Annotated in this window: 121 protein-coding genes, 4 pseudogenes and 2 riboswitches (2 of these 127 only partly in view); of the genes and pseudogenes, 113 read left to right on the top strand and 12 right to left on the bottom strand. The window is 48.7% G+C overall.

Annotated elements, in window-relative coordinates; all coding sequences use genetic code 11:
- The 43 genes from rplC to V7R82_RS08915 all read left to right on the top strand — a co-directional run.
- Window positions 1-131 carry the final stretch of a 50S ribosomal protein L3 gene (gene rplC, locus V7R82_RS09125; protein WP_023391484.1) on the top strand. 505 nt of this gene lie to the left of the window's left edge, so the window shows 131 of its 636 coding nt (coding positions 506-636); its start codon lies beyond the left edge, outside the window; its stop codon occupies window positions 129-131.
- 23 nt (window positions 132-154) lie between these two features.
- Window positions 155-778, top strand: coding sequence for a 50S ribosomal protein L4 (rplD, locus tag V7R82_RS09120; protein ID WP_023391483.1), 624 nt, complete (start codon window positions 155-157; stop codon window positions 776-778).
- Window positions 778-1074, top strand: coding sequence for a 50S ribosomal protein L23 (gene rplW / locus V7R82_RS09115; protein ID WP_023391482.1), 297 nt, complete (start codon window positions 778-780; stop codon window positions 1072-1074). The genes rplD and rplW overlap by 1 nt, the downstream gene beginning before the upstream one ends.
- A gap of 35 nt (window positions 1075-1109) precedes the next feature.
- Window positions 1110-1940 carry a 50S ribosomal protein L2 gene (rplB, locus tag V7R82_RS09110; RefSeq protein ID WP_035364049.1) on the top strand — a complete coding sequence of 277 codons (831 nt, stop codon included), beginning with the start codon at window positions 1110-1112 and terminating at the stop codon, window positions 1938-1940.
- A 38-nt stretch (window positions 1941-1978) separates the two neighbouring features.
- A complete protein-coding gene (rpsS, locus tag V7R82_RS09105) occupies window positions 1979-2260 on the top strand; it encodes a 30S ribosomal protein S19 (RefSeq protein WP_035364047.1) in 282 nt (93 codons plus the stop codon).
- A gap of 19 nt (window positions 2261-2279) precedes the next feature.
- Window positions 2280-2636, top strand: a complete 357-nt coding sequence (rplV, locus tag V7R82_RS09100) for a 50S ribosomal protein L22 (RefSeq protein WP_023391479.1) — start codon at window positions 2280-2282, stop codon at window positions 2634-2636.
- Between the two features lie 3 nt (window positions 2637-2639).
- A complete protein-coding gene (gene rpsC / locus V7R82_RS09095) occupies window positions 2640-3296 on the top strand; it encodes a 30S ribosomal protein S3 (protein WP_023391478.1) in 657 nt (218 codons plus the stop codon).
- Between the two features lie 3 nt (window positions 3297-3299).
- On the top strand, window positions 3300-3734 hold the full coding sequence (rplP, locus tag V7R82_RS09090) for a 50S ribosomal protein L16 (RefSeq protein ID WP_023391477.1): 435 nt from the start codon (window positions 3300-3302) through the stop codon (window positions 3732-3734).
- The gene (gene rpmC, locus V7R82_RS09085; protein ID WP_023391476.1) at window positions 3724-3930 is read left to right on the top strand and encodes a 50S ribosomal protein L29; all 207 of its coding nucleotides are present in this window, start codon (window positions 3724-3726) and stop codon (window positions 3928-3930) included. The genes rplP and rpmC overlap by 11 nt, the downstream gene beginning before the upstream one ends.
- Window positions 3931-3953: 23 nt before the next feature.
- Window positions 3954-4220, top strand: a complete 267-nt coding sequence (gene rpsQ, locus V7R82_RS09080) for a 30S ribosomal protein S17 (protein ID WP_023391475.1) — start codon at window positions 3954-3956, stop codon at window positions 4218-4220.
- A 34-nt stretch (window positions 4221-4254) separates the two neighbouring features.
- Window positions 4255-4623: a 50S ribosomal protein L14 gene (gene rplN, locus V7R82_RS09075; protein ID WP_023391474.1), complete on the top strand. Its 369-nt coding sequence runs from the start codon at window positions 4255-4257 to the stop codon at window positions 4621-4623.
- Between the two features lie 28 nt (window positions 4624-4651).
- The gene (gene rplX / locus V7R82_RS09070) at window positions 4652-4954 is read left to right on the top strand and encodes a 50S ribosomal protein L24 (RefSeq protein WP_291428063.1); all 303 of its coding nucleotides are present in this window, start codon (window positions 4652-4654) and stop codon (window positions 4952-4954) included.
- A 28-nt stretch (window positions 4955-4982) separates the two neighbouring features.
- Window positions 4983-5525, top strand: coding sequence for a 50S ribosomal protein L5 (gene rplE, locus V7R82_RS09065; RefSeq protein ID WP_023391472.1), 543 nt, complete (start codon window positions 4983-4985; stop codon window positions 5523-5525).
- 20 nt (window positions 5526-5545) lie between these two features.
- Window positions 5546-5731: a type Z 30S ribosomal protein S14 gene (locus V7R82_RS09060; RefSeq protein WP_083316294.1), complete on the top strand. Its 186-nt coding sequence runs from the start codon at window positions 5546-5548 to the stop codon at window positions 5729-5731.
- Window positions 5732-5763: 32 nt separating this feature from the next.
- A complete protein-coding gene (rpsH, locus tag V7R82_RS09055) occupies window positions 5764-6162 on the top strand; it encodes a 30S ribosomal protein S8 (RefSeq protein ID WP_023391471.1) in 399 nt (132 codons plus the stop codon).
- A gap of 55 nt (window positions 6163-6217) precedes the next feature.
- Window positions 6218-6754, top strand: a complete 537-nt coding sequence (rplF, locus tag V7R82_RS09050; protein ID WP_338542632.1) for a 50S ribosomal protein L6 — start codon at window positions 6218-6220, stop codon at window positions 6752-6754.
- 42 nt (window positions 6755-6796) lie between these two features.
- Window positions 6797-7159 carry a 50S ribosomal protein L18 gene (gene rplR / locus V7R82_RS09045; protein ID WP_023391469.1) on the top strand — a complete coding sequence of 121 codons (363 nt, stop codon included), beginning with the start codon at window positions 6797-6799 and terminating at the stop codon, window positions 7157-7159.
- 20 nt (window positions 7160-7179) lie between these two features.
- Window positions 7180-7683 carry a 30S ribosomal protein S5 gene (gene rpsE / locus V7R82_RS09040; protein ID WP_023391468.1) on the top strand — a complete coding sequence of 168 codons (504 nt, stop codon included), beginning with the start codon at window positions 7180-7182 and terminating at the stop codon, window positions 7681-7683.
- Window positions 7684-7696: 13 nt separating this feature from the next.
- A complete protein-coding gene (rpmD, locus tag V7R82_RS09035) occupies window positions 7697-7876 on the top strand; it encodes a 50S ribosomal protein L30 (protein WP_023391467.1) in 180 nt (59 codons plus the stop codon).
- Window positions 7877-7910: 34 nt separating this feature from the next.
- The gene (gene rplO / locus V7R82_RS09030) at window positions 7911-8351 is read left to right on the top strand and encodes a 50S ribosomal protein L15 (protein ID WP_023391466.1); all 441 of its coding nucleotides are present in this window, start codon (window positions 7911-7913) and stop codon (window positions 8349-8351) included.
- The gene (gene secY / locus V7R82_RS09025) at window positions 8351-9640 is read left to right on the top strand and encodes a preprotein translocase subunit SecY (protein WP_070756167.1); all 1290 of its coding nucleotides are present in this window, start codon (window positions 8351-8353) and stop codon (window positions 9638-9640) included. Before rplO ends, secY begins: the two co-directional genes overlap by 1 nt.
- 35 nt (window positions 9641-9675) lie before the next feature.
- Window positions 9676-10335, top strand: a complete 660-nt coding sequence (locus V7R82_RS09020) for an adenylate kinase (RefSeq protein ID WP_338542631.1) — start codon at window positions 9676-9678, stop codon at window positions 10333-10335.
- 34 nt (window positions 10336-10369) lie between these two features.
- A complete protein-coding gene (infA, locus tag V7R82_RS09015; RefSeq protein WP_023391463.1) occupies window positions 10370-10588 on the top strand; it encodes a translation initiation factor IF-1 in 219 nt (72 codons plus the stop codon).
- A gap of 38 nt (window positions 10589-10626) precedes the next feature.
- Window positions 10627-10740, top strand: coding sequence for a 50S ribosomal protein L36 (gene rpmJ, locus V7R82_RS09010; RefSeq protein ID WP_083316295.1), 114 nt, complete (start codon window positions 10627-10629; stop codon window positions 10738-10740).
- A 21-nt stretch (window positions 10741-10761) separates the two neighbouring features.
- Complete coding sequence (gene rpsM / locus V7R82_RS09005; protein ID WP_023391462.1) at window positions 10762-11124, top strand: 30S ribosomal protein S13; 363 nt, start codon at window positions 10762-10764, stop codon at window positions 11122-11124.
- 34 nt (window positions 11125-11158) lie between these two features.
- Window positions 11159-11554, top strand: coding sequence for a 30S ribosomal protein S11 (gene rpsK, locus V7R82_RS09000; protein WP_023391461.1), 396 nt, complete (start codon window positions 11159-11161; stop codon window positions 11552-11554).
- 70 nt (window positions 11555-11624) lie between these two features.
- Entirely contained in the window at window positions 11625-12569 is a 945-nt protein-coding gene (locus V7R82_RS08995) for a DNA-directed RNA polymerase subunit alpha (protein ID WP_070756169.1), read from the top strand.
- A 42-nt stretch (window positions 12570-12611) separates the two neighbouring features.
- A complete protein-coding gene (gene rplQ, locus V7R82_RS08990; RefSeq protein WP_023391459.1) occupies window positions 12612-12992 on the top strand; it encodes a 50S ribosomal protein L17 in 381 nt (126 codons plus the stop codon).
- 288 nt (window positions 12993-13280) lie between these two features.
- Complete coding sequence (locus V7R82_RS08985) at window positions 13281-14120, top strand: energy-coupling factor ABC transporter ATP-binding protein (RefSeq protein ID WP_314760473.1); 840 nt, start codon at window positions 13281-13283, stop codon at window positions 14118-14120.
- Complete coding sequence (locus V7R82_RS08980) at window positions 14090-14986, top strand: energy-coupling factor ABC transporter ATP-binding protein (protein WP_070756171.1); 897 nt, start codon at window positions 14090-14092, stop codon at window positions 14984-14986. Before V7R82_RS08985 ends, V7R82_RS08980 begins: the two co-directional genes overlap by 31 nt.
- Window positions 14976-15785, top strand: coding sequence for an energy-coupling factor transporter transmembrane component T family protein (locus tag V7R82_RS08975; RefSeq protein ID WP_268442470.1), 810 nt, complete (start codon window positions 14976-14978; stop codon window positions 15783-15785). Before V7R82_RS08980 ends, V7R82_RS08975 begins: the two co-directional genes overlap by 11 nt.
- A gap of 4 nt (window positions 15786-15789) precedes the next feature.
- Window positions 15790-16563, top strand: a complete 774-nt coding sequence (gene truA / locus V7R82_RS08970; protein ID WP_338542630.1) for a tRNA pseudouridine(38-40) synthase TruA — start codon at window positions 15790-15792, stop codon at window positions 16561-16563.
- Window positions 16564-16685: 122 nt separating this feature from the next.
- Window positions 16686-18299 (top strand): peptide ABC transporter substrate-binding protein, encoded by a 1614-nt coding sequence (locus V7R82_RS08965; RefSeq protein ID WP_338542629.1) that lies wholly within the window; start codon window positions 16686-16688, stop codon window positions 18297-18299.
- A 310-nt stretch (window positions 18300-18609) separates the two neighbouring features.
- Window positions 18610-19542 (top strand): ABC transporter permease, encoded by a 933-nt coding sequence (locus tag V7R82_RS08960; RefSeq protein ID WP_023391453.1) that lies wholly within the window; start codon window positions 18610-18612, stop codon window positions 19540-19542.
- Window positions 19539-20459 (top strand): ABC transporter permease, encoded by a 921-nt coding sequence (locus tag V7R82_RS08955; protein WP_023391452.1) that lies wholly within the window; start codon window positions 19539-19541, stop codon window positions 20457-20459. Before V7R82_RS08960 ends, V7R82_RS08955 begins: the two co-directional genes overlap by 4 nt.
- A gap of 9 nt (window positions 20460-20468) precedes the next feature.
- Window positions 20469-21530: an ABC transporter ATP-binding protein gene (locus tag V7R82_RS08950; RefSeq protein WP_023391451.1), complete on the top strand. Its 1062-nt coding sequence runs from the start codon at window positions 20469-20471 to the stop codon at window positions 21528-21530.
- On the top strand, window positions 21523-22437 hold the full coding sequence (locus tag V7R82_RS08945) for an ABC transporter ATP-binding protein (protein WP_268442457.1): 915 nt from the start codon (window positions 21523-21525) through the stop codon (window positions 22435-22437). The genes V7R82_RS08950 and V7R82_RS08945 overlap by 8 nt, the downstream gene beginning before the upstream one ends.
- Before the next feature lie 153 nt (window positions 22438-22590).
- Complete coding sequence (locus V7R82_RS08940; RefSeq protein WP_070756178.1) at window positions 22591-23082, top strand: GNAT family N-acetyltransferase; 492 nt, start codon at window positions 22591-22593, stop codon at window positions 23080-23082.
- A gap of 106 nt (window positions 23083-23188) precedes the next feature.
- The gene (locus V7R82_RS08935) at window positions 23189-24601 is read left to right on the top strand and encodes an amino acid ABC transporter substrate-binding protein/permease (protein WP_338542628.1); all 1413 of its coding nucleotides are present in this window, start codon (window positions 23189-23191) and stop codon (window positions 24599-24601) included.
- Window positions 24602-24623: 22 nt separating this feature from the next.
- Window positions 24624-25355, top strand: coding sequence for an amino acid ABC transporter ATP-binding protein (locus V7R82_RS08930; RefSeq protein WP_314692357.1), 732 nt, complete (start codon window positions 24624-24626; stop codon window positions 25353-25355).
- 257 nt (window positions 25356-25612) lie between these two features.
- Window positions 25613-26305 (top strand): hypothetical protein, encoded by a 693-nt coding sequence (locus V7R82_RS08925; RefSeq protein ID WP_338542627.1) that lies wholly within the window; start codon window positions 25613-25615, stop codon window positions 26303-26305.
- Window positions 26302-28041 (top strand): serine hydrolase, encoded by a 1740-nt coding sequence (locus V7R82_RS08920; RefSeq protein WP_338542626.1) that lies wholly within the window; start codon window positions 26302-26304, stop codon window positions 28039-28041. The genes V7R82_RS08925 and V7R82_RS08920 overlap by 4 nt, the downstream gene beginning before the upstream one ends.
- A 394-nt stretch (window positions 28042-28435) precedes the next feature.
- Complete coding sequence (locus V7R82_RS08915; RefSeq protein ID WP_338542625.1) at window positions 28436-30013, top strand: ABC transporter ATP-binding protein; 1578 nt, start codon at window positions 28436-28438, stop codon at window positions 30011-30013.
- A gap of 237 nt (window positions 30014-30250) precedes the next feature.
- On the opposite strand, the gene V7R82_RS08910 is transcribed toward V7R82_RS08915, so the two are convergent.
- From V7R82_RS08910 to V7R82_RS08895, 4 genes are all read right to left on the bottom strand, one after another.
- Window positions 30251-31432 carry an MFS transporter gene (locus V7R82_RS08910; RefSeq protein WP_338542624.1) on the bottom strand — a complete coding sequence of 394 codons (1182 nt, stop codon included), beginning with the start codon at window positions 31430-31432 and terminating at the stop codon, window positions 30251-30253.
- 179 nt (window positions 31433-31611) lie between these two features.
- Window positions 31612-32487, bottom strand: coding sequence for a helix-turn-helix domain-containing protein (locus V7R82_RS08905; protein ID WP_338542623.1), 876 nt, complete (start codon window positions 32485-32487; stop codon window positions 31612-31614).
- Window positions 32488-32677: 190 nt separating this feature from the next.
- Entirely contained in the window at window positions 32678-34309 is a 1632-nt protein-coding gene (locus tag V7R82_RS08900; protein WP_314389418.1) for an ABC-F family ATP-binding cassette domain-containing protein, read from the bottom strand.
- 88 nt (window positions 34310-34397) lie between these two features.
- Entirely contained in the window at window positions 34398-34889 is a 492-nt protein-coding gene (locus V7R82_RS08895) for a nucleoside 2-deoxyribosyltransferase (RefSeq protein WP_070756186.1), read from the bottom strand.
- A gap of 192 nt (window positions 34890-35081) precedes the next feature.
- Between V7R82_RS08895 and V7R82_RS08890 the strand changes: the two genes are divergently transcribed.
- From V7R82_RS08890 to V7R82_RS08650, 49 genes and pseudogenes are all read left to right on the top strand, one after another.
- Window positions 35082-35639, top strand: a complete 558-nt coding sequence (locus V7R82_RS08890; RefSeq protein WP_291428014.1) for a QueT transporter family protein — start codon at window positions 35082-35084, stop codon at window positions 35637-35639.
- 724 nt (window positions 35640-36363) lie between these two features.
- The gene (locus tag V7R82_RS08885; RefSeq protein ID WP_083316298.1) at window positions 36364-36939 is read left to right on the top strand and encodes an NAD(P)H-dependent oxidoreductase; all 576 of its coding nucleotides are present in this window, start codon (window positions 36364-36366) and stop codon (window positions 36937-36939) included.
- A gap of 77 nt (window positions 36940-37016) precedes the next feature.
- On the top strand, window positions 37017-38234 hold the full coding sequence (gene coaBC / locus V7R82_RS08880; protein ID WP_338542617.1) for a bifunctional phosphopantothenoylcysteine decarboxylase/phosphopantothenate--cysteine ligase CoaBC: 1218 nt from the start codon (window positions 37017-37019) through the stop codon (window positions 38232-38234).
- Complete coding sequence (locus V7R82_RS08875; RefSeq protein WP_338542616.1) at window positions 38231-38968, top strand: ABC transporter ATP-binding protein; 738 nt, start codon at window positions 38231-38233, stop codon at window positions 38966-38968. Before coaBC ends, V7R82_RS08875 begins: the two co-directional genes overlap by 4 nt.
- Window positions 38965-40221, top strand: coding sequence for an ABC transporter permease (locus V7R82_RS08870; protein ID WP_338542614.1), 1257 nt, complete (start codon window positions 38965-38967; stop codon window positions 40219-40221). The genes V7R82_RS08875 and V7R82_RS08870 overlap by 4 nt, the downstream gene beginning before the upstream one ends.
- Window positions 40222-40713: 492 nt before the next feature.
- Complete coding sequence (locus V7R82_RS08865; RefSeq protein WP_338542612.1) at window positions 40714-42348, top strand: carbohydrate-binding domain-containing protein; 1635 nt, start codon at window positions 40714-40716, stop codon at window positions 42346-42348.
- Window positions 42349-42563: 215 nt separating this feature from the next.
- Window positions 42564-42704, top strand: a complete 141-nt coding sequence (locus tag V7R82_RS08860) for a hypothetical protein (RefSeq protein ID WP_291454238.1) — start codon at window positions 42564-42566, stop codon at window positions 42702-42704.
- A 468-nt stretch (window positions 42705-43172) separates the two neighbouring features.
- On the top strand, window positions 43173-44153 hold the full coding sequence (locus V7R82_RS08855) for a LacI family DNA-binding transcriptional regulator (protein ID WP_338542610.1): 981 nt from the start codon (window positions 43173-43175) through the stop codon (window positions 44151-44153).
- A 149-nt stretch (window positions 44154-44302) separates the two neighbouring features.
- A pseudogene (locus V7R82_RS08850) lies at window positions 44303-45679 on the top strand (sucrose-specific PTS transporter subunit IIBC); the annotation flags it as partial.
- A 125-nt stretch (window positions 45680-45804) separates the two neighbouring features.
- Window positions 45805-47223 (top strand): glycoside hydrolase family 32 protein, encoded by a 1419-nt coding sequence (locus V7R82_RS08845; RefSeq protein ID WP_338542608.1) that lies wholly within the window; start codon window positions 45805-45807, stop codon window positions 47221-47223.
- A gap of 690 nt (window positions 47224-47913) precedes the next feature.
- The gene (locus V7R82_RS08840; RefSeq protein WP_314760529.1) at window positions 47914-49068 is read left to right on the top strand and encodes an ABC transporter substrate-binding protein; all 1155 of its coding nucleotides are present in this window, start codon (window positions 47914-47916) and stop codon (window positions 49066-49068) included.
- Between the two features lie 154 nt (window positions 49069-49222).
- Entirely contained in the window at window positions 49223-50107 is an 885-nt protein-coding gene (locus V7R82_RS08835; protein ID WP_070756319.1) for a branched-chain amino acid ABC transporter permease, read from the top strand.
- A 10-nt stretch (window positions 50108-50117) separates the two neighbouring features.
- Window positions 50118-51077, top strand: a complete 960-nt coding sequence (locus tag V7R82_RS08830) for a branched-chain amino acid ABC transporter permease (RefSeq protein WP_023391422.1) — start codon at window positions 50118-50120, stop codon at window positions 51075-51077.
- On the top strand, window positions 51077-51853 hold the full coding sequence (locus V7R82_RS08825; protein WP_023391421.1) for an ABC transporter ATP-binding protein: 777 nt from the start codon (window positions 51077-51079) through the stop codon (window positions 51851-51853). The genes V7R82_RS08830 and V7R82_RS08825 overlap by 1 nt, the downstream gene beginning before the upstream one ends.
- A complete protein-coding gene (locus V7R82_RS08820) occupies window positions 51853-52557 on the top strand; it encodes an ABC transporter ATP-binding protein (protein WP_338542605.1) in 705 nt (234 codons plus the stop codon). The genes V7R82_RS08825 and V7R82_RS08820 overlap by 1 nt, the downstream gene beginning before the upstream one ends.
- Before the next feature lie 4 nt (window positions 52558-52561).
- On the top strand, window positions 52562-53206 hold the full coding sequence (locus V7R82_RS08815; RefSeq protein WP_070756322.1) for a CBS domain-containing protein: 645 nt from the start codon (window positions 52562-52564) through the stop codon (window positions 53204-53206).
- A gap of 192 nt (window positions 53207-53398) precedes the next feature.
- Window positions 53399-53740: a hypothetical protein gene (locus V7R82_RS08810; RefSeq protein WP_338542603.1), complete on the top strand. Its 342-nt coding sequence runs from the start codon at window positions 53399-53401 to the stop codon at window positions 53738-53740.
- Between the two features lie 198 nt (window positions 53741-53938).
- Window positions 53939-54044: riboswitch (TPP riboswitch) on the top strand.
- Window positions 54037-54927: an ABC transporter permease gene (locus V7R82_RS08805; RefSeq protein WP_314237257.1), complete on the top strand. Its 891-nt coding sequence runs from the start codon at window positions 54037-54039 to the stop codon at window positions 54925-54927. Its footprint overlaps the riboswitch before it by 8 nt.
- A 21-nt stretch (window positions 54928-54948) precedes the next feature.
- On the top strand, window positions 54949-55950 hold the full coding sequence (locus V7R82_RS08800; protein ID WP_306486250.1) for an ABC transporter substrate-binding protein: 1002 nt from the start codon (window positions 54949-54951) through the stop codon (window positions 55948-55950).
- Window positions 55951-55993: 43 nt separating this feature from the next.
- A complete protein-coding gene (locus V7R82_RS08795) occupies window positions 55994-56707 on the top strand; it encodes an ABC transporter ATP-binding protein (protein WP_314237264.1) in 714 nt (237 codons plus the stop codon).
- The gene (locus V7R82_RS08790; protein ID WP_314237256.1) at window positions 56694-58187 is read left to right on the top strand and encodes an amidase; all 1494 of its coding nucleotides are present in this window, start codon (window positions 56694-56696) and stop codon (window positions 58185-58187) included. Before V7R82_RS08795 ends, V7R82_RS08790 begins: the two co-directional genes overlap by 14 nt.
- A gap of 109 nt (window positions 58188-58296) precedes the next feature.
- Window positions 58297-59391 (top strand): aminopeptidase P family protein, encoded by a 1095-nt coding sequence (locus tag V7R82_RS08785; RefSeq protein WP_314237255.1) that lies wholly within the window; start codon window positions 58297-58299, stop codon window positions 59389-59391.
- Between the two features lie 182 nt (window positions 59392-59573).
- Window positions 59574-60188 carry a TVP38/TMEM64 family protein gene (locus V7R82_RS08780; protein ID WP_268442403.1) on the top strand — a complete coding sequence of 205 codons (615 nt, stop codon included), beginning with the start codon at window positions 59574-59576 and terminating at the stop codon, window positions 60186-60188.
- Window positions 60189-60192: 4 nt separating this feature from the next.
- Window positions 60193-60324 (top strand): annotated as a pseudogene (yidD, locus tag V7R82_RS08775) (membrane protein insertion efficiency factor YidD); the annotation flags it as partial.
- A pseudogene (locus V7R82_RS08770) lies at window positions 60324-61026 on the top strand (ABC transporter ATP-binding protein); the annotation flags it as partial. The pseudogenes yidD (V7R82_RS08775) and V7R82_RS08770, both read left to right, overlap by 1 nt.
- A pseudogene (locus tag V7R82_RS08765) lies at window positions 61026-61728 on the top strand (ABC transporter ATP-binding protein). The pseudogenes V7R82_RS08770 and V7R82_RS08765, both read left to right, overlap by 1 nt.
- 4 nt (window positions 61729-61732) lie before the next feature.
- Entirely contained in the window at window positions 61733-62377 is a 645-nt protein-coding gene (locus tag V7R82_RS08760; RefSeq protein WP_070756322.1) for a CBS domain-containing protein, read from the top strand.
- Window positions 62378-62569: 192 nt separating this feature from the next.
- Window positions 62570-62911 (top strand): hypothetical protein, encoded by a 342-nt coding sequence (locus V7R82_RS08755; protein WP_338542603.1) that lies wholly within the window; start codon window positions 62570-62572, stop codon window positions 62909-62911.
- Between the two features lie 198 nt (window positions 62912-63109).
- A riboswitch (TPP riboswitch) is annotated at window positions 63110-63215 on the top strand.
- On the top strand, window positions 63208-64098 hold the full coding sequence (locus V7R82_RS08750; protein ID WP_314237257.1) for an ABC transporter permease: 891 nt from the start codon (window positions 63208-63210) through the stop codon (window positions 64096-64098). Its footprint overlaps the riboswitch before it by 8 nt.
- A 21-nt stretch (window positions 64099-64119) precedes the next feature.
- Complete coding sequence (locus tag V7R82_RS08745) at window positions 64120-65121, top strand: ABC transporter substrate-binding protein (RefSeq protein ID WP_306486250.1); 1002 nt, start codon at window positions 64120-64122, stop codon at window positions 65119-65121.
- A 43-nt stretch (window positions 65122-65164) separates the two neighbouring features.
- Window positions 65165-65878 carry an ABC transporter ATP-binding protein gene (locus tag V7R82_RS08740; protein WP_314237264.1) on the top strand — a complete coding sequence of 238 codons (714 nt, stop codon included), beginning with the start codon at window positions 65165-65167 and terminating at the stop codon, window positions 65876-65878.
- Window positions 65865-67358, top strand: a complete 1494-nt coding sequence (locus V7R82_RS08735; RefSeq protein ID WP_314237256.1) for an amidase — start codon at window positions 65865-65867, stop codon at window positions 67356-67358. The genes V7R82_RS08740 and V7R82_RS08735 overlap by 14 nt, the downstream gene beginning before the upstream one ends.
- Window positions 67359-67467: 109 nt before the next feature.
- Window positions 67468-68562: an aminopeptidase P family protein gene (locus V7R82_RS08730; protein WP_314237255.1), complete on the top strand. Its 1095-nt coding sequence runs from the start codon at window positions 67468-67470 to the stop codon at window positions 68560-68562.
- Window positions 68563-68744: 182 nt separating this feature from the next.
- A complete protein-coding gene (locus V7R82_RS08725) occupies window positions 68745-69359 on the top strand; it encodes a TVP38/TMEM64 family protein (RefSeq protein WP_268442403.1) in 615 nt (204 codons plus the stop codon).
- A gap of 4 nt (window positions 69360-69363) precedes the next feature.
- The gene (gene yidD / locus V7R82_RS08720) at window positions 69364-69657 is read left to right on the top strand and encodes a membrane protein insertion efficiency factor YidD (protein ID WP_291428268.1); all 294 of its coding nucleotides are present in this window, start codon (window positions 69364-69366) and stop codon (window positions 69655-69657) included.
- Between the two features lie 137 nt (window positions 69658-69794).
- Window positions 69795-70832, top strand: coding sequence for a PTS sugar transporter subunit IIC (locus V7R82_RS08715; protein WP_338542597.1), 1038 nt, complete (start codon window positions 69795-69797; stop codon window positions 70830-70832).
- 22 nt (window positions 70833-70854) lie between these two features.
- Window positions 70855-71787 carry a 2-dehydropantoate 2-reductase gene (locus tag V7R82_RS08710; RefSeq protein ID WP_338542595.1) on the top strand — a complete coding sequence of 311 codons (933 nt, stop codon included), beginning with the start codon at window positions 70855-70857 and terminating at the stop codon, window positions 71785-71787.
- A 141-nt stretch (window positions 71788-71928) separates the two neighbouring features.
- Window positions 71929-73569, top strand: a complete 1641-nt coding sequence (locus V7R82_RS08705) for a Na/Pi cotransporter family protein (RefSeq protein ID WP_338542593.1) — start codon at window positions 71929-71931, stop codon at window positions 73567-73569.
- 113 nt (window positions 73570-73682) lie between these two features.
- Window positions 73683-75068 (top strand): DEAD/DEAH box helicase, encoded by a 1386-nt coding sequence (locus tag V7R82_RS08700; RefSeq protein WP_338542591.1) that lies wholly within the window; start codon window positions 73683-73685, stop codon window positions 75066-75068.
- A gap of 12 nt (window positions 75069-75080) precedes the next feature.
- The gene (locus V7R82_RS08695) at window positions 75081-75845 is read left to right on the top strand and encodes a ComF family protein (protein ID WP_338542589.1); all 765 of its coding nucleotides are present in this window, start codon (window positions 75081-75083) and stop codon (window positions 75843-75845) included.
- A 133-nt stretch (window positions 75846-75978) separates the two neighbouring features.
- A complete protein-coding gene (gene hpf / locus V7R82_RS08690; protein WP_035364003.1) occupies window positions 75979-76539 on the top strand; it encodes a ribosome hibernation-promoting factor, HPF/YfiA family in 561 nt (186 codons plus the stop codon).
- A 230-nt stretch (window positions 76540-76769) separates the two neighbouring features.
- A complete protein-coding gene (gene secA / locus V7R82_RS08685; protein ID WP_070756346.1) occupies window positions 76770-79157 on the top strand; it encodes a preprotein translocase subunit SecA in 2388 nt (795 codons plus the stop codon).
- 153 nt (window positions 79158-79310) lie between these two features.
- A complete protein-coding gene (locus V7R82_RS08680) occupies window positions 79311-79526 on the top strand; it encodes a helix-turn-helix transcriptional regulator (RefSeq protein ID WP_070756347.1) in 216 nt (71 codons plus the stop codon).
- The gene (locus V7R82_RS08675) at window positions 79504-80091 is read left to right on the top strand and encodes a DUF3278 domain-containing protein (protein WP_338542585.1); all 588 of its coding nucleotides are present in this window, start codon (window positions 79504-79506) and stop codon (window positions 80089-80091) included. The genes V7R82_RS08680 and V7R82_RS08675 overlap by 23 nt, the downstream gene beginning before the upstream one ends.
- The gene (locus tag V7R82_RS08670) at window positions 80081-80278 is read left to right on the top strand and encodes a hypothetical protein (RefSeq protein ID WP_023391369.1); all 198 of its coding nucleotides are present in this window, start codon (window positions 80081-80083) and stop codon (window positions 80276-80278) included. The genes V7R82_RS08675 and V7R82_RS08670 overlap by 11 nt, the downstream gene beginning before the upstream one ends.
- 24 nt (window positions 80279-80302) lie before the next feature.
- Window positions 80303-81046, top strand: a complete 744-nt coding sequence (locus V7R82_RS08665; protein ID WP_291428251.1) for an ABC transporter ATP-binding protein — start codon at window positions 80303-80305, stop codon at window positions 81044-81046.
- Entirely contained in the window at window positions 81036-83366 is a 2331-nt protein-coding gene (locus V7R82_RS08660) for a type II CAAX endopeptidase family protein (RefSeq protein ID WP_338542580.1), read from the top strand. Before V7R82_RS08665 ends, V7R82_RS08660 begins: the two co-directional genes overlap by 11 nt.
- Window positions 83367-83576: 210 nt before the next feature.
- A complete protein-coding gene (locus tag V7R82_RS08655) occupies window positions 83577-84326 on the top strand; it encodes a hypothetical protein (RefSeq protein ID WP_338542578.1) in 750 nt (249 codons plus the stop codon).
- A 117-nt stretch (window positions 84327-84443) separates the two neighbouring features.
- Entirely contained in the window at window positions 84444-84977 is a 534-nt protein-coding gene (locus V7R82_RS08650; RefSeq protein ID WP_338542577.1) for a DUF1697 domain-containing protein, read from the top strand.
- Between the two features lie 42 nt (window positions 84978-85019).
- Here the strand turns inward: V7R82_RS08650 and V7R82_RS08645 are convergent, their stop codons facing one another.
- On the bottom strand, window positions 85020-85343 hold the full coding sequence (locus V7R82_RS08645; RefSeq protein WP_338542576.1) for a hypothetical protein: 324 nt from the start codon (window positions 85341-85343) through the stop codon (window positions 85020-85022).
- A 77-nt stretch (window positions 85344-85420) separates the two neighbouring features.
- On the opposite strand from V7R82_RS08645, the gene V7R82_RS08640 reads away from it, so the two are divergent.
- The 4 genes from V7R82_RS08640 to ftsX all read left to right on the top strand — a co-directional run bounded on the left by V7R82_RS08640 (window position 85421) and on the right by ftsX (window position 88667).
- On the top strand, window positions 85421-85783 hold the full coding sequence (locus V7R82_RS08640) for a MerR family transcriptional regulator (protein ID WP_306486233.1): 363 nt from the start codon (window positions 85421-85423) through the stop codon (window positions 85781-85783).
- Between the two features lie 109 nt (window positions 85784-85892).
- Window positions 85893-87006, top strand: a protein-coding gene (gene prfB, locus V7R82_RS08635; protein WP_291430385.1) for a peptide chain release factor 2 whose coding sequence is annotated in 2 segments (ribosomal slippage) — window positions 85893-85964 and window positions 85966-87006 — 1113 coding nt in all. Because the reading frame shifts where the segments join, the coding sequence is not laid out codon by codon here.
- 97 nt (window positions 87007-87103) lie between these two features.
- A complete protein-coding gene (gene ftsE / locus V7R82_RS08630) occupies window positions 87104-87790 on the top strand; it encodes a cell division ATP-binding protein FtsE (RefSeq protein ID WP_338542573.1) in 687 nt (228 codons plus the stop codon).
- Entirely contained in the window at window positions 87777-88667 is an 891-nt protein-coding gene (gene ftsX, locus V7R82_RS08625; protein ID WP_268442380.1) for a permease-like cell division protein FtsX, read from the top strand. Before ftsE ends, ftsX begins: the two co-directional genes overlap by 14 nt.
- Window positions 88668-88754: 87 nt before the next feature.
- On the opposite strand, the gene V7R82_RS08620 is transcribed toward ftsX, so the two are convergent.
- Entirely contained in the window at window positions 88755-90011 is a 1257-nt protein-coding gene (locus V7R82_RS08620) for an MFS transporter (RefSeq protein WP_338542570.1), read from the bottom strand.
- Between the two features lie 205 nt (window positions 90012-90216).
- Between V7R82_RS08620 and V7R82_RS08615 the strand changes: the two genes are divergently transcribed.
- From V7R82_RS08615 to V7R82_RS08555, 13 genes are all read left to right on the top strand, one after another.
- Window positions 90217-91047 (top strand): phosphotransferase family protein, encoded by an 831-nt coding sequence (locus tag V7R82_RS08615; protein ID WP_291430387.1) that lies wholly within the window; start codon window positions 90217-90219, stop codon window positions 91045-91047.
- Between the two features lie 3 nt (window positions 91048-91050).
- Window positions 91051-91692 (top strand): tRNA (guanosine(46)-N7)-methyltransferase TrmB, encoded by a 642-nt coding sequence (gene trmB, locus V7R82_RS08610; RefSeq protein ID WP_338542569.1) that lies wholly within the window; start codon window positions 91051-91053, stop codon window positions 91690-91692.
- A gap of 132 nt (window positions 91693-91824) precedes the next feature.
- Window positions 91825-92001 (top strand): hypothetical protein, encoded by a 177-nt coding sequence (locus V7R82_RS08605; protein ID WP_023391357.1) that lies wholly within the window; start codon window positions 91825-91827, stop codon window positions 91999-92001.
- A gap of 59 nt (window positions 92002-92060) precedes the next feature.
- Window positions 92061-92672 carry an NUDIX hydrolase gene (locus tag V7R82_RS08600; protein WP_338542567.1) on the top strand — a complete coding sequence of 204 codons (612 nt, stop codon included), beginning with the start codon at window positions 92061-92063 and terminating at the stop codon, window positions 92670-92672.
- 89 nt (window positions 92673-92761) lie between these two features.
- Window positions 92762-94768: a transketolase gene (tkt, locus tag V7R82_RS08595; RefSeq protein ID WP_338542565.1), complete on the top strand. Its 2007-nt coding sequence runs from the start codon at window positions 92762-92764 to the stop codon at window positions 94766-94768.
- Between the two features lie 166 nt (window positions 94769-94934).
- The gene (locus V7R82_RS08590) at window positions 94935-95567 is read left to right on the top strand and encodes a sugar O-acetyltransferase (protein WP_291453813.1); all 633 of its coding nucleotides are present in this window, start codon (window positions 94935-94937) and stop codon (window positions 95565-95567) included.
- Complete coding sequence (cls, locus tag V7R82_RS08585) at window positions 95560-97107, top strand: cardiolipin synthase (RefSeq protein ID WP_306486219.1); 1548 nt, start codon at window positions 95560-95562, stop codon at window positions 97105-97107. The genes V7R82_RS08590 and cls overlap by 8 nt, the downstream gene beginning before the upstream one ends.
- A gap of 38 nt (window positions 97108-97145) precedes the next feature.
- Window positions 97146-98594, top strand: a complete 1449-nt coding sequence (locus V7R82_RS08580; RefSeq protein WP_338542562.1) for a polysaccharide deacetylase family protein — start codon at window positions 97146-97148, stop codon at window positions 98592-98594.
- Between the two features lie 161 nt (window positions 98595-98755).
- Window positions 98756-99616: a phosphate ABC transporter permease subunit PstC gene (gene pstC / locus V7R82_RS08575; protein ID WP_338542560.1), complete on the top strand. Its 861-nt coding sequence runs from the start codon at window positions 98756-98758 to the stop codon at window positions 99614-99616.
- A complete protein-coding gene (gene pstA, locus V7R82_RS08570; RefSeq protein ID WP_338542558.1) occupies window positions 99616-100434 on the top strand; it encodes a phosphate ABC transporter permease PstA in 819 nt (272 codons plus the stop codon). The genes pstC and pstA overlap by 1 nt, the downstream gene beginning before the upstream one ends.
- A 1-nt stretch (window position 100435) precedes the next feature.
- Window positions 100436-101197, top strand: a complete 762-nt coding sequence (pstB, locus tag V7R82_RS08565; RefSeq protein WP_070756364.1) for a phosphate ABC transporter ATP-binding protein PstB — start codon at window positions 100436-100438, stop codon at window positions 101195-101197.
- 19 nt (window positions 101198-101216) lie between these two features.
- Window positions 101217-101873, top strand: coding sequence for a phosphate signaling complex protein PhoU (gene phoU / locus V7R82_RS08560; RefSeq protein WP_291430401.1), 657 nt, complete (start codon window positions 101217-101219; stop codon window positions 101871-101873).
- Between the two features lie 14 nt (window positions 101874-101887).
- Window positions 101888-102802, top strand: a complete 915-nt coding sequence (locus V7R82_RS08555; protein ID WP_338542556.1) for a substrate-binding domain-containing protein — start codon at window positions 101888-101890, stop codon at window positions 102800-102802.
- A 446-nt stretch (window positions 102803-103248) separates the two neighbouring features.
- Here the strand turns inward: V7R82_RS08555 and V7R82_RS08550 are convergent, their stop codons facing one another.
- Window positions 103249-104625, bottom strand: a complete 1377-nt coding sequence (locus tag V7R82_RS08550) for an NAD(P)/FAD-dependent oxidoreductase (protein WP_338542554.1) — start codon at window positions 104623-104625, stop codon at window positions 103249-103251.
- A gap of 239 nt (window positions 104626-104864) precedes the next feature.
- Between V7R82_RS08550 and rplM the strand changes: the two genes are divergently transcribed.
- Together rplM and rpsI are read left to right on the top strand one after the other, a co-directional pair.
- Window positions 104865-105308 carry a 50S ribosomal protein L13 gene (rplM, locus tag V7R82_RS08545; protein ID WP_083316312.1) on the top strand — a complete coding sequence of 148 codons (444 nt, stop codon included), beginning with the start codon at window positions 104865-104867 and terminating at the stop codon, window positions 105306-105308.
- A gap of 13 nt (window positions 105309-105321) precedes the next feature.
- Window positions 105322-105714, top strand: a complete 393-nt coding sequence (gene rpsI, locus V7R82_RS08540) for a 30S ribosomal protein S9 (protein WP_035363993.1) — start codon at window positions 105322-105324, stop codon at window positions 105712-105714.
- 231 nt (window positions 105715-105945) lie between these two features.
- Here rpsI and V7R82_RS08535 read toward each other — a convergent pair whose 3' ends face one another.
- Complete coding sequence (locus tag V7R82_RS08535) at window positions 105946-106824, bottom strand: LysR family transcriptional regulator (protein ID WP_338542551.1); 879 nt, start codon at window positions 106822-106824, stop codon at window positions 105946-105948.
- 585 nt (window positions 106825-107409) lie between these two features.
- Between V7R82_RS08535 and V7R82_RS08530 the strand changes: the two genes are divergently transcribed.
- Together V7R82_RS08530 and V7R82_RS08525 are read left to right on the top strand one after the other, a co-directional pair.
- The gene (locus V7R82_RS08530; RefSeq protein ID WP_338542550.1) at window positions 107410-109035 is read left to right on the top strand and encodes a malolactic enzyme; all 1626 of its coding nucleotides are present in this window, start codon (window positions 107410-107412) and stop codon (window positions 109033-109035) included.
- Window positions 109036-109210: 175 nt separating this feature from the next.
- Window positions 109211-110158 (top strand): AEC family transporter, encoded by a 948-nt coding sequence (locus tag V7R82_RS08525; protein ID WP_338542549.1) that lies wholly within the window; start codon window positions 109211-109213, stop codon window positions 110156-110158.
- A 341-nt stretch (window positions 110159-110499) separates the two neighbouring features.
- Here V7R82_RS08525 and V7R82_RS08520 read toward each other — a convergent pair whose 3' ends face one another.
- The 4 genes from V7R82_RS08520 to V7R82_RS08505 all read right to left on the bottom strand — a co-directional run.
- The gene (locus V7R82_RS08520) at window positions 110500-111435 is read right to left on the bottom strand and encodes a hypothetical protein (RefSeq protein ID WP_338542547.1); all 936 of its coding nucleotides are present in this window, start codon (window positions 111433-111435) and stop codon (window positions 110500-110502) included.
- Window positions 111436-111688: 253 nt separating this feature from the next.
- A complete protein-coding gene (locus tag V7R82_RS08515; RefSeq protein ID WP_338542546.1) occupies window positions 111689-112483 on the bottom strand; it encodes an ABC transporter permease subunit in 795 nt (264 codons plus the stop codon).
- Window positions 112480-113367: an ABC transporter ATP-binding protein gene (locus V7R82_RS08510; RefSeq protein WP_291430803.1), complete on the bottom strand. Its 888-nt coding sequence runs from the start codon at window positions 113365-113367 to the stop codon at window positions 112480-112482. Before V7R82_RS08510 ends, V7R82_RS08515 begins: the two co-directional genes overlap by 4 nt.
- 4 nt (window positions 113368-113371) lie before the next feature.
- A protein-coding gene (locus V7R82_RS08505; RefSeq protein WP_291427381.1) for a TetR/AcrR family transcriptional regulator crosses the window boundary here: on the bottom strand, window positions 113372-113929 show its 3' portion. Its footprint extends 51 nt past the window's final position; only the last 558 of its 609 coding nucleotides appear in the window; its start codon lies off the right edge, out of view; its stop codon occupies window positions 113372-113374.

Here is a 113929-nt window from a genome sequence, read left to right as displayed (position 1 = left end):
GCGTAACCATCCAAAACTTGGAAGTTGTAGCGGTTGACGTAGAAAACAACGTAATCTTGATCAAGGGTAATGTCCCAGGTGCCAAGAAATCACTCGTTGAAATCAAACAAGCAATTAAAACAGTTAAATAATTCGAGGAAGGAGGAACGAGTAAATGACAAAAGTAAGTTTATTTAAACAAGACGGTTCACAAATCGGCGAAATCGAATTGAATGCAGCTGTATTTGGGGTTGAACCTAACGAAGACGTAATCTTCGACGCAGTAATCATGCAACGTGCATCTTTACGTCAAGGGACTCATGCGGTGAAGAACCGTTCCGCAGTACGCGGTGGTGGCCGTAAGCCATGGAGACAAAAAGGGACTGGCCGTGCACGTCAAGGTTCTATCCGTTCACCACAATGGGTTGGTGGTGGTACCGTATTTGGTCCAACACCTCGTTCATACAGTTATAAATTACCAAAGAAAGTACGCCGCTTAGCGTTACAATCTGTATTATCTCAGAAAGTATTAGAAGGCAAGTTAGTAGTTGTTGATGAACTCAGCTTTGCAGCTCCATCAACTAAGGAATTCAAGTCAGTATTGAACAACCTTAAAGTAGATGCGAAAACTCTCTTAGTATTAGAAGGGACTAACGCCAACGCTTACTTCTCAGCACGTAACTTAGCTAACGTGAAAGTGATCGACGAAGGCAACGTGAACGTATTAGACGTTGTAAACTACGACACACTTGTCATCACTAAAGCAGCACTTTCAACCGTAGAGGAGGCTTTAGCATAATGCAATTATCAGAAGTAGTATTACGCCCAGTCATCACTGAACAATCAGTTGCTGGTTTAGACGAGAAAAAATACACGTTCGAAGTAGACCGTCGTGCTAACAAAACTCACATCAAACAAGCGGTTGAAGCAATGTTTGAAGGGGTTAAAGTTAAGAAAGTTAACACGATCAACGTTGACGGTAAAGCAAAACGCATGGGCCGTTACGCTGGTTTCACTCGTAAGTACAAGAAAGCAGTCGTAACCTTGACTGCTGAATCAAAAGACATCGAATTATTCGCTAACGAAGCTGAATAATCACCTAGAAAATGAGTAAGTAGGAGGGAATAAGAGTGGCGATTAAAAAGTACAAACCAACCTCTAACGGTCGTCGTAACATGACTGGTTATGATTTCAGCGAAATCACTGCATCAAAACCAGAGAAGACATTGTTATCTTCACAAAAACAAAAAGCCGGCCGTAACAACCAAGGTAAAATCACTGTTCGTCATCAAGGTGGCGGTAACAAACGCGCTTACCGTATCATCGATTTCAAACGTAACAAAGACAACGTAGTAGGGACTATCGCAACCATCGAGTACGATCCAAACCGTACCGCTAACATCGCGTTGGTACACTACGAAGACGGGATCAAGACTTACATCTTGGCACCAAAAGGCTTGAAAGTAGGCCAAAAAATTGAATCTGGTGAACATGCCGACATCCAAATCGGGAACGCATTGCCATTAGCAAACATCCCTGAAGGTACTGTAATCCACAACATCGAATTAAAACCAGGCAAAGGCGGTCAATTAATCCGTTCTGCTGGTACTAGCGCTCAAGTATTGGGTCACGAAGGTAAATACACTTTAGTTCGTTTGAACTCTGGTGAAGTTCGTATGATCTTATCAACTTGCCGTGCAACTATCGGGGTTGTTGGTAACGAACAACACGAATTAGTAAACATCGGTAAAGCCGGTCGTGCACGTTGGATGAGCAAACGTCCTGAAGTTCGTGGTTCCGTAATGAACCCTAACGATCACCCACACGGTGGTGGTGAAGGTCGTGCGCCAATCGGGCGTAAATCTCCGATGTCTCCATGGGGTAAACCAACACTTGGTAAGAAAACCCGCTCTAAGAAAGCTAAATCTAGCAAGTTAATCATCCGCGGCCGTAAAAAATAATAGGCGCCGGTAACAAATAATCGAAGGGAGGCTTCATTGTGAGTCGTAGTTTGAAAAAAGGACCTTTCTGTGATGCGCACTTAATGAAAAAAGTGGAAGAGCAAGCAGAAAGCACAAAGAAACAAGTTATTAAAACCTGGTCACGTCGTTCAACCATCTTCCCTAACTTCATTGGTTTAACCATTGCCGTTTATGATGGCCGCAAGCACGTGCCTGTATATGTTCAAGAAGATATGGTAGGTCACAAATTAGGTGAATTCGTACCAACTCGTACTTATAAAGGTCACGCAGCTGACGACAAGAAATCTAAGAAACGCTAATTTATAGGAGGAAAACAAGATGTCTAACCAAGTTACATCTGCAAAAGCAGTTGCAAGAACAGTTCGCATTGCGCCTCGTAAAGTTCGCTTAGTCTTAGATCTTATCCGAGGTAAAAAAGTTGGCGAAGCAATTGCCATCTTAAAATTCACACCTAAAGCAGGTGCCCCAATCGTTGAGAAAGTGCTGATGTCTGCTATCGCTAACGCGGACCACAACTACGATCTTGACTTGGAAAACTTATACGTGAGTGAAGCATTCGCTAACGAAGGCCCAACCATGAAACGGTTCCGCCCACGTGCGAAAGGTTCAGCTTCACCAATCAACAAACGTACAAGCCACATCACTGTTGTGGTATCTGAGAAAGAGGAGGCTTAATCAATGGGTCAAAAAGTACATCCAATTGGTATGCGTGTCGGCGTCATCCGCGACTGGGACGCTAAATGGTATGCAGACAAGAACTTTGCTGAATACTTACACGAAGATTTAGCTATCCGCAAATTCTTATACAAGAAATTAAAAGAAGCATCAGTTTCTAACATCCAAATCGAACGTGCTGCTAACCGTGTGATTGTATCTGTTCACACTGCTAAGCCAGGTATGGTCATCGGTAAAGGTGGTTCCGAAATCGATGCAGTCCGTGCGGAATTAAGCAAATTAACCGGCAAGAAAGTCTTTATCAACGTTGTAGAAATCAAAGAACCAAGCTTAGACGCTAAATTGGTTGCTGAAGATATCGCACGTCAATTAGAAAACCGTGTGGCTTTCCGCCGTGCTCAAAAGCAAGCTATCCAACGTACTATGAAAGCTGGCGCTCAAGGGATCAAAACCATGGTATCAGGCCGTTTGAACGGTGCAGATATTGCGCGTAGCGAAGCATACTCTGAAGGTACTGTGCCACTCCATACCTTACGTAGCGACATCGACTACGCATGGGAAGAAGCGGACACTACTTACGGTAAGTTAGGAGTTAAAGTTTGGATCTGCCGTGGCCAAGTATTGCCACAAAAGAAAAACTCTGAGAAAGGAGGGAACTAATCAATGTTAGTACCAAAACGTGTAAAACACCGTCGTGAATTCCGTGGTAAAATGCGCGGAGAAGCTAAAGGTGGTAAACAAGTTGATTTCGGTGAATACGGCTTACGAGCTACTGAATCTCACTGGATCACAAACCGTCAAATCGAAGCAGCCCGTATTGCGATGACTCGTTATATGAAACGTGGTGGGAAAGTATGGATTAAAATCTTCCCTCACAAATCATATACTGCAAAAGCTATCGGGGTTCGTATGGGTTCTGGTAAAGGGGCACCTGAAGGTTGGGTAGCACCAGTTAAGCGTGGCAAGATTATGTTTGAAGTAGCGGGTGTATCTGAAGAAATCGCACGTGAAGCATTACGTTTAGCATCGCATAAACTACCAGTTAAGACCAAGTTCGTAAAACGTGAAGAATATGGTGGTGAATCGAATGAAAACTAATGAATTTAAAGCGTTAATCAAAGGGTTATCCACTGCTGAGTTGCTTGAACGTGAAGCTGAGTTGAAGAAAGAACTCTTCAACCTTCGATTCCAATTAGCAACAGGACAATTAGAAGATACAGCACGTTTACGCACTGTACGTAAATCTATCGCACGTATCAAAACTGCTTTACGCGAGCAAGAATTGTCTAAATAAACCAGCAAAGGAGGCTAACATCAATGACGACAGAACGCAACCAACGTAAAGTTTACCAAGGTCGTGTCGTGAGCGACAAAATGGACAAAACCATCACGGTTTTAGTCGAAACTCGTAAGACTCACCCTAAATACGGTAAACGCGTTAAATATTCTAAGAAATATAAAGCACATGATGAAGAAAACCGTGCAAAAGAAGGCGACATCGTGCGCATTATGGAAACTCGTCCATTATCAGCTACGAAACGCTTCCGTTTATTAGAGATTGTTGAAGAAGCAGTCATTATCTAATTAACCAAGTATATCTCGGAAGGAGGACATCGAAATGATTCAAACAGAAAGTCGATTAAAAGTTGCTGACAACTCTGGCGCACGTGAAGTGTTAACAATCCGTGTATTAGGTGGTTCAAACCGCAAAACTGCTAACATCGGGGATGTTATCGTTGCAACGGTTAAACAAGCAACGCCAGGTGGAGTTGTTAAAAAAGGTGACGTCGTAAAAGCAGTAATCGTACGTTCTAAATCAGGAGCTCGCCGTAAAGATGGTTCTTATATCAAGTTTGACGAAAATGCTTGCGTCATCATCCGTGACGATAAGAGCCCTCGTGGTACGCGTATCTTTGGACCAGTTGCACGTGAATTGCGTGATAACAACTACATGAAGATTGTTTCATTAGCTCCAGAAGTTTTATAAGAAATATTAACGAAGGAGGAAACTATTCATGCGTATCAAAACAGGCGATACAGTTAAAGTAATTGCAGGTAAAGATAAAGGTAAAACAGGGACTGTTTTACGTACTTTACCAAAAGAAGACCGCGTAGTCGTAGAAGGCTTGAACATTGCCAAGAAGCACGTTAAACCTTCTCAAGCAGGTCAAGGCGGGATCGAAGAATTCCCAGCACCAATCCACGTGTCTAACGTTAAACTCGTTGATCCTAAATCAGGGGAAGCAACACGTGTGGGTTATCGTTTCGAAGACGGCAAGAAAGTCCGTTTCGCGAAGAAATCTAACGAAACCATCTAATCAATAGCGAGAGGAGGATTAACACTACATGGAAAATCGTTTAAAAGCTAAATACTCAAACGAAGTAACTAAAAAATTGATCGAACAATTCAACTACACTTCTGTAATGCAAGTACCTAAAGTTGAAAAGATCGTCATCAACATGGGTGTGGGTGACGCAGTAGCTAACGCTAAGAACTTAGAAAAAGCTGTTGACGAACTCACTTTATTATCTGGTCAAAAGCCAGTGATTACCAAAGCTAAGAAATCCATCGCGGGCTTCCGTCTCCGTGAAGGTATGCCAATCGGGTGTAAAGTGACCCTACGTGGTGCGCGTATGTACGACTTCTTAGACAAGTTAGTCACTGTATCTTTACCACGTGTTCGTGACTTCCACGGTGTCAGCAACAAAGCCTTCGATGGCCGCGGGAACTACACCTTAGGGATCAAAGAACAACTTATCTTCCCTGAAGTGAACTATGATAACGTTGATAAAGTCCGCGGGATGGACATCGTTATTGTCACAACTGCGAAATCTGACGAAGAGGCACATGCTTTACTTAAAGAATTAGGCATGCCTTTCCAAAAATAAGACAAGGAGGCGAATGAACATTGGCTAAAAAATCAATGATTGCAAAAAACAAGCGGTCACCTAAATTCAAAGTTCAAGAGTATACGCGCTGCGAGCGTTGCGGACGTCCACACTCCGTATATCGTAAATTCAAACTTTGCCGTATTTGCTTCCGCGAACTTGCTTACAAAGGACAAATCCCTGGCGTGAAGAAAGCCAGCTGGTAATCCATACTGAACAAAGAGGAGGTAAATACAACATGGTTATGACAGATCCAATTGCTGATTTCTTAACTCGTATCCGTAACGCGAACAGCGTAGGACACAAGACTGTATCAGCACCATCTTCAAAAATCAAAGTAGCGATTGCTGAAATCTTGAAACAAGAAGGTTTCATCAAAAACTATGAAGTCGCAGAAGACGACAAACAAGGTGAAATCACCATCTTCTTGAAGTACGGCCGTAACAACGAAAAAGTTATCACTGGCATCAAGCGTATTTCAAAACCTGGTTTGCGTATCTACACCAAATCAGAAGACCTACCTAAGGTATTAAACGGCTTAGGGATCGCCATCATCTCAACTTCTAACGGTGTTGTGACTGACAAACAAGCTCGTCAAGCTGGTGTCGGTGGCGAAGTATTAGCTTACGTTTGGTAATCTAATTTATTCATATTCAAGATAACTAGAAATAAGAAAGAGGAGGTGCAGCCCTGTGAGTCGTATCGGTAAAAAACCAGTCGTGATTCCAGCAGGCGTAACCGTCGAAGTAAAAGGTCATACAGTGACTGTAAAAGGCCCTAAAGGTACTTTGACACGTGAATTCCACCCAAACATTGCGTTGGAAGTTCAAGAGAATGAAGTAGTCTTCACTCGTCCAAATGATTCAAAAGAAAACCGTTCATTACACGGGACTATGCGTTCTGTCTTCAGCAACATGGTTGAAGGTGTAGCGAATGGCTTCAAGAAAGAATTAGACCTTATCGGGGTCGGTTACCGTGCTCAAAAACAAGGTAACAAATTAGTGTTGAACGTGGGTCTTTCTCACCCAGTTGAATTCGAACCACTTGAAGGTGCTGACTTTGAAGTTCCTTCAAACACTAAAATTATCGTAGAAGGTTACGATAAAGAGAAAGTCGGCGCATTAGCAGCCAACATCCGTGGCGTACGTCCACCAGAACCATATAAAGGTAAAGGGATTCGTTACACTGACGAATATGTACGTCGTAAAGAAGGTAAGACTGGTAAGTAATAGACCGGTCCTGATCTTCTCCTATAACTTAAACTTAAAGAGGTGAAAATTGTGATTACAAAACCAGATAAAAACAAAGTACGTCGTAAAAGACATGCTCGCGTAAGAAACAAAATCTCTGGTACTGCTGAGTGCCCACGCTTGAACGTGTTCCGTTCCAACACGCACATCTACGCTCAATTAATTGATGACGTAGCGGGTGTGACGCTTGCAAGTGCCTCTAGTAATGACAAATCAGTAACAGGGACCAAAGTTGAACAAGCTTCAGCTGTAGGTAAATTAGTTGCTGAACGTGCGGTAGCAAAAGGCTTCAAGAAAGTTGTCTTCGACCGCGGTGGGTACCTATATCACGGTCGTGTGAAAGCTTTGGCTGAAGCAGCTCGTGAAAACGGCCTAGAATTTTAATAGAAGGAGGACACTAGTTCATGGTTCACATCAATCCAAATACCTTGGAAAACATCGAAGAACGCGTTGTGACGATTAACCGTGTTACCAAAGTTGTTAAGGGTGGACGTCGTCTACGTTTCTCAGCTTTAGTAGTTGTCGGTGACAAGAACGGTCACGTTGGCTTTGGTACTGGTAAAGCTCAAGAAGTTCCAGAAGCAATCCGTAAAGCTATCGAAGATGCGAAGAAAAACTTAATCGAAGTACCATTGACCGGAACCACAATTCCTCACGAAGCAATTGGCGAATTCTGTGGTGGTCGTGTCTTAATCAAACCAGCACCAGCCGGTTCTGGGGTTGCAGCAGGTGGTCCTGTTCGTGCCGTAATGGAATTAGCAGGGGTAGCTGACGTAACAAGTAAGTCTCTTGGTTCTAACACACCAATCAACATGGTGCGTGCGACTGTAGAAGGCTTGAAACAATTGAAAGTAGCTGAAGAAGTTGCTGCTTTACGTGGCAAATCAGTCGAAGAAATTTTAGGCTAAGGAGGACAATCAAATGGCGAACTTACAAATCCAATTGAAACGCAGCTTGATCGGTCGTCCTAAAAATCAAATCCAAACTGCTAAGGCGTTAGGTTTAACTAAGACTTACAAGACCGTTGTTAAACCAGACAACGAAGCAGTTCGTGGGATGATCAATACGATCAGTCACTTAGTTGAAGTAAAAGAAGCATAAAAATTAGAGACTAATACAAGGAGGTGCCACAGGAATGAAACTTCATACATTAAAACCTGCTGAAGGTTCACGTCAAGAACGTAACCGTGTCGGTCGTGGTCAAGGTTCCGGTAACGGTAAAACTGCTGGTCGCGGTCAAAAAGGTCAAAAAGCCCGTTCTGGCGGTGGCGTACGTTTAGGTTTCGAAGGTGGACAAACTCAATTGTTCCGTCGTTTACCAAAACGTGGATTCAACAACATCAACCGTAAAGAATATGCAGTCGTTAACTTGGAAGCTCTCAACCGCTTCGAAGACGGTACGACAGTTACACCAGCTCTCTTAGTTGAAGCAGGTGTCGTTAAGAAAGAATTATCAGGAGTAAAAATCTTAGGTAATGGTCAACTTGAAAGAAAATTAACTGTTCAAGCAGCCAAATTCTCTAAAGGTGCAGAGCAAGCAATTACTGCAGCTGGTGGATCAATCGAGGTGATCTAATGTTTACCTTTATTAAAAATGCATTTGCGGATAAAGATACGCGTCGTCGCATCTTTTTCACGCTCTTCGTTTTTGCGGTATTCCGATTAGGCTCACATATTCCTGTACCTGGGGTTCGGGTTTCAGCGATTAACACTTTCGCTGAGAGCGGCCTCTTAGGCTTATTAAACACTTTCGGTGGCGGTGCCTTGAAGCGCTTCTCGCTCTTCGCCATGGGGGTTTCTCCATACATTACCGCCTCAATCATCATTCAGTTATTACAAATGGACATCGTGCCTAAGTTTACTGAATGGGCTAAGCAAGGGGAAGTTGGGCGTCGTAAGCTCAACCAATGGACCACTTATGTTGCCATTGCCCTTGGTTTAGTACAATCTTACGGTATCGCCCTCGGTTTTAACCGGATGGCGCGTCTGGGCTTGATTGCCAACCCAACGACAATGCGTTACCTGACGATTGCCCTTATCTTAACAGCTGGTTCCATGTTCTTGGTCTGGTTGGGTGAGATGATTACCCGAAGCGGTGTCGGTAACGGCTTGTCCATGATTATCATGGCCGGGATTGTTGCGGAAGTGCCTAAGGAATTGATGGGTTATCTCCAACGCCATCTGGTAAATGGTGGAGATCATGCTATGACCAACATGCTGTCATTGGCAGCCATTATCTTGGTCATCGTCATCTTAATTGTGATTATCGTTTTAATGGAACGGGCTCAATTGCGTATCCCAATCCATTATTCTAAGAAAGCGTCAGGGGCGCGCTACTCAGCTCACCTCCCGCTTAAAATTAACTCAGCTGGGGTTATTCCAGTAATTTTCGCTAGCTCGTTCATTACAACACCTCAGATGATATTCTCGTTTGTGACAGTCGATCGGACTAACCCATGGATGGACTTTCTGGTACAACTCTTCGACTACCAAACACTCTACGGTGTAATCTTCTACACTGTCCTATTAATTGCGTTTACTTATTTCTATTCATTGATTCAAGTGAATCCAGAGAAAGTTGCCGAGAACTTGCAGAAGTCGAGCGGGTACATTCCAAGCGTACGTCCTGGGAAAGATACCGAAACTTACTTAACCAAAGTTATCAACCGCTTGAGCGGAGTAGGCGCACTTTACTTGACTTTGATTGCGGTATTACCGATTGTGGCAGGGTTCTTCTGGAACTTAACGTCACGTATCTCACTCAGCGGGACTAGCTTGCTGATTGTGGTCGGGGTTGCCATTGAGACTGCTAAGCAGGTCGAAGGGCGCGTTATCAAACGCCGTTATCAAGGATTCATTCAATAATCATGTGTCAAATAGAAGTAAAGGGAAGATACAAGATGAATATTTTATTAATGGGTTTGCCTGGTGCCGGTAAAGGGACACAGAGTGAACATCTAGTAAAAGATTATCAAATCGTACATATTGCAACTGGGGACATTTTCCGTGCTGCGATTCAGAACGAAACCCCACTTGGGCTCCAAGCTAAGGCTTACACTGACAACGGGAACCTGGTTCCTGACGAAGTGACCAATGCCATTGTACGTGAACGTTTAGCCCAAGACGACGTGAAAGCCCAAGGCTTCATGTTGGATGGCTACCCACGTACAAGCGCACAAGCTCAGGCGCTTGATCAAAACTTGGTGGAGTTAGATTCTCCAATCCATGCCGTTATCTATATCGATGTAGATCCAGAAGTCCTCAAGGATCGCTTGAGTGGCCGAATCATCTGCCGCAACTGTGGGGCAACCTACCACAAACTCTACAACCCACCGAAGGTTGAAGGGGTTTGTGACAACTGTGGTGCCAGTGATTTCTATCAACGTGAAGATGACAAGCCTGAGAAAGTTGCATATCGTATCAATCTCCAAATGGAATCAATTCGACCAATACTGGATTATTATGAGGAACGTGGGCTTCTTCACCGAGTGGATGGTCAACAAGCCATCGACAAGGTCTACGAAGATATCCGCCAGATTTTGTCCTCAGTGGCACAATAGCCTAACAGTAAGTTGGTAAGAGGAGGAAGTATGAATGGCTAAAGATGATGTAATTGAAGTTGAAGGTACAGTCATTGAAACTTTACCAAATGCAATGTTTAAGGTTGAATTAGAGAATGGGCATGAAATACTGGCTCACGTTTCAGGTAAAATCCGGATGAACTACATCCGCATCTTACCAGGAGATAAGGTAACGATTGAATTATCTCCTTACGATTTGACACGTGGTCGTATTACCTACCGCTTTAAGTAAACCGTTCCGTTTCGAATTTAAGGAGGGAATTAGTTAAGATGAAAGTTAGAGCATCTGTAAAGCCAATTTGCGAAAAATGTAAAATCATTCGTCGCAACGGCAATGTGATGGTAATTTGCGAAAATCCAAAACATAAACAACGTCAAGGTTAATAAGAAGGAGGTGCCAGATAAATGGCTCGTATTGCTGGAGTAGATATTCCGCGTGAAAAACGTGTAGTAATCTCATTAACATACATCTACGGTATTGGTTTGAAAACTGCACAACAAGTATTAAAACAAGCAAACGTTTCTGAAGACACTCGCGTTAAGGACTTATCAAACGATGAGCTCGACCGTATCCGTGAAATCATTGACGGCCTCAAAGTTGAAGGGGACTTACGTCGTGAAATTAGCTTGAACATCAAGCGTCTCCAAGAAATCGGTTCTTACCGTGGCTTACGTCACCGTCGTGGCTTGCCAGTTCGTGGTCAAAACACCAAGAACAACGCTCGTACACGTAAAGGACCTAAGAAAATGGTCACTGGTAAAAAATAATACTCGAATATAGAATGAAGGAGGTATAAACTTCATGGCAAAGAAAAAACAAGTTGCACGTCGTCGCCGTCGTGTTAGAAAAAATGTCGAGAAAGGTGTAGCACACATTCGCTCTACATTCAACAACACTATTGTTATGATCACTGACGTGAATGGTAATGCTATTTCATGGTCATCCGCAGGTTCATTAGGTTTCCGTGGTTCTAAGAAATCTACCCCATTCGCTGCACAAATGGCTTCAGAAGTGGCTGCTAAAGGTGCTATGGATCACGGGATGAAGACTGTTGAAGTAACAGTAAAAGGCCCAGGTTCAGGTCGTGAGTCAGCAATTCGTTCATTGCAAGCTACAGGTTTAGAAGTAACCGCCATCCGCGACGTTACCCCTATTCCTCACAACGGTTGCCGTCCTCCAAAACGTCGCCGCGTATAATCTAGATGACTCAAGCAACTGTGAAGCGCGTTATTACCAAGACTAACGTTTTGAAAGGGGAATATAATCGATGATCGAAATTGAAAAGCCAGAAATTAAAACGATTGAAGTCAGTGACGATGCCAAGTTTGGTAAAATTGTCGTTGAACCACTTGAACGTGGATATGGAACAACCCTTGGAAATTCATTACGTCGTATTTTATTATCTTCATTACCTGGTTCCGCTGTTACTAGCATCCAGATTGATGGAGTACTGCATGAATTTGCTACAGTTGAAGGTGTCGTGGAAGATGTTCCAACGATCATCTTGAACTTGAAGAAATTAGCATTGAAACTTCACACTCAAGAGTCAAAAGTAATTGAATTAAACGTCACCGGTCCAAAAGTTGTGACCGCAGCTGATATTATGCATGATAACGATGTGCAAATCCTCAACCCTGAGCTCTACATTTGCACCCTGGCTGATGGCGCTGAATTGAAGATGCGTCTAAACGTAGCCAACGGTCGTGGTTATGTCCGGAGCGAACACAACAAACGGGAAGATATGCCAATCGGCGTCTTACCAATCGATTCGATTTATACCCCAATTAAGAAGGTAAACTATCAAGTCGAAAACACCCGTATCGGGCAAAAGAACGTTTATGATAAATTAACTTTAGATATTTGGACCGACGGTTCAATTAGTCCTGAAAAATCATTAAGTTTAGCCGCTAAAATCTTAACGGAGCACTTAAATATCTTCGTTAACCTCAACGATGAAGCGCGTCAAACTGAAATTATGGTTGAGAAGGAAGAAGCTGAAAAAGAGAAAATGTTAATCATGACGATTGAAGAGTTAGACTTATCCGTTCGTTCATACAACTGTTTGAAACGCGCGGGCATCAACACGATTCAAGAGTTGACTAACAAATCAGAAGCAGAAATGATTAAAGTACGTAACCTTGGCCGTAAATCATTAGAGGAAGTCAAACAAAAATTGGCTAACCTTGAGTTGAGCTTACGCCAAGACGACTAGTATAGGATATTTCATATTCAAAGCAAAGGAGGAAACTGAATAATGGCATACCGCAAATTAGGACGTAAGAGCGCACAACGTAACGCATTATTGCGTGACTTAACTACTGATGTGATCGTATACGGCCGTATCGAAACCACAGAAACTCGTGCCAAAGAAGTACGTAAATTCGTTGATCAAATGATTACCTTAGGTAAAAAAGGTGACTTAGCATCACGCCGTCGTGCTGCAGCATTCTTGCGTAACGAGATTGCTAGCGCAACCGTTGAAGGGGATCAAGTCGTTGTTGAACGTGTCTTGACTCGTTTGTTCGGTGAGTACGCTGAGCGCTACGCTGACCGCCAAGGTGGCTACACCCGTGTCTTGAAGACCGGCCCACGTCGTGGTGATGGCGCCCCAATGGCAATCATCGAATTAGTATAATAGAGTGAGAATTCGCTTTATGATGAGGAGTGTGACGATTCTGTAGCCTTGCTAACCAACTACAGGGTCTAGCTCTATAGCACGATTGGGGGAGCCCTGCTTCCCCAATCGCTAGCTATCATCGTAAAAGTGATTTTTTTTTGGTCTTATACTCAAATTCTTGAAAGTGACGCCCCCAGGTGGTAGAGTAAGGGGGTGAGTTGCTTTCATAGCTAAGGCTAGGCAGGAAACTGGCTTTAGCTATGAAAGTAGCAAGGAGGCCCCAGAGGCAGAGAGGATGAAACAGACATGGCAGCAAGCGTTGTAAAACTATCGCATATCGATTTTCGTTACTATGGTAGCGAGGTCAATTCCCTGACCGATGTCTCCCTAGAAATCAAGGAAGGCGAATGGGTGGCTATTATTGGGCCAAACGGCTCAGGCAAGTCGACCCTAGCCAAAATTATGAATGGCCTCCTCGTGCCTGCGGCAGGCCAGGTAACCATTAAGGATTTAACCATTGACGAAGAGACCGTTTGGGAGGCTCGTCGCTCAGTTGGCATGGTCTTCCAGAACCCAGACAACCAATTTGTTGGTTCGACGGTAGAAGATGATGTGGCCTTTGGCTTGGAGAATAATGGAGTGCCACGTCAGGAGATGATTAGCCGGATTGAAGAGGCGCTGGCTGAAGTTCGGATGTCAGAATTTAAGGACAAGGAGCCTGCCCGCCTATCAGGGGGCCAGAAGCAACGGGTAGCCCTGGCTAGCATCTTGGCTTTGCGACCTGACATTATTATCTTGGATGAAGCGACTTCTATGTTGGACCCTAACGGTCGTCAAGAAGTGATTGCCGCCATCCGTAAGATTAAGGAACGCTTCAACCTGACGGTTATTTCCATTACCCATGATTTGGACGAAGCCAGCTTGGCTGACCGTATCCTCATGATGCAGGGCGGCCGCCTAGTTCAAGACAAGAAACCAGAAGAAATCTTCCTAATGGGTGAACATTTAGTGGAACAGGGCTTGGATGTGCCTTTTTCACAGAAACTCAAGGACGCCCTAGCTGCCCGCGGACTGGATGTGCCGGATAACTATCTCGATGAGGAGGCCTTATTGACATGGATCACACCATTGTATTCGACCAAGTAAGTTACCATTACAATGCCAATACGCCTTTTGAGGTAGCGGCCCTCTTCGACGTTAATTTAACCATTCCAGCCCACCAAGTGACTGCCGTCATCGGCCACACGGGTTCAGGCAAGTCGACTCTGATTCAACACCTTAATGTTTTGATTAAGCCAACCAAGGGCTCAGTACGTCTAGGGGATGTCTTGGTTACATCTACGGCTAAGTTACCTTCCCTCAAGCCCTTGCGTAAGCAGGTCGGTGTCGTCTTCCAATTCCCGGAAGCCCAGCTCTTTGAAGAGACGGTCCTCAAGGATGTCATGTTTGGACCTTTGAATTTTGGTGTCTCGGAAGAGGACGCGCTCGCCATTGCTAAGGAAAAATTATCCCTGGTCGGCATCAGTCCGGACCTCTATGAGCGCTCGCCTTTCGATCTCAGTGGCGGCCAAATGCGACGGGTGGCCATTGCCGGCGTTCTGGCCTTAGAACCGCAAGTGTTGGTCTTAGACGAGCCAACTGCCGGCCTAGACCCACTGGGTCAAGCCCAAATGCTGGACATGTTCATGCGCCTCCAAAAAGAGGATAAGTTGACCCTAGTCTTAATCAGTCACCAAATGGATGACGTTGCCCGTTATGCCGACCATGTCATTGTCATGGAAGGGGGCACGGTGGCTAAGACAGGGACGCCTGAACAGGTCTTCAGCCAGACGGATTGGTTGCGCCAACGGCGCTTAGATGTGCCACGCTCCATGCAGTTTCTGGAGAAATTACAGGAGCGCTTAGGGGACCAGGCCCTAGCTATCGACCAGGCGCCCCTGACCGTTGAAGCCTTAGCCGACTTGCTCATGGCCCATCTTCCAGCTAAGGAGGGGACCGGCCATGTTGGATAAAATGTTACTGGGACGCTATATCAATATGGATTCCTGGGTCCATCGACTGGATCCACGGACCAAGTTGCTAGCTTCTTTCTACTTTATTTTTGCGGTCTTCTTAGCCGATTCCTGGTTGGGTTACGCCATTTTGGCGCTCTTTACCCTCTTGGCTATTAAGTTGACCGGTCTTTCCTTTAAGTTCTTTATTAATGGGGTCAAGCCCATGATTTGGCTGATTCTCTTTACCGTGGTCTTTCAGATTCTCTTCACTAATGGGGGCCATGTCTTCTGGCAGTGGGGACCCTTTGTCCTCTCGACTGGTGGTTTGGAGAGTGGGGCCTTTATCTTCATGCGTCTGGTCCTCATTATTATGATGTCCACTATTCTAACCTTAACGACAGCGCCCCTGGAGCTAACGGACGGGATTGAACATCTCTTGCGGCCCCTGACTCGCTTTGGCTTCCCTGCCCACGAGTTGGCCCTTATGCTGGCTATCGCCTTGCGCTATGTGCCAACCCTCATGGATGAAGCCCAGAAAATCATGAACGCCCAACGCTCGCGTGGGGTAGAGTTCGATCAAGGTAGCCTCATGCAGAGAATGAAGGCTGTCGTGCCGATTTTGGTGCCCCTTTTCATCTCTGCCTTCAACCGGGCCGAAGAAATGGCAACCGCCATGGAAGCGCGGGGCTATCGCGGAGCAGAAGGCCGTACCAAGTATCGCCAGTTGGCCTACAGCCCAGCTGATAGACAAGTGCGTTGGGCCTTGCTAGTCCTGACCTTAGCCTTGTTAGCTAGCCGTTTCTGGCCAGTGGGGTGAGGCCATGCCACGTTATGCCATTCAACTCGCTTATGACGGTAGTCGCTTTGTCGGCTACCAAGTTCAGCCCAATGGCCCTTCTATTCAGGCCAATCTAGACGCGGCTCTAATCAAAATGGCCAAGTGCCCAGAAGGCGTGACCATTCCCACAGTGGCGTCAGGCCGGACTGATTCGGGTGTCCATGCCTTGGGCCAAGTAGTACATTTTGATTATCCTGCCCCTATGCCTCAACAAGCCATGCAAAGAGCGCTCAATGCCCTCTTGGACCCGTCGATTAAGGTAGTGGCAGTGGCTCGGGTGGCCGATGATTTCCATGCCCGCTACCATGCCATCGGTAAGGAGTACCGTTATCGGGTAGATATAGGTGCCTATGCCAATCCTTTCAAACGTCTCTACAGTCTCCACCATCCTTATCGCTATGACTTAGATCGAATCAATCAAGCCTTGGAGGCAGTGGTGGGAACCCACGACTTCACTAGCTTCTGTTCGACCAAGACCGATAAGGAAGACAAGGTGCGGACCGTTCATATGGCCCGAGTTTGGGAAGATAAGGACCAGCAGGAACTGGTCTTCCAGTTCCAGGGGACCGGGTTCCTCTATAATATGATTCGAATTCTGGTCGGGACTAGCCTGCAAATCGGGGATGGGCTGCGTCCTGTCAATGAACTTGAGCGTTTAATCCAGGTTCAGAACCGCAAGGAAGCAGGGCCAACGGCACCGCCACAGGGACTCTATCTCCATCAGGTTTTCTATGAGCCATCGCCATTTAATAAATAAGTAATCAAGCCCTCTTGCTAGGCAAGAGAGCTTGATTTTTGCTATTAAAAAATCATTGACATTTATTCAGAGTTCCCTTAAAATTAACTCATGTGATTTTAATTTTACTAAGGGGGATACTTATGAAACAAGTACTCAAGAAATCTTTGTTAGCCGGCGCTGCCTTTTTGGCCTTGGCTGCAAGCTTACCAACACCTTTGCCGGCACACGCTCAAGGTAAAGAAGTCAACACTGTTGTTTCCTCAGAAATGGCAAGCATCGACCCAGCTAAAGCGTCTGATGCGCCAAGCGGGAACATCATCCATAACGTCTTCGAAGGTTTGACCCGTGAATCGCAAGACTTCAAGAGCCAAGTGCCTGGTGTGGCCGAATCTTGGCAAGTCAGCGAAGATGGCAAGACCTATACTTTCAAATTACGTTCAGACGCTAAATGGTCTAACGGCGACCCTGTTACTGCAGGTGACTTTGAATATGCCTGGAAACGTGTCATCAATCCTGAAACAGGGGCTGACTACGCAGGGCTCTTCTTCGTCATTGAAGGGGCACAAGCCTACAACGAAGGCAAAGGGAGCGCAGACCAAGTTGGGGTCAAAGCAATCGACGACACTACCTTAGAAGTGAAGTTGGTCAACCCAACTGCTTACTTCTTAAGCTTAACTTCTTTCTATGCATTTGCACCTGTTAACAAGAAGGTGGTAGAAGCTAACGCTGACTGGGCTGACGACTTAAGCGACAAGTATGTCACTAACGGGGCCTTCAAGTTAGCTGAGTGGAACCACAACGCGGACCTAGCCTTAGAAAAGAATGACCAATACTGGGATAAGGACAATGTCAAGGTTGACCGTGTCAACGCGCAAATCGTGGAGTCTGATGCAACGGTTACTAAGATGTTCCAATCTGGTGAGATTGACTTCGTCAGCGCACCATTCGGGACCTTGTCTTTAGATTCTTTTGAAGGCTTCAAGAAACAAGGGATTCTTAAAGTTACACCACAGTCAGCTATCTACGTCTACAAACTCAACACTAAAGACCCTGTAATGTCTAATGTCAATATCCGTAAGGCTTTGGCTTTAGCTATTGACCGTCAAGGTTTGGTAACTAACATTACCAAGGCTGAACAAAAACCTGCTAAGGGGATTGTGCCAGCTTCAGTTACTGGCTTCGAAGCAGATGCTAACTACTTCAAGGATGCCGACTATGAAGGCGCCAAAGAATACTTGGCTAAAGGTTTACAAGAATTAGGCCTTAAGGACCCAAGTGAATTGACCGTTAAGATTTCTATGAACACCAGTGAAGCTCACGCAGCTATCGCTCAATACATCCAAGAAGGTTGGTCTAAGAACTTAGGGATCAAGGTAGAATTGGACAACTCTGAGTTCCAAGTTTACTTAGATCGTCTCAAGACCGGTGACTTCCAAGTGGCGCGTTTAGGTTGGTCTGGTGACTTCAACGATGCCTTAACCTTCTTAGATCAATACCGTAGCGCTGATGCAGGTAACAACTACACTGGTTGGGAAAATGCAGACTACGCTAAGTACCTGGAAGAAGCAGCCAAAGAAACTGACGCTAACAAACGTTTAGAAATTCTGAAGAAGGCTGAAAAAGTCTTAATGGACGAAATGCCAGTTATTCCAATCTATGACTACACTCAAGTAAGTGTTAAGAAAGACAACATCAAGGGCCTAGCAACATCACCTCTTGGTAAGATTGACTTGAAATACTTAGAAGTAGAATAGTCTTCCATGAATTAGGGCTGATTCCTAGTATCCCCTTGCTTAGCAAGGGGATATTTTTGTGTCATGAAAACGCTCATTGTCGGAAAAAATATTGACAAGTGGTGAATTTAAGATTAAAATTAATTCATGTGTTTTTAATCTTTCGGGTGATTTTTTGGTCAGCTATGGGCGAAAAAGCTGACAGAGAGTCATCCTCACGCTTAGTAAGTCAAATCTTAAGCCGTGATTTTAATGAGAGAATAGAAGTAGCAAATAAGAGGTCGGGTTTATACTGATCCCCCGCCCTTAAATTATTAGAGGAGGAGTAGACATGCGCAAATATATCTTCAAGCGCCTAATTTATATGGTCATTGCCTTATTCTGTATTATCACTTTGACCTTCTTCCTGATGCGAATTGCACCAGGGAACCCATTTGCCAGCGAGAAGGCCTTGCCGGCTAACATTCAAGCCCAGCTCAACAAGCAGTATGGCCTGAGCAACCCTTGGTATATCCAGTTCAGAGATTACCTAGTGGGCATTCTCAAGTTCGACTTCGGTTATTCCATGAAGTACCGGGGCCGTTCAACCAACGATATCATCTTTTCTAGTTTCCCAGTATCCTTAGCCCTAGGGATGCAAGCCTTGGTCATCGCCGTTGGTTTGGGGACGACTTTAGGGGTTATTTCCGCCACCTACCATAACAAGGTGCGCGACTATGCCGCGACTGTAGTGGCGGTGCTAGGGATTTCTGTGCCTTCCTTTATCTTGGCAGGGCTCATCCAATACCTCTTCGCCGTACAATTAGGCTGGTTCCCAGTGTCTGGTTGGAAAGGATTCAACTACACCATTCTGCCATCCTTGGCTCTCGGCTTAGGTTTCATGGGGAATATTGCCAAATTAACCCGGTCTAGTATGTTGGAACAGAATACCTCCGAGTATGTCAAGCTAGCCAAGGCCAAAGGCCTCAGCAAGTGGAAGATTGTCTTCAAGCACACCTTGCGTAATGCCCTCTTGCCAGTTGTGTCCTACTTAGGGCCACTCTTGGCTGGGGTTGTCACAGGTTCCTTCATTGTCGAAAACATCTTCGCCATTCCAGGTTTGGGTGGCCAGTTCGTTAAGTCCATTACCAACCGTGACTACACCGTCATTATGGGGACCACAGTCTTTTATTCCATCTTACTCTTATTTGCAGTCTTAGTGGTGGATATTGTCTATATGTGGATTGATCCACGCATTAAGTTAGAAGGAGGCGAGTCAGCGTGAGCCAAGTAGAATATACAGCCCAAGATTTTGAGTTGGTCGGGATCAAAGAAGACCAGACTGACGTCTTAAGCCAGAAGACCACTTCCTTCTGGGGCCAAGTCTTCCATACCTTTGCCCGTAACAAGTTGGCCCTCTTCAGCGTGGCTTTGCTAGCGGTCATTGCCCTCTTGGCCATTTTTGTCCCTATGTTCTGGCCGATTAGCTTTAGTGATCAAACAGGCTCTTATAATACGGCGCCTAATGCCACCTATCTCTTCGGGACCGACAACCTGGGACGGGATGTCTTCGTCCGTGTCTGGGTGGGTGCTCGCATCTCCCTCTTCATCGGCTTGATTGCGGCGGTCATTGACCTAGTAATCGGCGTCCTCTGGGGTGCAACAGCTGGCGTCTTAGGTGGACGTGTGGACGATGTCATGATGCGGATTGCCGACGTCTTAACCGCGCTACCTTATCTTTTGGTCGTGGTCCTGGTCATGGTGGTCCTAGACAAGGGCTTATTACCGATGATTGTAGCTCTATCCTTGACTGGATGGGTACGTATGGCCCGGATTGTGCGGGGGGAAGTGCTATCTATTAAGAACCAGGAGTATGTCTTAGCTTCTCGGACTTTGGGGGCTAGCACCTGGCACTTAATCCGTCGCCACTTGATTCCAAATGCCTTGGGTGGCATCATCGTCACCATGACCTTATCAATCCCGGGGGCAATCTTTACCGAGTCCTTCCTAAGCTATCTTGGTTTGGGGGTTACCCAACCTATGGCCAGCTGGGGGACCATGGCCTCCGAAGGGAACGAAGCCTTGGCAACAGCCCCATGGCGTCTTATCTTCCCAGCCTTGCTCATCTCCATTACCATCTTCGCCTTCAATACCATTGGCGATGGCTTGCGGGATGCCTTGGATCCAAAATTAAGAAAGTAGGGAGATCTCATGACTGAACCATTGTTAGAAGTAAAGAATCTCCGCATTAATTTCAAGACTTATGCTGGCCTAGTACAGGCAGTACGGGGTGTCGACTTCACCTTAGCCAAGGGCGAGACCCTGGCTATTGTAGGGGAGTCTGGCTCAGGTAAGAGTGTAACCTCTAATGCCTTGATGCGCCTTATTCCGCAGCCTGCTGGTCGTTATGAAGATGGCCAAATCCTCTTCGAGGGCAAGGACCTGCTCAAATTATCTGAACGGGAAATGGAAAGTATCCGCGGTAATGAAATCGCCATGATTTTCCAAGACCCTATGACGGCCCTTAACCCTACCATGCGAGTAGGAAAGCAAATCATGGAAGTTATTCTGACCCACAAGAAAGGGGTCAGCAAGGAAGCTGCTAAGCAACGGGCAATTGAGCTCCTAGCAGAAGTAGGGATTCCAGATCCAGAACGTCGCTTTAAGCAGTATCCTCACGAGTTTTCTGGTGGGATGCGGCAACGGGTGGTCATCGCTATTGCCTTGGCCGCTGAGCCTAAGATCTTGATTGCGGATGAACCAACCACTGCCTTAGACGTGACCATCCAGGCGCAAATCCTGGAACTCATGAAGAAAATTCAAGAGAAGAACGGCAATGCCATTATCTTTATCACCCACGACTTGGGTGTAGTAGCCAATGTGGCTGACCGCGTGGCGGTTATGTATGCCGGCCAAATCGTCGAGTATGGCTCTTCTCATGACATTTTCTATAATCCTAAACATCCTTATACTTGGGGCCTATTGGGCTCTATGCCAGACTTGGATAGTGAAGATAGCGAGGAGCTTTATACCATTCCAGGTGCGCCACCTAACTTGATTAATCCACCACTAGGGGACGCTTTTGCGCCACGTAACCCTTACGCCCTGGCAATTGATTACAAGGCAGAGCCACCTTTCTATGAGGTGAGTCCTGGCCACTATGCCAAAACATGGCTACTCCATCCTGAGGCGCCTAAGGTTGAACTACCTGAGGTGATTCGCCACCGGATTGAATCTTATCAAGCGCGTAGAGAAGAGGTGCCACATGCCTAAGAAGTTATTAGAAGTTCAAAACCTAGTCCAACACTTTGGCAAGAAGTCAGCGCCTATTAAGGCCGTTGACGGCATTAGTTTCGATGTCTATGAAGGGGAGACCCTAGGCTTGGTTGGGGAATCAGGTTGTGGTAAGTCGACGACAGGGCGTTCCATTATCGGTCTCTATGACATCACCGATGGTCAAATCATCTTCGACGGCAAGCCGGTATCAGACCTTAAGTCTCAGGCTCAACGTCAAGCCTTCGCTCGCGACGTGCAAATGATCTTCCAAGATCCTTATGCTTCCCTTAACCCTCGGATGACCGCCGGGGAAATTATTGCTGAAGGTTTCGATATTCATGGCCTCTATCGCAATAAGCAGGAGCGGGCAGACCGCATTGCTGAATTGCTGGAAGCAGTGGGTCTTAACCGCGAGCACGCCAACCGTTATGCCCATGAGTTCTCAGGGGGCCAACGTCAACGGCTAGGGATTGCCCGGGCCTTGGCGCTCAAGCCGCGCTTCATCATTGCCGATGAGCCAATTTCAGCCTTGGACGTGTCCATTCAAGCTCAGGTGGTTAACCTGCTCAAACGCCTGCAGAAGGAACGCGGCCTGACCTATCTCTTCATCGCCCACGACCTGTCCATGGTTAAGTACATTAGTGACCGCATTGCGGTGATGTATGCAGGTAAAATCGTCGAAGTAGGCCCAGCCCACGACCTCTATCATTCACCTGTCCACCCTTATACCCGCTCTCTCCTATCAGCGGTTCCTCAACCGGACCCAATTAGTGAGAGCACCCGTGTGCGTCAGCCTTATCAACATGAGGCAACCGATGCACCCCTAAGTCAACATCAAGTAGCAGAGGGCCACTATGTCTATGCCAGCGATGAGCAATTCCAACGCTGGATGCAAGCCCGTTAAGCTAGCTTTTAAGGCTGAGATTGAAATCTCAGCCTTTTTTGGTTACAGCCAGGTTACTATTGTGTAAGATGAGGCCACCTGGCTTGCATTTAAGAGGCTTGGATGGCACAATAGAAGGAACTTTAGCCAGAGAGTGCAGAGAGGATGTCCGCCATGTCAATCGTTATTCGGTCCGCCAACCCACAAGATGCCCCAAGCCTGAGAGCCATTTACCGGCCTTATGTGGAACGGACGGTGATTTCCTTCGAGTATGAAGTGCCCTCTGTGTCAGATTTTCGTCAGCGAATTAAGCAGACCCTGGCCCACTATCCCTACTTGGTGGCGGAATTGGAAGGAGAAGTAGTAGGCTATGCCTATGGCTCGGCCTTCCACCCCAGAGCAGCCTACCAGTATGTGGCCGAAGTCTCTGTCTATCTCAAGCGCTCGGTCCGGGGTCAGGGCATCGGGGCCAAGCTCTATGCGGCCCTAGAAGAAGCCCTGCGCCAGCAGGGCATTCGGCGGGTGACCGCCTGTGTGGCCTATCCTGGTGAGGGTAGTGTGGAGTTCCACCTCAAGCAAGGCTATCACCAAGTGGCCTTGTTCGAGAAGGTGGGTTATAAATTTGATGCTTGGCAGGATGTGGCCTGGTTCCAGAAAGACCTTTAAGCGGCATCTTATGTTAGATAATCTAACATAACTTGTTACCTCTTCCTTGCAATGTCTGGGACCGTCCTCTATACTGTTGGAGTATATAAAAGGAGTGAACCAGTTTATGAAAGATATGATTAAAAGGCTTATGCTGGTCTTGGTGGTCTTCTTAGGCCTACAAGTACCGAGTGTCAAGGCCGCTGAACATTATGTGATTGCGACGGATACAACCTTTGCGCCCTTCGAATTCCAAGACTCCTCAGGTAATTATGTGGGGATTGATATGGACTTACTAGCAGCCATTGCGGAAGCAGAAGGCTTCACCTATGAAATCAAGCCCCTGGGCTTTGCTGCGGCTGTTCAGGCCTTGGAGAGTGACCAAGTAGATGGTGCCATTGCCGGTATGACCATTACCGATGCGCGTAAGGCCAGCTTCGACTTCTCGGATAACTACTATGAGTCCGGTCTCCAATTCGCGGTAGCCTCTGACAGTAAGATTTCGGATCTAGAAGGCTTGCGCGGCAAGAAAATCGCGGTTAAAACCGGGACCGCCGGAGCTGACTTGGCTAACAAGTTGAAGGACGACTACAAGTTCACTGTGGTGACCTTCAAGGATTCGGCTAATATGTATGAAGATGTCTTAACGGGTAACAGTGACGCGACCATCGAAGATGCGCCCGTCATTGCCTATGCCATTAAGAATGGTAACCTCCGCCTCAAGCTCATCGGCGAAAAATTAGAGACCAGCCAAACCGGTTTTGCGGTTAAAAAAGGCAAGAATGCCGAGCTCTTGGCAGCCTTCAACCGTGGCTTGGCCAACCTCAAATCTTCTGGTAAGTATCAAGGTATTTTAGATAAGTATATTGGGGAGGATGCGGAAGCTAGCGCTCAAAACTCCTTCTTCGGCCAACTGGCTGAGAATGGTCCTGCCCTCTTGTCAGGTTTAGGTACCACCTTGTGGATTGCCTTCATCTCAGTGGCCCTAGCCCTTATCTTAGGGATTATCCTAGGTCTCTTACGGGTCCAGGCCAACCCTTGGTTGAGTGGGATTGCCGCGGTCTACGTCGACCTCATGCGTGGGGTGCCCTTGATTGTCCTATCCTTCTTCATCTACTTCGGGATCCCACAAATGACCGGCGTGCGTTTCAGCTCGGCGACAGCAGGGATCATGACTCTTAGTCTCAACGCAGCGGCCTATGTAGCGGAGATTGTCCGCGGGGGGATTCAAGCCATCGACAAGGGCCAAATGGAAGCCAGCCGCAGTCTGGGGCTCTCCTATGGCAAGACTATGCAGAAGATTATCCTGCCTCAAGCCATTAAGCTCATGATTCCATCCTTCATCAACCAATTCGTCATTACCCTCAAGGATACCTCGATTCTGTCGGTTATCGGCTTGGTCGAATTGACTCAAACCGGGAGCGTCATTATCGCGCGTACCTACCAATCTGGGTCTATGTGGTTGATTGTAGGTCTCATGTACCTAATCGTGATTACAGCCTTAACACGCCTATCCAAACGTTTAGAAGGAGGGAAGTAAGATGACAGAACTCAGCCAAGAAATGCCAAAAGTCCTGGTTCGCGGACTTAAGAAACAATACGGCGATAATGTGGTGCTTAAGTCTATCGACTTAACCATTCAACCGGGGGAAGTAGTCTGTGTCATCGGCCCTTCCGGTTCTGGCAAGTCTACCATGTTACGCTGCCTCAACCGTATGGAAGAAATTAACGGGGGCAAGGTCTTCGTGGATGGGGTAGACATCACAGACCCTAAAGAAGACATCAACAAGATTCGTCAGAATATTGGCATGGTCTTCCAGCACTTCAACCTCTTCCCACACTTAAGTGTCTTGGACAATATTACCCTAGCGCCCATGGAGCTCAAAGGCCTATCCAAGGTTGAAGCCGAGTCCCTGGCCCTCTATCTCTTGGAGTCAGTTGGCTTGGCCGACAAGGCCCATGTAGCACCTAACTCCCTGTCCGGGGGACAAAAGCAACGGGTGGCCATCGCACGGGCCCTAGCTATGCAACCAGATGTCCTGCTCTTCGATGAGCCAACTTCCGCCCTGGACCCTGAGATGGTCGGTGACGTCTTAGACGTTATGAAGCGATTAGCCGAAGACGGCATGACCATGATTGTGGTCACACACGAAATGGGCTTCGCCCGTGAAGTGGCCGACCGCGTCATCTTCATGGATGGTGGCTTCATCGTCGAAGAAAACGTGCCTGAAGAACTCTTCAGCCATCCAAGCCATGAACGGACCCAAAGCTTCCTGAATAAGGTGCTTCATTAATTAAGCTAACCAGTAAAACCTAGCCATGCAGTGGCTAGGTTTTTGCTTACCCTATTTATCTATTACATAGATAAATAGGGTCTGAGTCAGCAAAATTACGTGCTCCATTGGACACAAATTATGGGGCCAGAGCCAATGGGGCTGCTACTAGCCCTTTAATAAAGTGATTGACCGGCCTTTTTAGTCAAAAATCCTTGCTAAATCCGGGAAAATTTGCCACAATGGTAAAGTGAATTCAGAACAGAGGAGACTTAACCATGAACCAAGTCAGTCATTACCTGCCAATCACTGCCTTGCAGGTACCAGACTATTACTTTGATATCCATTTACCTTCTTGGGAAGAGGTGGCCCGCGTCTTTATCCATCAAGTCGCTAAGCAAGGCTATCCTGAGCTAGCTCAACCAGAGACCAGCCTGACGGACCAGCAGGTGGCAGAACTAGGCTTGCAAGGGGTCAGTAACCTGACCGACCTCAAGCACTATGCTATGGACCTCTTCCGCCAAAGCCAGATCCAGACCCGCTTCTATCAACATATCCTGCCTTTCCTAGCCTCTTATATTGCGGAGACGGCCCAATATGTCCTAGATGCTGAAGATATGGCAACGACCGTCTACAGCCAACTCAAGGAAATGACAGAGGAAGACCCTGATATCGACCAGGACGCCCTTCGGGAAAGCCTAGAGGAAGACTATATCTTCCGCCTAGTGGCCGGCCAGTGGTATGCTGACCAAGGGGGCGGCTTGACCGAGTTAGACTATGACGCCTATATCGTGTCAAGTGCGGTAAACCAGGGGGCGGATGAGATTGCCCTGCGGGAACGTTTCTCCTATCCGGACTTCCAAGCCATGATGCCGACTTTAGCCTACACCGAGGCCCTCTTCCAACACTTCCTGCCACGCTTCCGCTTTGTGATTGCGCCGGCTAATCAAGAAGGGGGGCAGCCAGCTTGAGTCAACCAACACGGGCTCAGTACCGTTCCAATCATAAGGGCCAGAAGGCGCCTAAGAAGACGCGGACAGAGCAGGCGCCTGGCTCCTATAAGCATTACTATTTATTAGCCCTAGGCCTGGTAGCGGGTCTGGTGCTAGTGGCAGCAGCCTTTTTCCTCTGGCTCATGCCGCAAATGAAGCAATCAACCGAGCGCTCGCACTTGGCGCGGGCGGCCAACTGGGTGGATACCTATACGGTGGACCTGGATCCCCAGCGGGAGGTATTGGTTGAGGACCTGCGTCAGGTCGACATTCAACCTGAAAACCAAGCGCCTAGCGCCCAGTATTTTACTAAGCAAGAATTAGATAAACGTACCGAGACCTCCTTCGCCCGGCGGGTTCGTCAGGTGACCGATACGGATGCCAATGGCTTTGCCTGGTATTGGGGCCAGCAGCAGGAGGAATACCTCTATCGCCATGGCCGGCCTTATACGGGCTGGGTTGGCCAACCTGGTAGTGAGTGGACCTACTATAAGGATGGCCGCCTAGACCAGCAGGCAACCATCGACAAGGAAACGGCTCGACTACGGGCTGATGAGGCGACCTTTATCCAGTCCTTCGTGCCCAGTTATCAAGCCCGCTTTGTCTACCTCAAGGCTAAGAGTGAATCGATGTATTATGTGGACCGCCAGTCCATTCGTTATTCCATTCTCAACCGCGGCCGGGATGGGCTCTTACTATCCAACTTCCCCGGCCAGCCTAATTCCTACTTTCTAGCCAATACCAACAAGTATGCGGACATTCCTATGGAAGTGACCGAGGAAGCGGTAGTCGATAACCAGACCTGGCTCCATGTGGCCATTGGCTATCAAGACTTGGGCTGGATTCGTCAGGATTTGACCTATCAAGACTATGTCTTAACCAACTATAGCGAACGTAAGCTCATTGACACCGTCCAGCAAATCATGCGCGAGGAAATCGACAGCATGGGCATTATGGCGGGGGCTTCCTTCGTCGATAATGAGACCATGGCCCAAGTGGATGTGGATAATCAAATCTTCTTCCCAGCCAGCACGCAGAAAATCTATGTCTTGACCGAGCTTTACCGCCAGTACAAGGAAGGCAAGCTCCAACCAAGCCAGACCATGGCTATGGAAGGTTCTAACATTGTGCCAGGTGCCGGCCATATTAATGAGTCACCGGCTGGGACGGTTTACAGCCTAGACGAGCTCGTCGATTATGTGGCCATCTATAGTGATAACACGGCGGCTAATATGCTGATTGAAGCCGTAGGTGGTGGGGGCATCGTGACCCAGCACGCCCATGAGTTGGGCATGTTGGATACCTATCTGGAAGGTAAGTACTACCAGAATGATAATGGCCGCTTCCAGACCACCCCAGATAATGCGGCCCGACTTTTCGCCAAACTAGCCAACCATGAACTCAACGGCGAGCCATGGGATTCCATGTTGATTGACAAGTTGCGACTCAACAGCCATTCCTTCCTGCGGACCTATCTCTATGAGACAGATTCCTGGAACAAGTCAGGTCTAGGTGCTCCAGAGCAAAATGACGTGGCCACCTTCGTGACCCAGTACGGTAGCTATTCCATTGCCGTCTACACCAACTCCTGGAGTGACTATGATGCCCGTTTCGACCAAGTAGGCCGCCTGTCCCAACGGGTTTATGAGGCCTTCAACCAGATTCGTTCCGACCTCTGGCACCCTTATGACCCAGAGCAGGGCTTCTATCGTTAGAAATGAAAAAGTCCCAATATATCATATATGATATATTGGGACTTTTCTTTGTGGGGAAAACGGAACTGCACTCTGTTTGCTAGTAAAGCTAGCAGATAGGGTGCTGATAGGCGTGATTGGGTAATTTTGACACTGTATTATAAATGTTTATTGCATATAGTCTATTGTGTGGCCAAGATTGATAGATGTAACCTTAACAGGTATAATTAAACCGAACTCTTTTTTCTAGTAGACATTTTGCCTAGTTAAAACTATGCCTCATATATTTTGGTTAACCAAAGCGATAAAATACCCTGCGGTATATTAGAATGGGAGAGAGAATTAAACTCAGTGGGTCTTACCACAAAAAATATCTGCCACCTGATACATCGAGCCATCACAAGAGGGGGACAAAATGAAACATAAGTATTTATGGTCGACCTTAGTCTGTATCACGTTAGTAGCAGTGCTGAATATTGTATTCAATTACCGTATTCAGTACATTCTTAATGCAGTGGTCGCGCAAGATTATGGGCAGTTCTCTTATCAGATAATGGTGACAGCCATCATTATTTTGGGGATGTTATTGGTTGAATATGGGAGACAAGTTTTGAACGCTCGCTATCTAAATAGTCAAGGATTTAGGTTGCATGGAACCTTGCTATCACGTATTTTGACTTTGAGACCACGAGCGATTGAACAAGATGTGGCCCACTACCTCTCACAAGTGACGAATGATATTGAAGAGGTCAAGAGCCTCCATTATGATACGCTCTTATCTGTTTACCAAGGGACGATTTCATTTTTGATTGCTGCTGTCGCTTTGCTCAGTCTAAACTGGGTGACGGCTGTATGGATTTTCATTGCCTCTGTGGTTCCACTTGTGCTACCGCTGTTGTTCCAAAGGATAAGAGCTAGAATAGAACAAGACTATCTGTCCCGTAAATCAGCTTATAGCCGGCGTTTCGTTAATTATTTACAGAATTTCGGTCTCCTGCGTAACCACCAAAGCGAACGGGAATATTCAGAAGATCTGATCCGTGACTATGCTGACATAAATCGTATTGCTAATACAAAATCATCCTATAGTGCACTCGTGAATGTCCTAGCAGGATTAGGGTTTTACGCAACGACCTTGGTAATCTTGTGGATTGGTGGGCTTCAAGTGTTGGAGGGGCAGTTGACTGTAGGCGGGCTGACGTCCATATATAGTATTTCGCTCGAATTGGTATTACCCATTCAGTTGTTGATTAGTGCCTTGAGCGACTTATCAGCGATACAAGATACCAAGCATCAGCTTGAGCAGGAACCAGTCATGGAAACGCTCGTGGTTGAATGTTCAGCCAATCAACCTGTGGTGGCAGTGCGCCAGCTTGAACAGCCGCCACTCTTCCAAGGGCTTAACCTAACCCTTCAACCGGGTAAGCGCTACTTATTAACGGGGAAAAGCGGTATTGGAAAGACCAGCTTAGTGGCTCTTTTGACAGGAGACGTAATCGCTCCTACAGGGACGGTCTTGTTAGATAAGTGTTCCTTAGACCAGTTGACTTACGAGCAAATTCAACATTACATTGCCTATGTACCACAAAAAGCTCAGATGTTATGGGGGAGTATGTGGGATAACATTACGCTACGTCAGATGTGTGATGAAGAAGAAGTCATGCGACTCATTCAAGCCTTCGGGTTAGGCGACCGCTTCCCTGACGTGCGCCATCTTAAGCAAGAGCAATATAACGAAGAAAGTGCCTTGTCGGGTGGACAGAAGCAACGTATCGCCTTAATCCGAGCACTTTTGCAGCATAAGCCGATTTTAATTGTGGATGAGGGACTATCGGCCTTGGATCCAGAGTCATTTAAGCAAGCAGAAAATCTCTTGTTAGGCTGGCCTAGGCTCACTTTGTTACACATCTCTCATCACTCAGATCAAACGAGTGCTCATCGCTATGATGCGGTATTTGTGCTAGAGGATGGGCAGATTGTGCGCTCTAGATAAGGCATTGAGTTCTTAAGGCGTATGATGGGTAATCAGTGGCTCTGGTTGGGCGCCTTCGAGACGACAAGAAACCCCTGCTGACACACTGTGTCAGCAAGGCTTCTATCGTTAGAAATAAAAAGTCCCAATATATCATATATGATATATTGGGACTTTTCTTTGTGGGGAAAAGGAGAGGGCTGGTGCAATTGCAATTTTCTCTAAGGTTAATGTGCTGAATCCTATTTTGGAAAGACTTTAGAGTATTTGGGACTTAAGGCGGGGGAAAACAAGTATATAAATCAATGCAATCAGCATATAGGATAGACCAAATAGTACGAAAAAGGTGTGACTTGGAATATAGTTTGCTAAAGCCCCCCACGCTAGAGAAGCTAGTGGCATAATACCCACTGCTATAGTACTTTTTGCCGACAAGACTCGTCCCAAGAATTGTTCAGGAACAAACTCTAAAATTAATGGATTATGGACGGTGTAGTTAAATCCTAGGAAGACAGAAGATAAACCTACCATAAAGAGTAGTACGATAGGATTTTTTGTTAGAAGACTTGCTAAGAACATAAAAATGCCATAGAATAACGAGCCTAAAATCATCTTGGTTGAACGCGAATAGGAGTCCAATGCTTTTGTGGTGATTAAAGCACTACCGATTACGACTCCTATGGAAGTGCAGACCCCGAAAAAACCTAAGAAAACAGGGTCATTCCATTCTTCTGCAAGCTGCACTATGTAAATAGATAAACCAGAAAACATGATATTTGCAATTGTCTCTCCAAGCATAAGCCAGAGAGGCATCTGATATTTTTTAAGTAACTTAAAACCTTCTAGCCAATCGATTTTTGATTCAGAATCTACTTTTGGGATTTCTTCATCAATAGCAATAGTGTTAAAAATACTTGCAGATCCCACAAAGGAGGCAACAGAGGTGGCTATTAGGAATAAAGGATGGATAACTTTGAGAGCAAAACCAATCAAACCATTAAATAAGTAATCAGACATTTGATAAGCCATTATCATGTATGATTGAGACTTATCCATATCTTCTTTAGCAACCAGGAGTGGTAAAAATGCGTCTTGCGTCGTATAGGTATTCATCCCAAATAAGCTGCATAGAAAGGCAGAAATACATAATAATAGAGGGAAGTCTATATTAAGTAGTAACAATAAAAAGAGTAACAAAGAGCCAAAGGCTTGCCCGATTTCTAATGCGATAAGAAGGGTCTTTTTCTTATGGCGGTCAACAATATGTCCAACTAAGAATTCGAAGAGTGTAGGTAAGTATATGAGGGCATTTAATACCCCCACCCAGAAAATCTCATGAGTGGCTTGTATGAGATACCATGATACAGTTAGTGAGTATATACTATCGCCAAAGTTACTTAATAGTCGGCCTGCCCATAGCTTCTTGAAATTACGATTCATGAGGCGCCTCCAGTATCTATGAATTAGTACTAATAGGATTGATTTTCCCATCATATTTCTTAGGTTGCCTATTTTATGATTAAATAGTTTTAAGTGATAGAAACAGTATACTGAAGGTCTTAGGAGAAGAGGGAATTTTTTGCCTATATGATAAACGAAAGAAAAACGCTAAGGTATTTTTATCTCTCAATGTATTGACCTAGGAAATCCTTGTATTCACGTGCTAAATCCGGTCTACGCATCTGATTAAGAATGGAAATAGCCTGTTGAGAAATAGAGAGTCCTTTATCGTAGTTGCCTTGAACTAGTAGGTAGATTCCCTTATAAAAATTAATGCGATTAATTTCTGCAAAATTGTCCGTCCCACTTAATAGGTTTTCTGCTTGGATAAATAAATTATTCAGGCCGTCAAAGTGTTCATTTTCGATGAGTGTATGGATGATATTGCCGATGATAATGCTTAGTTCATTAACGTGCTTTGGAGATTTGGAAAACATAGCTGAGCGATTAATAGCAATTTTGCTCAGATTATACATTTTCTCAATAGTAATAAAATTTAGGCTATTGCCAAATAAGACAAGCTCATATTCTCCCCACTCCTCCACCCGGTAAAGATAATCAGTGATTTTCTTAATTTTATGTGGCTCAAATGATAAGCCGTTCAAGAGATTGATGTACTGGCTAATTATAATGAGATTATGTTCGAATCGACTATCACTATACTGCTTCAAAAGTATCTTTTGGTCATCGTATAGTTGATTGAGTAGTGCGAGATCATTATTTACTAGAGCGGTGCTTAATTGTTGAAGAAATGCCGTCTGAGAATATCCCTCTAAATGGCCTAATATTAATTCGAACTCTCGGTATGAAATATTAAGTCTAGAGAGTAAACGTATGAACTTGTTAGAAGTAATTTCGTGTTCACCGCGCTCAAATTTTGATAAGAAGGGCAAAGATACAATCCCTTTAGATGCTTCTTCAAGGGTCATTCCTTTCGATAGTCTTAGTTCTCTAAAGATAGTTCCTAGTTGCTGAGGGCAAACATTTTTCTTCATTATTCTCATCACCTTGTTTTGATTTAATGTAAACGAAAATATACAGAACTTGCTTGAATATATTATAAGCCAAAAAGAGTGCGGTTTCAACGAAGTGAAGATGATATTCTTTTTTGTTTTTGCGTGTTTGGGACCTAAATTTTTGCGATTAAAAAAGGGCTAGCATCACGCCAGCCCTCTTTTAAATAGCTTATTTGCCTTGGTACAAGTCATTAACGCGTTGTTGCACGTCCTTGTTTTCCAAGTATTCTTCATAGGTGGTGTCAATGCGGTCGAAGGCCCCGTTAGGCGTCAACTCGATGACCCGGTTACAGGTGGTGTTGAGGACCTCGTAGTCGTGGGAAGCCATGAGGATGGCGCCCTTGAACTTAATTAGGCCGTCGTTAAGTGCGGTGATAGATTCCAAGTCTAAGTGGTTGGTTGGTTGGTCCAATACCAAGACGTTAGCCTTGGACAGCATCATCTTAGACAGCATGCAGCGAACCTTTTCGCCCCCGGATAAGACATTGACTTCCTTCATCACGTCTTCACCAGAGAAGAGCATACGACCTAAGAAGCTACGCAAGAAGGTGTTGTCGCTCTCTTCCTTGCTAGCGTATTGACGGAGCCAGTCCACGATGGTTAAGTGCACGTCGTCAAATTCGTCGCCAGAGTTCTTAGGCAGGTAGGTTTGACTGGTAGTCACGCCCCACTCGAAGCTACCGCTATCGGCTTCCATCTTGCCCATGATAATGTCGAAGAAGGCAGAGAGGGCGATGTCGTTACGGCTGAGGAAGGCTACTTTGTCATCGCGACGGAGGGTGAAGGTAATGTTGTCTAGGACCTTCTCGCCATCGATGGTTTTGCTGAGGCCTTCTACCCGTAGTAAGTCATTGCCGATTTCGCGTTCTGGCGTGAAGCCTACGAATGGGTAACGACGGGAGGATGGTTGAATGTCATCCAGGGTGATCTTATCCAGCATCTTCTTACGGGAAGTCGCTTGTTTGGATTTAGAAGCGTTAGCTGAGAAGCGGGCGATGAAGGCTTGGAGTTCTTTAATCTTTTCTTCCTTCTTAGCGTTTTGGTCAGCGGCCATTTTAGCAGCCAATTGGCTGGATTGGAGCCAGAAGTCGTAGTTACCGACATAGAGCTTGATTTTCCCGAAGTCCACATCGGCCATGTGGGTGCAGACCGTGTTCAAGAAGTGACGGTCGTGGGAAACCACGATGACCGTGTTAGGGAAGTTCAAGATAAAGTCGCTCAGCCACTCAATAGCGGCCGCGTCCAGACCGTTAGTCGGCTCGTCTAAGAGCAAGTTGTCTGGCTTGCCAAAGAGGGCTTGGGCTAAGAGTACCTTAATCTTGTCGGCTTCAATCAGCTCGCGCATGTAGCTGTAGTGAAGATCCTTGCCAAGACCTAAGCCTTGCAGCATGTTGCTAGCTTCGGCTTCGGCTTCCCAACCGCCCATTTCAGCAAAGGCAGCTTCCAATTCGCCGGCGCGGACACCGTCTTCGTCGCTGAAGTCTTCCTTAGCGTAGATGGCGTCTTTTTCTTTCATAATGTCATAGAGTTCCTTGTGACCCATCATCACGGTCTCGATGACAGTGAAGTCTTCGAAACCATAGTGGTTCTGGCTGAGGACTGCCAGGCGCTCATGGGGATCCATGGAGACATTCCCGGTAGTTGGCGCGATATCGCCGGCCAAGATTTTCAGGAAGGTAGATTTACCTGCCCCGTTGGCCCCAATAACCCCGTAGCAGTTGCCAGGGGTGAAGGTAATATTCACATCGTCGAATAATTTACGATCTGAAAAGAGTAAGCTCACGTTTGAAACGTTGATCATTTAAGTGTTTCCTCCTTGGTTCATGTTGGGTCAAGTCAGCTTGACGCATACCCTACTATCATACCATATTTTAGCGGGCTTGGCTCATTTATTTGGCAACTTGAGCCAGTTGACGTTGGACAGCGGCCGGTAGGTCAGCAGAAGCCGTCACAATCTCGCCTCTTAGCTTAATGAGGCCGGTCGTGTAGAGGTTGACATAGCTAAATTGAGACTCGGCGACGTCTTGTAAGGCCTTGAGTTTTTCAGGGTGGCTGCCCCCTTGTTGGCGGACGTCGGTATAGAGGCCCACAACCGGGATGCCAGCTTGGTAGGCAATGCCGATTTCAGAGGCTACGCCTGGGTCGATAATCTGACCATCTAGAACGGCCACCAGGACATCGCTCTTGAGGACGGCTTCCGTATCGTAGCGGGCAATCATTTGGGAATCGGCGTAGGCATTTTTATCGTTAATGGCTTCTTGCTCTTGGGGCAGGAAGACAGTTAGGTCAGGAACTTGGGCACGTAGATTAGCAACCACTTGGGCGTTGAAGGCACGCTCCATTTCGGTGAAGAGGGGGCTGGCAAAGTATAGATGGGGCATAATGACTCCTCCTTGGGCATTGATACCTACATTATAACGGAGATTGTGTCAATTAGCTATTGCAAAATCACCAGAAAATGGTAGACTAGATAGGGTCGCTGTCATGATGGGACAGCCCCCTGCGACACTTAGCATCCTTTGGTCGCAGTAAGTACTAGTCGGCCTGAGCCGGACTATAAAGGAGGAACTTATATGAATAACCATCTTAAACCTAGTTGGCTAAGCTGGCCCAACTGGAAGGACAGCCGTGAGCTGACCCGCGCAGGCTTAGTCGCCGGCCTCTATATCGTTTTGACTTTCCTGACCCTGCCTTATTCTTTTGGCTTGATTCAATTCCGCTTGGCAGAGACGCTTAACTTCACCAGTCTCTATAACAAGCGCTATGTTTACGCCTTGACCTTAGGGGTCTTCATCGTCAACGCCTATCAATATGGACCTGTTGACATGATCGTCGGCTCCTTGCAGACCTTACTCTTCCTCTGGCTAGCACGCTGGATTGGGGACTTGGTTGTGGCGTTTTTTGCCAAAGGGGCATCCACTAAGATCCAAACCATTATACGTTACGCTGTCTTGACTCTGGTCTTCTCCCTATCCATGTTTGTCATTGCCTTAGAGATGGTGGTGGTAGGCGTAGCAGAAGCTGGCTTCTGGGCAGCCTACACACAACTCTTCACTAGCGAATTGGTTATGTTGACACTAGGCTCCGTTATCATGTACTATGTCAGCCAACGTGTGGATCTTGAACGCTAATTAACCTTGAGACGAGGACTTGTCCTCGTCTTTTTTGTGTAAATTGTGCTCTTTTGGACACGTAATTTGGCGGCCCTGCCCCCTATTTATCTATGTAATAGATAAATAGGGGAGTGATAGCAAGGCTAAGAAGCTAGCGCCCAAAAGCTACTAAAACAGAGCCTAAGCCGCGAGCTAGTGGCCCACTCCGCCAAGTGGACCACTAGCTGGCATGGTAAGTGCCCGAAATCGACTAAAAGGGTGCAAAAGCCGTGAGCCAGTGGCCCACTCCGTCGAGTGGACCACTGGCTGGCTTGGCAAGTGTCCAAAAGCGACTAAAAGAGCGGAAAAGTTGTGAGCCAGTGGCCCACTCCGTCGAGTGGACCACTAGCTAGGCTGGTAAGTGCTCAAAAGCGACTAAAAAGGCGCCCCAAGCCGCGAGCTAGTGGTACACTCCGCCAAGTGGACCACTAGCTGGCATGGTAAGTGCCTAAAAACGACTAAAAGGGCGCAAAAGTCGTGAGCCAGTGGCCCACTCTGCCGAGTGGACCACTAGCTGATCTGGAAAGTGTCCAAAAGTGACTAAAAGGGCACAAAAGCCATGAGCCAGTGGCCCACTCGGTCGAGTGGACCACTAGCTCCTCCGGCCTCCGCACCCCCTACCTAGCCACCTCACTTAATTTCAGCCCCAAAATATGTTACAATATGGAAAACCCTACCAAACCCAGAGAAAGGACGTGCTAAGATGACCATGCAAACGACCATTGTTTACGCCCACCCCTATGAGGGCAGTCTCAACCATGCTATTTTGGAGCGCCTAGTCGCCACCCTAGAAGCCAAGGGCCACCCGGTGACCGTACTCGACCTCTATGCTGACCAGTTCAATCCGGTTCTGTCGGCCGCGGACTTAGCCGTCTACGGGGAAGGCAAAACGACCGATCCCCAGGTAGAGCGCTATGTCCAAATTTTGGACCAGACAGAGCAAATTATCTTCATCTATCCTATTTGGTGGTATGACATGCCCGCCATTATGCGGGGCTTCCTGGATAAGGTGCTGCTGCCTAAGTCGGCCTTCGAGACCGAAAATCAACGCCTCCTAGCCAGCCGCCAGGTGCGCAAGACCTACATTTTCACGACTTCAGCCGCTTCTACAGAAGACCTGGAGCAGGTCTTTGGCGACCCCATTCGGGGCACGACCATGGCCGGCACCTTCAAGGATGTGGGCTTCCTCAATCCTATTTGGTACAATCTGGGCGGCATCGGCCATATCAGCCAGGAGGAGATTGACGTCTATCTGGCAACCTTGTCCAGTCGCGTTTAAGGAGGAGAGGCCTGGCCCTCTCTTTTTTTGCTGGAATGTGCTAAAATAAGAAGGAAAATGATTGGAGGTGGCTCCGCGTGTTAGAAAATGTAAAAATCGGTGTCTTTGTCATGGGGGGCATCGCGGCCTATAAGGTACCAGAACTGGTCCGCCAGTTAATTAAAAAGGGTGCCCAAGTTCAGGTGGCCATGACCCAGTCGGCCCAGGAATTTGTGACGCCACTGACCTTGCAGGTCCTGACCAAACGCCAGGTCCTCACCCATACTTTTGACGAGCGGGAGCCAAGCCAAGTCCAACATGTGGCCATGGCTGACTGGTGCGACCTAGCCTTGGTGGTGCCAGCCACAGCCAATGGTCTGGCTAAGATGGCGCACGGCTTGGCAGATGATGTGGTGACCACCACCCTCTTGGCAGTAACGGCCCCCGTTCTGGTGGTGCCGGCCATGAATGTCCACATGTACGAGAACCCCGCGACCCAGCGCAACCTGGCCCAGCTGCGAGCAGATGGCCTGACCATTATGGAGCCTGACACAGGTTTCTTAGCGGAAGGCTATGAAGGCAAAGGCCGCCTACCTGAACTCCATCGAATCGTGGCCCAAGTCGAGCGCCTCTATGCCCGGACCCATTTGCCTCAAAGTTTAGCCGGCAAGCAGGTCATTGTCTCGGCTGGTGGTACTCGCGAGCGCATTGACCCAGTCCGTTACATCAGCAACGATTCGTCTGGCAAAATGGGCTATGCCATGGCCCAGGCGGCTGACTGGTTGGGGGCGACTGTCACCCTGGTCTCCACCAGCCAAAGCCTCCTGCCACCAGAAGGCGTCCAAGTCCATGAGGTGGCGTCAGCCCAAGAATTGGCCCAGGCCATGACCTCTCACTATGACCAAATGGACTATGTCGTCATGGCTGCAGCCGTCAGCGACTACCGGGTCAAGCATCCTCATGATCAGAAAATTAAGAAAGTGGCCGGTCAGACGGACTGGCAACTAGACCTAGTCGAAAACCCAGATATTTTGGCCCAACTAGGCCAGACCAAGCGCCAGCAAGTCCTAATAGGCTTTGCGGCGGAAACCCAGAATTTGCTAGAACATGCCCGAGCTAAGTTAAGCAAGAAAGGGGCCGACTGGCTCATCGCCAATGATGTGTCCAACCCGGCCATCGGCTTCAACTCCGATAAGAACCAGGTCTATGTCCTGGGGGCTCAGGGTCAGGAAGTTCTCCTGCCCCAACAGTCCAAGACCAGCCTAGCCTTGGCAGCCTGGCAAGTGATTCTAGCTGAAGGAGAAGAGACACTATGACAATTCGTGTAGCTGGATTGGCCAGTGGTTACCGCCAGGTGCCGGTCATCCAAGACATTAACTTCCAGATTGAGTGGGGCCAAATTGTAGCCTTAATTGGGCTCAATGGGGCGGGTAAATCCACCCTGCTCAAGACCATCTTGGGTCTGCTCAAGCCCCAGGCTGGGACGGTTACCCTGGATGGCCTCAGCCTGCAGGAAAACCATCAGGCCTTCGCTAGCCAGCTGGCCTATGTGCCTGAGACGCCCATTCTCTATGAGGCTCTGACCTTGCGCGAGCATCTGGAACTGACGGCCCTGGGCTATGGCCTGGACCCGACAGTCGTGATGGAGCGGGCTCAACCCCTACTCAAACTCTTCCGCTTGGACAAGCAGTTGGATTGGTTCCCGACTCACTTTTCTAAGGGTATGAAGCAAAAGGTCATGATTGTCTGCGCCTTGGTCTCCGATGCCAAATTCCTGATTATTGACGAGCCTTTCTTGGGCTTGGACCCTTTGGCCATTCAGCAATTCAAGGACATTCTCCAGACCCGCGCCCAAGCCGGCTGCGCCATCCTCTTGACCACTCACGTCCTAGGCTTGGTGGAAAATCTAGCCGACTCTTACCTCATGATGCAGGCGGGTCGCCTCTATGCTCAGGGTACCCTAGCGGACTTGCAAGTAGCCCTAGAAGCGCCTGGTGCTAGTCTGGATCAACTCTATATCCAAATGGCCAGTCGCGAGGTGACGGCATGAAGGATTTGAACAGTCTCTGGCAGGGGCGTCTGCGCGACTTTGCCAAGACCATGAGTCGCTACAGCCGGCTCATTCTCAATGACCACATGGCCCTCATTCTCTTGGTGGCCTTTGGTTTCTTCAGTATCTATTACCAACAATTATTGACTTCCCTCCAAAGCCAGCCACCCCAAGGCTTGGGACTGATGATGTCAGCAGTCTGCTTGCTAGTCTGGTGGGCAGGCCTGGCTTGGGGCAGGCCCTTGCTCCTGACCTACGAGCCGGACAAGAGCTATCTCTTCGCTCGGGGGTATCAATGGCATGCTGTCTGGAAATGGGGCGTCTGGTTGGGTGCTCTTGCTCCTAGTCTGGTCTTGGCTGTCTTGACCTTGTTGCTGGCGCCACTGATTAGTTTGGGCTTTGGTTGGTCCTTGGGTCAGGCCCTCTGTCTGATTGTCTATGTAGTGGCCGCCAAGTTCCTAGTGGCTTGGGCCGGCTATCTAGGTTTTTATAGCGGTTTGCTGCCAAAAGCTTTGTCTGCTTCTCTGCTAGCTCTGGCCTTGGCAGGACTGGGAGCGGGGAGCTTGTGGTTGCCGGCTAACCTGGCTTTGGGACTTTTAGCCTTGCTGCTGATTCTAGGCGCTGCCTTTCTCTGCTGGACCTGCCGCAAACTAGACAAACATTGGATTGAGTTTGAAGCCTTAGTAGCCCAAGAGCAGGCCCGTCGCGCCAGCCTCTACCGTTGGTTGGCCCTCTTTGCAGAAGTGCCCCAGCAGATTCCACCCATTAAGCGACGAGCTTATTTGGATGGTGTCCTCAAGAGTCTGTCAGGGCGCCTAGGTAATCGCTACGCCTACCTCTACCTGCGCCATCTAGTGCGCAATACCGCCTATTCAGGAATCTGGCTACGGGTGCTGATTTTCTTCAGCTTGGTCATCGTCAGCAGTCAACAAGTCTGGCTCTGGGCAGCAGCCGGTGCGCTGAGCACAGTCTTGACCCTAGTTCAGCTCATGCCACTAGCCCTAGAGCCCCTGCGCCACCCGCTAGAGCGCCTCTATCCGGTTGGACAACAGTCCCTAGTACCCGCCTTGCGCCCGGTACTGGCCATGATTCTAGGACTACAGTTGCTAGTCTATAGCCTCTTGCTTGCTGTTCTAGCTCAGGGTAACTGGTCTCACTTGGGCCTCTGCCTCTTGATCTGGCTAGCCGTCGCAGCACTAGGCCTCCTAGTTTACCTGCCATTTTGGATTGGCCGCCATAGCCAAGCAAATTAATCAAGTTTACTCCCTCTTTCAATAGCTTATTGAAAGAGGGCTTTTTGTATAGCCCAAAAATCCCTGCCTTCGCTAAGCGCCAGTGGTCCACTCCGTCGAGTGGACCACTAGCTCAGGGTGAAAAGGCGGAAAAGGGCCAAAATCAAGGGATTCAAGGAGAGCCAGTGGTCCACTCCGTCGAGTGGACCACTAGCTCGGGGTGAAAGGACGGAAAGAGGCCAAGAACAAGGGATTCAAGCAGAGCTAGTGGACCACTTTAAAGAGTGGACCACTAGCTAGGGAAAATCGCGGAAAACACGTTTCCTAGCACAAGTCAGACTACGACTTCCCCTAACCTAAAAAAATTCCCTTTGGCATTTTAAGTAAATTTTAACTAGGGCCTCTATACTAAAATCAAGTTAAGTGATAGAGGGGACGTCTGACTATCACTTAACCTACTATTAAAACGATCCAAGATTACTACACGCAAGACCAATAAGGGAGGTCCATGTCATGAGAAAAAGCTTTACTATCGCCACCCTCATCAGCCTGACCGCCAGTATGTCCCTGGCTTATCCAGTCTTAGCCCAGTCGGGCACGCAGGAAAGTCAGTCAGTGACCAGTTTCCAGGCCCAAACGAGCTATGAAGAGAGCCAGGCTAGCCAAATAACCTTGGCTGATCAAACGGCCACCGTCACAGGGCAAGGTGCCAGCTTCAGCGGCCAAACGCTGACTATCACCCAAGCTGGCACCTACGTCCTGACCGGTAGTGGCAAGAATATCAAGCTAGTGGTAGAGGCAGCTGACACTGACCAGGTCCACTTGGTCTTTCAAAACCTGACCCTAGAAGGGGAGGGAACCTTGCTGCAAGTTAACAAGGCCCAAGAAGTCGTCATCAGTCTAGCGGAAGGCAGTCAGAATGCTTTGACAGAAAGCCAGGCCAGCGACGATGAGGAAGTCAAAGCCACCATCCACAGTCAGGTGCCTCTGACCCTGAACGGGACAGGTAACTTAACCCTCACGGCCCTGACCAAGAATGCCTTAGAGGTGGAGGACGACCTCAAGGTGTTAGGCGGGACCTATACCGTCAAAGCCGCCAACCATGGCTTCAAGGCCGAGGGCGCCCTCGATATTGAGGCGGCCACTCTAACCATTGAAGCAGGCAAAGACGGTCTCCATGCTGAGCATGACGAAACGACCGAACGAGCTAACGTTAGCCTCAATCCGACTCAATTAAGTATTGCGGCCACCGAAGATGGGGTGGACGCCGGCAATGAATTGACTATCAAAGGCGGGACGATTACCGTGAGCCAAAGTGAGGAAGGCCTAGAAGCGCGTGTCATTCGTCAACTAGGCGGCGATGTCACCATCAAGAGTAGCGATGACGGGGTCAACGCTTCGGCCGGTTCCTCTAGCAAAACTACGGACACGAGCGCCACAAGCAATACAGCTGACACCAGCTCTTCTGCTAGCCAGGCCACTGCTGATTCAGCCACCGCCAGCACTTCCGCAAGCCAGGCCACTGCCGACCCAGCAGCTACCAGTCAGGCTGACCAAGCCAACAAGGATAAGAATGCAACCCCACCGTCTCCACCGGCTGGCCAAGCGCCGCCACAAGGCGGCCAGCCACCGCAAAATGGACAAGGGCCTGGCGGCATGCCACCGGGTGGCCAGGAAGAAAGTGACCCAAGCCTACAAATCATCCTTGAAGGTGGGACCCTTACCATTGATGCGGAAGGCGACGGCATTGATTCCAACGGGACGGTTAGCATTAGTGGTGGTAGCCTAGTCGTCAATGGCTCAGTCCGAGGCGGTAATGGCCCCCTCGATGCAGCGGGCGACATTACTATCACTGGCGGCACGGTCTGGGCCTTAGGAACCTCCGATATGTTGCAAGGATTCGCCCAAGGTTCCACCCAGGCTTCCATTACTGCTAACATAGCAGGGACCGCAGGCCAAACTCTGATTATCCTCGATGCCAAGGGCAAGGAAGTGGCACGTCAGACAGCCAGCAAGGATTTCCAAGCGGTCATTATGTCCAGTGCCGACCTAGTAGACGGTCAGGCTTACACCATCCAGGTGGAAGGGACGACCCAAACTGCCACGGCAGCCCTTGTCACCCCGGTGACCGGTGGCTTTCATCCCTAAGCATTAGGGACATTCTCCTCTACGAAGCTAAGTGCCGGCACTTAGCTTCGTATTTTTTTTAGATGGGATAAGGCCTGGCAGCTGACTCGAGAAGATACTTGTAAAAGCAAGATAAATGTGTCATAATAATAGTGTAAAGATAGCGGTTTCTGATGGAACTAGTTCCAAAATTGAAACTGCAATATCTTGAATACTCATCACGAGAAGGGGAGGATGTGACCGGTGTTAGTCATAATACCTGTCTATCCCAAGCACCATACCCCTGTGAGCTAGTGGATAACTTGCCCAGTCTGACCAACCAATGGCAGACAGTAACCCAGTCCAATGGGGTGGCGCCGGATAGATATGCTGATTAAGCGAGAGGGCCCGCTTAGGCCCAAAACGGCACAAGTTAAAGGGGTGAGGACCGCAATCAAGTAAGTGAAGAGTGTTGACGCAACTGATGAATCGTGAGAATTTGACGTTGGTCCCCAGGGACTTGCGTGTGGATGAAAGGAAGCGTTTATAACGAACAAATCTGATCACCAGCCATAGAGCTAGTGGGCGGGTTTCTAAGTCATAAAACGAATTCAAGCACGGTAAATAGGCGTCAAAAGTTTGTGGGCAGGGCATTATACACAATCTTTTGACATTTTTTTGTATTTTCCGTTTGGATTCAATTAGATTTAATGTAAGATAATGTTGAATTATGTAAGTGAAGCAAGCGTAAGAGATTTTTAGTAAGATACAGTCCAGACGCCCTCGGGGCGGTCTAAGACGCACTTGTCATAAGCTCTATGCTACTCACTACCAGCGAAGGCTAGATAATCGCTAGGAGGGTAACAATGACAACGATTAATGATATTGCAAAATTAGCAGGTGTTGCCAAAAGTACGGTTTCTAGACATTTGAACGGGGGTTCTGTCAGCCGGAAAACAGCTGCCAAGATTGAGGCAGTCATCAAGCAAACCGGCTATGTACCTAATTCTTTTGCCCAAAGCTTGAAAGCCAAGGAGAGCCGTATGATTGGCGTGATCATACCGCGGCTTGATAGTTTTTCAGCCAACTGTATCCTGAGTGAAATTGACGAAGTTTTCCGTCAGCACAACTATCAGGTTTTAATTATTAATTCTAATTTCTCGGTCAGCCGAGAAGAAGAGGCCCTCAGAACCTTCCAAGTTAATAAGATGGACGGGGTCATCTTCCTCATGTCCCACACCGACAACCGGATTATTGAACTGCTTGAGAATGTCCAGGTGCCAATCGTGACCATTGGTCAAGAATTCTTGGACGAGAATACCATTTTCTACGACGAGGAGAGTGCGGGCCGCCAGCTGGCCGACTACCTCTATGCCATGGGCCATCGGGATATGGACTTCTTGACGGTGACTACGACTGACCCCGCTGTGGGCATTAAGCGCCGAGATGCCATTAAGCAGGAATTTCTCAAATACGGTGATACCAGCTTCCGCGAGTACAGCTGTGGCTTCAACCTCATGGATGGCTACCAAGTGACGCGGGATCAAGTGCTGCTCAATAAGCCTCGCCTGATTGTGGGGGCGACCGATATTATTGCTATTGGTGCTATGCGGGCTTGCCTAGAGGCAGGCTATCAGGTGCCAGAGCAAATTAACTTTGCTGGTTTTGGCAATAATGTCCTAGGCTCTTCTATCTATCCTGGCTTGACGACGGTAGAATATCCTTATCGTCATGCCGGCTATGTTGCTACCAAGATGCTGCTAGACAGAATTCAGGGCCATGAGACAGCCACCAAACGCAAGCTCGAAACTTCCCTTGTGATTAGACAGTCGGTCACAGCTGTTTAGCCTAAATTGAAAACTAAACGATTTCATTTTCACATTTAATGATATTGACACCGGTTCTATTCCAAGTATAATAAGGCTTAGGAGAGAACCGGTTTCTTTTCTACAGGCAATTATTGTTTTAGTCTCATCTGAATGAAGGAGGAACACATATGGGATTTAAAGAAATCGCACAAGATGTTGTCAAATACCTAGGTGGTAAGGAAAACATCTCTAGCGTCGCACACTGCGCAACTCGTCTACGTGTTATGGTCAAAGACGAAGCCAAAATTGATAAGGAAGCTATCGAAAATACCGACAAGGTAATGGGTGCTTTCTTCAACTCTGGTCAATACCAAATCATCTTTGGAACCGGTACGGTTAACAAGGTCTATGAAGAAGTATCAGCCTTGGGCGTTAACGCTGTAACCAAGTCCGATCAAAAAGAAGAAGTTAAGCCACAAGGTAATATCTTACAACGTATGATTCGGACCTTCGGGGACGTCTTCGTACCAATCATCCCTGTCTTGGTGGCAACCGGTCTCTTCATGGGGGTTCGGGGTGTCCTCACTCGTCCAGAAGTGATTGGCCTCTTCGGTTTAACCGACCCTAAACAAATCGACCAAAACTTCTTACTCTATACACAAATCTTAACCGATACTGCCTTCGCCTTCTTACCAGCCTTAGTTGCTTGGTCTAGCTTCAAGGTCTTCGGTGGCAACCCTGTCTTAGGGATTGTCCTTGGTTTAATGATGGTCAACCCTGCCTTGCCTAACGCCTATGCAGTAGCAAGTGGGGATGCGCAAGCCTTAACCTTCTTCGGCTTTATCCCAGTCGTAGGTTATCAAGGGACTGTCTTACCAGCCTTCTTCGTCGGTTTAATCGGGGCTAAACTTGAAAAATGGCTCCATGACCACGTTAAGGATACCTTCGACTTGATCGTGACACCATTCTTAACCTTCTTGGTAATGTCTATTTTGGGTCTCTTCGCTATTGGGCCAGTCTTCCACTCCTTGGAAACCGTCGTACTGGATGTAACCAAGCAAATCTTGACCTTACCATTTGGTTTAGCGGGTCTCATCGTCGGTGGGGTCCAACAAATCATCGTGGTTACCGGGATTCACCACATCTTCAACTTCTTAGAATTACAATTATTGACTAACGGCGACAAGACTAACCCACTGAATGCTTACTTCACTGCTGCCATGGCAGGGCAAGCAGGGGCAACCTTCGCTGTAGGTTACAAGACAGTCAACCACAAAGTTCGTGCCTTGGCATACTCTTCAGGGATTTCCTGCTTGCTAGGGATTACTGAACCAGCCATCTTCGGGGTTAACCTCCGTTATGGTAAACCATTCGTGATGGGTCTCGTTGCCGGGGCTGCGGGTGGTTGGTTAGCAGGCCTCTTCAAATTGGCAGCGACTGGTATGTCTGTCACTGTTTTACCAGGGGTCTTACTCTACCTCAACAATATCTTTGCTTACCTCTTGGTGCTGGTAGTCAGCTTCGGGATCGGGTTCGGCTTGACCTACGCCTTCGGTTACAAAGAAGACAAACAAGCTTAAGCACAAGCATGACATATGGCAGGACGGGGCGACTCGTCCTGTTTTCATAGGTGCCAGTTGGCAGCTATGCTATAATAAAAGTAGATAAGAATCAAAAAGGAGGACCAGCCATGTCAAGCCGCAACAAAGGGCCTTACGCCCAACACTTCCACCTGACGCCTGAGCAGGGGCTACTCAATGACCCTAACGGGCTCTGCTATTTCCAGGGTTACTATCATATTTTCTATCAATATAACCCGCATGCGACCGACCACTCCACTAAATACTGGGGTCATGTCCGGACCAAGGACTTCGTGACTTATGAGCAGTTGCCGGTAGCCCTCAAGTCTGATGACTGGTTCGATAAGAACGGGGTCTATTCAGGTGGCGCCATTGTCCACGAGGATACCCTCTACCTCTTCTATACCGGTAATACCAAGGATGAGGCAGGACGCCGGACTAGCTACCAATGTATTGCCACTTCGACAGACGGCATTCATTTCACCAAATTAGGCCCTGTAACTGAGCAGTTGTCGGACTATACCGGCCATGTGCGGGATCCTAAGGTCTGGTATGATGCGTCCGTCCAAGGTTGGTGGATGTTACTGGGGACTCAGCGCTTAGATAAGACCGGCGACACCGTGGCCTTCTTCTCTAAAGACCTTAAAGACTGGGACTACCGCGGTTCTATCTTCCAATTTGATCAGCCCCTGGGCTATATGTGGGAGTGCCCGGATATGGTCTTCTTGACGGACGAGGTGACCGGTCAGGACAAGGCCGTCTTCATCTTCTCACCTCAAGGGGTCGACCCAATTGGAGATAGCTACCATAATATCTTTAACACCACTTACTTGGTCGGGACCTGGGATAGCCAGACTGGTCGCTTCCTACCGGATAATGCGGACTTTGCGGATATGCAGGAATGTGACCGGGGCTTTGAATACTATGCGCCTCAATCCTTTGTGGCGCCTGATGGCCGGGTCATCCAATACTCTTGGATGGGCATTACCTGGCCTGACCAGGAGGCCGCCATCCCAACCCGTCAGGACGACTGGATTCATCACCTGACCATTCCGCGCCACTTACGCCTAGTAAATGGCAAACTCTATCAGACGCCGATTACCGAACTGGCAGGCCTAACAGGAGCTAGCCAACTGCTGGATTGGACCTCGGCAGACTTCCGCCTAGATTTGTCGGGCCGGGCGCAAAGAGTGCAAGTGGACTTTGAGACTTTAGCAGATTGGGAACTCTTCTTAGATGATAACGTGACGGTCAAATACCAGGCCGCTCAAGGCCGTTTAAGTTTAGCTCGCTTCAACTGGCTAACCGGCTTGCAAGAATGGCGCCATATGCAGCTAGAAGAGGAGCTCAAGCACTTAGACCTTTGGCTCGATGCTAGCTCACTAGAAGTCTTTGTTAACGGTGGGCAAGTAGTTGCCTCCCTCCGTTACTTCGCCAAAGAGCCCCTGACCCGCCTAGAAGGCAAGGCCAGCGCCGGCCTCCAGGCTAAGCTAGTAGCTACTAAGTTGGCCGCTCATCAATATATATAGGAAGAAAAAGGGGCATCAGCCCCTTTTTTGTTTAGTTTTGGACACGTAATTTTGCTAACTCGTACCCTATTTATCTATGTAATAGATAAATAGGGGAGCTAAGTTTACTAGCCAGCAAATCCTCTCAAATAAGTCGCCCCATAGCCAGGAAACTCTCTAAGCAACCGCCGAAAACAGGGCAAAAGCTAGGAAAAGCTCCGAGCCAGTGGCCCACTCCGTCGAGTGGACCACTAGCTCCAGGGAAATCGTTGAAAACGGGCCAGAATCTAGGAAAAGTGTCGAGCTAGTGGCCCACTTTAAAGAGTGGACCACTAGCTCCCAGGGAATCGCCGAAAACGGGCCAAAAGTCAGGAAAATCGTCGAGCCAGTGGTCCACTCCGTCGAGTGGACCACTAGCTCCTAAGGAAACTGCCAAAAACAGGGCAAAAACCAGGAAAAGCGCCGAGCCAGTGGTCCACTTTGAAGAGTAGACCACTAGCTCCCCAGCAACCCGCTCAAACCAGGGTACAATCCAGAAATCCCCCTCCAGCCAGCCACCCAAAACGGCACCGATTCCGCGCCACATAAGGGCTAGACAAGAAAATGAGCAAAAGATTAAAAAACTTTAATAAAAGCATTGTAAAATAATCCGGAGTAGTGTATACTTTTCTCATCATCATGATTTAGGAACCATATTTTAGGAGGTACACTATGAATTTTAAAAAGTTAGGAACAGCACTTTTCGCGGGTCTCTTGCTCGCATCCCCATTGGCTACTGTCTCAGCCCAAGACACCGTTAAAGTCGGCGGTAACTTCGAGCTCTCAGGGGCGGCAGCTGCTTACGGGACGCCAATGGCTAATGGTTTGAAATTAGCTGTTAAGCAATACAATGAAGAACACGGCGGCGTTAACGGCAAGAAAGTCGAAGCGCAAGTCGAAGACAACAAGTCTGATAAGACAGAAGCCGCTGCGGCTGCAACCAAATTAGTCGCTGCCGGCGTGGCAGGGATTGTAGGTCCTGCAACTACCGGGGATGCCTTAGCAGAAATTCCAGTCGCTAACGACGGCAAAACACCAGCTATCTTCCCTGCTGCAACTGGTAACGGGATTACCCTCGACTCTGCAGGCAAAGTCTACGACTACATCTACCGTGTCTGCTTCGAAGACTCCTTCCAAGGGGTGGCTGCTGCCAACTACTTAGCGGATACTCAAGGTTACAAGAAAGTGGTTCTCTTGGTTGACCAAGCTAACGACTACTCACAAGGTTTGGCTGATAGCTTCGTTAAGCAATTTGAAGCTAAAGGCGGGACCATCGTAGCCAAAGAATCTTACCAAACTAACGATACTGACTTCTTAACTGTCTTGACTAACATCTCTACTCAAGACTTCGACGCCCTCTACGTACCAGGTTACTATACTGAAGCTGGTTTGATCATCAAGCAAGCGCGTGAACTCGGGATCGACAAGCCAATCGTTGGTGGTGACGGTTTTGCTAACGACACCTTGGTTGAATTAGCAGGTAAAGACAACCTTAACAACGTCTTCTATACTTCTCACTACTCTGACAAGAGTGAAGACCCAGCAGTTAAGAAATTCGTAGAAGCCTATGAAAAAGAATACGGCAAGAAGCCAGATACTTTCGCAGCTCTCGCTTACGATGCGACTAACGTGCTCTTGCAAGCTATCAAGGATGCAGGCTCAACTGACCCACAAGAAGTTAACAAAGCCTTGGCTAAAATCAAAGACTTCAAAGGGGTAACCGGGACCTTCTCATTTGACGAAAAACACAACCCAGTGAAGACAGCGGTAATGCTCCACTTCGAAAAAGGTGAAGTTACCGAAGCTGTGAACGTGTCAGCTGAGTAATCGACAGCAGACTCCCTCATGCTAGTGTCGTATTGTTGCTTGGACATCCAGTCATAGCACAATACGACCTTTTTCATGAGGAAGTATGGCGCCTTAGCCTTAGGACTGCTATACTTAATTTATAGCCATCATACATAGAAAGGAGCTTATGCCTATGAACCTCCAGTGGTTCTTACAACAACTTTTTAACGGCTTGTCGACGGGGAGTATCTACGCCTTGATCGCCTTGGGTTATACCATGGTCTATGGGACCATCCGCTTGATTAACTTCGCCCACGGGGACATCCTCATGATGGGGGCCTTCTTCGGTTTCTATCTGGTTAATGTCCAGGGCATGGACTTCTACTTATCCTTAGCTTTAACCATGGTCTTCACCTCCGTTTTAGGGGTGACCATTGAACGGGTAGCCTACAAGCCCCTACGTAAATCGACTCGGGTAGCCGCCCTTATCACCGCGATTGGGGTCTCCTTCCTCTTAGAAAATGCCATGATCTATTTCTTCGGTCCGGAAGTCAAGGCTTACCCAACTAGCTTTACGACCACCACCTTCAAAGTTATGGGAGCGGTCATTAACTCCAAACAAATCTTAATCTTCGTGACCACTATCCTCTTAATGGTAGCTCTACAATTTATTGTTAAGTACACCAAGATGGGGAAAGCCATGCGGGCGGTTGCGGTCGATGAAGAAGCAGCTCAACTCATGGGGATTAACGTTGACGCGGTGATTTCCTTTACCTTCGCGCTAGGGTCTGCCCTGGCAGGGGTAGCCGGCGTCCTCTACGGACTCTACTCCAACCAAATGGCTGCCACCATGGGTCTGACGCCAGGGCTTAAGGCCTTCGTTGCTGCCGTTGTCGGTGGGATTGGCTCCATTCCGGGGGCCATGGTCGGGGGTTACCTAATCGGTCTCTTGGAGACCTTCGTCTCCGCCTTCGGGGGCTCTGCCTTCAAGGATGCGGCCGTATATGCCCTCTTAATTGTTATCTTGCTCGTCTTGCCGGCAGGTCTCTTCGGTAAGAACGTCAAAGAGAAAGTGTAGGTGAAGCCACATGCAACGATTCCATCAACGCAACTTCGTTTGGTTGACGGCAGCCCTCTTGGGTTATGGCCTCTTGTGGCTCTTAACGTCGACTAACTTAATCGATTCCTACTACCAAATTACCTTAATCAAAATTATGATTGATGTCATCTATGCCATCGGGCTCAACCTCGTCTTAGGGGTAGCCGGCCAGTTCTCACTGGGGCATGCAGCCTTTATCGCTGTGGGGGCTTACTCAGGTGCCATCTTCGCAACACGTCATGCAGACCTAGGGGGTCTCTGGACGGGGATGCTAGTCGGTGCGGTTGTGGCTGCTGTCTTGGCTGTCTTAGTCGGGATTCCAACCTTGCGCCTACGCGGGGACTACTTGGCCATTGCCACACTGGGTGTTTCTGAAATCATCCGGGTCGTCATCACCAACTACAAGACCCTGACCAACGGGCCTCAAGGGATTAACGCCATTCCTAAAGTGGCAACCTGGCCATTAGTTTACTTCTTCATGGTTGTGACCACTATCTTGATTCTCAACTACTTCTACTCCAGTGCGGGCCGGGCAACCTATGCCATCGAGCAAGATGAGATTGCCGCAGAGTCCATGGGGGTTAACGTGACTAAGTACAAGGTGATCGCCTTCGTCTTAGGTGCCATTACTGCCGCTATCGGCGGTGCCCTCTATGCTGGTAACATCGGGGTCGTCACCCCAGGGGACTTCACCTTCAACAAGTCCATTGATGTCCTCATTATCGTCGTATTCGGCGGGATTGGGAGTTTCACCGGTTCCTTCGTGGCAGCTGTGGTCTTAGGGATTCTCAACACCCTCTTACAACCTTATGGGCAGCTTCGTATGGTCATCTATGCCATCGCCCTCATCCTAATCATGATCTTCAGACCGGGTGGTCTCCTAGGAACCTGGGAATTACGTCTAGGCTCCCTCTTAACCAAGAATAAAGCGAAGAAAGGAGCAGTCTAATGGCCTTATTAGAAGTCAATCAACTTACTAAAAACTTTGGCGGTTTGGCAGCCGTGTCCAACGTCTCCCTCAAGTTAGAAGAGCAAGAGCTTGTAGGCCTTATCGGTCCTAACGGGGCCGGCAAGACCACCTTCTTCAACCTCTTAACGGGCGTCTACGAGCCAACAGAAGGGACTGTCACCCTATCAACCGCTGATGGGGTCAAGACCTTGAACGGCATGGCACCTTATAAGATTAACCAACTAGGCTTGGCGCGGACCTTCCAAAATATCCGCCTCTTCAAAGACCAAAGCGTCTTGGAGAACGTCATGGTAGCCATGCACGGGCACAATCATGATGCCATCTGGTCCAGCATTTTCCGGACCAAGGCCTACTATGAGACAGAAGCTAAGATGAAGGCTAAAGCCTTAGAACTCTTGGAAATCTTCGACCTAGCTCAATACGCTCAAGACAAGGCTAAGAACTTGGCCTACGGTCAACAACGCCGTCTGGAAATCGTCCGGGCCCTGGCCACCGAACCTAAGATCCTCTTCTTAGACGAGCCAGCAGCCGGCATGAACCCAGCGGAAACCGCTGAGTTAACCGCCCTAATTGAACAGATTCGCCAACAATTTGGCTTAACCATCGTCTTGATCGAACACGATATGGCCCTGGTTATGGAAATCTGCCAACGCATCTATGTCTTGGAATACGGCCGACTCTTGGCCCAAGGCACGCCAGAAGAAATTCGTCAGAACCCAGATGTTATCCGGGCCTACCTAGGAGGTGACGCCTAATGTTACGTGTTGAGAACTTAGCCGTCAACTACGGCATGATTAATGCAGTCCGTGGCGTTAACTTCGAGGTTAACCAAGGGGAGATTGTCTCCCTGATTGGGGCCAATGGGGCTGGTAAATCGACCATCCTACGGACTGTCTCCGGTTTGATTAAGCCCGCTTCAGGGACTCTGACCTATGAAGGCCAGAACATTACCAAAACCAACGCCCAGAAGATTGTCCAACTGGGGATTTCCCACGTGCCAGAAGGCCGTCACGTCTTCAAAGGCCTGTCTGTCCGCGAAAACTTGGAAATGGGTGCCTTCTTACGCAAGGACCGCGCCAATATCGAAGAAGATATTCAAGCAGTTTATGACCGCTTCCCAGTCTTGGGCGAGCGTCAGAAGCAGGATGCTTCCACCCTATCAGGTGGGGAGCAACAGATGCTAGCCATGGGACGGGCCCTTATGTCCAAGCCTAAGCTCCTCTTGTTGGATGAGCCATCCATGGGCTTGGCGCCAATCTTCATCCAAGAAATCTTCAACATTATTCAACAGATTCAAGCTCAAGGGACCACCGTCCTCTTGATTGAACAAAATGCCAAGATGGCCCTGTCCATTGCGAGTCGGGGTTACGTCTTGGAAACCGGTAAGATCGTTCTGAGCGGGACCGGCCAAGAGCTCCTCGAGAGCGATGCCGTCCAAAAAGCATACTTAGGAGGTTAAGCAAATGTACGTTAAAAACTATATGTCAACCGACTTGGTGACCATCACGCCAGATACCACTGTCATTAAGGCGCTGGACTTGATGCGCCAACACGACATTCACCGTTTGCCAGTCGTAGTCAAAGGCCAATTGGTAGGGCTCTTAACAGAGTCTGTCATTGCCAAGAACTCACCTTCTACCGCGACCAGCCTGAGCGTGCATGAACTCAACTACTTGCTCAACAAGACGACTGCGGCAGACATTATGATTCGTCGCGTCATTACCACCAGCCCAGATGCCCTCTTGGAACAAGCCGCTTCCGAGATGCGCAATATGGACGTCGGTGTCCTGGTTGTCATGGACCACGCTCAATTAGTGGGGATTATCACTGACAAGGACATCTTCGAAGCCTTCATTGACATCAATGGCTACTACACCCCAGGGACTCGTTTCGTGGTAGAAGTAGTCGATGACAAGGCAGGGATTCTAGAGGACATCGGTGAGACAACTGCTAAGCATAACTGGAGCATCACCCAAATGAACGTCTACCACTTGGACGACAAGACCAATGTGGTGGTTCACGTGGATACTCAAGATTCTGAGGAAGTCGCGCGCGTCTTCCAAGAAAAAGGCTACAAAGTGTCTGGTGTCTTCGTGAAGCCGGAATAAATTTAATAGATGGAGGCTAAGAATTTCTTAGCCTCTTTTGCTTTGTATAGAAGAAAAATAGTTAAGCAAAGCGCACAAAATGGGGACTGCCTACTATTGTAAAAGCCTTTTCAAAGGACTATAATGAAGTTGTAGCTAGAAGCCGGACTCATTAGTAGATGCCTAATCAGAGAAGGGGAGAGGTGAGCGAATATGAGAACCTTTAGAAAAGTCCTATGGGCCCTAGTGGTGGCTCAGCTCTTGTTTACGCTTGTCTGTTACCTAGTGATTGCGCCTCAGCCAGTCGGCTTATTTAGTGTGGATGCGCTCAGTTCAAACTACCGGCTCTTCTTAGAGCCCTTTGCTGTCTTCTCTTGTGGCCTAGGTTTGAGTTGGTTGGCCAGATGCTATCGACACAGGAAGGGGATCAAAGCCACCTTCCCGAGACTAGTGCCCTTTGAGACCTATTTGTTGCTGGGCATGTTGGTCTATTGCCTCTTTATGTCCTTCCTAGTTCTAGATCATAGCGGCATCATGAAGATGCTGCAGGGTTAATTAAAGCATAATGGAAGTGTTGCTAGGAAGAAGGTTTGGCGGATAGTTAGAATTAATATCTTTATTATCATCATACCGAGGGTGGCAGGCGTTAGAAGAGAGATTATTTGTTGAAATACCAGTTTATTTTAAAGAGTTACCTTATTTCTTCCTTAAGCACCGCAATTGCATTCTTACATCAACTTGCATATAATATAGAGGTAACACAAGGGGTGCCGCGACTGCGGCTGAGATGGGGCTTTGCCTCGGACCCTCATAACCTGATGAAGTTAATACTTACGTAGGGATGTGGCAAGTTGAATCTGATTGATGGACTCATCCTGCGCGTCATGCCGGGATGGGTCTTTTTGATCGAGTCCAAACGCAAGTGGGTGTTACGTATTCTCAATAGAAAGGAGACGGTAACCATTAAACAGAGAGTGCATCGCTGGTTTGAATCAAGTGTGGCTTGGCTGACAGGCTTAGGACTCCTGGCCTTATGGGAAGTGACGGCTCGACTGGGTATGCTACCGCGTTTTATCATTCCGGCTCCGTCGGCGGTTCTGGCGGCTATCTGGCAAGATGCCCCTAACCTCTGGCGCAATAGTCGGGTAACCCTAATCCAGGCCTTTATTGGGCTGGGCATTGGGATTGTCTTGGCCTTTATTCTGGCGGTCATCATGGACCGCTTCAAATGGGTCCACCGGGCCCTCTACCCACTCTTAATCGTATCTCAGACTGTGCCGACGGTGGCTATTGCGCCGATTTTGGTCTTGGCCCTGGGCTATGAGATGACGCCTAAGATTGTCTTAGTCGTCTTAACCACGATTTTTCCTATTATCATGAGTATCTTAAGTGGCTTCGCCCATTGTGACCAGGATGCCTTGCAGTTGCTGAACATGATGGGAGCCAGTCATTGGCAGACCTTGCGCTATGTTAAGATACCGACCAGCCTACATTTCTTCTTTTCCGGGCTGAAGGTCAGTGTCTCATACGCCTTCGTGAGTTCGGTTGTGGCGGAATGGCTAGGGGGATTCGAGGGTTTGGGCGTCTACATGATTCAGACCAAGAAGGCCTTCGCCTACGACAAGATGTTCGCGGTCATTTTCCTCATTTCAGCACTGAGTTTGATTTTCATGGGCCTAGTTGCCTTAATTGAACGACTAGCCTTGCCTTGGCGCTCAAGCAAGGCCCCCCATATTTCCTAAGATTAGAGGAGTGACACACACATGCAAAAATGGATGAAAAAATTCGCGGCCCTGCTTGCCGGCCTATCTTTGGCTGGGACCACACTACCAAGCGTAGCCGCTCAAACAGGTGATGACAACAAGGTAGACCTGATTCTAGACTGGGTACCTAACACCAACCATACCGGGCTTTACGTCGCCCAAGCCAAGGGCTACTTCAAGGAAGTGGGCGTGGAAGTCGACATCAAACGGCCACCAGAAGGCTCAACCACTGAATTAGTGGGGTTAGGTAAGGCGGCCTTCGGAATTGCCTTCCAAGATTCTTTGGCTAAGCGATTTGCGGGTGGCTTGCCAGTAACGGCGGTAGCGGCTATTATTGAACACAACACGTCCGGTATTATTGCTAAGGAAGAAGCCGGCATCAAGGATCCTAAGGGCTTAGAAGGCCACAAGTACGGCACTTGGAATGACCCAATTGAGTTGAAGATGATGGAATACATGACTAAGAAGGCCGGCGGGGACTTCTCCAAGGCTAGCCTAGTGCCAAATGACGGCGACAATTCCATTATCGGTTTGGCTAATAACCAATTCGATGCAGCCTGGGTTTACTATGCCTGGGACGGGATTTTGGCAGGCTTCCAGAAGGTGTCCACCACCTTCTTCCAAATTCGGGACATCGCGCCAGAATTGGACTTCTACTCACCAGTTATTATTGCCAACAACGATTACCTCAAAGCCCACCCAGATCAAGCTAAGAAGGTCTTGGCAGCCATCAAGAAGGGCTACCAATATGCTATGGAACATCCAGAAGAAGCGGCCGACATTCTGATTGAAGCGGCCCCAGAATTGAAGGACCAACGTGATTTCGTCGTGGCTTCCCAAAAATGGTTGAGCGAGCGTTACGCTAGCGATCCAGCCAAATGGGGCCAGTTCGATCCAGCTCGTTGGAATGCCTTCTATCAATGGCTCTACGACAACAAACTGGTCGAAAGCGACCTAACTAAGGGCCAATACTTTAGCAATGAATATTTAGGAGCGGAGTAAGGTGCTAGAAATTCGGGACTTAGCCTACGGCTACGACCAGCAAATGGTCATCCAAGATGTGAATCTTCAGGTGGCAGCGGGCCAAACCGTGGCTATCCTGGGTCGAAGCGGGGTCGGTAAGACCACCCTCTTTAATTTAATTGCCGGTATCTTGCCGGTCCAATCGGGCTCTATCAGCTTGGGGGGACAGCCTCTGGAACCCGGTCAGGTCAGCTACATGCTGCAAAAGGACATGCTTTTCGAGCACCTGACCCTAGTAGACAATGTGGCCCTGCCCCTAGTGGTGTCTGGTGTCAAGAAGTCCCAGGCCCGCGCTGAGGCCAAGCAGCTACTGGAAGAATTCAAGCTAGCGACTTGGGCCCAACACTATCCTAAGTCCCTGTCAGGGGGGATGCGCCAGCGGGCAGCCTTCCTGCGGACTGCCTGCTTCAAGCGTCAATGGGTCCTCTTGGATGAGGCCTTTGGTGCCTTGGACGCGGTGACCCGACGCCAGCTGCATCAGTGGTTCCTTCAATACAAGCAGCAGATGGGCTGGTCAACCTTGCTCATCACCCACGATGTGGATGAAGCCCTGATCTTGTCTGACAAGGTCTATGTTATGGGCGGCAAGCCAGGGACCCTGCAAGCTGTCCACGACATTCAACTGGATAAGTCAGACTTTGAAGCCATTGGCTTTAGTCCAGAATTTCTTCATTACAAACGCCAACTACTCGATGATTTAGCCAAAGGAGTGCTGCCAGAAGATGCCCTTATTTAAGCAAGATGCGACTTACTATGCGCAAGAAGTCAAGGCCGGTCGTTTGACGGCCAGCCAATTGGTGGACTGGGCCCTCGAAAATATCCAGGCCCTCAATCCTAGCCTACATGCAGTGGCCCATGTCCAAGCCGAGAGTGCGCGGGCCCAAGCCCAGGCGCATGACCAGCTCTGGAGTCAGTTGTCAGAGTTAGAACGTCAGGAATTACCTGCCTTCTTTGGGGTGCCTATTCTACTCAAGGACTTGGGCCAACTCCAAGCTGGTGAGCCTTCCTATGCGGGCGCCCAGCTTATGGCCGACTATGTAGCCAACCAGACTTCTTATTTCGTAGAACGCATCCAGGCTTTGGGCTTTATCGTGGTAGGCCGGACCAATGTGCCGGAATTTGGCTTTAAGAATATTAGCGATGCCCAGTTTACCGGAGCAGTCAGCTATCCTGGGGATCTAACCCGTAACGCGGGTGGGTCCAGTGGTGGGGCGGCGGCTGCGCTCAAGGCTGGTATGGTGCCAATCGTCACGGCTAGTGACGGCGGGGGTTCTATCCGGATTCCCGCCAGCTTCTGTGGCCTGATTGGCCTCAAGCCTTCCCGTGGCCGGGTGCCAGTTGGCCCAGATGGCTACCGGGGCTGGCAGGGGGCATCGGTACATTTTGCTTTAACCAAGTCGGTCCGGGATACCTGGACCTTATTGGAGGGGCTGCAGGTGGAACAGTGGGCCGCACCTTACATGGTGCCGCGCTTAAGTCCTGGGCCCCTGACCTTGCCTCAGCGTCCGCTCAGAATCGCCTATCTGCTGGATTCGCCCCTAACACCTCAAGTTCGCTTAGATGTGGCTAACTTGTTGCGCCAGACGGTAGAACGATTGGCAGGCATGGGTCATGAGCTCGTCGCAGTTGACTTCCCAGTGGATGTCATAGCGGCGGCGCGTGATTATACCACCATGAATGCTGTTGAGACGGTTGCCATGATGCGAGGATTTGAGGCTAGTCTGGGTCGTGCCTTGACGCCAGACGATATGGAGCCAATGACCTGGGGCATCTACCAGGCCGGCTTGCCTTGGGATGCTGCCGATTACAGCCAGCTGCTGGGCCGTTGGGATCAGCTAGCGGCTGATTTGGAGAATTTCTTCCAGGACTATGATATACTTTTGACGCCTGGGACCAACGGGCCGGCGCCCCTGCATGGGAGCTTTGCGGCTTCGGCGGAGATGGCTCAGCGCCTCTTGAATCAGGAGGGCTTAGCCAAAGAAGCTCGCACCGATCTCATTATGGAGCGTTGGCAGGATAGTTGGGCTTACACGCCTTGGACCTTCCTCCAGAACCTGGCTGGTCAACCGGCCATCATGTTGCCTCTGGGCAAATCGTCAGAAGGCCTTCCACTGGGTGTCCAGCTATGGGCCGGCAAGGGCCAGGAACGGGTCCTCTGCCAGTTGGCGGCTGCCTTTGAAGCAGCAGGTGTCCTAGAGACAGAAATTATCGAATAGACAGCACCGAGGCTGGGACGAGTTCCCAGCCTTTTCTTATGGCTTTGTCTTGGGTCCCAGCAAATCCCTGTGTTATAATAGAAGGGAAAGAAGAAGGGAGCGCGTATACATGCAAGCTGAACGATTAGAAGCCCTAGTTCAGGGCCTCAAGGCAGCAGGGATTGCCCAACAATTAGTGACGGATCCGTCAAGTATTGCTTATTTGATTGGCTATGAGACCCAGCCGGGAGAGCGGCTCTTACTGCTCAAGGTAGCAGCTGACGGTCGTCATCAACTCTATCTCAACCAACTATTCCCGCTAGCGAGTGGCTTGGAGCACGACATAGAAGTGATGACCTACCGTGATGGGGAGCCAGTTATCAGTTGGTTGGCCCAAAGTCTGGCGCCCGGTAAAACGGGGATTGATAAGGTTTGGCCAAGTCATTTTCTCTTGGATCTGATGACGGTCCGCCAAGATTTGCAGCCTGTGAATGCTGCTTATTTGGTGGATGACCTGCGGGCCATCAAGTCACCTGAGGAGCAAGAACTCATGCAAGAGGCTTCTGCCCTTAATGATCAGGCCACCCTAGCCCTCATTAACTTGGTGGCGGATGGCTTGCCAGAATCTGAAATGGTTAGCGAATTGGCTGGCATCTATCAGCGTTTGGGTTGCCAAGGTTTCTCCTTCGAACCCATTATTGCCTACGGGGCCAATGGGGCGGATCCCCACCACGAAACTAATGACGACCGCCCTCAACCGGGTGATTCAGTGGTAATTGACATCGGCTCTTCTTACAAGGGCTACTGTTCGGATATGACCCGGACCGTCTTCTACGGGGAGCCGGATGAGGAGTCGCGGCGAGTCTATGAGACCGTGCGTCAGGCCCAAGAAGCGGCCATTAAGGCAGTCCGTCCAGGTGTGACCTTGGCCAGCATTGACCGGGCAGCGCGCCAGGTCATTGAGGAGGCTGGGTACGGGGAATACTTCACCCATCGGACCGGCCACTTCATCGGGCGGGAAGTCCACGAAGCAGGGGACGTTTCCGAGTTCAACCAAGCTCAGGCCCAAGTCGGCCAAATCTTCTCTATCGAGCCAGGTATCTACCTGCAAGGCAAGGTAGGGGTGCGGATTGAAGACTTAGTCTTGGTGACAGAGACCGGTTGCCAAGTCCTCAACCAAGTCAGCAAGGACCTGATTGTAGTAGAACCACACTTGAAATTCTAATAGTCGAGTAGCCAGAGCACCGTTAGCTCTGGCACTTTTTGTTTAGGGGAGTCAGTACTTTGACATCAAATCCTAAAAAAAAGTTAACATTACTGACATCATGCTATTTTTAGTGTATAGTAGACTTGTTGACGGTCTGTCTAAGGGACAACCGTGAGACATGACTTAAAGGAGTAGACGCTATGAGCAAGCTATCGCTCGAGAAAAAACGGAAACTGATTCAAATTCTCACTGTAGTGGGTTTGATTCTGACCGTTACGGGCTCAGTCTTTATTGCCAGTTCGCCTTATTTTAAGGAAGGCGGAGGCTTTGGAGAACTGCTTAAAAGTATGGGGATATTCGGTCCCTTACTCTTCCTCTTATTACAAATTTCCCAGACAATTTATCCCATTATTCCTGGTGGCCTACACAATGTCATTGGTGACGTGATCTATGGTCACTTTGGTGGCTTCCTGCTCAACTGTACGGGCATGGTCATCGGTTCCTGCATTAACTTCTTCCTAGGCAAACGCTTCGGATCTAGTTTCATCAAGGCCTTCTTGTCAGACAAGCAATACGACCACTATATCGCCAAAATGAATGATGGCCCAGGTTTCCGTCGCCTACTTAAAATCGGCTTCGTGGCACCCATTTTCCCAGACGATATCTTCTGTATGATTACTGGTATGTCCAACATCACCTTCAAAGAATTCGTCAAGATGGTACTGCTCTACCGGCCGGCTTCCCTCTTCTTCTTCACCTTCCTGTCCAGTGAGATCATTCAGTGGCTCTTCCGGACCTTCCTCCAGAAGGGGTGATAGGATGTTTCGTTGGCTCTTCATTAAGCTAGTGCGTTTCTATCAGTTGGCCCTATCGCCACTCTTCCCGCCTAGTTGCCGTTATAGTCCGACCTGTTCCACCTATACAATCCATGCCATTGAAAAACACGGCGCCTTCAAATAGAAGAGCAAGAGCTTGTAGGCCTTATCGGTCCTAACGGGGCCGGCAAGACCACCTTCTTCAACCTCTTAACGGGCGTCTACGAGCCAACAGAAGGGACTGTCACCTATCAACCGCTGATGGGGTCAAGACCTTGAACGGCATGGCACCTTATAAGATTAACCAACTAGGCTTGGCGCGACCTTCCAAAATATCCGCCTCTTCAAAGACCAAAGCGTCTTGGAGAACGTCATGGTAGCCATGCACGGGCACAATCATGATGCCATCTGGTCCAGCATTTTCCGACCAAGGCCTACTATGAGACAGAAGCTAAGATGAAGGCTAAAGCCTTAGAACTCTTGGAAATCTTCGACCTAGCTCAATACGCTCAAGACAAGGCTAAGAACTTGGCCTACGGTCAACAACGCCGTCTGGAAATCGTCCGGGCCCTGGCCACCGAACCTAAGATCCTCTTCTTAGACGAGCCAGCAGCCGGCATGAACCCAGCGGAAACCGCTGAGTTAACCGCCCTAATTGAACAGATTCGCCAACAATTTGCTTAACCATCGTCTTGATCGAACACGATATGGCCCTGGTTATGGAAATCTGCCAACGCATCTATGTCTTGGAATACGCCGACTCTTGGCCCAAGGCACGCCAGAAGAAATTCGTCAGAACCCAGATGTTATCCGGGCCTACCTAGGAGGTGACGCCTAATGTTACGTGTTGAGAACTTAGCCGTCAACTACGGCATGATTAATGCAGTCCGTGGCGTTAACTTCGAGGTTAACCAAGGGGAGATTGTCTCCCTGATTGGGGCCAATGGGGCTGGTAAATCGACCATCCTACGGACTGTCTCCGGTTTGATTAAGCCCGCTTCAGGGACTCTGACCTATGAAGGCCAGAACATTACCAAAACCAACGCCCAGAAGATTGTCCAACTGGGGATTTCCCACGTGCCAGAAGGCCGTCACGTCTTCAAAGGCCTGTCTGTCCGCGAAAACTTGGAAATGGGTGCCTTCTTACGCAAGGACCGCGCCAATATCGAAGAAGATATTCAAGCAGTTTATGACCGCTTCCAGTCTTGGGCGAGCGTCAGAAGCAGGATGCTTCCACCCTATCAGGTGGGGAGCAACAGATGCTAGCCATGGGACGGGCCCTTATGTCCAAGCCTAAGCTCCTCTTGTTGGATGAGCCATCCATGGGCTTGGCGCCAATCTTCATCCAAGAAATCTTCAACATTATTCAACAGATTCAAGCTCAAGGGACCACCGTCCTCTTGATTGAACAAAATGCCAAGATGGCCCTGTCCATTGCGAGTCGGGGTTACGTCTTGGAAACCGGTAAGATCGTTCTGAGCGGGACGGCCAAGAGCTCCTCGAGAGCGATGCCGTCCAAAAAGCATACTTAGGAGGTTAAGCAAATGTACGTTAAAAACTATATGTCAACCGACTTGGTGACCATCACGCCAGATACCACTGTCATTAAGGCGCTGGACTTGATGCGCCAACACGACATTCACCGTTTGCCAGTCGTAGTCAAAGGCCAATTGGTAGGGCTCTTAACAGAGTCTGTCATTGCCAAGAACTCACCTTCTACCGCGACCAGCCTGAGCGTGCATGAACTCAACTACTTGCTCAACAAGACGACTGCGGCAGACATTATGATTCGTCGCGTCATTACCACCAGCCCAGATGCCCTCTTGGAACAAGCCGCTTCCGAGATGCGCAATATGGACGTCGGTGTCCTGGTTGTCATGGACCACGCTCAATTAGTGGGGATTATCACTGACAAGGACATCTTCGAAGCCTTCATTGACATCAATGGCTACTACACCCCAGGGACTCGTTTCGTGGTAGAAGTAGTCGATGACAAGGCAGGGATTCTAGAGGACATCGGTGAGACAACTGCTAAGCATAACTGGAGCATCACCCAAATGAACGTCTACCACTTGGACGACAAGACCAATGTGGTGGTTCACGTGGATACTCAAGATTCTGAGGAAGTCGCGCGCGTCTTCCAAGAAAAAGGCTACAAAGTGTCTGGTGTCTTCGTGAAGCCGGAATAAATTTAATAGATGGAGGCTAAGAATTTCTTAGCCTCTTTTGCTTTGTATAGAAGAAAAATAGTTAAGCAAAGCGCACAAAATGGGGACTGCCTACTATTGTAAAAGCCTTTTCAAAGGACTATAATGAAGTTGTAGCTAGAAGCCGGACTCATTAGTAGATGCCTAATCAGAGAAGGGGAGAGGTGAGCGAATATGAGAACCTTTAGAAAAGTCCTATGGGCCCTAGTGGTGGCTCAGCTCTTGTTTACGCTTGTCTGTTACCTAGTGATTGCGCCTCAGCCAGTCGGCTTATTTAGTGTGGATGCGCTCAGTTCAAACTACCGGCTCTTCTTAGAGCCCTTTGCTGTCTTCTCTTGTGGCCTAGGTTTGAGTTGGTTGGCCAGATGCTATCGACACAGGAAGGGGATCAAAGCCACCTTCCCGAGACTAGTGCCCTTTGAGACCTATTTGTTGCTGGGCATGTTGGTCTATTGCCTCTTTATGTCCTTCCTAGTTCTAGATCATAGCGGCATCATGAAGATGCTGCAGGGTTAATTAAAGCATAATGGAAGTGTTGCTAGGAAGAAGGTTTGGCGGATAGTTAGAATTAATATCTTTATTATCATCATACCGAGGGTGGCAGGCGTTAGAAGAGAGATTATTTGTTGAAATACCAGTTTATTTTAAAGAGTTACCTTATTTCTTCCTTAAGCACCGCAATTGCATTCTTACATCAACTTGCATATAATATAGAGGTAACACAAGGGGTGCCGCGACTGCGGCTGAGATGGGGCTTTGCCTCGGACCCTCATAACCTGATGAAGTTAATACTTACGTAGGGATGTGGCAAGTTGAATCTGATTGATGGACTCATCCTGCGCGTCATGCCGGGATGGGTCTTTTTGATCGAGTCCAAACGCAAGTGGGTGTTACGTATTCTCAATAGAAAGGAGACGGTAACCATTAAACAGAGAGTGCATCGCTGGTTTGAATCAAGTGTGGCTTGGCTGACAGGCTTAGGACTCCTGGCCTTATGGGAAGTGACGGCTCGACTGGGTATGCTACCGCGTTTTATCATTCCGGCTCCGTCGGCGGTTCTGGCGGCTATCTGGCAAGATGCCCCTAACCTCTGGCGCAATAGTCGGGTAACCCTAATCCAGGCCTTTATTGGGCTGGGCATTGGGATTGTCTTGGCCTTTATTCTGGCGGTCATCATGGACCGCTTCAAATGGGTCCACCGGGCCCTCTACCCACTCTTAATCGTATCTCAGACTGTGCCGACGGTGGCTATTGCGCCGATTTTGGTCTTGGCCCTGGGCTATGAGATGACGCCTAAGATTGTCTTAGTCGTCTTAACCACGATTTTTCCTATTATCATGAGTATCTTAAGTGGCTTCGCCCATTGTGACCAGGATGCCTTGCAGTTGCTGAACATGATGGGAGCCAGTCATTGGCAGACCTTGCGCTATGTTAAGATACCGACCAGCCTACATTTCTTCTTTTCCGGGCTGAAGGTCAGTGTCTCATACGCCTTCGTGAGTTCGGTTGTGGCGGAATGGCTAGGGGGATTCGAGGGTTTGGGCGTCTACATGATTCAGACCAAGAAGGCCTTCGCCTACGACAAGATGTTCGCGGTCATTTTCCTCATTTCAGCACTGAGTTTGATTTTCATGGGCCTAGTTGCCTTAATTGAACGACTAGCCTTGCCTTGGCGCTCAAGCAAGGCCCCCCATATTTCCTAAGATTAGAGGAGTGACACACACATGCAAAAATGGATGAAAAAATTCGCGGCCCTGCTTGCCGGCCTATCTTTGGCTGGGACCACACTACCAAGCGTAGCCGCTCAAACAGGTGATGACAACAAGGTAGACCTGATTCTAGACTGGGTACCTAACACCAACCATACCGGGCTTTACGTCGCCCAAGCCAAGGGCTACTTCAAGGAAGTGGGCGTGGAAGTCGACATCAAACGGCCACCAGAAGGCTCAACCACTGAATTAGTGGGGTTAGGTAAGGCGGCCTTCGGAATTGCCTTCCAAGATTCTTTGGCTAAGCGATTTGCGGGTGGCTTGCCAGTAACGGCGGTAGCGGCTATTATTGAACACAACACGTCCGGTATTATTGCTAAGGAAGAAGCCGGCATCAAGGATCCTAAGGGCTTAGAAGGCCACAAGTACGGCACTTGGAATGACCCAATTGAGTTGAAGATGATGGAATACATGACTAAGAAGGCCGGCGGGGACTTCTCCAAGGCTAGCCTAGTGCCAAATGACGGCGACAATTCCATTATCGGTTTGGCTAATAACCAATTCGATGCAGCCTGGGTTTACTATGCCTGGGACGGGATTTTGGCAGGCTTCCAGAAGGTGTCCACCACCTTCTTCCAAATTCGGGACATCGCGCCAGAATTGGACTTCTACTCACCAGTTATTATTGCCAACAACGATTACCTCAAAGCCCACCCAGATCAAGCTAAGAAGGTCTTGGCAGCCATCAAGAAGGGCTACCAATATGCTATGGAACATCCAGAAGAAGCGGCCGACATTCTGATTGAAGCGGCCCCAGAATTGAAGGACCAACGTGATTTCGTCGTGGCTTCCCAAAAATGGTTGAGCGAGCGTTACGCTAGCGATCCAGCCAAATGGGGCCAGTTCGATCCAGCTCGTTGGAATGCCTTCTATCAATGGCTCTACGACAACAAACTGGTCGAAAGCGACCTAACTAAGGGCCAATACTTTAGCAATGAATATTTAGGAGCGGAGTAAGGTGCTAGAAATTCGGGACTTAGCCTACGGCTACGACCAGCAAATGGTCATCCAAGATGTGAATCTTCAGGTGGCAGCGGGCCAAACCGTGGCTATCCTGGGTCGAAGCGGGGTCGGTAAGACCACCCTCTTTAATTTAATTGCCGGTATCTTGCCGGTCCAATCGGGCTCTATCAGCTTGGGGGGACAGCCTCTGGAACCCGGTCAGGTCAGCTACATGCTGCAAAAGGACATGCTTTTCGAGCACCTGACCCTAGTAGACAATGTGGCCCTGCCCCTAGTGGTGTCTGGTGTCAAGAAGTCCCAGGCCCGCGCTGAGGCCAAGCAGCTACTGGAAGAATTCAAGCTAGCGACTTGGGCCCAACACTATCCTAAGTCCCTGTCAGGGGGGATGCGCCAGCGGGCAGCCTTCCTGCGGACTGCCTGCTTCAAGCGTCAATGGGTCCTCTTGGATGAGGCCTTTGGTGCCTTGGACGCGGTGACCCGACGCCAGCTGCATCAGTGGTTCCTTCAATACAAGCAGCAGATGGGCTGGTCAACCTTGCTCATCACCCACGATGTGGATGAAGCCCTGATCTTGTCTGACAAGGTCTATGTTATGGGCGGCAAGCCAGGGACCCTGCAAGCTGTCCACGACATTCAACTGGATAAGTCAGACTTTGAAGCCATTGGCTTTAGTCCAGAATTTCTTCATTACAAACGCCAACTACTCGATGATTTAGCCAAAGGAGTGCTGCCAGAAGATGCCCTTATTTAAGCAAGATGCGACTTACTATGCGCAAGAAGTCAAGGCCGGTCGTTTGACGGCCAGCCAATTGGTGGACTGGGCCCTCGAAAATATCCAGGCCCTCAATCCTAGCCTACATGCAGTGGCCCATGTCCAAGCCGAGAGTGCGCGGGCCCAAGCCCAGGCGCATGACCAGCTCTGGAGTCAGTTGTCAGAGTTAGAACGTCAGGAATTACCTGCCTTCTTTGGGGTGCCTATTCTACTCAAGGACTTGGGCCAACTCCAAGCTGGTGAGCCTTCCTATGCGGGCGCCCAGCTTATGGCCGACTATGTAGCCAACCAGACTTCTTATTTCGTAGAACGCATCCAGGCTTTGGGCTTTATCGTGGTAGGCCGGACCAATGTGCCGGAATTTGGCTTTAAGAATATTAGCGATGCCCAGTTTACCGGAGCAGTCAGCTATCCTGGGGATCTAACCCGTAACGCGGGTGGGTCCAGTGGTGGGGCGGCGGCTGCGCTCAAGGCTGGTATGGTGCCAATCGTCACGGCTAGTGACGGCGGGGGTTCTATCCGGATTCCCGCCAGCTTCTGTGGCCTGATTGGCCTCAAGCCTTCCCGTGGCCGGGTGCCAGTTGGCCCAGATGGCTACCGGGGCTGGCAGGGGGCATCGGTACATTTTGCTTTAACCAAGTCGGTCCGGGATACCTGGACCTTATTGGAGGGGCTGCAGGTGGAACAGTGGGCCGCACCTTACATGGTGCCGCGCTTAAGTCCTGGGCCCCTGACCTTGCCTCAGCGTCCGCTCAGAATCGCCTATCTGCTGGATTCGCCCCTAACACCTCAAGTTCGCTTAGATGTGGCTAACTTGTTGCGCCAGACGGTAGAACGATTGGCAGGCATGGGTCATGAGCTCGTCGCAGTTGACTTCCCAGTGGATGTCATAGCGGCGGCGCGTGATTATACCACCATGAATGCTGTTGAGACGGTTGCCATGATGCGAGGATTTGAGGCTAGTCTGGGTCGTGCCTTGACGCCAGACGATATGGAGCCAATGACCTGGGGCATCTACCAGGCCGGCTTGCCTTGGGATGCTGCCGATTACAGCCAGCTGCTGGGCCGTTGGGATCAGCTAGCGGCTGATTTGGAGAATTTCTTCCAGGACTATGATATACTTTTGACGCCTGGGACCAACGGGCCGGCGCCCCTGCATGGGAGCTTTGCGGCTTCGGCGGAGATGGCTCAGCGCCTCTTGAATCAGGAGGGCTTAGCCAAAGAAGCTCGCACCGATCTCATTATGGAGCGTTGGCAGGATAGTTGGGCTTACACGCCTTGGACCTTCCTCCAGAACCTGGCTGGTCAACCGGCCATCATGTTGCCTCTGGGCAAATCGTCAGAAGGCCTTCCACTGGGTGTCCAGCTATGGGCCGGCAAGGGCCAGGAACGGGTCCTCTGCCAGTTGGCGGCTGCCTTTGAAGCAGCAGGTGTCCTAGAGACAGAAATTATCGAATAGACAGCACCGAGGCTGGGACGAGTTCCCAGCCTTTTCTTATGGCTTTGTCTTGGGTCCCAGCAAATCCCTGTGTTATAATAGAAGGGAAAGAAGAAGGGAGCGCGTATACATGCAAGCTGAACGATTAGAAGCCCTAGTTCAGGGCCTCAAGGCAGCAGGGATTGCCCAACAATTAGTGACGGATCCGTCAAGTATTGCTTATTTGATTGGCTATGAGACCCAGCCGGGAGAGCGGCTCTTACTGCTCAAGGTAGCAGCTGACGGTCGTCATCAACTCTATCTCAACCAACTATTCCCGCTAGCGAGTGGCTTGGAGCACGACATAGAAGTGATGACCTACCGTGATGGGGAGCCAGTTATCAGTTGGTTGGCCCAAAGTCTGGCGCCCGGTAAAACGGGGATTGATAAGGTTTGGCCAAGTCATTTTCTCTTGGATCTGATGACGGTCCGCCAAGATTTGCAGCCTGTGAATGCTGCTTATTTGGTGGATGACCTGCGGGCCATCAAGTCACCTGAGGAGCAAGAACTCATGCAAGAGGCTTCTGCCCTTAATGATCAGGCCACCCTAGCCCTCATTAACTTGGTGGCGGATGGCTTGCCAGAATCTGAAATGGTTAGCGAATTGGCTGGCATCTATCAGCGTTTGGGTTGCCAAGGTTTCTCCTTCGAACCCATTATTGCCTACGGGGCCAATGGGGCGGATCCCCACCACGAAACTAATGACGACCGCCCTCAACCGGGTGATTCAGTGGTAATTGACATCGGCTCTTCTTACAAGGGCTACTGTTCGGATATGACCCGGACCGTCTTCTACGGGGAGCCGGATGAGGAGTCGCGGCGAGTCTATGAGACCGTGCGTCAGGCCCAAGAAGCGGCCATTAAGGCAGTCCGTCCAGGTGTGACCTTGGCCAGCATTGACCGGGCAGCGCGCCAGGTCATTGAGGAGGCTGGGTACGGGGAATACTTCACCCATCGGACCGGCCACTTCATCGGGCGGGAAGTCCACGAAGCAGGGGACGTTTCCGAGTTCAACCAAGCTCAGGCCCAAGTCGGCCAAATCTTCTCTATCGAGCCAGGTATCTACCTGCAAGGCAAGGTAGGGGTGCGGATTGAAGACTTAGTCTTGGTGACAGAGACCGGTTGCCAAGTCCTCAACCAAGTCAGCAAGGACCTGATTGTAGTAGAACCACACTTGAAATTCTAATAGTCGAGTAGCCAGAGCACCGTTAGCTCTGGCACTTTTTGTTTAGGGGAGTCAGTACTTTGACATCAAATCCTAAAAAAAAGTTAACATTACTGACATCATGCTATTTTTAGTGTATAGTAGACTTGTTGACGGTCTGTCTAAGGGACAACCGTGAGACATGACTTAAAGGAGTAGACGCTATGAGCAAGCTATCGCTCGAGAAAAAACGGAAACTGATTCAAATTCTCACTGTAGTGGGTTTGATTCTGACCGTTACGGGCTCAGTCTTTATTGCCAGTTCGCCTTATTTTAAGGAAGGCGGAGGCTTTGGAGAACTGCTTAAAAGTATGGGGATATTCGGTCCCTTACTCTTCCTCTTATTACAAATTTCCCAGACAATTTATCCCATTATTCCTGGTGGCCTACACAATGTCATTGGTGACGTGATCTATGGTCACTTTGGTGGCTTCCTGCTCAACTGTACGGGCATGGTCATCGGTTCCTGCATTAACTTCTTCCTAGGCAAACGCTTCGGATCTAGTTTCATCAAGGCCTTCTTGTCAGACAAGCAATACGACCACTATATCGCCAAAATGAATGATGGCCCAGGTTTCCGTCGCCTACTTAAAATCGGCTTCGTGGCACCCATTTTCCCAGACGATATCTTCTGTATGATTACTGGTATGTCCAACATCACCTTCAAAGAATTCGTCAAGATGGTACTGCTCTACCGGCCGGCTTCCCTCTTCTTCTTCACCTTCCTGTCCAGTGAGATCATTCAGTGGCTCTTCCGGACCTTCCTCCAGAAGGGGTGATAGGATGTTTCGTTGGCTCTTCATTAAGCTAGTGCGTTTCTATCAGTTGGCCCTATCGCCACTCTTCCCGCCTAGTTGCCGTTATAGTCCGACCTGTTCCACCTATACAATCCATGCCATTGAAAAACACGGCGCCTTCAAAGGCCTCATCATGGGCTTGGCGCGGATAAGTCGCTGCCATCCTTTTGTGGCAGGGGGCAAGGACCCGGTGCCGGACTACTTTACCTTAAGACGCTCAACCCTAGCAGATGGCAGCCCCAAGCCCCATCCCAAGGGTTGTTGTCACCACCATCACTAAGTTGAAATATTAAGCTAGGACCTCCGGGGCCTAGCTTATTTTTGTGTCTGAGTGGGTTTATGGGACCTGCCTCTTTTTTTGTGGTCTAGCTTAGGGTATACTAGTACTTGTAAACTTGATGAAAGCGAGGGAATCCTATGATGAAATCCTTCAAATCCTTCCTGATGAATGTCTTAAATGGCTCCGCCCTAGGCGTCATCGCTGCCTTGATTCCCGGGGCTCTCCTAGGAGAACTCTTCAAGGCCCTAACGCCAAGTTTCCCTGCCTTGGCCTTCATGACCCAGATTGTCAGTGCCACCAATACTTTTGTTGGCTTTGCGATCGGGGTGGCGGTTGCCATTCGTTTCGCCTTCAATCCCCTAGAGACCATCACGGTCGGCATGACCACCATGTTGGCAGGTGGTTCCCTTCAATTCCTAGAGTCTGGCCTGCAGCTTAAGGGGACGGGGGACATTATCACCATGTGTGTGACGGCCGGTCTGGCAGTAGCGGTCATTCAATTCTTGCGACCACTGGTGGGGGCTTACGCCATTCTGGTCATTCCAACCTTAACCGTCATTGTGGCCGGTGGCTTGGGCCGTGTGCTCTATCCATACTTTATCCTCATTACCGGTAAGATTGGGGAATTTATCGCCCATCTCTTGACCTTAGAGCAAACCACGCTCTGCATCTGTCTAGCCATTATTTTCGCCTTGATTATTGTATCGCCAATTTCCTCTGTCGGCATCGGGATTGCCATTTCCTTGACGGGCGTCGGTTCAGGGGCGGCCAACCTAGGGATCGTGGCTTGTGGTTTCGCCTTGGCCATTGCGGGGCGTCGCGTTAACTCCCTGGGGACCTGTATCGCCCACTTCATCGGCTCGCCTAAGTTGTCCATGCCTAACATTATCAGCCATCCTAAACTCTTGTTACCAATCTGTCTCAATGCAGGCATTATGGGACTCTTGGCCTCCGTCTTCTATATTCAGGGGACGCCGCTATCAGCAGGCTTTGGCCTCAGTGGTTTAGTAGGTCCCGTCAACCACCTCAATATCGTGGGTTGGACAGCCGGGAATGGCCTAGTAACAGTCTTACTCTTCGTTGTGGCCCCAATTGTTTTGGGCTTCGCTAGCGACTACCTCTTCGTCACCCGTCTGGGCTGGATTGACCCAGAAAACTATCGTATTACCATCTAATTCAAGAAAAGGAGACAAAACTATGAAATTTGCAATTGCTGGTTCCGGCGCTATGGGCTGCCGTTTTGCCTATCAACTTAAACAAAGTGGCCAGGAGGTTATCTTAATCGATCGCTGGCCGGCTCATATTGAAGCCATCCGCCAAAATGGTCTGCATGTCGACTGGAATGGCCAGGAAGTGGTGGAGCAATTCCCTATCTACTATCCTGAAGAAGTGACCCAACAAGTGGACGTGGTCATCGTCTTCACCAAGGCCATGCAGTTGGCGGACATGTTATCAGCCATTCAACCGGTCTTCGGACCTGACACCGCGGTGGTCTGCCTACTCAATGGATTAGGCCACGAGTTAGTCATGAAGCAATATGTGGCCGAAGAGAACCTAGTCATGGGCTCTACCATTTGGTCGGCCGCTTTAGACGGCCCAGGCCGAGCAGTACTGCATGGCGTCGGGAGCCTATCCCTGCAAAACTTTGTCGATACACCAAGTGCTCGTGCTAAGACCCAAGCCATTGTGGCGGCCTTAGATGCGTCGGGCTTGCAAGCTAGCTACAGCGAAAATGTCAAGGCAGCCATTTGGCGCAAAGCCTGCGTCAACGCCTGCGGCAACGCGCCAACTGCCTTGTTGGAATGCGACCTGGGTGGTTTCTTCGACAATCCTTATACAGAAGAATTAGTGTCTGCCATTGCCCAGGAATTTACAGCGGTAGCCGCAACCCAAGGAGTGGAATTTGACTCAGCAGAACTGACGCAATTCATTATTTCTGCTTCCCTTAAGATTCGTGAGCACCATGCCTCCATGTACCAAGATTTGATAATCAACCGTCGTTTGACTGAGGTAGATTATATCAACGGCGCCGTAACCCGAATTGGTGAAGCTGCTGGCATCCCAACACCTGTCAACCGCACCATCACCCAACTCGTTCATATGAAGGAATTACTCTTGGGTGCCCAATAAAGACAGAAAGTGTCGTTTGCTTGTGGAGTAAGCGACACTTCATTGTGTCGCTCTTAATTTCTTCTTTTTTTTCCTTATAAGTCTTGCTATACTATAGTTAGTTGAAATCATCGTGTCTATTGAAAGAAAGGGAATTATCACATGGCATTAACGAATATTTTCGGCCTCTTGGGTGGTTTGGGGCTCTTCCTCTTCGGGATGACCCTCATGTCTCAAGGGCTAGAAACGGCTGCCGGCAGTCGTCTCAAGCAGATTCTGGAGAAATTGACCGCTAACCGCTTCATCGGGGTAGGGGTCGGTGCCTTAGTCGCTGCCTTGACTCAATCTTCTTCCGCGACCACAGTTATGGCCATTGGGTTCGTTAACTCAGGTTTAATGGACCTCAAAAGCGCGGTCTGGATTATCATGGGGGCCAATATCGGGACCACCATTACCGGGCAGTTGATTGCCTTGAATTTCTCGGCCTATGCGCCGCTTATTCTCTTCGCTGGGGTTCTCTTAGCTATGTTTGCAGCCAAAGGGCGCTCCGCAGCTGCGGGCCAAGTCCTGATTGGGCTTGGGATGCTCTTCATGGGCTTGGAACACATGTCCCAATCCATGGAGCCGCTCCGTTATATGCCAGAATTTACTGGCCTCTTGGCTAAATTCGAGAATCCATTGCTGGGGATTGCCGTCGGGGCTATCTTTACCGCGGTGATTCAGTCTAGTTCAGCCTCTGTCGGGATTTTGCAGACCTTGGCCCTCAGTGGCGTGGTCACCTTGCCAAGTGCCATTTATGTCCTCTTCGGGCAAAATATCGGGACCTGTATTACCGCCATTCTGGCTTCGATTGGTTCCGAGCGCAATGCCAAACGGGCAACCTTAATCCACCTCTTATTTAACGTCATTGGGACGGTCATCTTCGTGGCTATTAGTATGACAACACCATTTGTTCACTGGATGGAAGGCCTGACGCCAGGCAATGTCCCAGTCCAAATCGCCAACGTTCATACTATCTTCAACGTGGTGACTACCTTCCTACTCTTGCCATTCGGGGCTCAATTGGTGCGTCTGACTTATGTCTTCTTGCCAATCTTACCAGAAGCACCAACACCAAGTGTGGTGCATCACTTAGATTTCAATATCTTTAATCAAGAATACCATGTCGGTTTAACCACTATGATGGGGGCACAACTCTACAAGGAAGTCATGAATATGTTAGGCCTGGTACGTCAAAATGTGGCCTTGGCTTTCAGCCTCTATAATGCGTCCGAGATTGAAGACAAGGTAGCGGAATTAAAGAGTCGCGAGCAAGATATCGACGAGCTCAACCAACAGATTGTTCAATATGCGGCCATGTCTCTGACTCATGACGCGAACTTGCAGAGTGGTGAATATGTCAAGATTGCCTCTGACCTGGAGCGGCTAGGCGACCACGCCACTAACATTATGGAGCGTCTGCTCCTAATTCATGACAGCAAGCACGACCTGTCTGAAGAAGCGCGGGAAGAATTGACTACCATGTCACGCTTGGCCCTAGAAATCTTAGACCAGCTCAAGGAGACCGTAGGTGATAACCTGGAAGAAGTCAACAACCAGGAACAATTAATCGACCAAGCCTACGAAACCTTCGAACGCATGCAAATTCAACGGCTGAAGAGCAAGGTCTGTGGGACTAGCAACAGCGTACACTTTGCTAAGATTCTGACCGACTTCGAGCGCATTGGCGACCACTGTCTCAACATCGCACAAGAAATGAACACCATCCACCCAAGTTGGAAATTCGTTGAACAACAAGACTAAACTATCAAGGCTAGGACCTAAGGTTCTAGTCTTTTTGTTTTGTCATCAAAATGTTAGAAGGAAAAAAGTGCCAAGGCTCCCTCTTTTGGGTATTTATAGAGGGAGGGATAGAAATGCAAGTTCAGGATTATCTAGCAGGTCGCTGTTTAACCCAGGCAGAAGTTCAAGAAGTGTGGAAGGCGACGGAAGCTAGGGGACAAAAGCTGGAAACTTGGCTAGCTAGTCTGCCTTCAAAGCCTGCCCTGACGGGACCGCCCTGGGTCTGCGGCCGTTGTGGTAACCAGGATCCGCGTCAGTTTTGGACCTTCCAGGGGCTGGACGGTCAGCCTAGGACTTATTGCCTGGACTGCCTATCTCTGGGCCGCGTCATGTCGGGTCAACGACTTTATTGTCAGCCAGCTCCAGCGGGAAGGCCCCTGAGCCAGTCTCCGCTGACTTGGCAGGGGGAATTGACCCCAAGTCAGGCTGAAATTGCCCAGAAGCTAGTCGCAGCTTGGCGGGGCCAGGAACGGCGACCTCAATTAGTTTGGGCGGTCACCGGCGCCGGCAAGACCGAGTTGGTTTTTCCTCTCTTGGAGCAGGTGCTCATGGATGGTGGTCGAGTCTGTCTGGCTTCGCCCCGAATTGATGTCTGCTTAGAGTTAGCGCCTCGGGTTAAGGCAGCCTTTGCTGGATTAGACTGTCAGGTTCTCTATGGGGGGAGCCAGGATAGCTATGAGCTCAAGCCGCTGACACTGGCGACAACCCACCAACTGCTACGTGCTTATCAGGCCTTTGACTGCCTGATTGTGGATGAGGTAGATGCCTTTCCCTATGTGGATTCTCGTGCCTTGCATGAGGCAGTGGCACGGGCACTTAAGCCGGGAGGTTTATTAGTTTATCTGACCGCCACACCGGATGACCGGCTCATGTCTGACTGGGAGGCGGGGAGCTTGGTCTGCCACCAACTGCCGGCTCGTTATCATGGACATCCTTTGCCCCTGCCGCAGTTGCAGTGGGTAGGGGACTGGCCTAAGGGCTTGGCAGCCGGTCGCTTGATTCGGCCGCTTAAGCAGATTTTGCAGCGCTTCGGCCATCTAGATGGCCCCAAATTACTCTTTGTGCCCCATATTCCCCAGGCCCAGGCCTGTGCCAAGCTCTTGAAACCCTTGTTGCCTAGTCTGGCGCTAACTTCAGTTCATGCCAGTGACCCCAAGCGCCAGGACAAGATCATGGCGCTAAGACAAGGCAAGCTAGATTTATTAGTGACCACGACCATTCTAGAGCGGGGGGTGACCCTGCCCCATTGCCAGGTCTGTATTCTGGGAGCAGATGATGAGCTTTATACGCGAGCCAGTCTCATGCAAATGAGTGGTCGGGTAGGGCGAAGCGCCGACCAGCCGACAGGGGCTCTTTGGTGGTTGCATCAGGGGCAAAGTCTTGCCATGCGTCAGGCCATCCAGCAACTTGGCGCCCTCAATCAGACGGCTCAGGCGCGCGGGCTCTTGCGGGTCAACTAGGAGGTGGAAAGTTTGAAGTGTATCATGTGCCAAGAAGCCTGCCATCAGGGGCCGGCCATCTGGGACTACCTAACTTGGGGTCCCTTGCCTGAGTCAGTTCTCTGTCGCACCTGCCAAGACCTCTGGCAGACTAAGATTGAAGGCCAGGTCATTTGCTGGGGCTGTGGTCGGGCCTTGTCCCAGGAGGCCCAGGATCCCTATCATGCCGTGGCTATCTGGCAGGATCAACATGCCTATTGCCAAGAATGTCAGGCCTGGCTCAGCCACTATCCCATCGACTTAGTCCATCACCAGGCCCTCTGTCCCTATCAAGGAGCCCTGCGCCAGTGGCTCCACAGCTACAAATACTTAGGAGATATTCGCCAGGCCCAGGCCCCTGCTCAGCGCTTGAGGGCCTTTGCAAATCAAAATCCAAAGGCCCAGTGGTTGGTATTGCCTTCGTCGCCAGCCAGTTTGGCCCAACGCCAATTTCACGCCACGCAACAGCTCTTAGAAGTGGCGGGCTTGAAGGTGGCTTGTCCTTTTGACTATGTGGGGGACGGGGTCAAGCAAGCTAGTAAGAGCCGTCAGCAACGCCTAGCGCTAGGCCAAGTTTTTGTACTTAAGGAAGAAGTATTAGCACACTTGCCTAGGGGCGAATGGTGGCTATTTGATGATGTTTACACAACTGGAAGCACCCTCTTGCGGGCCAAATCCTTGTTGTATCCTGTAGCAAAAATTCGGCAAATCCCCCTCTATTCCTTTTCTTTATTCCGTGAAGGGCGTGCAGAAAAATAATTGGGTGTTTCCGCTTTCAATCTTAGGATGGGTATGCTATAATAAACATAAGCAGAAGATAAACTGCTTGACAATAGGATTAAGATCCCGGGATTAACCCTATTAATCACCAACAGAAATGAGGGATTCGGTTATGTTTAACTATAATGTACGCGGAGAAAATATTGAAGTGACCAAAGCCATCCGTGACTATGCAGAGAAGAAAGTCAGCAAGTTAGAGCGTTTCTTCGACAATGCCCCAGATGCGACGGCTTATGTTAACCTCAAGGTATATCCCGACAAGACAGCTAAAGCCGAAGTGACCATTCCGCTCTCCTTCCTAGTGTTGCGTGCGGAAGAAACCAACCCAGATTTATATGCAAGTATTGACCTGGTGGTGGATAAACTCGAACGCCAAGTGCGTAAACATAAAACAAAAATTCACCGTAAATATCGCGAAGTTCATGGTGATGCAGGGGCTTATGATGCGCTCCTCAATCAGGCAAGTGAACCTGCTAGCGAAGAACCTGAGCTAGATATCGTGCGGTCAAAACGCATTAGCCTCAAACCAATGAGCAGCGAAGAAGCGGTATTACAAATGAACATGCTGGGCCATGACTTCTTCGTCTACACAGACGCAGAAACAGAAGAATTCAGCATTGTCTATCGTCGTAAAGATGGCCGCTATGGCTTGATTGAGACGGCAGAACTCTAAGCTAAAGTTGATTATGAAAAGGCGAGACCCTGGTCTCGCCTTTCTTGTTTGGCTGGATACTGACGGGCTATTATTTAGAGCGCTAGATCCAATCCTTGCAGGAAAGAAGCCCAACCGGGCTTTTTTTCATTTTTTAGTATAAAAACATTCAAATTCTGCACGGATTCTGCTATAATAGAATAGATGCATTAGGCATAACTTATGATGTAGATAAACAAAGGAGATTATTAATGGCTAATTTTCTAAGAAACCTCGTTGAAAACGATAAAGCAGAATTGCGCCGGACAGGTCGTATTGCCGACCAAGTCATGGCGTTAGAAGACAAATACAAGGCCATGAGCGATGAAGAATTACGCGCCCAAACGGCTGAATTTAAGAAACGCCTGGAAGCAGGTACTAAATTAGACGACCTCTTGGTAGAAGCTTTCGCTGTTGTGCGTGAAGCGGACCGTCGTGTCTTGGGTCTCTTCCCATACCGCGTCCAAATCCAAGGTGGGATTGTCATTCATGGCGGTAACATTGCCGAAATGCGTACCGGGGAAGGGAAAACCTTGACCGAAACCATGCCGGTATACCTCAATGCCCTAACTGGCAAAGGGGTTCACGTCGTGACCGTTAACGAATACTTAGCAACTCGTGACTCCAAGGAAATGGGGGCTGTCTACGAGTTCCTAGGCTTGACTGTCGGGCTTAACCTCAACAGCATGTCATCTGCTGAGAAGCGTGAAGCTTACAACTGTGACATCACTTATTCTACTAACAACGAATTAGGCTTTGACTACCTCCGTGATAACATGGTGGTTTACAAGGAGCAAATGGTACAACGTCCATTGCATTTTGCGGTAGTCGATGAAGTGGACTCCATCTTAGTCGATGAAGCGCGTACGCCACTGATTATCTCTGGTCAAGCTGAGAAATCAACCGCCCTCTACACCCGGGCAGACTACTTTGCAAAAGGCTTGAAGGCTGAAGAAGACTACACCATTGACTTGACTTCTAAGACCATCGCCCTGACTGACCAAGGGGTTGACAAGGCTGAACGTGTCTTCCGTCTGGAAAACCTCTACGATGTCAACAACTCTGTCTTGGTTCACCATATTGACCAAGCTTTGCGTGCCAACTACATTATGTTGCACGACATCGACTACGTAGTTGACGAAGGCAAGGTTAAGATTGTCGATCCATTTACGGGTCGTATCATGGACGGTCGTCGTTACTCTGACGGTCTCCACCAAGCTATCGAAGCTAAGGAAAATGTTGAAATCGAAGACGAGTCTAAGACTATGGCGACTATCACCTTCCAAAACTACTTCCGTATGTATGAGAAGTTGTCAGGGATGACCGGGACGGCCAAGACCGAGGAAGAAGAATTCCGCGAAATCTATGGCATGAACGTGGTCGTAATCCCAACCAACCGCCCAGTACAACGGGTGGATGCGCCAGACCAACTCTATCCAAGTCTTAAATCTAAATTCAAGGCAGTGGTGGCTGACATTAAGGAACGCCACAGCAAGGGCCAACCAATCTTGGTTGGTACGGTTGCCGTTGAAACCTCAGAATACCTGTCTAATCTCTTGACCAAGGAAGGCATTCCTCACGAAGTCCTCAACGCTAAGAACCACTTCAAGGAAGCCGAAATCGTTATGCAAGCGGGCCAACGTGGCGCCGTTACCATCGCGACCAACATGGCCGGTCGTGGTACTGACATTAAGTTAGGGCACGGTGTTAAGGAATTAGGTGGTCTCTGCGTGATCGGGACTGAACGTCACGAATCTCGTCGTATTGATAACCAGCTCCGTGGTCGTTCAGGTCGTCAAGGGGACCCAGGTGCTTCCCAATTCTACCTATCTCTAGAAGATGACCTCATGCGTCGTTTCGGTTCTGACCGAATCAAAGCTATGTGGGAACGTCTCAATGTGACGGATGAAGAGATGGAAGATATGGCTATTACCAGTCGTTTCCTCTCCCGCCAAGTAGAATCTGCGCAAAAACGCGTCGAAGGGAACAACTACGATACACGTAAGAACGTCTTGGAATATGACGAAGTAATGCGTGAGCAACGTGAAGTTATCTATAGCCAACGTCAACAAGTTATCAACGAAACAGACAACTTAACTGACGCAGTCAAAGGCATGATCAAACGTACCATTATCCGTGAAGTGGAAGCCGTGACTGAAGGCGACAAGAAAGACTGGAACTACCGTGGCCTCTTAGACTACGCCCACGCTAACCTAGTCAACCCAGAACAATTGACCCTTCAAGACCTAGAAGGCAAATCTGCTAAGGAATTAGTAGAAACCCTCTACGGCACAGCTATGAAGGTCTTCCAAAGCAAGTTGGACATGCTCTATGGCCCAGAACAAGTCTTGGAATTCGAGAAAGTGATTATCCTACGTGTGGTAGACAGCAAGTGGACAGATCACATCGACATGATGGATCACCTACGACAAGGGGTCGGCTTACGGGCTTACGCTCAAACCAACCCATTAACTGAATACCAAACGGAAGGTTACGAACGTTTCCAAGAAATGATTGCTGAAATCGAGTTTGACGTGACACGCTTCATTATGAAGTCACAAATCCGTCAAAACTTGGAGCGCGAACAAGTTAACGCATAATCAAAAATCCCATTATATCATATATGATATAATGGGATTTTTTTGCTTGTTTGGCCTAACTTCAAAAAAAGTGTCATATATAGTTGACATCCTCTCCCAAAAGGACTATACTATGTGTAACATATATGTGACACATAAGAAAGAAGGCGTGCTATGAACCGCGTGCGAGAATTACGTCAGAGCCGGAAACTCTCACAATTAGCCCTAGCCAAAGAGGTTGGGGTCGCCCGACAAACCATTAATCTAATCGAAAATGACAAGTACAATCCATCCTTGGATCTCTGCCTCAAACTAGCCTATGCGCTCGAGACAGATTTGAATACCTTATTCTGGGAGGCCGAATTGCATGAATCAACCACACAAGTATAAGAAATTTAGTTGGGAGAACTGGATCCGCCGCTTTTACGGGGTACAGAACTTAGACGAATATCGCATGGCCGAAATCAATAAGATTGGCAACAAGGCCTATCTGATCTTGCTGCCCTATCTTGGCTTGGCAAACGTCGTAGCTTATTTTGTCTGGTATTTCCAACCCGAGTGGGCCTTTTGGGGCATGCTTGGATGTAATCTCTTGGTTCTACTAGGACTCAACACCTATGTGGCGACCAAGGTTCATCGCCTTAAGCTAGATGCCTTAGAAGTCGAACCTAACAAGGTCCAGCAAGCCCTCAAAGACTTAGTCTGGTCGGCCATAAAAGCCGGGATTTTCTTCGCTGTTTGGATGCACTTTTCCCTGGCAGCCATTGGAGCCCTCTTGGGGGAAGATGGCATGGCTCATCTGACCCAGTGGCGCTACATTATCATTAATGCCTTAGGAGGAGTCTTCTTCGGGATTGTGACCTACACGGTAGGACGTCGGCGCTTGCGAGATGGCCAAGCTGGCCTAGAAGAAGACCTAGAGTCGAGTCAAGAGGAGGATGACCATGAAAACTAACTATCTAAGATGGCTCGCCATTCTGGCAGGTATGGGCTTGATTGCCATCGCCCTGTCTCGTGGCATGGGCTACTGGCAGGAATCCCTCATTCAGATGGATTCGACCCTGCGAATTAGCATTGGCCTCATTCTAGGCCTTAGTTTCTTCGTATTTGTTTATTGGCAACAGAGAAAAAATAAGAAGTAATCAGCAGATTAGGAGGTAATTCCCATGATTGAATTCCAAGACGTCTCTAAAACTTACGGGGCCACTCAAGCCCTCAAAAATCTCAACCTTAGCATCCAAGAAGGCCAAATTGTCGGCCTAATCGGCCATAATGGGGCCGGTAAATCCACTACCATCAAATCCCTGGTATCTGTTATTAACCCGACTGCAGGCAAAATCCTAGTCGATGGCTTAGACTTGGCTAGCAACCGGCTAAGAATCAAGCAAAAGATTGGCTATGTAGCCGATTCACCAGACCTCTTCCTACGCCTGACGGCTCAGGAATTCTGGGACTTGGTGGCTGCCTCTTATGGCCTAAACAAGCAGGATTATGAAAATCGACTAGTAGATCTGCTTGGTCTCTTTGATTTTGCCGACCACCGTTATGAAGTCATTGAGACCTTCTCGCACGGTATGCGGCAGAAAGTTTTCGTCATTGGAGCTCTCTTGTCTGACCCTGATATTTGGGTGCTCGATGAACCTATGACCGGTTTGGATCCTCAGGCTGCTTTTGATCTCAAGCAACTCATGCGGGCCCATGCCGATAAGGGCAAAACGGTTCTCTTTTCTACCCACGTGCTAGAAGTAGCCGAGCAGCTCTGTGACCGCCTGGCCATCCTTAAGAAGGGGGAATTAATCTTCTATGGGACCGTGGCGGAACTCAAGGCGGAACATCCCGACCAAAGCCTGGAAGCCATCTATTTGAATTTGGCAGGGCGTAAGGAAGAAGGCGAGTCTCATGCGTCTTAAAATGATATGGCAATTGATGCGGGTCAATATCCTCTATGCCGGGCAGGCTGGTGCCCTCGTGCGTTATCGCCAAAGACAGGCAGCTAACCCTAATAAGAAGCTAGACGTACCCATGATTCTCATCCGCCAGTACCTACTGGTAGGGGCAATGTATGTCTTTCTCTTTTGCTTTATGAATGGCTTCTTCCAACTGGCTGGGGCACCCATGCGATTTACGGTGATTGTTTCCGTCTTCGTGCTCATGATGCTGGGACAGGGCTTTATGACCTTCTACAATGTCTTCTATGAAAGTGGCGACCTACAAGCTTACCGGCCTTATGCCTATTCCGAAGGCGAAATTATGCTGGCCAAGCTCTTGTCAGCTCTGATGGTCATTCTCTTTACCATCCTACCAGTCCTCTGCTACTTTATTCTCTTAGCCATTCAGAGTCCCGGCTTGTTGGTCTTGACCTTGCCGCTAGCCTTGCTAGGCTTTAGTCTGATTCTGGCCACCATCATTTCCTTGTTGATTGTGCTGGCTCATTATTTGACCAAAACTTCTGTTTTCCGTCAACATAAGCAACTAGCCTCCAATTTGCTTATGGCTTTGGTGATGATTATCACCTTCTGGGCGGTCTTCCAAATCAATGGCAGTCGGGAGGATTTTAGTAATCTATCTGGCATAGCACAGATTTTTATGCCTTTCTATGAACTGGTGATGAATCCAGGACAAATGGGAGCCTGGCTGGGGCTCTTACCTTGGCTAGCCGTCTTAGTGGCGCTCCAAATCCTCTTGCGGCTTCAAGTAGTGCCGCAATTTTACGAAGCGGCCCTGACAACTTCCAGCCAATCCGGCATAGGTCAGCGCAAGAGTCGCATCTATCATTTTGGTAGCCAAGGGCGTCTAGCCTGGGTTAAAACCTACGTTTGGCGTCTGGTAAGCGAGGGCTCGGTGCTCATGCAGGCCATCCTGATGAGTAGCATTTTCCCTTATATCTTCCTGATAGCCATTCTAGGGGGCTTGTCAGAAAAACCAGAACTGCTAACGGAATTGGTGCAAGCTCACTACCTAGCGCCCCTCATGCTCCTAGTAATCTTTATTGCTGGCTTTAACGCCGGCTATGGTGGCCTAGCCATGATGGGCCATTCCCTGGAAAGGGACAATCTGGCCTATATCAAGACCCTGCCAATGGATTTAATGGGCTATCTCAAGAAAAAATTCTGGTTATTAGTTGGTCTGCAAAGCCCGCTAGCGCTGGCCATATTGATTGGCCTCTGCCTCTTCTTAGGCATGGAGTGGTGGGTCATCGGCTGCCTAATCTTAACCTGGCTGGTGGTCAGCCTGGCTTGGTCTAGTTGGTCCTACAGTAAGGATTATCTGGAGCCTGTCACCCAATGGTCTAATGTCTCCGAACTCTATAGTCGAGGCAGTACCTGGGTGCGGAGCATGCTGATGCTGTTGGGTTATATTGTAACCATTGGTCTGGTCGTGGGAGAGTATGTGCTCTTGATGAATCTGCCTGAGGAAACCGGCTATGTTCACGCCCTAGACTTAAGTATTGCCCTCTTGGGTGTATGTGGGATGGTGGCCTTGGTTGCTTGGCATCGACTTGCTATCCAAGTTCGCGGTGTCGAGGCAGAAGGGTCAATAGGTCGGAAATGGCTATATTGGCCGCTAGCCATTGCTCTGATGGGAGTAATTCTCAATGTGGGTTTACTCCCTCAGAACCTAGCTTTTAATTTCTTAGTATCTATTTTGGGCAATCAGCAAACAATCTTCATGCTTGGAACCTTAGTAGGGGGAATTATCTTCGTTTCTGTTTTCCTTTGGCTCTACTATAAGCATTCTGGGGAAAAATTCCAATTTGGGTGGAAAGATTTGGGGATTTCAATTTTATCTACTATTGCTATGAGAATAGCGATTTCACTCCTTTACGGAGCAATGCATTCCTCTCAAGAAATGACGGGAAATGATGCGGCCTTAGGCGGTATGTTAGGAGTAGCAACAGAGCCAAGCCTATGGATTGCTTATTTCTTCATCTCGGTCATTGGGCCGATTAGTGAAGAACTCGTTTTCCGCGGATACTTCAAGAAACTCTTCTGTCTCAACGGTCATTTTGGTTGGTTTGCCGCTTTGGTATCCTCAGCCCTATTCGGCTACATGCATGGATCTAGTACACTCTTCGAGTGGTTACTTTATGGAGGTATGAGCCTAGGGCTCTACCTCAGCTTCCGACGCCGGAATCAGCTAATCGATTCCATCGCCCTCCATATTGGGAATAACCTATTTGTAAGTGTCATACAGCTCCTAATGTATTATGGTATCTTGCAACTGCAATAAGAGACAACCTCGCTCCTGAGCCTTAGGAGCGAGGTTTTTTCTATGCTTAGTGTTAGGATGAGATAAGAACCTCAGTTTGGCGTGGCGTATTTGAAAAGTTGCTTGATTTTTCGATAGGAAACCCTTACAATGTGACTAAACGGTGATTTTTTGCACATAAAATGTGGTATATCAAAAGCTAGCTGTCAACGGCTCATACACCATGGGGAGGTGTTTTCAATTAAAACAGAGAATTTACAAGCATATGTTGACCAGTATTATGGTTACGATTCTAATATTATAGATTGGCGTGCTAGTAACTTTTTATCTCGGATTGATTATTGGGTGGATGAATTTGATAACCGAGTCACACATTATGCCATCATCGACATCGATAATTTAGAGTGGACCGGCTGGGGAGATGATCGGACCCCGAGAGAGCCTTATGTACGCACTATGGTTGCCCCTGGCTATTTCCACCATTGGTTCCTAGTGGATGACCCCATAGACGGGCAATATGCTTTTAATGGCACCCATTCCTTTCTCAACTTTTACGGGAAGGCAAGGGATTTACAAATCGAGGTACAAACACATCAAGCAGAGGATGAACTGAGACATTGCCCGCCAACCAATCCCATTGAATCCAAAGACACCCAGCGTTTCAAGGAAAGTTTGGCACCTCTATTCACTAAGGATTTTAAGCTGACTAATATTGAGGGACGCCTTTTTGGGGATGAGGTCCATCTGAGCCTGGTTAGCCCTGAAGGTGACTTGCATCGATTAGAGTTATTACAGATCTTAAGTGTCAAGAAAGAAAAACGAGACAGAATAGAAGGCACGCAATTTCTTGACCTAGAAGTGACAGAGGTGCCTTGGGAGATGTATGGTCGCGTTGAAACAAGATTTGTGACTACTCTTACCCTTCAGCACGAGGATTATCTCTATACCATCCAGTTCCTAGTAGCCAATTGGGCAAAATAGCTTAAATCATAGGACCCCGCTCCTCAAACTAGGAGCGGGGTTTTATGCGCATATCATAGGGTTCCAAGTATTTAATTATGCTATAATAGGAGCCAGATAGGGAGTGACTTGAAATTTATGAAATACCTTTTATTACTTCGTGGAATTAATGTTGGTGGCAAGAACAAGGTGGTTATGAGTGAACTTAGAGCTCAGATTGAGGCTTTGGGTTATGAAGCAGTCACTACCTACATTAATAGTGGGAATGCCTTTTTCGAGACGGAGGAGCCTCTGGAACGCATCAAGGCTAAGATTGGCGATATGTTGGCGACTTATCCTTTTACCATTTATCATGTGGTCTTAAGTCGCGATGCCTACTTGGCAGATGCCGCACAAGTACCGGACTGGTGGCAGGAGCCCTTGGCGCGTCGCGACGTCCTCTTCTACACCGATCAGGTGGATTATGAGCATATGAAGGCTCGCATTCAGGCCATGCCCCTACACGATGAAGTGGTTCATTTTGGCGACCGGGCGGTCTTCTGGGGCAAATACACGGAAAGTGAATACCTCAAGACCTCCTACCACAAGTACTTGCTCAAGGAGGACTTCTACCCGCAGATTACTATCCGCAATGGCAAGACCTTCGATAAAATGCGGGACTTGCTAGGTTAAGACCAAAAAGAAGAGCCGGACCCCTAAGGTCGGCTCTTTTGCTTAGCTTAGCCAGTAGGCTAGCCAGAGGATTAGAGATAAGCCGCCACGAATGAGGAGATGACGTGCTTGGATGCGGCCGAATAGATAATAGCCGTTGAGTGGGGCGCAGACCATGAGGCTGAGCAAGGCAAGTCCTAGCCCCCAAAAGGCAGGCCCGTGCGACAGCCAACCCAAGCAAGCTGCTAAGCTGGTTGTCATAAGGCCCAAGGCGCAGAAGACATTAAGTCCGGTCAGCCAAGCCAGACCGGGGCGCCGGCTATAAAGACTGGCGCTTAGCATGGCTAGGGCATAGAGGACTAAAAGCGTTAGTAAGATAATTTTCATGATAGGACCTCCTTGTAGGTTACTATCTCTAGTAAAACCTGAGGGGCTAAGCCCCTGTCAAGAGGAGGAACCCAAAAATGTTGCAGACGGGACAGATTGAAGCCAAATACCAGGTCAGTCGCGACACCCTGAGATTCTATATTGAAGAGGGTCTCGTGCTGCCTGAAAAGGTGGCCGGCAAGTATCAGTGGTTGCCTGAACATGAGGCGGCTTTGACTAATATTTTGGAACTGCGAGCCCTAGGTTTATCAGTCAAAGCCATTAAACGCATTAAGGAATTGCATGAGACGGCTTGTGGAACTGAGATCCAATGGCGGGAGAATTTGGCGGTTGTGGAGGAAGAGCTAGCAGATTTAGACCGCCAACAAGCTGACTTGGACCGTCGCCGGGCTTCCTTGGGCGCTTTGGCCGACCAGTTGCGTCAGCGCTTAGAAGTTTAAAACTAGGCACAATTCAAGTCATAGGCCCCCTGGTAGGGCCTTTTACCATTGTCCCACTAGGTTTTGCGTGGTACAATAAGGTGATTGACTAAACGAAGGAGCGTTGATTATGGAATTATATGAAATTCGTCAATTCATTGACAAAGCCAATAACCAATTAGCTAGCTTCAGGGGGTCTCTTTGACTTAGAGGCTTTAGAAGCAGATATTGCCGACTACGAACATCAGATGTCGGCGCCTGATTTCTGGGATGATAATGAAAAGGCTCAGAAAATTATCAGCCAACTTAACTTAGCTAAGGAGACTTACTCGACTATTCATGCCTTGGAAGAAGGCGTGGCCGATATTGAAGTGGCCCTTGAACTCTATGAAGAGACAGAAGATGCCGATATCTTGGCCGAAGCGGAAGGTCAAGTGGCCCAAGTCCAAGCGGACCTGGATGCCTACGAGATGAAGTTGCTCCTATCGGGACCTCATGATGCCAATAATGCCATTCTGGAAATTCATCCAGGGGCCGGCGGGACCGAGTCCCAGGACTGGGGCAGTATGCTCTTGCGTATGTACCAGCGCTGGGCGGATAAGCAGGGTTTCAAGGTAACGGTCTTGGATTATCAAGACGGGGAAGAAGCAGGTATTAAGAGTGTGACTTTGGAAATCGAAGGCCACAATGCCTATGGCTACCTCAAGTCAGAGAAAGGGGTACACCGTTTGGTGCGGATTTCGCCTTTTGACTCCAACAGCCGGCGTCATACATCCTTTGCTTCGGTAGAAGTGACGCCTATGTTGGATGATACCATTGAGATTGACATCAACCCCGATGATTTGCGGATTGATACCTATCGGGCCTCAGGGGCTGGGGGTCAGCATATTAACAAGACCTCCTCTGCCATCCGGATTACCCATATTCCGACCGGCATTGTAACCCAGAGCCAGTCCCAGCGTTCCCAGTTCCAGAACCGGGATTTAGCCATGGCCATGCTCAAAGCCAAGCTCTACCAATTAGAGGAAGAGAACAAGGCTAAGGAATTAGCGGCTCTCAAAGGGGAGCAGAAAGACATTGCCTGGGGGTCACAGATTCGCTCCTATGTCTTCCACCCTTACGCCATGGTTAAGGATCACCGGACTAGTTACGAAGTCGGCAATACCGGGGCCGTCATGGACGGCGACCTCAACGGTTTTATCGATGCCTATCTCAAATGGCAAATGGGCGATTCAGCCTCCTGATACACAATTGACATCTCCTTGTGACCCAGTGGACGAGGGAATGTGGTAGACTTAGAGTGACCAATTTTAGAAAAAGAAAGAGAAAGAAGGTGACCAGATGATTCAATTACAACGTGTCAGCAAACAATATGACAAGGGGACCATTGCCCTACGCGACATCAACCTCTTCATTGACAAAGGGGAGTTTGTCTACTTGATTGGGCCAAGTGGCTCCGGTAAGTCAACCCTGATGAAGTTACTTTATCGTGAAGAAATGCAGACCCGGGGGACTATCCGAGTAGGGGACTTTAACCTCAACAAGCTCAAGGATCGGCAAGTGCCACATTTGCGCCGGACGGTAGGGGTAGTCTTCCAAGACTTCAAGTTGCTGCCTAAATTGAACGTCTACGAAAATATCGCCTATGCCCTAGAGGTAACGGGCGAGAGTGGCCGGACTATTAAAGCCCGGGTTAAGGAAGTTTTAGAATTAGTGGGCTTATCCCATAAGGCCAAATCCTATCCAAATCAATTATCAGGTGGGGAACAACAACGGGTGGCCATTGCTCGGGCTATTGCCAACCGGCCAGCTATCTTGATTGCGGATGAGCCAACTGGTAACTTGGACCCTGAGACAGCCATGGGTATTCATCGTGTCCTAGAATCCATTCATCGCCGGGGAACTACCATTTTGATGGGGACCCATAACGATACCCTGGTGGACCACTTCCAACACCGAGTAGTGGTGCTAGAAGGTGGCCGGATTGTCCGCGATGACCGGAAGGGGGATTACCATGAGAGCCATTAGAAGTTTCTTCCGTCATATTCGCGACGGTTTCCGTAACCTCTTCCGTAACGGGCTCATGACCTTGGTGTCCATCTTCACCATGACCTTAACCTTGATTATGATTGGGAGCTTCGTCCTAATTTGGACTAACATTAATGAAGCGACGCGGAATATCGAACAGACCTTCCAAGTACGGGTGCTGATTGACCGCATTGCGACAGAAGAAGAAGAAGCCACACTCAAGACGCAGATCCAAGGCCTGGAGCACGTCACGGATGTGGTCTATCGCAGCAAGGATGAGGAACTAGAGCACTACAAGAAGACGATCACCTCTGACTTCGATGTCATCGAAGGGGACAAGAACCCCCTCAATAACGTTTATGTAGTCTCAGTGGATAAGGGTGAGAACCTAGATAAGGTGGCCCAGGATATTCGTAAGCTAGCCAAGGTAGAAGCTGCCAATTATGGTTCCACAGACGTTGAGACCATTCTGGGCAACATCAATGCTGTGCGGATTGTCCTAGCCGTACTGGCCTCTATCTTCGTCGTCTTTGCGGTACTCCTGGTGTCTAACACCATTCGTCTGACTATTTTGGCCCGCCGCACAGAAATCGAGATTATGCGCCTAGTAGGGGCAACCAAGCGCTACATTCGCGCGCCTTTCAAATATGAAGGGGCCTATATTGGTTTGATTTCGGGTCTTCTGGCCTTTGGTGCCTTGTATGGCATCTATGAAGGAGCCCATAGCTACTTGCCTGGATTCTTAGGACTAGCTAATCTCCAGCTGGTAGCCACCATGCCAATTCTGGCCTATGTAGGAGCAGGACTCCTGGTGATTGGGATTGTCTTAGGTCGCCTAGGGGCAGGCCGCTCAATCCGTCGTTTCTTAGACATATAAGAGCCTAAAGGACTGGAAGATGTTTCCAGTCCTTTTTAATATGAAAAAAAGCCACTAGCTTGGCTAGTGGCTGAGGCTTAGTTGATGTTAGTCTTCTAATTGGTTGCTTAAGATGTTGACCTTGTAGAAGCGAGGCCAGTAGGCGGTCACGCCTACCATAATGGCGCCGCATAAGAGGAAGAGCAGGCTAGCTGGCAAGTAGTCAAAGCCGATGGAGAAGGCCACCATCCCGAGGGGTGTTAGGAGTTGGGAAGTGGTCGTAACAATATTGAAAATCCGGCCTTGATAGTGAGTCGGTACTACCTGAGTGATCCAGGTCATCATAGGAATGTTAATGGCTGTTGAGAAGCCACCAAAGATTAGATTGATCAGAAGGAAGATGGCAAAGAAGGCATCTGTCGACAGGGGTAGCAAGAGAACAGCGCCCGTCAGAGTAATCAAACCACCTATGATCATGATGGATTTCCAGGCTAACCGAAGTGGGTAAGAGACCGCTTTGCGGGTGGAGAGATAAATCCCCACCAAGATAAAGCCTAGGCTGAGGGCGGCTTCTGAGATGCCATAATAAAAATCCGAGAAATTGAGGACTTTGACTTGGACATAAGGCATACCCACGATAACCCCTGTAATCAGGAGGTTAATGAACATGAAGAGAGCCACGGTATGTTGGAATTTCTTGTGGGCCTTGATAAAGTCCAGCCCTTCCTTGAAGAGGCTGAAGAGAGAGGCTTGGGCATCCGCCTGATGATGCGCAACGAGGCGGAAGTTAAGGGTTAGAGTAATGATAATGACGAGGGCTTCTAAGACAATCTCTAGCCCTACTAGGTATTCCAGGGGTAGCATGGCATAGAGGGCAACCCCAGCAATAGGCGCGATAAATTGAGACAGAGCGCCAATGGTTTGTTCGATGGACTTGAGTTTATGGACGTGCTCCTCAACAACTAGGTTGGTAGCGGCTGCCATCGAAGCAGTGGACAGGAATTGGTCGGAAATCTTGAGGGCAATCAAGAGCAGGAAGACCATGAGCAGATTGCTAGTTAGGTGGGTGGTGGCGATAAAACCGGCGAAGAGCCCCAAGGCTAGGATACTGAGCCCTTGTGCCCAAACAATGATATGTTGTTTGTTGTATTTATCGACGAGGCTACCGGTAAAGGGCAGCAGTAGTAGGGAAACCACTGGTCCTACTGCCTGGGACAGGCCGAAGTAGAGGGCTGAGTCACTGTGCTTGAGGATAATCAAGCCGATGACGAAGGTTAGGATGGCCGATCCGAGCGTACCGGCTAGGTTGGATACGATCAGTTTACTGAGTTGTTTATTGGATGCTTGGGTGAGTCTAGCTTCCATAGGAATCACTCCTTTCTTAATCGATTCTAGTCTAACATAGGAGCTGGTGGCTGCCATCGGCCTTAGGACTGAAATTTGAGTGTAAGCTTAGTGATTGAACTCTAGACAGGAATCGCTTACATCAACTATTTAGTGGAAAAGTGTTTTACCTGGGTCCATTCCATGGTAAAATGGACTGTATGCTTATGAGAGAGGAGGCGCCCAGATGCGCGGTGGACAAGAACAGGACTGGCAAATGACCCCCATCGGGGGCGCTAGTGGCGACGCCTATATGGGTGTTAAGAATAACGAACGCGTCTTCTTCAAACGCAACTCCTCACCTTTCTTGGCGGCCTTGTCAGCACAAGGGATTACCCCTAAACTTATGTGGACCCAGCGAACCTATTCAGGAGATCTCCTAGTGGCCCAAGAATGGAAGGATGGCCGACTCCTTAGTCGAGAAGACATGGGCCAAGAAAAGGTTATTCAATTAATCCGTTCCATTCATCAATCCGACTACCTACTCATGATGCTTAAACGCAGTGAAGACCAACTCTTCTATCCCTTGGACTTTATTGCCCTCTATCTCAAAGACCTGCCAGCAGCGCTTTGCCAACATCATTTTTTCAATGAAGTCATTCATTCTCTGGAAGATGCCTTGGATGACGACTTCTATAATGTTAACTACTGTGTCTGCCATGGGGATTTGCATCACCTTAATTTCTTGGAGGCGGAAGATGGCCAGCTCTATCTAGTAGACTGGGAGAATGTTCGCATTGCTGATCCGCTTAGTGACCTCAGCCGTTTACTTTGTGAGTATTACCGGCCAAGCGACTGGACCCAATGGCTGAAGACCTATGGCCTGCGCTTCGATGCCACTACTTACAAACGGGTCCAGTGGTATAGCCAGATTAACTGTCTACTCATTATTAAACACTATTACCAGGAGAACCGCTTCGACCGTATGAACGAGTTGGTGCTACTCTTGAAGTCTATCTACCAAGGGGCGCAAGCTGATAAGCGGCGTCTCGCCCATCAACCAAAGGAGTTTTTCTAAGTTATGAGATTACGTCATAAACCTTGGGCCCAGGAAAAGCTGGATGTCCATCCTCAGTATGTGCCTCAGCAAGCGGAGACACTCCGTGGCCGGTGGCAGACCCGTTTCGCCAAGGAACAGCCTATTCATATCGAAGTCGGTTCTGGTAAGGGACGCTTTATCGTCGAAATGGCTAAGCGCCATCCTGAAATTAACTACATCAGTATTGAAATTCAAACCAGTGTCATCGTGACGGTCTTGGAACATCAAATCCGGGAAGACTTACCTAACTTGCAGATTCTTCACGCTGATGGCCGCAACCTCAACCAGTACTTCGCGCTGGGCGAAGTATCCTTGGTCTACCTCAACTTCAGCGATCCTTGGCCTAAGAAAAAACATGCCAAGCGTCGTCTGACCTCGCCTGATTTTCTGGCTCAATACCAAGAGATTTTGGTGCCAGAAGGGGAGATTCACTTCAAAACCGACAACCAAGGCCTTTTCGAGTATTCCTTGGCTAGCATGTCCCAGTATGGCCTCTACTTCAAACAGGTCTGGTTAGACTTGCACCAGTCAGACTTCCCTGATAATGTCATGACCGAATATGAGGAGAAATTCTCTTCACGCGGTCATCGTATTTATCGTATGGAAGCAAAGTTTAGAAAATAAGCCCTTGGGGCAGGAAGATGACTTCCTGTCCCTTTTTGATGGGGACTGGCTAGTTTGGATTAAGCGTGTCTCTATACAAGGCCTGATAAATTTGGTATAATAGCGTTATCAAAAGCAACCGGAGGCGGTATTATGGTAAAAGATAATCCATTAGAAATCGAAAACATCGAAGACGAAGAATTGGCCGCACAAGACCATGCGGATGGTCATTGTGGTGTAGGGTGCTGCAGCACCTCCTTCCACGTAGTTGATTCTGAAGAAGCCTTCCAAGAACTTCTTCGGGGTTTGCAAGACGAAGGTTCATTCTAATCTTGCAAGACCCTGAGGCCCTTGGGGCCTCTTTTTTCGTAGAGAGGAGGAGAAGGTGTATGGATGAACTGGTCTTGTTAAAGGAACTCATTGCCATTGGCCTGGCAGGTGTCTTCTATTCTAAGGATGTCTTCGACACCGAGCGCTATGAGCGGATTCAAGTCATCGCCAAGCAACTGATTGCCCAAAGGTCTAATTTGACCCGGGAGCAGCTGGACCTAGGCTTTGATGGCGAATATGGCTATCAGACGCCTAAGGTCGATACCCGAGCGGTGGTCTGGCGAGACGAAAAGATTCTGCTAGTTCAGGAAGCCGATGGGCGCTGGGCCCTGCCAGGTGGCTGGATGGATGTGACGGAGACCTTGACTTCCAATGCCCTCAAGGAACTGTGGGAGGAAGCGGGTGTCGTCGGTCAGGCTAAGCGTCTGGTTATGATACAAGACCGTAATCTGCATAATCCAGGTCATAATCCCTTCACTATTCTCAAGTGCTTCATCGAGTGTGACTATCAGTCCCAAAACTTCCAGGCCAATGTCGAGACCCTGGCAGCAGAATTTTTCGCTCCGGATGACTTGCCGGAACTCTTTGAAGCCAAAAGCTCCTACCAACAAATCGCGCTCTGCCACGAGGCTTATCAGGCGGGTGAGCGTTGGCAGGTGTTAATCGATTGATTTTTGAGCATTCGAACATTTAATTTGTTCGATTTTCGACCGATTCGTGTTACAATAAAGGCAAGCAACAAAGCAAAGGAGATATGCGCATGTTTAATGAAAAAGACTTACTCGCCGTCAATACCTTACGGACCCTGAGTGTAGACCAAATTGAGGCTGCTAATTCAGGTCACCCAGGTTTACCAATGGGGGCGGCACCGATGGCTTATGCCTTGTGGGCAGGCCACTTGAATGTTAACGCTAAGGATTCTGACTGGCTCAACCGCGACCGTTTTATCCTCAGTGCAGGCCACGGTTCAGCCTTACTATACAGCCTGTTGCATACCGCTGGCTTTGATGTAAGCATTGATGACTTGAAGAACTTCCGCCAACTAGGTAGCAAGACCCCTGGCCACCCAGAAGTGGGTCATACTCACGGGGTGGAAGCAACTTCTGGTCCTTTAGGTCAAGGGATTGCGACAGCTGTCGGCATGGCAATGGCTGAAGCCCACTTAGGCGCGACTTACAACACGCCTGACTTCCCAGTGATTGACCACTACACCTATGCCCTTTGCGGTGACGGGGACTTAATGGAAGGGGTAGCCTATGAAGCCTGCTCCTTAGCCGGTAAGCTCCAATTAGGTAAATTAGTAGTGCTCTACGATTCTAACGATATTTCCTTGGATGGGGACTTATCTCAAGCCTTCGTTGAAAATGTCAAAGACCGTTTTGAAGCACAAGGCTGGCACTATCTCCGCGTGGAAGACGGTAACGACTTGAATGCTATTTCCGCTGCCATTGAAGCAGCTAAGGCTCACACTAGCCAACCAACTATTATCGAAATCAAGACCGTGATCGGCTTTGGTTCTAAGAACCAAGGGACGGCTAAGGTTCACGGGGCACCTTTAGGTGCAGAAGATTGGACCGCAACCAAGGCAAAATACGGCTGGAACTACCCTGCCTTCACTGTGCCAGAAGAAGCCGCTCAACTCTTCGCTGAGAAAGTTCAAGCGCGTGGTGCCAAAGCCAATGAGGCTTGGAACCAGTTATTCGAAGCTTACAAGGCTGCTCACCCTGAAAAGGCTGCTGCCTTAGTTGCTGCCTTCCAAGGTAAATTGCCTGAAGGCTATGATGCGGGCCTGAAACTAGTTGGTCCAGAAACAGCGGCTGACGCAAGCCGTAACTCAAGCTTCAAGGCCATTCAAGCCTTAGGCCAAGGCGTGCCTTTCCTATGGGGCGGCTCTGCCGACTTATCTGGTTCTAACAAGACTATGAACAGCCAAGAGCAAGACTTCATGCCTGACAACTACGCAGGCCGCAACATCTGGTTTGGGGTACGTGAATTCGGCATGGCGGCTGCCATGAACGGGGTAGCTCTCCATGGTGGGTCTAAGATTTACGGTGGGACCTTCTTCGTCTTCACTGACTACCTCAAGGCTGCTGTACGTTTGGCTGCTTTATCTCAATTGCCAGTGATCTATGTCATGACACATGACTCAATCGCAGTTGGGGAAGACGGCCCAACCCACGAACCAATTGAACAATTGGCTGCTTTCCGTGCCTTACCTAACCTCAACGTCTTCCGTCCAGCAGACGTTAACGAGACTTATGTTGCTTGGAAGGTTGCGTTAGAAGAACAAACTCGTCCAAGTATGTTAGTCTTAACTCGTCAAAACCTGCCAGTCTTGGCTAATAGCCAGTCCTTGGCAGAAGAAGGCGTACGTAAAGGGGCTTACGTGGTATCTCCAGCTCAAGGTCAAGTGCCTGCTGGTTTACTCCTGGCTTCTGGTTCTGAAGTAGCCTTAGCGGTCGCAGCTCAAGCTAAATTACGTGAAGAGCACGGCGTGGATGTATCCGTTGTATCCTTCCCAGCCTTCAACCGCTTCGACGAGCAAGATGCGGCTTACAAGGAATCTGTTTTGCCAAATGCTGTTCGCAACCGTCTGTCTCTTGAAATGGCTTCAACCTTCGGTTGGCAAAAATATGTCGGCTTAGACGGCGTCACGGTGGGGATTGATGGCTTCGGGGCATCAGGTCCAGCTGACCAAGTTATGGCTCAATTCGGCTTCACAGTAGACAACGTGGTGGCACGTTACTTAGAAGCTTTCGGTAAATAAGCTAAAGAATCAAGCAGGGTTGGAAGGTAATTTCCAGCCCTTTTTTCTATGGCGAGAGGAGGCCAAAAGTGTGCATTTAAGCGCACATTTTTGGTATTTAGAGTTGTTTCAAAGGGGCGTCATCGGGTATAATAGAAGGGAGTAGCTTAAGAAGGGGGATACTACTATGCGCGAATATGAACGAATGATTTCTGGGCAAGCTTATGATCCATCAGACATGGAGTTGCGTCAATTGGGCCTCAAGGGGCGGTTGGCAATGGAACGCTATAACGCCTTGTCGCGGACGGAAAAGGAAGCTCGTTATCAGATTCTCAAAGATACCTTCGCGGCAATTGGCCAGCGTTGTCATATTGAGTCTCCCTTCTATGTGGACTATGGTTGCAATATCTCGGTGGGCGAGTATTTCTATGCCAACTTTGATTGTATTATGTTGGACGTGGCGCCGATTACTATTGGCCGCAATGTCATGTTTGGGCCTCGGGTCAGTCTCTATACGGCGACTCATCCCTTGGATGCTGGGGTTCGCAACCGCGTGATTGAACTGGCTAAGCCCATCACCATTGGCGATGAGTGCTGGCTAGGTGGCAATGTGGTGGTCAATCCTGGCGTGACGATTGGGCCTCGCACGGTCGTGGCTTCAGGTTCGATCGTTACCAAGGACCTACCGGCTGATGTGCTAGCAGCAGGCAACCCAGCCCGTATTATTCGAACCTTAGGTCAGGAGGAGCGCCTGCATTGGGAGGCGGTCGAGGCTGACTACTTTGCTAGCAAGGCAGCAGAGGAGGGGGACCGTGATTAAAAAACTCCGCGGTCGTTTTACTACTGGGCGGGCCCTGGTAACGACCCTTCTGATTCTGATTCAGTTAGTCTGGTTTGCCACGGTCTTTCTCAACATCATCGATTACTCCTTGGTACTGGACGCCCTGCTACGGGTCTTTACCGTTATTATGACCTTATACCTGATTCGTAAGAACGAGAACCCGGCCTATCGTATGAGCTGGATTATCTTAATGGGTCTCTTGCCTATCTTCGGTGGGCTTTTCTATGCCCTCTTCGGTAACAAGCGGCCTAGCCGACGCATGGCAGCCCAGGTAGCCAACCAGGTGGCCAAAGATTACGGCCAAGCTGTGTCAGGGGCATATCCGCACTTGTTAGAGCAGGATTCCCGGCTGGCTAGCCTCAGCTATTATATTGAACAGACCTCTAATTTGCCGGTCTACGGTGATACCCAGGTGGATTATTATGCCGCGGGTGAGTTGGCCTTGGAGCCTCTTTTGGAGGCTTTGCGGTCGGCGGAACGCTATATATTGCTTGAATTTTTCATTATGAATCCAGGCCTCTTCATGGATCAGGTCTTCGAAGTCTTAGCGCAAAAGGCTGACCAAGGAGTGGAGGTTCGGGTGATTTATGATGATTTTGGTTGTTTGACCACCCTGCCTAGTGACTTTGTCGCGCAAATGGAGGCCATCGGTATTAAGTGCCTGCAGTTTAATCCCTTTACGCCGGTGATTTCGCTAGCCGTTAACAACCGCGACCACCGTAAGATTGTGGTCGTCGACGGCAAGGTGGGCTTTACAGGTGGCATGAACCTAGCCGATGAATATATTAATGAAATCGAACGTTTTGGCTATTGGAAGGACAACCTGATTCGCCTAGAAGGGCCGGGTGTCTGGAGTTTGGCCACGCTCTTCCTAGATATGTGGAATGCCTTCTATCCTAAGAAGGATATTAACTATGAAACCTTCAAAGATGACACCCTAGCGGAGCGGGCGTTAAGGCTAGCCGATCCTTCCCAGGGCTTTGTCCAAGTATATGGGGACACGCCTTTGGATAATGAGCCTCTAGGTGAGAATGTCTATCGTGATATGCTCAATATTGCCCAGGATTATGTCTATATCTATACGCCATATCTGGTTATTTCCTATGAATTGCAGACGGCTATGACTTTGGCGGCGAGACGTGGGGTGGATGTGCGTCTTATGACACCGGGGATTCCGGACAAGAAGATGGTCTTCCGCATGACCCGTTCTTACTATCGTCCCTTGATTGAAGCAGGGGTTAAGATCTACGAATTCAGCCCTGGCTTCCTCCATGCCAAGACCTTTGTGGCGGACGATCGTCTGGCCAGTGTGGGGACCATTAACCTGGACTACCGCTCCCTTTATCTGCACTTTGAGTTGAGCGCTATGTTATACGAGCATCCAGTTATTCCAACCATCAAGGCGGACTTCCTGGCCACTCAAGCCCAAGCTCGCCAAATCACCCTGGCAGATACCCGTAATACCTTGACTGGTATGCTATGGGATGCTGTCTTACGGATTGTTGCACCATTTGTATAAAATAAGTCAAAATTATTGTTGAAGAGGACGGATTTGACATGTCAGACCAAGAACAAGTAAGCAAGCAAGATCCAATTAAACCTTCAGAAGAAACCAGTCCTAGCCCTGCCAGTGACCCAGCGGCCTTGAGAAAACGGGCAACCCGGACAGGCTTGACCCTCTTAGCAGGGACTATCGCAGTGCTAGTGCTGGCCTGGGTGGCTTTCCCTCTTATTCGTGGGGGGTCAAGCCAGGGCATCCAAGTAGCTGAGAGCGCCATTCAGGACCTCTACCTCAGTCCGCAACGAGACTTCTTGGCTCAAGATATCTCGACTAGCAAGTTAGAGGCGGCCAAGTCTAAGGTCCAAGCCTTAGGAGGTTGGTCTGGTTACCGACTTATGCAGGACTACCAAGCAGCAGAAGCCCGTTACCAAGCCATTCAAGCCTTGGGCCAGCTCTATGATAGCGACCAAGCCCTCATTCAAGGTAACCAAGTCAACCACAAGGCCAAATTAGCTGAGGGTGTGACGGCTGAGACAGTTAAGACCGTGGCTGGCAATGAATCGGTGACTAAGGTAGGCAAGCAAGATGCCCTAGGGCAAGCCATCCAAGAACTGATTGCGGAGGCTGATCAAGGCTTTAGCTTGAAAGATAAGGTGACGGCGGCGATTAGCGACTTGTCCTTGGGGACGACCGTCGATCAAGCGACGGTGGACACTAACGTAGCAACTCTTCAGGCCATCGAGCAAGATATCCAAAAGATTGAGGCTCATACCGATGCTCAGGACTTGAGCGACCAACTCAAGGATAAGGCCAAAGACTTCGCCAAGGCAGTAGCTAAAAATGCCACTGACGATAACTTATCCAAGGAAAGCATTGAGGCCCTCTGGTCTTGTGCTAGCCTAGCAGACGGCTTGTCAGGCTCTGCCATTGACCACCGTAAACTAATCAGTCTAACTTTTGACGATGGTCCTAACCCAGAAGTGACAGAGAAGTTACTGGCAGTCTTAGATAAGCACCAGGTGAAGGCTACCTTCTTCATGATGGGGGGCTTCGTCGAGAAGTATCCTGAGATTGCCCGTAAGGTGCGAGATGCCGGCCACCAAATCGGCAACCACACCTATACCCACCCGGACATGGCCAAGGAGTCAGATGAAGGGGTTAAGAAGCAAATTCAATACGCCCAAGAAGCCATTCAAGAAGCGACGGGTGTTACGCCAACCCTCTATCGCCTACCATTCGGGAGTGGGGGTAAGCGGGTGGTAGACCTCCTACAACCTATGACGTCGATTGTCTGGAACGTGGATTCCGAAGACTGGAAGAGCCACGACAAGGACATGATTATCGAGCAGGTCTTGAGCCACTTGCAACCTAAGTCAGTGATCCTCATGCACGATACCCACATCTCAACGGTGGAAGCCATTGATGTCCTCATTCCTATCTTCAAGGAGAAGGGCTATCACTTCGTCATGCCACAGCAGAACGATCTAGGTTATTACTATTACTAAGCCAAAGGACCGGAAGGTAGTTTCCGGTCCTTTTCTTGTGCTGACTTAAGCACAACTTGCTTCGTCCCGCTAGGCAAGCTAGCGCAAGTTTGTGTATAATGGAGAAGAGTTAGCATGTCTAGACCTCGCATATTTGAATTAATACTATAGGAGTTACCACTATGCAACGTGATGTACGTGAGACCGTCATGAAGTATGTCTTCTTGATTTCGGCATTAATCTCGGTCTTATCTATTATCCTGATCTTTTACTTTATTTTCTCCGGCGGTCTGCCCTTTATTCTGCAGCAGGGAATCTGGGAATTTCTGACCGGGACCAACTGGCGGCCAACGGCCAGTCAGCCTGAATTTGGCATTCTGCCCATGATTGTGGGGTCCCTGATTGTCACAGGAGGCGCTATCCTGATTGGGGTGCCCATTGGGGTCTTAACGGCCGTTTACATGGTTTTCTACTGTCCAAAAGCCTATTATCGCTATGCCAAGTCGGCCATTAATCTGATGGCGGCCATTCCTTCCATTGTCTATGGCTTCTTCGCCCTCCAAATCTTCGTGCCTTTCTTCCGGATTATGGGCCGGTCGGGCATGAACATGGTGACAGCCTCGCTCCTGCTAGGCATTATGATCCTGCCGACTATTATTGGCTTATCGGAATCAGCCATTCGTAATGTTCCTAAGTCCTATTATCAAGGGGCTATCGGCCTAGGAACCACCCACGAGCGGGCCATCCTAACCGTCGTGGTGCCAGCAGCTAAAAATGGTATTCTGTCGGCGGTCATCCTAGGGATTGGCCGGGCTATCGGGGAAACCATGGCCGTTATCCTAGTGGCGGGGAACCAGCCACGTATTCCTACAGAACTCAACCAAGGGGTTCGGACCCTGACAACCAATATTGTCATGGAAATGGCCTACGCAACCGGCCAGCACCGGGAAGCCTTAATCGCCACAGCCGTGGTCCTCTTCGTCTTCATTCTGATTATTAACCTCTTCTTCACCCGGGTTAAAAACAAAGGGGGTAAACGCTAATGTCTAAGCTTACTTGGGTTAAGTGGCTGATCTATGCTTCGGCTGCCTTCACCTTGGGCATGTTAGCCTTCATTGTAGGTTTTATTGTCTGGAACGGGCTTGGCGCCTTAAGGCCTAGCCTCTTCGCCTGGGACTACACGACGGACAACCTGTCCTTGACGCCCGCTTTAATTTCGACCTTGATTACGGTCGGCCTGTCGCTGGCTATTGCCACCCCCATTGGTGTCTTTACCGGATTTTACCTAGTAGAGTACGCTGACCGCAAATCACGCGTAGTCAAAGTCATTCGTCTGGCTGCGGACACTTTGGCTGCCGTGCCGTCCATTGTTTATGGCTTGTTCGGCATGCTCTTCTTCGTTATCTACCTGCGCTTCCAGTTTTCGCTCTTGGCCGGGATTCTAACCATTGTCATTATGGTCCTACCCATTATTATTTCGGCAACGGAAGAAGGTCTGCTCCAGGTCGATAATTCCCTGCGTATGGGGAGCTTGGCCTTAGGTGCCGGCAAATTACGGACCATTTTCACCGTTGTCCTGCCTGTGGCTATGCCAGCCATCCTGCAAGGGGTCATTCTGGCCGTCGGGCGGATTGTCGGGGAAACGGCCGCCTTACTCTTTACCTTAGGGTCGGCGACCGGTCTGCCATCCAGCCTCATGTCCAGTTCTCGGACCCTGTCCCTACACATGTACGTGCTCTCGTCAGAAGGGCTTCACCTTAAGGAAGCCTACGCGACCGGGACCGTCATTATTCTCTTAGTACTAGCAATTAACGGCTTATCGAGCTACATTGGGCGTCGCTTAAGCCGAGGAGGAAATTAAGATGACTCAGCCATACAAGTTTAATGTTACCAATCTCAATCTCTATTATGGAGATTTTCATGCCCTCAAAAACGTCAATATGCAACTGGAAGACAAGGTCGTGACCAGCTTTATCGGCCCATCAGGTTGCGGCAAGTCCACCTTCCTTAAGACCCTCAACCGCATGCAGGACTTGGTGCCTAGCGCCCGCGTAGAAGGGCTGATTGAGTTGGACGGCAAGAATATCTACAGTAAGAACTATGATGTCACCCAACTGCGTAAGCAAGTGGGTATGGTCTTCCAGCAACCTAACCCTTTCCCTAAGTCCATCTATGACAATATCGCTTACGGGCCACGTACTCACGGTATTAAGGACAGCCAAGTCCTAGATGAAATTGTGGAGAACAGCCTTAAGGGGGCCGCTATCTGGGATATGGTTAAGGACAAGTTGCATTCCAATGCCACTGAATTATCAGGGGGGCAGCAACAACGGATTTGTATTGCCAGAGCTATCGCTAACGACCCTGAAGTCCTACTTATGGACGAGCCGACTTCCGCCCTGGACCCTATTTCGACCAACAAGATTGAAGACTTGATTCAGGAACTCAAGGACCGCTACGCCATCGTGATTGTCACCCACAACATGCAACAGGCAGCCCGTATTTCGGACAAGACGGCCTTCTTCCTATCAGGGGAAGTAGTGGAATTTGGCGACACGGCCCAAATCTTTACCGATCCACACGATCAACGGACCAATGACTACATCTCAGGCCGCTTCGGCTAATCTAGAGGAGGTATGACCTATGCGTAATAACTATGTTCAAGAATTAGAAGCCTTACACAACAAGCTCTTAGGCCTAGGCAAGGCGGCTGAAACCTCAGTCAACAAGGCCACAAAAGCCTATATCGAAAGTGACACCGAGTTAGCTCACGAAGTCTTCAGTGATGACCTGAGAATCAACGCGACAACGGCTGAAATCGAAAAAGATACTCACAAGATTATTGCCTTGCAACAACCTGTAGCCCAAGACTTGCGTATGCTCTTCGCCGTTCTCCATGTCAGCATCGACTTGGAACGGATTGCTGACCATGCAGTTTCCATCGGGACTATTGCCCTGCGCAATCAAGATCACGACGAAGAAAGCCAGACGGTTAAGGGCTACCTAGCCCGCATGGCGCAAGTGGCCGAGAAGATGATTGCGGACGCCTTGGATAGCTACATCACTCGCGACGCTAAAAAGGCCCGTAAGGTGGCTCTCATGGACGAGGAAATTGATGAATTGCTGGAGGCAGTCTATCGCGATACGGCTGAGCGCATGGAGCGCAAACGGGAGTTGATTCCGGCCGGGATTGACTATTTGGGTGTGGCTGGCAGCTTGGAGCGTATTGGCGACTATGTGACCAACATTTGCGAGCGGGTAGTCTTCCTCAATACGGGCGAAATCGTCGAGCTCAACTAGGAGGCTAGTAGATCATGTTTAAGCAAAAGAAATGGGGGAGCCGGCGTTTTAAGTGGGCGCTGGCGACTCTAGTGACTGGGCTTCTAGCCGGCGTCCTTGGGCCATTTGGCGTAGAGGCAGCTGCTGCTAGCTCGGTCAGCGGCCAGCCCATTATTGTGGTTAGCCGGGAAGCAGGGTCTGGAACGCGCCAGGCCTTTGTGGAATTGGCTAAGGTAGTCAATGCCCAAGGCGACGACAATATCACCGTGGAAGCTGACGTCCTTAATACGACGGGCGGCGTCCTCCAGGTGGTGGCAGGCAATCCGGCGGCTATTGGCTATATTTCCTTTGGTTCCCTCAATGACAGCATCCAGGCCCTGAGCTTGGATGGGGTGGCGGTCAGCGCTGAGGCAGTGCGTGACGGCTCCTACCCCCTGGCCCGGCCCTTTAACCTAGCTTGGAAAGAAGAGGGGCTAAGCGACCTGGGTCAAGACTTCATGTCCTTCGTCTTCTCGCGTGAGGGGCAGGCCATGGTGGAAAGCGCCGGCTATATCAGCCCCGGTAGCAAGGCAACTTGGCAGGAGCAGGCGGCCGGCACCTATGACTACAGTTCGGATGGCCACAAGGGCCAGCTGAGTTTAGTTGGGTCGACTTCCTTGACGCCGGTCATTGAAAAGCTAGCCGAGCGTTACGAGAAGCTCAATCCTGGCGTTAAGATTAATGTGACCTCCAACGGGTCGACTGCCGGCTTCACTGCCGCTCTGGATGGCACCGCCGATATCGGCATGCTGTCACGGGAGTTGACTACTAGCGAGGCTAGCCAGGTCGGGCATGCTACCTTTGCCTTGGATGGCATCGTGGTGGTGGTCAACCCGGCTCAGAGTCAGCTGAAAAACCTGACGCTGACCGAATTACAAGCCATTTTCAGTGGCCAGAAAACTCATTGGTAAGATAAAAAAGCGGCTAGGACTGGATCCTAGCCGCTTTTTGGTGAGCCAGTGGTCCACTTTGAAGAGTGGACCACTGGCTGGGGCGGAAACTGTGGAAAAGTGCGCAAAAGGGGTGGGAAGTCATGAGCCAGTGCCCCACTTTGAAGAGTGGACCACTGGCTGGGGAAGAAACTGCGGAAAATGGCACAAATAGGGTGGGAAGCTATGAGCTAGTGGACCACTTTGAAGAGTGGACCACTGGCTGAGGCAGAAGCTGTCGAAAAGGGCGCAAATAGGGTGGGAAGCTATGAGCTAGTGGACCACTTTGAAGAGTGGACCACTGGCTGAGGCAGAAGCTGCCGAAAAGGGCGCAAATAGGGTGAAAAGTCATGAGCTAGTGGACCACTTTGAAGAGTGGACCACTTTTGAGAGTGGACCACTAGCTCGGGTAGGGGGCTATTAAATCATCAGCCTTGTAGCTCGAAGCTTTTCCAGGCGGCGTATTGGCCGGCGATGGTGCCGGTCACGAAGGCGGCGGTGATGTTGTAGCCGCCGGTGTAGCCGTTAATGTCTAGAAACTCGCCACAGAAGAAGAGGCCTTGGGTCAGCTTGGACTCCATGGTCTTAGGATTGACTTCCTTGGTGGAGACACCGCCCCCGGTCACAAAGCCCTTTTCCAGAAGTTGAGAGCCGGTCGCGTTTAGCGGAAAGGCTGTCATCAGCCCCCAGAGCTGGGCGACTTGGGCATGGGTCAGCTGCTTGAAGGCAATTTCCGGCGCCACCCCTAATTGCTGGCAGAGGACCAAAGCTAGGCGCTCAGGCACCCACTGTTTGAGCAAGGTAAGCAGCTGTTTGTCGCGGCCGGCCTCAGCTTGGGCGCTCAGTTCAGCCTTCGTCAGGTTAGGCTGGAAGTTGACCGTTAGCAGGCAGGATTCCGCCTCCGGATGGGCAAAGAGCCACTGGTTGACGTGGCCGGAACAACGCAGGATGGCAGGGCCAGAGAAGCCAAAGTGGGTGAAAATCATGTCCATTTGGTGGGTGACGATGGTCTTGGCGGGGGCGCTAGATTGTTTGGCAGGCGTGTTTTCGGCTGTTTGGGCCGGGCTAGTTTTATCTGGCTGGCGTTTTCCGTTTGCCTGACCACTAGTTCCCGCCGCATCCCAGACTGTCACTGCCACGTCACGCAGGGAGACGCCTTGTAGAGATTTGTCTACAATGAAGCTATCCTGGCTCAAGAGCGGGGCTTCGGTAGCATAAAGGCGCTCAATGGTGTGGCCGGCAGCCCGGGCCCAGGCGTAGCCATCGCCGGTGGCCCCGGTCTTAGGATAGGCGCGGCCACCCACGGCTAGCACCACCGCAGGCGCCAGTACCTCTCGGCCACTAGCCAGTAGGACGCCACGCACCCGGCCGGCTTCCCGGTCCAGGAGTAGGCGCTCAACGGGCGCTTCATACCAGATGGTGACATCTAGGGCTTCAAGCTCAGCCAGCAGGGTGTCCAGAATGGTCCGGGCCGAATTGGTCACCGGGAACATGCGGCCGTGGTCCTCTTCCTTGAGGGTGACGCCCCGGGACTGGAAGAAGTCAATAATATCGTCTTGGTCGAATTGATTGAGGGCCGAGTAGAGGAATTTGCCGTTGCCGGGAATGTGAGCAATCAGGTCCTGGCGGCTGGTTCGGTTGGTGACGTTACAGCGCCCGCCACCTGATAGCAGGAGCTTGCGGCCGGGCCGCTTATTCTTCTCCAGGAGGAGGACGCGAGCCCCTTGGCTGGCGGCATTAATGGCGGCCATGAGGCCACTGGAACCGGCACCGACCACGAGGACGTCGAAGCTAGGATGTGTCATGTGAATTCTCCTTATAAAACGTGTTTCAAGTCCCCTTTACTTTACCGTAAGGGCGGGCTTAAGTCCACTTTTTCGCTGTTATGCGTTTGTAATCTTTTTTGGGGGAGGAATTTGGCAAATACTATTGACTTTTGGGGCAAATCACGTTAATATGGATAACGGTATTGTTTGCCCCACTATGAGCCCCGGAAACTCAATAGTAATGTCAAACAACTAGATTTATATTGGAGGAAATTATCGTGCGTACAACATACATGGCTAAGAAAAACGAAGTTGAACGTAACTGGGTGCTTGTAGACGCAACAGATGTCCCATTGGGTCGTTTGTCTGCTGTAGTGGCATCAATTTTACGTGGTAAAAACAAACCGACTTACACCCCTCACGTTGACACGGGTGACTTTGTCGTAATCGTCAATGCTGATAAGGTAGCCTTGACCGGTAAGAAAGCAACCGACAAGATCTACTACCGTCACACTGGCCACCCAGGTGGTTTGAAACAAATCACTGCTGGTGAATTACGTGAAAAGAACCCAGTTCGTTTGGTAGAACAATCTATCAAAGGGATGTTACCAAGCAACCGCTTAGGTCGTCGTCAATTCACTAAATTACATGTCTACGCTGGTGCTGAGCACAACCATGCTGCTCAACAACCTCAAGCATTGGACATCCAATCATTAATTTAAGGAGGGAACCACATTGTCTAAAGCACAATACTTAGGTACAGGTCGTCGTAAAAACTCTGTTGCTCGTGTACGTTTAGTGCCCGGAACTGGTGTATTCACTGTCAATGGTCGTACATTGGAAGAATACATTCCATTCCCTCACTTACACGAAGTAATCAAACAACCATTCGCAGTGACTGAAACTCTCGGTCAATACGACGTATTGGTGAACGCTAACGGTGGTGGCTTCAACGGCCAATCCGGTGCAATCCGTCACGGTATCGCACGTGCGCTCTTAACTGTTGATCCTGACTTCCGTCCAGCCCTGAAAGCTGCAGGTCTCTTGACCCGTGACCCACGTATGGTTGAACGTAAGAAGCCAGGGTTGAAAAAGGCTCGTAAAGCTTCTCAATTCTCAAAACGTTAATCAATACGATTATATCAACGTTTATGGAACGCCCTACACTCTGTGTGGGGTGTTTTTTGTATCACCAGCTATTGATAGTTTAGATACTAGCAAATTAGAAATCCTGTTGAATGATGTACGTTCAATGCAAAGTTTAAGTGACAATTTCTTATTTCCATTCATTTCATTTTAGTCTATTGCCTTTAACGTAAAAAAAACTCTAGCTATCGAGTATGATAGTTAGAGTTTTTTCTACTCATATGATTTAATTAAATCAAATAGAGCCTGTACTTCAGATGATGGCCTAGTTGATTTGAGATAAGCATAATAAACTGTAAATATTATCTGGTCTTTTGGTATAAGAGGGATTTTTATTAAGTCATAATCTTCATCAGAAAGAGCGATGTCGGCCAGTAAGCTAATACCAACTTTTTTCTTTAAAAGTTCTTTAATAATTATAATATCATCACTCTTAAAGAAAATCTCTGCTTTATTTTGATACTTTTGATTGAGAATTTCAAAAGCCTTTAGGTGAACAAAGTGTTCATCTAAGAGTATAAAGGATTGATCGAGTAATTCTTCGAAACTGAAGACAGGAGCAGTAGCAAGAGGGTGGTCCTTGGATAGAACAACATAAAGTTTTTTATGAAAAAGTTCTTTCATCTCTATGGATGGATGATTTAGTGGTTCAATTAAACCGAGTAGGCTGGCATCTAGTTCTCCCTTGAGGAGAAGATTTAATAATTCTACTGAGCCACCCCGCATAGGGCGGATGTTCTTTAAAAAAGCAATCTCATTTTTTTCATTTAAAGTAGTGAAAAGATAATGAAGAATAATGGGTGGGAAACCCACGGTAGAGTAATGGGCTAAAGAGTGATCTATTTCTTTACGGGTAGAAATGGTTTCATGTAAGATCAACTCAGTGTGCTTCAGAAGAATTTTACCCTGTTCAGTTAGCTTGAAGGTTCGGTGTGAGGGATCGTGGTGAATCAACTTGCAGTTAAAGCTATCTTCTAATCGTTTGATAGCATAAGAAATAGTAGGTTGACTAACTTTGTGTTGTTTAGCAACCTTAGTATAGGATTGAAGCTGGCAAAGGTCATAAAAATATTGGAGATCTTTTAAGTTCATAGTAGCACACTTTCTTTAGTTAGGAAAAAACCCATCAGTCAAGATCGGATGATGGTCGAATAAAAAATTTTTATCTGTAGCCATCGATTTGACTATATGGTCTTTTGTAAGTTACAATGCGGGTAAGTCAAGGAAGTCAGAGAATAGCTAAGATACTTTCAAAAATGCTTACCATCATATCTTGCTTATCAATAGGAACTTGTTTAATCTTCATGTGGATACTTGTGTTAGTGAGAGGTTCTCACGCTAATCAGAGGCAGATTCAAGGCTATTAGAATTGAATCTGCCTCAGGAGGAATTTTGAAGGCGACAATCCCTTTTTCTAGACGGTGAATGGCTAGTTTTTAAATGGTGTTTCTTTTTAAGCTCTATTTTATACTTATTATAGCATAGAGAGGTGAATGTATGCTAAATAATACGTGGTTTACTTAAAGCGTGATTTTAGGTGTAGAGGTATAATCGAGATAAGGAGAAAATGTTGGTTTTACCTCTCTGTCTACTTAGGAAGAGCAAGAGAGGTTATCCTAGGATTCTAAAATACACTCTGCTAAAAATTATTATTGTATAAAAAATGGAGGTACCTATATGACGGCACATGATATCTTAAACAACCCTTTCCTTAATAAAGGAACTGCTTTTACCTTGGAGGAACGAAAGGAACTAGGCCTTATTGGTTTATTGCCTCCCTACGTCCAAACTATTGAAGAGCAAGCGTCGCAAACATATGCGCAAATGCAAACAAAAGTAAGCGATTTGGAAAAACGTCTTTTCCTAATGGAAATCTTTAATACCAACCGTACCCTTTTCTACTATTTATTTTCTAAACATTTGGAAGAGTTTAATCCAATTGTATATGATCCAACCATTGCGGATACTATTGAAGGCTATAGTGACCTCTTTGTAGATCCCCAATATGCGGGATATCTTGATATTAATCACCCTGAAAATATTGAAGCTACTTTGAAAAATGCGGCGGGTAATCGAGAAATCCGTCTTATCGTTGTAACAGATGCAGAAGGAATCCTTGGAATTGGAGACTGGGGAACAAATGGTGTCGATATTTCTGTTGGGAAATTGATGGTCTATACTGGAGCAGCGGGGATTGATCCTTCTATGGTGCTTCCTTTAGTCATTGATGCAGGAACGAACCGTGAAGAACTTCGTAACAATCCTAATTACTTAGGAAATCGTCACGAACGGGTCCGCGGAGATCGTTACTACGACTTCATTGACCAATTTGTTCAAACGGCAGAGCGTCTCTTTCCTAAACTCTACCTTCACTGGGAAGACTTCGGTCGCCTGAATGCTGCCAATATTCTTGAGAAATACCGGAAACAAATTCCAACTTTTAACGATGATATTCAAGGCACAGGGATTGTTACCTTGGGCGGTATCTTTGGCTCACTGGACATTAGTGGCGAAAAATTAACAGATCAAATTTATCTCTGCTATGGCGGGGGAACAGCTGGTGCAGGGATTGCTTCTCGTGTTCTTCGTGAAATGGTGAGTGAAGGACTTTCTGAAGCAGAGGCCTACAAGCGTTTCTTTATGGTTGATAAACAAGGTCTTCTCTTTGATGATATGGATGACTTGACACCAGAGCAAAAGCCATTTGCTAAGAAACGTGCTGACTTTAGTAACGCAGACAAGTTGACTGACCTGCTTGAAGTAGTGAAGACTGTGAAGCCAACAATTCTTGTGGGAACTTCAACTCAACCAAACACCTTCACTAAAGAGATTGTAGAAGCTATGTGTGAAAACACAGAACGTCCAATGATCTTCCCCTTGTCAAATCCAACCAAGTTGGCAGAAGCGAATGCTAAAGATTTGATCGAATGGTCAGATGGGAAAGCTTTTGTCGCAACAGGAATACCTGCGGGTACGGTTTCTTATAAAGGTGTAGACTATGTGATTGGTCAAGCCAATAATGCCTTGATTTACCCAGGTCTGGGTCTAGGGATGTTAGCCTCTGAAGCAAGCCTTTTGACTGATGAAATGATTGGGGCAGCGGCTCATTCATTGAGTGGGATTGTCAATTCAGGACAACCAGGAGCACCAGTCTTGCCGCCATTCAAGTATGTGGCAGATGTTTCTATTAAAGTAGCAGAAGCAGTAGCTAAAAAAGCGCAAGAGCAAGGACTTGCACGCGCTAAGGAAACAGATATGGCCAAAGCAGTTCGTGATTTGAAGTGGTATCCAGAATATAAATAGTCAATTCTTGTTACCTACCGATAAGAATCGAAGCAGCCATAGCTTAGCAAGGTATTAAAAGGGAGAAATCCAAAATGACGACCTAAAACAGTCCACTTTCTAGTTTTACTACTAACAGGTAAAACTAGAAAGCTATATTAAAGAATAGGTTTAAGTAATTCAGAAAGGGGTATATATGTCACTCTTTTTAACCTCGATTACGAGTATCATTCCGATTATCGCTATTATTGTTTTGGGGTATATTCTTCAGGTTAGGGGATGGTTTGGAGATAGCTTTGGTCCCAACCTGTCTCGTTTGATCATGAATGTAGCCTTGCCAGCGTCAATTTTTGTGTCGGTAATGAAATACCTAACATTAGATAAACTAATCAGTCTTTCTGGAGGCCTCCTTTATACTTTTGTGGCATTTATCTTAGGATATATCGTAGCTTATATTGCAGTTGTGGTTTTCAAGGTTCGTCCAGGGCGGAGAGGAACCTTGATTAATACCTTTGTTAATGCCAATACTATTTTTATCGGGTTGCCACTAAACATTGCTCTTTTTGGAGATCAGGCTCTTCCTTATTTCTTAATTTACTATATCACCAATACGATTTCCACCTGGACATTGGGCGTGTATTTGATGACGAGCGACAGTAAATCGGGTCAAAGCAAGGAGACAACTAAATTTGACTGGAAGAAATTACTACCAGCTCCGCTTGTAGGTTTTCTTGTCGCTCTACTATTTTTGCTTCTCCGAATCTCTATTCCAGATTTCGTAACGAATACCTTAACCTATGTTGGGAATATCGTCACTCCCTTATCTCTGATTTATATTGGTATTGTTCTTGCTAAGGCAGGCTTGAATACCATTGCTTTTGACAAAGATACAATTATCACCTTGGTGGGACGCTTTATCCTAGCTCCTCTGATCATGCTTCTTGTATTGAAGTTCTTTGCCCCAAATATGGCAACAGTAGAATTTAAGACCTTTATGATTCAGTCCGCGACACCAGCTCTAGCTGTTCTCCCAATCCTTGCTAATCAGGGAAAAGGAGATGTGGAATTCTCTACGAATGTGGTGACTCTAAGTACGGTTCTATTTATCCTTGTTATTCCAATATTACAAACTTTATTAGGATAAGAAGGAAGAGGATAGATATAAAGAACCCCAGTAAGCTTACTGGGGTTCTTTATATCTATATTAACTACCCTACATCCTTCCGACCAAACCACCAATAAGCCACGCCCAGCGAGCAGGCTGACAAGACCAGTCCGACTCCGACATAGCCTAGGTTTAGGTTGTCGCCATGGATGCCTTCGGCGTCGTATACGTAAGCAAAGGGTGTAAGCCATTTGAGGCCCCCAGGCCAGGGGCGATATTGGACACTCGGTTAACAAGGGAGAATCCTAGTGCTAGTTCGATATCTAGTAGAGATTGCATACTGGGGAGGAAGCCGCTTATGTTAGCTTCTTAACTTATTTTTAAAATTCATCCGAGAATCGAATTTTATCCATGTCTCTAATCTCCTTATAGAAGTTGAAATCTGTCCGATTCAGTCTATCGCATATTTGCTTGATCATATATTTTCCGCGTTCTTCGATTCGTTCATTCACTGCTTTTAGAAAAATGGGGAAATCTTCTTTCTCTTTTAGAATTGGAGTAGTATAACTATGATTTTTCCAGAGTGGCTCAATTTGATAGTCCTTATTTACATAGGGTTGTAGATAGTACAATTCAATAAAATTAATCCAGGCTTCAGAAGTTGGACTAATAAGATGTAGCCATTCTTGTAGTGATAAGAGGAAGATGTCCCAGTAATCTTGTGAGAGATTACTACGCCCAGTATTCATCCAATGAGGGAGTACGGTGAAGTTTCCAATTGTATGAGTAAGTTTGGCGAATGTTTGAAATGCGGGTCGGTTGTTTTCGATAATGTCAAACTGCCGATAATTTTGATCTTTATATAGTTTAGAATATCTCTCTTTTTTTCTATTATCTATTCCTAACGTTTTAGTTAGAGTTTTATAGTTAGAACTCTGCCGAATGGCTCTGTTAAAAGTAGTGAGAAAGGAATTCATGGTTTCGCCTCTAATCACATCTGTAGCCGAATTTTGCCAGCCCAAAACTTTATACAGCTCGATTGCTTCCTTGTCGCAGTCCGCATCGAAACCAGCTTTTTCTGTAATATTAAAGATAGTAGTATCTTTGAACTCGCCATTTTTGTATTTCAAGAAGGCTGTAATACTATCTTCGGATAACGAATCTTTAGGTAACGAATCTTTAGATAGCGAATCTTCAGATTGTGGAACTTTATAGCAATTCTTGAAATCCCATAACCAAGGCTTGCGTTTGTTTTTATGGCAATATTCTAGCCACTTGATCACTGTTTCTCGCTCGTCCGCTTTTTTGTGTCCCATAATGATGCTCCTTAATATCTTCTTTATTCTGTCAGGTAACTATAGCTTTATTATAATTCTTCGATTTGAAAATACAAGGATGTGTTTTAATCATGATAAATGACGGCGGGACACCTAGAACTTTGAGTAAGAAAGCCGATACCCATAGCTTATAAAAGACATTTAATCCTCGGAATAAGTCCCACAGCCTTAATGCCAGAGACAAGAAAAAAGCCATCAAGTTTATAAACTTGATGGCTTTAACTTTTACACTCTATCCTACATCCTTCCGCCCAAACCACCAATAAGTCACGCCCAGCGAGCAGGCTGATAAGACCAGCCCTACTCCGACATAGCCTAGGTTTAGGCTGCCATTAGGAATGATTTCGGCGCCGTCCACGTAAGCGAAGGGCGTGAGCCATTTGAGGCCACCTAGGCCGGGGGCGATATTGGCGACCAGGTTGGCTAGGTAGAAACCCAGTACCAGCCCGATGCCGGCGCCTAGACCGGTGCCACGACGTTTGCCGGACAAGGCCGACAGGCTCAGGCAGAGGGCGATGAACTCGAGGTGTAAGATTAGATAGGCCAAGTGCAAGAGTAGGAGTTGGCCCATAGGCGCGGACTCACCCATCAGGGTCAGACTTAAGAGAACAACTGCTAGGGTCACCGCGTTGAGTATCAGAAGCTGGCTGACGAGGGCCAAGGCCTTGCTGGTGACAATCGAAGCCCGACTGAGGGGATGGGTCAGCAGGAATTCGGCGGTGCCGGCTTGCTCTTCTTTGGCTAGGGAATTGCTGGCCAGAATGGCGGCATATAGGGCGCCACCAAGGCCCAGGACGCTCTGACATTCAACGGTATAGAAGCCGATGAAGGTCCCCATGTTGAGCTTGCCCAGGCCGAAGGCGTCGGAGAAGGCACCCATGGTGCTAATCAGGCCGTTGATACTAGCCATCTGGTCCTTGATTTGAGGGAAGAGCAGGGAAATCAGGCCCATAAAACCCGCGATGGCCGCCGTCCACAGGATTAGGCTACGCCAACCTTGGCGTAATTCGTGGCGGAATAGAATCATGACAAATCGCCTCCTTCTTGGTAGTAGTGGCGGAAGATTTCTTCCAGACTTGGCTCGGCCAGACTGAAGTCGCGGACTTGGCCGCCTGCCAGACAAGCTAGTAAGGCATTTAGGTCTCCTTGATAGAGGAAGCTGACTTGATCTTTGCCCTTGGCTTGCCAGTTGGAGACACCTGCTAGGTCTGCCAGGCCAGGTACTTGACCGGACAGGCTGACGCGTTTGGCTTGGTGCTGCATGAGGCTGGCGACATCTTCGGTGGCCACGATTTGCCCTTGGCGGATAATGGCCGCTCGGTCGCAGTGGTTTTGGACTTCGGACAGGACATGGCTGGATAGGAAGACGGTCCCGCCGGCTTGGCGGCGTTCCTCTAAGAGGGCGAAGAATTCTTCTTGGATCAGGGGGTCCAAGCCACTGGTAGGCTCGTCCAGAATCAAGAGGTCAGGTTGGTGCTGGAGGGCGGCCACAATGCCCACCTTCTTACGGTTACCCAGGGACAGTTGATCCGCCGCAATCCCAAGATCAAGCTGCAGCCGGTCGCTGAGGCGGCGGCATTCGGCCTGGCAGTCCAGGCCTCTCAGATCAGCAGATAGTTTGAGTAGGTCGCGGGCGGTCATGCCGGCATAGAATTGGGTTTCGGACGGCAGGTAGCCCACCCGGCGTAGGATTTGGCCTTGTTGGCGGCCGACTTCTAAGCCTAGGACCTGGGCACTGCCGCTGGTAGGCTTAATCAGCCCCAGTAGGGTGCGGATAGTGGTAGATTTGCCGGCCCCGTTAGGCCCGATAAAGCCAAAGAGCTCGCCCTGCTGGACGGTCAAGTCCAGACGTTCGATGCCTCGGTGCTTGCCGTAGGATTTGGTCAGTTGATGCGTTTGAATAGCGTACATGGGATCACTCCTTTCTAAGATAGAGAGACTTCCAGAAGTCAATCAGTTGGTTGAATTCCGCCTCGATGGTTTCGGGATCAACGGACCCTCGCTGGACATGCTCCCAGAGATAACCCTGGGCGGCCCAGGTCATATCCTTATACATGAGCTGAAAGTCGATATCGGGCCGAAAGCAGCTCATATCTAGCTTGTCCATGAGCTGGACCTGTTTCGCCTTGACTTGTTTCATGCGTTGGGCCAATTCTGGCATAATCTCGGGATCCTGCTCGTAGTAGGTCTTAAGGCTAAAGGCCAGCCAATCGGGATTGAGCCGGGCTAGTTGCACCTTAGTCTGGGTCACGCTCTTGAAGAGCTCGAAGAAATCCAGGGTCTCATAGCAGCCTCCTTCTTTTAGGTAATCATCGGTCTGCTGGACTAAGAGGTCGAAGAGGAAAAAGTAAAGTTCCTTTTTATTATGGAAATAATGAAAAAGCAAGGGCTTGGAAATCCCCGCCGCGTCCGCAATGGCGCTCATGGGTGCCTTCTTATAGGCGTGCTGGCCGAAGACGCGGAAGCCGGCTTG

This window comes from Abiotrophia defectiva ATCC 49176 (assembly GCF_037041345.1).
GTDB lineage: Bacteria > Bacillota > Bacilli > Lactobacillales > Aerococcaceae > Abiotrophia.
The sequence above is the reverse complement of the archived record's forward strand: the minus strand, read 5'-3'. Positions and strand labels throughout refer to the sequence as shown.

Excerpts from the sequence above, each read along its gene's own strand:
- V7R82_RS08925 (WP_338542627.1), top strand. The coding sequence starts at position 25,613 with ATGAACCAAGTCAGTCATTACCTGCCAATCACTGCCTTGCAGGTACCA.
- V7R82_RS08790 (WP_314237256.1), top strand. The coding sequence starts at position 56,694 with ATGCCCTTATTTAAGCAAGATGCGACTTACTATGCGCAAGAAGTCAAG.
- rpmC (WP_023391476.1), top strand. The coding sequence starts at position 3,724 with ATGAAAACTAATGAATTTAAAGCGTTAATCAAAGGGTTATCCACTGCT.
- V7R82_RS08675 (WP_338542585.1), top strand. The coding sequence starts at position 79,504 with ATGAATCAACCACACAAGTATAAGAAATTTAGTTGGGAGAACTGGATC.
- V7R82_RS09020 (WP_338542631.1), top strand. The coding sequence starts at position 9,676 with ATGAATATTTTATTAATGGGTTTGCCTGGTGCCGGTAAAGGGACACAG.
- V7R82_RS08705 (WP_338542593.1), top strand. The coding sequence starts at position 71,929 with ATGGCATTAACGAATATTTTCGGCCTCTTGGGTGGTTTGGGGCTCTTC.
- V7R82_RS08555 (WP_338542556.1), top strand. The coding sequence starts at position 101,888 with ATGTTTAAGCAAAAGAAATGGGGGAGCCGGCGTTTTAAGTGGGCGCTG.
- V7R82_RS08735 (WP_314237256.1), top strand. The coding sequence starts at position 65,865 with ATGCCCTTATTTAAGCAAGATGCGACTTACTATGCGCAAGAAGTCAAG.
- rpmD (WP_023391467.1), top strand. The coding sequence starts at position 7,697 with ATGGCGAACTTACAAATCCAATTGAAACGCAGCTTGATCGGTCGTCCT.
- V7R82_RS08680 (WP_070756347.1), top strand. The coding sequence starts at position 79,311 with ATGAACCGCGTGCGAGAATTACGTCAGAGCCGGAAACTCTCACAATTA.
- V7R82_RS08845 (WP_338542608.1), top strand. The coding sequence starts at position 45,805 with ATGTCAAGCCGCAACAAAGGGCCTTACGCCCAACACTTCCACCTGACG.
- rplP (WP_023391477.1), top strand. The coding sequence starts at position 3,300 with ATGTTAGTACCAAAACGTGTAAAACACCGTCGTGAATTCCGTGGTAAA.
- V7R82_RS08600 (WP_338542567.1), top strand. The coding sequence starts at position 92,061 with ATGGATGAACTGGTCTTGTTAAAGGAACTCATTGCCATTGGCCTGGCA.
- V7R82_RS08810 (WP_338542603.1), top strand. The coding sequence starts at position 53,399 with ATGAGAACCTTTAGAAAAGTCCTATGGGCCCTAGTGGTGGCTCAGCTC.
- rpsQ (WP_023391475.1), top strand. The coding sequence starts at position 3,954 with ATGACGACAGAACGCAACCAACGTAAAGTTTACCAAGGTCGTGTCGTG.
- V7R82_RS08670 (WP_023391369.1), top strand. The coding sequence starts at position 80,081 with ATGAAAACTAACTATCTAAGATGGCTCGCCATTCTGGCAGGTATGGGC.
- rplE (WP_023391472.1), top strand. The coding sequence starts at position 4,983 with ATGGAAAATCGTTTAAAAGCTAAATACTCAAACGAAGTAACTAAAAAA.
- V7R82_RS08605 (WP_023391357.1), top strand. The coding sequence starts at position 91,825 with ATGGTAAAAGATAATCCATTAGAAATCGAAAACATCGAAGACGAAGAA.
- V7R82_RS08825 (WP_023391421.1), top strand. The coding sequence starts at position 51,077 with ATGGCCTTATTAGAAGTCAATCAACTTACTAAAAACTTTGGCGGTTTG.
- V7R82_RS08895 (WP_070756186.1), bottom strand. The coding sequence starts at position 34,889 with ATGCCCCATCTATACTTTGCCAGCCCCCTCTTCACCGAAATGGAGCGT.
- hpf (WP_035364003.1), top strand. The coding sequence starts at position 75,979 with ATGTTTAACTATAATGTACGCGGAGAAAATATTGAAGTGACCAAAGCC.
- V7R82_RS08785 (WP_314237255.1), top strand. The coding sequence starts at position 58,297 with ATGCAAGCTGAACGATTAGAAGCCCTAGTTCAGGGCCTCAAGGCAGCA.
- V7R82_RS08870 (WP_338542614.1), top strand. The coding sequence starts at position 38,965 with ATGAAGGATTTGAACAGTCTCTGGCAGGGGCGTCTGCGCGACTTTGCC.
- trmB (WP_338542569.1), top strand. The coding sequence starts at position 91,051 with ATGAGATTACGTCATAAACCTTGGGCCCAGGAAAAGCTGGATGTCCAT.
- V7R82_RS08650 (WP_338542577.1), top strand. The coding sequence starts at position 84,444 with ATGAAATACCTTTTATTACTTCGTGGAATTAATGTTGGTGGCAAGAAC.
- V7R82_RS08740 (WP_314237264.1), top strand. The coding sequence starts at position 65,165 with ATGGTCATCCAAGATGTGAATCTTCAGGTGGCAGCGGGCCAAACCGTG.
- V7R82_RS08945 (WP_268442457.1), top strand. The coding sequence starts at position 21,523 with ATGCCTAAGAAGTTATTAGAAGTTCAAAACCTAGTCCAACACTTTGGC.
- V7R82_RS08700 (WP_338542591.1), top strand. The coding sequence starts at position 73,683 with ATGCAAGTTCAGGATTATCTAGCAGGTCGCTGTTTAACCCAGGCAGAA.
- V7R82_RS08615 (WP_291430387.1), top strand. The coding sequence starts at position 90,217 with ATGCGCGGTGGACAAGAACAGGACTGGCAAATGACCCCCATCGGGGGC.
- V7R82_RS08530 (WP_338542550.1), top strand. The coding sequence starts at position 107,410 with ATGACGGCACATGATATCTTAAACAACCCTTTCCTTAATAAAGGAACT.
- V7R82_RS08980 (WP_070756171.1), top strand. The coding sequence starts at position 14,090 with ATGGATCACACCATTGTATTCGACCAAGTAAGTTACCATTACAATGCC.
- V7R82_RS08855 (WP_338542610.1), top strand. The coding sequence starts at position 43,173 with ATGACAACGATTAATGATATTGCAAAATTAGCAGGTGTTGCCAAAAGT.
- rplO (WP_023391466.1), top strand. The coding sequence starts at position 7,911 with ATGAAACTTCATACATTAAAACCTGCTGAAGGTTCACGTCAAGAACGT.
- rpsC (WP_023391478.1), top strand. The coding sequence starts at position 2,640 with ATGGGTCAAAAAGTACATCCAATTGGTATGCGTGTCGGCGTCATCCGC.
- V7R82_RS08820 (WP_338542605.1), top strand. The coding sequence starts at position 51,853 with ATGTTACGTGTTGAGAACTTAGCCGTCAACTACGGCATGATTAATGCA.
- pstA (WP_338542558.1), top strand. The coding sequence starts at position 99,616 with ATGTCTAAGCTTACTTGGGTTAAGTGGCTGATCTATGCTTCGGCTGCC.
- V7R82_RS08760 (WP_070756322.1), top strand. The coding sequence starts at position 61,733 with ATGTACGTTAAAAACTATATGTCAACCGACTTGGTGACCATCACGCCA.
- rplX (WP_291428063.1), top strand. The coding sequence starts at position 4,652 with ATGCGTATCAAAACAGGCGATACAGTTAAAGTAATTGCAGGTAAAGAT.
- pstB (WP_070756364.1), top strand. The coding sequence starts at position 100,436 with ATGACTCAGCCATACAAGTTTAATGTTACCAATCTCAATCTCTATTAT.
- V7R82_RS08840 (WP_314760529.1), top strand. The coding sequence starts at position 47,914 with ATGAATTTTAAAAAGTTAGGAACAGCACTTTTCGCGGGTCTCTTGCTC.
- tkt (WP_338542565.1), top strand. The coding sequence starts at position 92,762 with ATGTTTAATGAAAAAGACTTACTCGCCGTCAATACCTTACGGACCCTG.
- V7R82_RS08885 (WP_083316298.1), top strand. The coding sequence starts at position 36,364 with ATGACCATGCAAACGACCATTGTTTACGCCCACCCCTATGAGGGCAGT.
- rpsM (WP_023391462.1), top strand. The coding sequence starts at position 10,762 with ATGGCTCGTATTGCTGGAGTAGATATTCCGCGTGAAAAACGTGTAGTA.
- V7R82_RS08950 (WP_023391451.1), top strand. The coding sequence starts at position 20,469 with ATGACTGAACCATTGTTAGAAGTAAAGAATCTCCGCATTAATTTCAAG.
- V7R82_RS08905 (WP_338542623.1), bottom strand. The coding sequence starts at position 32,487 with ATGAAGAAAAATGTTTGCCCTCAGCAACTAGGAACTATCTTTAGAGAA.
- pstC (WP_338542560.1), top strand. The coding sequence starts at position 98,756 with ATGCAACGTGATGTACGTGAGACCGTCATGAAGTATGTCTTCTTGATT.
- rplQ (WP_023391459.1), top strand. The coding sequence starts at position 12,612 with ATGGCATACCGCAAATTAGGACGTAAGAGCGCACAACGTAACGCATTA.
- V7R82_RS08550 (WP_338542554.1), bottom strand. The coding sequence starts at position 104,625 with ATGACACATCCTAGCTTCGACGTCCTCGTGGTCGGTGCCGGTTCCAGT.
- V7R82_RS08715 (WP_338542597.1), top strand. The coding sequence starts at position 69,795 with ATGATGAAATCCTTCAAATCCTTCCTGATGAATGTCTTAAATGGCTCC.
- V7R82_RS08620 (WP_338542570.1), bottom strand. The coding sequence starts at position 90,011 with ATGGAAGCTAGACTCACCCAAGCATCCAATAAACAACTCAGTAAACTG.
- V7R82_RS08835 (WP_070756319.1), top strand. The coding sequence starts at position 49,223 with ATGAACCTCCAGTGGTTCTTACAACAACTTTTTAACGGCTTGTCGACG.
- V7R82_RS08755 (WP_338542603.1), top strand. The coding sequence starts at position 62,570 with ATGAGAACCTTTAGAAAAGTCCTATGGGCCCTAGTGGTGGCTCAGCTC.
- V7R82_RS08580 (WP_338542562.1), top strand. The coding sequence starts at position 97,146 with ATGTCAGACCAAGAACAAGTAAGCAAGCAAGATCCAATTAAACCTTCA.
- infA (WP_023391463.1), top strand. The coding sequence starts at position 10,370 with ATGGCTAAAGATGATGTAATTGAAGTTGAAGGTACAGTCATTGAAACT.
- V7R82_RS08710 (WP_338542595.1), top strand. The coding sequence starts at position 70,855 with ATGAAATTTGCAATTGCTGGTTCCGGCGCTATGGGCTGCCGTTTTGCC.
- V7R82_RS08875 (WP_338542616.1), top strand. The coding sequence starts at position 38,231 with ATGACAATTCGTGTAGCTGGATTGGCCAGTGGTTACCGCCAGGTGCCG.
- rplD (WP_023391483.1), top strand. The coding sequence starts at position 155 with ATGACAAAAGTAAGTTTATTTAAACAAGACGGTTCACAAATCGGCGAA.
- V7R82_RS08815 (WP_070756322.1), top strand. The coding sequence starts at position 52,562 with ATGTACGTTAAAAACTATATGTCAACCGACTTGGTGACCATCACGCCA.
- V7R82_RS08510 (WP_291430803.1), bottom strand. The coding sequence starts at position 113,367 with ATGTACGCTATTCAAACGCATCAACTGACCAAATCCTACGGCAAGCAC.
- rpsH (WP_023391471.1), top strand. The coding sequence starts at position 5,764 with ATGGTTATGACAGATCCAATTGCTGATTTCTTAACTCGTATCCGTAAC.
- rplN (WP_023391474.1), top strand. The coding sequence starts at position 4,255 with ATGATTCAAACAGAAAGTCGATTAAAAGTTGCTGACAACTCTGGCGCA.
- V7R82_RS08525 (WP_338542549.1), top strand. The coding sequence starts at position 109,211 with ATGTCACTCTTTTTAACCTCGATTACGAGTATCATTCCGATTATCGCT.
- V7R82_RS08520 (WP_338542547.1), bottom strand. The coding sequence starts at position 111,435 with ATGGGACACAAAAAAGCGGACGAGCGAGAAACAGTGATCAAGTGGCTA.
- rpsK (WP_023391461.1), top strand. The coding sequence starts at position 11,159 with ATGGCAAAGAAAAAACAAGTTGCACGTCGTCGCCGTCGTGTTAGAAAA.
- rplV (WP_023391479.1), top strand. The coding sequence starts at position 2,280 with ATGTCTAACCAAGTTACATCTGCAAAAGCAGTTGCAAGAACAGTTCGC.
- V7R82_RS08780 (WP_268442403.1), top strand. The coding sequence starts at position 59,574 with ATGAGCAAGCTATCGCTCGAGAAAAAACGGAAACTGATTCAAATTCTC.
- V7R82_RS08910 (WP_338542624.1), bottom strand. The coding sequence starts at position 31,432 with ATGAATCGTAATTTCAAGAAGCTATGGGCAGGCCGACTATTAAGTAAC.
- truA (WP_338542630.1), top strand. The coding sequence starts at position 15,790 with ATGCCACGTTATGCCATTCAACTCGCTTATGACGGTAGTCGCTTTGTC.
- V7R82_RS08915 (WP_338542625.1), top strand. The coding sequence starts at position 28,436 with ATGAAACATAAGTATTTATGGTCGACCTTAGTCTGTATCACGTTAGTA.
- rpmJ (WP_083316295.1), top strand. The coding sequence starts at position 10,627 with ATGAAAGTTAGAGCATCTGTAAAGCCAATTTGCGAAAAATGTAAAATC.
- ftsX (WP_268442380.1), top strand. The coding sequence starts at position 87,777 with ATGAGAGCCATTAGAAGTTTCTTCCGTCATATTCGCGACGGTTTCCGT.
- V7R82_RS08515 (WP_338542546.1), bottom strand. The coding sequence starts at position 112,483 with ATGATTCTATTCCGCCACGAATTACGCCAAGGTTGGCGTAGCCTAATC.
- V7R82_RS08645 (WP_338542576.1), bottom strand. The coding sequence starts at position 85,343 with ATGAAAATTATCTTACTAACGCTTTTAGTCCTCTATGCCCTAGCCATG.
- V7R82_RS08935 (WP_338542628.1), top strand. The coding sequence starts at position 23,189 with ATGAAAGATATGATTAAAAGGCTTATGCTGGTCTTGGTGGTCTTCTTA.
- V7R82_RS08640 (WP_306486233.1), top strand. The coding sequence starts at position 85,421 with ATGTTGCAGACGGGACAGATTGAAGCCAAATACCAGGTCAGTCGCGAC.
- V7R82_RS08800 (WP_306486250.1), top strand. The coding sequence starts at position 54,949 with ATGCAAAAATGGATGAAAAAATTCGCGGCCCTGCTTGCCGGCCTATCT.
- V7R82_RS08725 (WP_268442403.1), top strand. The coding sequence starts at position 68,745 with ATGAGCAAGCTATCGCTCGAGAAAAAACGGAAACTGATTCAAATTCTC.
- V7R82_RS08975 (WP_268442470.1), top strand. The coding sequence starts at position 14,976 with ATGTTGGATAAAATGTTACTGGGACGCTATATCAATATGGATTCCTGG.
- V7R82_RS08590 (WP_291453813.1), top strand. The coding sequence starts at position 94,935 with ATGCGCGAATATGAACGAATGATTTCTGGGCAAGCTTATGATCCATCA.
- V7R82_RS08535 (WP_338542551.1), bottom strand. The coding sequence starts at position 106,824 with ATGAACTTAAAAGATCTCCAATATTTTTATGACCTTTGCCAGCTTCAA.
- V7R82_RS08830 (WP_023391422.1), top strand. The coding sequence starts at position 50,118 with ATGCAACGATTCCATCAACGCAACTTCGTTTGGTTGACGGCAGCCCTC.
- secA (WP_070756346.1), top strand. The coding sequence starts at position 76,770 with ATGGCTAATTTTCTAAGAAACCTCGTTGAAAACGATAAAGCAGAATTG.
- V7R82_RS08965 (WP_338542629.1), top strand. The coding sequence starts at position 16,686 with ATGAAACAAGTACTCAAGAAATCTTTGTTAGCCGGCGCTGCCTTTTTG.
- V7R82_RS08995 (WP_070756169.1), top strand. The coding sequence starts at position 11,625 with ATGATCGAAATTGAAAAGCCAGAAATTAAAACGATTGAAGTCAGTGAC.
- V7R82_RS08930 (WP_314692357.1), top strand. The coding sequence starts at position 24,624 with ATGCCAAAAGTCCTGGTTCGCGGACTTAAGAAACAATACGGCGATAAT.
- rplW (WP_023391482.1), top strand. The coding sequence starts at position 778 with ATGCAATTATCAGAAGTAGTATTACGCCCAGTCATCACTGAACAATCA.
- V7R82_RS08960 (WP_023391453.1), top strand. The coding sequence starts at position 18,610 with ATGCGCAAATATATCTTCAAGCGCCTAATTTATATGGTCATTGCCTTA.
- ftsE (WP_338542573.1), top strand. The coding sequence starts at position 87,104 with ATGATTCAATTACAACGTGTCAGCAAACAATATGACAAGGGGACCATT.
- V7R82_RS08900 (WP_314389418.1), bottom strand. The coding sequence starts at position 34,309 with ATGATCAACGTTTCAAACGTGAGCTTACTCTTTTCAGATCGTAAATTA.
- secY (WP_070756167.1), top strand. The coding sequence starts at position 8,351 with ATGTTTACCTTTATTAAAAATGCATTTGCGGATAAAGATACGCGTCGT.
- phoU (WP_291430401.1), top strand. The coding sequence starts at position 101,217 with ATGCGTAATAACTATGTTCAAGAATTAGAAGCCTTACACAACAAGCTC.
- V7R82_RS08985 (WP_314760473.1), top strand. The coding sequence starts at position 13,281 with ATGGCAGCAAGCGTTGTAAAACTATCGCATATCGATTTTCGTTACTAT.
- rpsE (WP_023391468.1), top strand. The coding sequence starts at position 7,180 with ATGGTTCACATCAATCCAAATACCTTGGAAAACATCGAAGAACGCGTT.
- yidD (WP_291428268.1), top strand. The coding sequence starts at position 69,364 with ATGTTTCGTTGGCTCTTCATTAAGCTAGTGCGTTTCTATCAGTTGGCC.
- V7R82_RS08660 (WP_338542580.1), top strand. The coding sequence starts at position 81,036 with ATGCGTCTTAAAATGATATGGCAATTGATGCGGGTCAATATCCTCTAT.
- V7R82_RS08795 (WP_314237264.1), top strand. The coding sequence starts at position 55,994 with ATGGTCATCCAAGATGTGAATCTTCAGGTGGCAGCGGGCCAAACCGTG.
- V7R82_RS08890 (WP_291428014.1), top strand. The coding sequence starts at position 35,082 with ATGAATAACCATCTTAAACCTAGTTGGCTAAGCTGGCCCAACTGGAAG.
- V7R82_RS08730 (WP_314237255.1), top strand. The coding sequence starts at position 67,468 with ATGCAAGCTGAACGATTAGAAGCCCTAGTTCAGGGCCTCAAGGCAGCA.
- V7R82_RS08745 (WP_306486250.1), top strand. The coding sequence starts at position 64,120 with ATGCAAAAATGGATGAAAAAATTCGCGGCCCTGCTTGCCGGCCTATCT.
- V7R82_RS08665 (WP_291428251.1), top strand. The coding sequence starts at position 80,303 with ATGATTGAATTCCAAGACGTCTCTAAAACTTACGGGGCCACTCAAGCC.
- V7R82_RS08865 (WP_338542612.1), top strand. The coding sequence starts at position 40,714 with ATGAGAAAAAGCTTTACTATCGCCACCCTCATCAGCCTGACCGCCAGT.
- V7R82_RS08940 (WP_070756178.1), top strand. The coding sequence starts at position 22,591 with ATGTCAATCGTTATTCGGTCCGCCAACCCACAAGATGCCCCAAGCCTG.